The sequence below is a fragment of the Pseudomonas putida genome, assembly GCF_001976065.1.
Classification (GTDB): Bacteria; Pseudomonadota; Gammaproteobacteria; order Pseudomonadales; family Pseudomonadaceae; genus Aquipseudomonas; species Aquipseudomonas serbica.
In genome coordinates this window covers 340987-456329 of sequence record NZ_MNAH01000003.1, presented here as the reverse complement: position 1 = coordinate 456329, position 115343 = coordinate 340987, and the positions used below count along the sequence as shown (strand labels likewise).

102 protein-coding genes and 1 pseudogene (2 of these 103 only partly in view) are annotated in these 115343 nt (G+C 61.1%); 60 read left to right on the top strand and 43 right to left on the bottom strand.

The features are described 5' to 3' along the window. The 6 genes from BKX96_RS13215 to BKX96_RS13190 all read left to right on the top strand — a co-directional run. Nucleotides 1-680, top strand: the 3' portion of a protein-coding gene (locus BKX96_RS13215) for an MFS transporter (protein WP_077184132.1). 661 nt of this gene lie to the left of the window's left edge; 680 of the gene's 1341 nt are visible here — the last part of the coding sequence; the start codon falls outside the window, past its left edge; its stop codon occupies nucleotides 678-680. After that, complete coding sequence (locus BKX96_RS13210) at nucleotides 673-1629, top strand: amidohydrolase family protein (RefSeq protein ID WP_077184130.1); 957 nt, start codon at nucleotides 673-675, stop codon at nucleotides 1627-1629. Before BKX96_RS13215 ends, BKX96_RS13210 begins: the two co-directional genes overlap by 8 nt. After that, a complete protein-coding gene (locus tag BKX96_RS13205; RefSeq protein ID WP_046816806.1) occupies nucleotides 1626-2630 on the top strand; it encodes a 4-hydroxythreonine-4-phosphate dehydrogenase PdxA in 1005 nt (334 codons plus the stop codon). The genes BKX96_RS13210 and BKX96_RS13205 overlap by 4 nt, the downstream gene beginning before the upstream one ends. A 314-nt stretch (nucleotides 2631-2944) precedes the next feature. Next, nucleotides 2945-4120 (top strand): L-rhamnonate dehydratase, encoded by a 1176-nt coding sequence (locus BKX96_RS13200; RefSeq protein ID WP_033045585.1) that lies wholly within the window; start codon nucleotides 2945-2947, stop codon nucleotides 4118-4120. 52 nt (nucleotides 4121-4172) lie between these two features. Further along, on the top strand, nucleotides 4173-5168 hold the full coding sequence (gene araD1, locus BKX96_RS13195) for an AraD1 family protein (protein WP_077184128.1): 996 nt from the start codon (nucleotides 4173-4175) through the stop codon (nucleotides 5166-5168). A 120-nt stretch (nucleotides 5169-5288) separates the two neighbouring features. Next, nucleotides 5289-6869 (top strand): aldehyde dehydrogenase (NADP(+)), encoded by a 1581-nt coding sequence (locus BKX96_RS13190; RefSeq protein WP_077184126.1) that lies wholly within the window; start codon nucleotides 5289-5291, stop codon nucleotides 6867-6869. Nucleotides 6870-7001: 132 nt separating this feature from the next. Here the strand turns inward: BKX96_RS13190 and BKX96_RS13185 are convergent, their stop codons facing one another. Beyond that, nucleotides 7002-7910, bottom strand: coding sequence for a DMT family transporter (locus BKX96_RS13185; RefSeq protein WP_046816809.1), 909 nt, complete (start codon nucleotides 7908-7910; stop codon nucleotides 7002-7004). 156 nt (nucleotides 7911-8066) lie between these two features. Between BKX96_RS13185 and aceK the strand changes: the two genes are divergently transcribed. From aceK to BKX96_RS13170, 3 genes are all read left to right on the top strand, one after another. Further along, entirely contained in the window at nucleotides 8067-9785 is a 1719-nt protein-coding gene (gene aceK, locus BKX96_RS13180) for a bifunctional isocitrate dehydrogenase kinase/phosphatase (RefSeq protein ID WP_046816810.1), read from the top strand. Nucleotides 9786-9936: 151 nt separating this feature from the next. Continuing rightward, a complete protein-coding gene (hrpA, locus tag BKX96_RS13175; RefSeq protein ID WP_077184124.1) occupies nucleotides 9937-13848 on the top strand; it encodes an ATP-dependent RNA helicase HrpA in 3912 nt (1303 codons plus the stop codon). Nucleotides 13849-14176: 328 nt separating this feature from the next. Continuing rightward, nucleotides 14177-15298: a beta-ketoacyl-ACP synthase III gene (locus BKX96_RS13170; protein ID WP_077184122.1), complete on the top strand. Its 1122-nt coding sequence runs from the start codon at nucleotides 14177-14179 to the stop codon at nucleotides 15296-15298. A gap of 211 nt (nucleotides 15299-15509) precedes the next feature. Here the strand turns inward: BKX96_RS13170 and BKX96_RS13165 are convergent, their stop codons facing one another. After that, complete coding sequence (locus BKX96_RS13165) at nucleotides 15510-16829, bottom strand: putative porin (protein ID WP_046816813.1); 1320 nt, start codon at nucleotides 16827-16829, stop codon at nucleotides 15510-15512. Between the two features lie 282 nt (nucleotides 16830-17111). Here BKX96_RS13165 and BKX96_RS13160 point away from each other — a divergent pair, with 282 nt between their 5' ends. After that, the gene (locus tag BKX96_RS13160) at nucleotides 17112-18236 is read left to right on the top strand and encodes a GNAT family N-acetyltransferase (RefSeq protein ID WP_077184521.1); all 1125 of its coding nucleotides are present in this window, start codon (nucleotides 17112-17114) and stop codon (nucleotides 18234-18236) included. An 18-nt stretch (nucleotides 18237-18254) separates the two neighbouring features. Here the strand turns inward: BKX96_RS13160 and aqpZ are convergent, their stop codons facing one another. The 5 genes and pseudogenes from aqpZ to BKX96_RS13135 all read right to left on the bottom strand — a co-directional run bounded on the left by aqpZ (nucleotide 18255) and on the right by BKX96_RS13135 (nucleotide 23356). Next, a complete protein-coding gene (gene aqpZ / locus BKX96_RS13155) occupies nucleotides 18255-18953 on the bottom strand; it encodes an aquaporin Z (protein WP_046816814.1) in 699 nt (232 codons plus the stop codon). A 172-nt stretch (nucleotides 18954-19125) separates the two neighbouring features. Continuing rightward, nucleotides 19126-20958: an ABC transporter ATP-binding protein gene (locus BKX96_RS13150; RefSeq protein WP_046816815.1), complete on the bottom strand. Its 1833-nt coding sequence runs from the start codon at nucleotides 20956-20958 to the stop codon at nucleotides 19126-19128. Nucleotides 20959-21051: 93 nt separating this feature from the next. Further along, entirely contained in the window at nucleotides 21052-21609 is a 558-nt protein-coding gene (locus BKX96_RS13145; protein ID WP_046816816.1) for a peptidylprolyl isomerase, read from the bottom strand. Nucleotides 21610-21612: 3 nt separating this feature from the next. Beyond that, a pseudogene (locus BKX96_RS13140) lies at nucleotides 21613-22418 on the bottom strand (alpha/beta fold hydrolase). Between the two features lie 14 nt (nucleotides 22419-22432). Further along, entirely contained in the window at nucleotides 22433-23356 is a 924-nt protein-coding gene (locus tag BKX96_RS13135) for a PA3225 family LysR-type transcriptional regulator (RefSeq protein ID WP_046816818.1), read from the bottom strand. A gap of 50 nt (nucleotides 23357-23406) precedes the next feature. On the opposite strand from BKX96_RS13135, the gene BKX96_RS13130 reads away from it, so the two are divergent. The 3 genes from BKX96_RS13130 to BKX96_RS13120 all read left to right on the top strand — a co-directional run bounded on the left by BKX96_RS13130 (nucleotide 23407) and on the right by BKX96_RS13120 (nucleotide 25574). Beyond that, complete coding sequence (locus tag BKX96_RS13130; RefSeq protein ID WP_046816819.1) at nucleotides 23407-23721, top strand: hypothetical protein; 315 nt, start codon at nucleotides 23407-23409, stop codon at nucleotides 23719-23721. Between the two features lie 150 nt (nucleotides 23722-23871). Then, entirely contained in the window at nucleotides 23872-24471 is a 600-nt protein-coding gene (locus BKX96_RS13125) for an FMN-dependent NADH-azoreductase (RefSeq protein ID WP_046816820.1), read from the top strand. Between the two features lie 227 nt (nucleotides 24472-24698). Beyond that, entirely contained in the window at nucleotides 24699-25574 is an 876-nt protein-coding gene (locus tag BKX96_RS13120) for a carboxylate/amino acid/amine transporter (RefSeq protein ID WP_077184121.1), read from the top strand. Nucleotides 25575-25669: 95 nt separating this feature from the next. On the opposite strand, the gene BKX96_RS13115 is transcribed toward BKX96_RS13120, so the two are convergent. Continuing rightward, nucleotides 25670-26968 (bottom strand): mechanosensitive ion channel family protein, encoded by a 1299-nt coding sequence (locus BKX96_RS13115; protein WP_046816822.1) that lies wholly within the window; start codon nucleotides 26966-26968, stop codon nucleotides 25670-25672. Nucleotides 26969-27160: 192 nt separating this feature from the next. Between BKX96_RS13115 and BKX96_RS13110 the strand changes: the two genes are divergently transcribed. Next, complete coding sequence (locus tag BKX96_RS13110; RefSeq protein ID WP_046816823.1) at nucleotides 27161-28501, top strand: DEAD/DEAH box helicase; 1341 nt, start codon at nucleotides 27161-27163, stop codon at nucleotides 28499-28501. Nucleotides 28502-28553: 52 nt separating this feature from the next. Here the strand turns inward: BKX96_RS13110 and BKX96_RS13105 are convergent, their stop codons facing one another. Together BKX96_RS13105 and BKX96_RS13100 are read right to left on the bottom strand one after the other, a co-directional pair. Further along, nucleotides 28554-28829 (bottom strand): hypothetical protein, encoded by a 276-nt coding sequence (locus BKX96_RS13105; RefSeq protein ID WP_046816824.1) that lies wholly within the window; start codon nucleotides 28827-28829, stop codon nucleotides 28554-28556. Between the two features lie 68 nt (nucleotides 28830-28897). Next, entirely contained in the window at nucleotides 28898-29632 is a 735-nt protein-coding gene (locus BKX96_RS13100; RefSeq protein ID WP_077184120.1) for a DUF899 domain-containing protein, read from the bottom strand. A gap of 177 nt (nucleotides 29633-29809) precedes the next feature. Here BKX96_RS13100 and BKX96_RS13095 point away from each other — a divergent pair, with 177 nt between their 5' ends. Beyond that, entirely contained in the window at nucleotides 29810-30199 is a 390-nt protein-coding gene (locus tag BKX96_RS13095; RefSeq protein WP_046816826.1) for a hypothetical protein, read from the top strand. Nucleotides 30200-30258: 59 nt separating this feature from the next. Here the strand turns inward: BKX96_RS13095 and BKX96_RS13090 are convergent, their stop codons facing one another. The 3 genes from BKX96_RS13090 to BKX96_RS13080 form a co-directional block, all read right to left on the bottom strand. Next, a complete protein-coding gene (locus BKX96_RS13090; protein WP_077184119.1) occupies nucleotides 30259-31143 on the bottom strand; it encodes a DUF6279 family lipoprotein in 885 nt (294 codons plus the stop codon). 77 nt (nucleotides 31144-31220) lie between these two features. Further along, nucleotides 31221-31943: a TorF family putative porin gene (locus tag BKX96_RS13085; RefSeq protein ID WP_077184118.1), complete on the bottom strand. Its 723-nt coding sequence runs from the start codon at nucleotides 31941-31943 to the stop codon at nucleotides 31221-31223. A 201-nt stretch (nucleotides 31944-32144) separates the two neighbouring features. Then, nucleotides 32145-32333: a PFL_1563 family small protein gene (locus BKX96_RS13080; protein ID WP_020795406.1), complete on the bottom strand. Its 189-nt coding sequence runs from the start codon at nucleotides 32331-32333 to the stop codon at nucleotides 32145-32147. A gap of 349 nt (nucleotides 32334-32682) precedes the next feature. Here BKX96_RS13080 and BKX96_RS13075 point away from each other — a divergent pair, with 349 nt between their 5' ends. The 3 genes from BKX96_RS13075 to BKX96_RS33235 all read left to right on the top strand — a co-directional run bounded on the left by BKX96_RS13075 (nucleotide 32683) and on the right by BKX96_RS33235 (nucleotide 34952). Beyond that, the gene (locus BKX96_RS13075) at nucleotides 32683-33519 is read left to right on the top strand and encodes a CvfB family protein (RefSeq protein ID WP_077184117.1); all 837 of its coding nucleotides are present in this window, start codon (nucleotides 32683-32685) and stop codon (nucleotides 33517-33519) included. Nucleotides 33520-33705: 186 nt separating this feature from the next. After that, nucleotides 33706-34638: a DMT family transporter gene (locus BKX96_RS13070; protein WP_077184116.1), complete on the top strand. Its 933-nt coding sequence runs from the start codon at nucleotides 33706-33708 to the stop codon at nucleotides 34636-34638. 185 nt (nucleotides 34639-34823) lie between these two features. Then, nucleotides 34824-34952, top strand: coding sequence for a PA1414 family protein (locus BKX96_RS33235; protein ID WP_007914492.1), 129 nt, complete (start codon nucleotides 34824-34826; stop codon nucleotides 34950-34952). A 76-nt stretch (nucleotides 34953-35028) separates the two neighbouring features. On the opposite strand, the gene BKX96_RS13065 is transcribed toward BKX96_RS33235, so the two are convergent. The 6 genes from BKX96_RS13065 to speB all read right to left on the bottom strand — a co-directional run bounded on the left by BKX96_RS13065 (nucleotide 35029) and on the right by speB (nucleotide 40651). Further along, the gene (locus BKX96_RS13065; protein WP_046816831.1) at nucleotides 35029-35280 is read right to left on the bottom strand and encodes a phosphopantetheine-containing protein; all 252 of its coding nucleotides are present in this window, start codon (nucleotides 35278-35280) and stop codon (nucleotides 35029-35031) included. A gap of 68 nt (nucleotides 35281-35348) precedes the next feature. Next, the gene (locus BKX96_RS13060; RefSeq protein ID WP_046816832.1) at nucleotides 35349-36074 is read right to left on the bottom strand and encodes an MBL fold metallo-hydrolase; all 726 of its coding nucleotides are present in this window, start codon (nucleotides 36072-36074) and stop codon (nucleotides 35349-35351) included. Between the two features lie 85 nt (nucleotides 36075-36159). Next, nucleotides 36160-37539: a sodium:solute symporter family protein gene (locus BKX96_RS13055; protein ID WP_077184115.1), complete on the bottom strand. Its 1380-nt coding sequence runs from the start codon at nucleotides 37537-37539 to the stop codon at nucleotides 36160-36162. A gap of 163 nt (nucleotides 37540-37702) precedes the next feature. Next, complete coding sequence (locus BKX96_RS13050) at nucleotides 37703-39214, bottom strand: purine-cytosine permease family protein (RefSeq protein WP_077184114.1); 1512 nt, start codon at nucleotides 39212-39214, stop codon at nucleotides 37703-37705. Nucleotides 39215-39268: 54 nt separating this feature from the next. Continuing rightward, nucleotides 39269-39691 carry a YybH family protein gene (locus BKX96_RS13045; RefSeq protein ID WP_077184112.1) on the bottom strand — a complete coding sequence of 141 codons (423 nt, stop codon included), beginning with the start codon at nucleotides 39689-39691 and terminating at the stop codon, nucleotides 39269-39271. A gap of 9 nt (nucleotides 39692-39700) precedes the next feature. Beyond that, entirely contained in the window at nucleotides 39701-40651 is a 951-nt protein-coding gene (speB, locus tag BKX96_RS13040) for an agmatinase (RefSeq protein WP_008060136.1), read from the bottom strand. Between the two features lie 228 nt (nucleotides 40652-40879). Between speB and BKX96_RS13035 the strand changes: the two genes are divergently transcribed. Both BKX96_RS13035 and BKX96_RS13030 read left to right on the top strand, forming a co-directional pair. Further along, nucleotides 40880-41773: a LysR family transcriptional regulator gene (locus tag BKX96_RS13035; protein WP_046816836.1), complete on the top strand. Its 894-nt coding sequence runs from the start codon at nucleotides 40880-40882 to the stop codon at nucleotides 41771-41773. A gap of 5 nt (nucleotides 41774-41778) precedes the next feature. Continuing rightward, a complete protein-coding gene (locus BKX96_RS13030) occupies nucleotides 41779-42375 on the top strand; it encodes a tRNA-uridine aminocarboxypropyltransferase (RefSeq protein WP_077184111.1) in 597 nt (198 codons plus the stop codon). Nucleotides 42376-42520: 145 nt separating this feature from the next. Here BKX96_RS13030 and BKX96_RS13025 read toward each other — a convergent pair whose 3' ends face one another. Genes BKX96_RS13025 through BKX96_RS13015 form a run of 3 tightly spaced genes read right to left on the bottom strand, consistent with a single transcriptional unit; the run spans nucleotide 42521 to nucleotide 47430 of the window. Beyond that, nucleotides 42521-43885 (bottom strand): HlyD family type I secretion periplasmic adaptor subunit, encoded by a 1365-nt coding sequence (locus tag BKX96_RS13025; RefSeq protein WP_077184109.1) that lies wholly within the window; start codon nucleotides 43883-43885, stop codon nucleotides 42521-42523. Between the two features lie 9 nt (nucleotides 43886-43894). After that, a complete protein-coding gene (locus tag BKX96_RS13020; RefSeq protein WP_077184108.1) occupies nucleotides 43895-46054 on the bottom strand; it encodes a type I secretion system permease/ATPase in 2160 nt (719 codons plus the stop codon). A gap of 17 nt (nucleotides 46055-46071) precedes the next feature. Next, on the bottom strand, nucleotides 46072-47430 hold the full coding sequence (locus BKX96_RS13015; protein WP_046816840.1) for a TolC family outer membrane protein: 1359 nt from the start codon (nucleotides 47428-47430) through the stop codon (nucleotides 46072-46074). A gap of 524 nt (nucleotides 47431-47954) precedes the next feature. Between BKX96_RS13015 and BKX96_RS13010 the strand changes: the two genes are divergently transcribed. Beyond that, nucleotides 47955-53600 carry a retention module-containing protein gene (locus BKX96_RS13010; protein WP_077184519.1) on the top strand — a complete coding sequence of 1882 codons (5646 nt, stop codon included), beginning with the start codon at nucleotides 47955-47957 and terminating at the stop codon, nucleotides 53598-53600. 91 nt (nucleotides 53601-53691) lie between these two features. Here BKX96_RS13010 and lapD read toward each other — a convergent pair whose 3' ends face one another. The 4 genes from lapD to BKX96_RS12990 all read right to left on the bottom strand — a co-directional run bounded on the left by lapD (nucleotide 53692) and on the right by BKX96_RS12990 (nucleotide 57431). Then, nucleotides 53692-55632: a cyclic di-GMP receptor LapD gene (gene lapD / locus BKX96_RS13005; RefSeq protein ID WP_077184107.1), complete on the bottom strand. Its 1941-nt coding sequence runs from the start codon at nucleotides 55630-55632 to the stop codon at nucleotides 53692-53694. A 22-nt stretch (nucleotides 55633-55654) separates the two neighbouring features. Continuing rightward, nucleotides 55655-56362 carry a cysteine protease LapG gene (gene lapG / locus BKX96_RS13000; protein ID WP_077184106.1) on the bottom strand — a complete coding sequence of 236 codons (708 nt, stop codon included), beginning with the start codon at nucleotides 56360-56362 and terminating at the stop codon, nucleotides 55655-55657. 75 nt (nucleotides 56363-56437) lie between these two features. Then, entirely contained in the window at nucleotides 56438-56833 is a 396-nt protein-coding gene (locus BKX96_RS12995; protein WP_046816854.1) for a YbaN family protein, read from the bottom strand. A gap of 10 nt (nucleotides 56834-56843) precedes the next feature. After that, nucleotides 56844-57431 carry a UPF0149 family protein gene (locus BKX96_RS12990; protein WP_046816855.1) on the bottom strand — a complete coding sequence of 196 codons (588 nt, stop codon included), beginning with the start codon at nucleotides 57429-57431 and terminating at the stop codon, nucleotides 56844-56846. Nucleotides 57432-57737: 306 nt separating this feature from the next. Between BKX96_RS12990 and recQ the strand changes: the two genes are divergently transcribed. From recQ to BKX96_RS12970, 4 genes are all read left to right on the top strand, one after another. After that, a complete protein-coding gene (recQ, locus tag BKX96_RS12985; protein ID WP_077184105.1) occupies nucleotides 57738-59864 on the top strand; it encodes a DNA helicase RecQ in 2127 nt (708 codons plus the stop codon). Nucleotides 59865-59984: 120 nt separating this feature from the next. Next, the gene (locus BKX96_RS12980; protein WP_046816857.1) at nucleotides 59985-60419 is read left to right on the top strand and encodes a MarR family transcriptional regulator; all 435 of its coding nucleotides are present in this window, start codon (nucleotides 59985-59987) and stop codon (nucleotides 60417-60419) included. Between the two features lie 129 nt (nucleotides 60420-60548). Continuing rightward, the gene (locus BKX96_RS12975; protein WP_077184517.1) at nucleotides 60549-61748 is read left to right on the top strand and encodes a type IV pilus assembly protein FimV; all 1200 of its coding nucleotides are present in this window, start codon (nucleotides 60549-60551) and stop codon (nucleotides 61746-61748) included. Nucleotides 61749-61795: 47 nt separating this feature from the next. Continuing rightward, on the top strand, nucleotides 61796-62083 hold the full coding sequence (locus tag BKX96_RS12970; protein ID WP_046816858.1) for an Rdx family protein: 288 nt from the start codon (nucleotides 61796-61798) through the stop codon (nucleotides 62081-62083). Here the strand turns inward: BKX96_RS12970 and BKX96_RS12965 are convergent. Both BKX96_RS12965 and BKX96_RS12960 read right to left on the bottom strand, forming a co-directional pair. Beyond that, a complete protein-coding gene (locus tag BKX96_RS12965; RefSeq protein WP_077184104.1) occupies nucleotides 62077-62970 on the bottom strand; it encodes a DMT family transporter in 894 nt (297 codons plus the stop codon). The two genes, BKX96_RS12970 and BKX96_RS12965, sit on opposite strands and share 7 nt — an antisense overlap. Before the next feature lie 76 nt (nucleotides 62971-63046). Next, nucleotides 63047-63805, bottom strand: a complete 759-nt coding sequence (locus BKX96_RS12960; RefSeq protein WP_077184103.1) for a helix-turn-helix transcriptional regulator — start codon at nucleotides 63803-63805, stop codon at nucleotides 63047-63049. 158 nt (nucleotides 63806-63963) lie between these two features. Between BKX96_RS12960 and BKX96_RS12955 the strand changes: the two genes are divergently transcribed. After that, on the top strand, nucleotides 63964-64779 hold the full coding sequence (locus BKX96_RS12955) for a UDP-2,3-diacylglucosamine diphosphatase (protein WP_046816861.1): 816 nt from the start codon (nucleotides 63964-63966) through the stop codon (nucleotides 64777-64779). Between the two features lie 133 nt (nucleotides 64780-64912). Here the strand turns inward: BKX96_RS12955 and BKX96_RS12950 are convergent, their stop codons facing one another. Together BKX96_RS12950 and BKX96_RS12945 are read right to left on the bottom strand one after the other, a co-directional pair. Then, nucleotides 64913-65503, bottom strand: coding sequence for an HD domain-containing protein (locus BKX96_RS12950; protein ID WP_077184101.1), 591 nt, complete (start codon nucleotides 65501-65503; stop codon nucleotides 64913-64915). A gap of 18 nt (nucleotides 65504-65521) precedes the next feature. Then, nucleotides 65522-65833: an Mpo1-like protein gene (locus BKX96_RS12945; protein WP_046816863.1), complete on the bottom strand. Its 312-nt coding sequence runs from the start codon at nucleotides 65831-65833 to the stop codon at nucleotides 65522-65524. 161 nt (nucleotides 65834-65994) lie between these two features. Here BKX96_RS12945 and BKX96_RS12940 point away from each other — a divergent pair, with 161 nt between their 5' ends. Continuing rightward, a complete protein-coding gene (locus BKX96_RS12940) occupies nucleotides 65995-67056 on the top strand; it encodes an AraC family transcriptional regulator (protein ID WP_218639277.1) in 1062 nt (353 codons plus the stop codon). Here BKX96_RS12940 and BKX96_RS12935 read toward each other — a convergent pair. Beyond that, entirely contained in the window at nucleotides 67013-68467 is a 1455-nt protein-coding gene (locus BKX96_RS12935; protein WP_046816865.1) for a TrkH family potassium uptake protein, read from the bottom strand. The two genes, BKX96_RS12940 and BKX96_RS12935, sit on opposite strands and share 44 nt — an antisense overlap. A gap of 119 nt (nucleotides 68468-68586) precedes the next feature. Here BKX96_RS12935 and BKX96_RS12930 point away from each other — a divergent pair, with 119 nt between their 5' ends. Next, nucleotides 68587-69153: an NAD(P)H nitroreductase gene (locus BKX96_RS12930; RefSeq protein WP_077184099.1), complete on the top strand. Its 567-nt coding sequence runs from the start codon at nucleotides 68587-68589 to the stop codon at nucleotides 69151-69153. Between the two features lie 78 nt (nucleotides 69154-69231). Here the strand turns inward: BKX96_RS12930 and BKX96_RS12925 are convergent, their stop codons facing one another. From BKX96_RS12925 to BKX96_RS12900, 6 genes are all read right to left on the bottom strand, one after another. Beyond that, entirely contained in the window at nucleotides 69232-70575 is a 1344-nt protein-coding gene (locus tag BKX96_RS12925; protein WP_046816867.1) for a sensor histidine kinase, read from the bottom strand. Nucleotides 70576-70655: 80 nt separating this feature from the next. Then, nucleotides 70656-71105, bottom strand: a complete 450-nt coding sequence (locus BKX96_RS12920; RefSeq protein WP_077184098.1) for an LTXXQ domain protein — start codon at nucleotides 71103-71105, stop codon at nucleotides 70656-70658. 214 nt (nucleotides 71106-71319) lie between these two features. Next, complete coding sequence (locus BKX96_RS12915) at nucleotides 71320-71997, bottom strand: response regulator transcription factor (RefSeq protein ID WP_046816869.1); 678 nt, start codon at nucleotides 71995-71997, stop codon at nucleotides 71320-71322. Nucleotides 71998-72004: 7 nt separating this feature from the next. After that, nucleotides 72005-72418 carry an SH3 domain-containing protein gene (locus BKX96_RS12910; RefSeq protein ID WP_077184097.1) on the bottom strand — a complete coding sequence of 138 codons (414 nt, stop codon included), beginning with the start codon at nucleotides 72416-72418 and terminating at the stop codon, nucleotides 72005-72007. Nucleotides 72419-72528: 110 nt separating this feature from the next. Beyond that, a complete protein-coding gene (locus tag BKX96_RS12905; protein WP_077184096.1) occupies nucleotides 72529-72828 on the bottom strand; it encodes a YciI family protein in 300 nt (99 codons plus the stop codon). Nucleotide 72829: 1 nt separating this feature from the next. Next, nucleotides 72830-73426, bottom strand: coding sequence for a septation protein A (locus tag BKX96_RS12900; protein WP_033041940.1), 597 nt, complete (start codon nucleotides 73424-73426; stop codon nucleotides 72830-72832). An 87-nt stretch (nucleotides 73427-73513) separates the two neighbouring features. Here BKX96_RS12900 and BKX96_RS12895 point away from each other — a divergent pair, with 87 nt between their 5' ends. The 7 genes from BKX96_RS12895 to arfB all read left to right on the top strand — a co-directional run bounded on the left by BKX96_RS12895 (nucleotide 73514) and on the right by arfB (nucleotide 80993). Then, nucleotides 73514-74377, top strand: coding sequence for a PHP domain-containing protein (locus BKX96_RS12895; RefSeq protein ID WP_077184095.1), 864 nt, complete (start codon nucleotides 73514-73516; stop codon nucleotides 74375-74377). Between the two features lie 13 nt (nucleotides 74378-74390). Beyond that, entirely contained in the window at nucleotides 74391-75020 is a 630-nt protein-coding gene (locus tag BKX96_RS12890) for an L-threonylcarbamoyladenylate synthase (protein ID WP_046816873.1), read from the top strand. Further along, a complete protein-coding gene (locus tag BKX96_RS12885) occupies nucleotides 75021-75839 on the top strand; it encodes a segregation and condensation protein A (protein ID WP_046816874.1) in 819 nt (272 codons plus the stop codon). It abuts the gene before it with no gap. Between the two features lie 11 nt (nucleotides 75840-75850). Beyond that, on the top strand, nucleotides 75851-76810 hold the full coding sequence (gene scpB, locus BKX96_RS12880) for an SMC-Scp complex subunit ScpB (RefSeq protein WP_046816875.1): 960 nt from the start codon (nucleotides 75851-75853) through the stop codon (nucleotides 76808-76810). Nucleotides 76811-76990: 180 nt separating this feature from the next. Further along, on the top strand, nucleotides 76991-78211 hold the full coding sequence (gene rluB, locus BKX96_RS12875; protein ID WP_077184093.1) for a 23S rRNA pseudouridine(2605) synthase RluB: 1221 nt from the start codon (nucleotides 76991-76993) through the stop codon (nucleotides 78209-78211). A gap of 853 nt (nucleotides 78212-79064) precedes the next feature. Continuing rightward, nucleotides 79065-80477 (top strand): amino acid permease, encoded by a 1413-nt coding sequence (locus BKX96_RS12870; RefSeq protein WP_046816877.1) that lies wholly within the window; start codon nucleotides 79065-79067, stop codon nucleotides 80475-80477. A 102-nt stretch (nucleotides 80478-80579) separates the two neighbouring features. Beyond that, complete coding sequence (arfB, locus tag BKX96_RS12865) at nucleotides 80580-80993, top strand: alternative ribosome rescue aminoacyl-tRNA hydrolase ArfB (protein WP_008055510.1); 414 nt, start codon at nucleotides 80580-80582, stop codon at nucleotides 80991-80993. On the opposite strand, the gene BKX96_RS12860 is transcribed toward arfB, so the two are convergent. The 6 genes from BKX96_RS12860 to phhA all read right to left on the bottom strand — a co-directional run bounded on the left by BKX96_RS12860 (nucleotide 80990) and on the right by phhA (nucleotide 85389). Continuing rightward, complete coding sequence (locus BKX96_RS12860) at nucleotides 80990-82189, bottom strand: MFS transporter (protein WP_077184092.1); 1200 nt, start codon at nucleotides 82187-82189, stop codon at nucleotides 80990-80992. The two genes, arfB and BKX96_RS12860, sit on opposite strands and share 4 nt — an antisense overlap. 101 nt (nucleotides 82190-82290) lie before the next feature. Next, complete coding sequence (locus tag BKX96_RS12855) at nucleotides 82291-82476, bottom strand: hypothetical protein (protein ID WP_046816903.1); 186 nt, start codon at nucleotides 82474-82476, stop codon at nucleotides 82291-82293. A gap of 72 nt (nucleotides 82477-82548) precedes the next feature. Beyond that, complete coding sequence (locus BKX96_RS33230) at nucleotides 82549-82680, bottom strand: hypothetical protein (RefSeq protein ID WP_015096286.1); 132 nt, start codon at nucleotides 82678-82680, stop codon at nucleotides 82549-82551. Nucleotides 82681-82942: 262 nt separating this feature from the next. Beyond that, entirely contained in the window at nucleotides 82943-84136 is a 1194-nt protein-coding gene (locus BKX96_RS12850; protein ID WP_077184090.1) for an amino acid aminotransferase, read from the bottom strand. Further along, the gene (locus tag BKX96_RS12845) at nucleotides 84136-84492 is read right to left on the bottom strand and encodes a 4a-hydroxytetrahydrobiopterin dehydratase (protein ID WP_046816880.1); all 357 of its coding nucleotides are present in this window, start codon (nucleotides 84490-84492) and stop codon (nucleotides 84136-84138) included. The genes BKX96_RS12850 and BKX96_RS12845 overlap by 1 nt, the downstream gene beginning before the upstream one ends. A 105-nt stretch (nucleotides 84493-84597) precedes the next feature. Continuing rightward, a complete protein-coding gene (gene phhA / locus BKX96_RS12840; RefSeq protein WP_046816881.1) occupies nucleotides 84598-85389 on the bottom strand; it encodes a phenylalanine 4-monooxygenase in 792 nt (263 codons plus the stop codon). A 308-nt stretch (nucleotides 85390-85697) separates the two neighbouring features. Here phhA and BKX96_RS12835 point away from each other — a divergent pair, with 308 nt between their 5' ends. The 25 genes from BKX96_RS12835 to BKX96_RS12710 form a co-directional block, all read left to right on the top strand. After that, nucleotides 85698-87257: a sigma-54-dependent phenylalanine hydroxylase transcriptional regulator PhhR gene (locus BKX96_RS12835; protein WP_020796934.1), complete on the top strand. Its 1560-nt coding sequence runs from the start codon at nucleotides 85698-85700 to the stop codon at nucleotides 87255-87257. A 318-nt stretch (nucleotides 87258-87575) separates the two neighbouring features. Next, nucleotides 87576-88316, top strand: coding sequence for a flagellar basal body rod protein FlgF (locus BKX96_RS12830; protein ID WP_046816882.1), 741 nt, complete (start codon nucleotides 87576-87578; stop codon nucleotides 88314-88316). 45 nt (nucleotides 88317-88361) lie between these two features. After that, nucleotides 88362-89147: a flagellar basal-body rod protein FlgG gene (gene flgG, locus BKX96_RS12825; protein WP_008055493.1), complete on the top strand. Its 786-nt coding sequence runs from the start codon at nucleotides 88362-88364 to the stop codon at nucleotides 89145-89147. A 52-nt stretch (nucleotides 89148-89199) separates the two neighbouring features. Beyond that, nucleotides 89200-89895, top strand: a complete 696-nt coding sequence (gene flgH / locus BKX96_RS12820) for a flagellar basal body L-ring protein FlgH (protein WP_077184089.1) — start codon at nucleotides 89200-89202, stop codon at nucleotides 89893-89895. Nucleotides 89896-89913: 18 nt separating this feature from the next. Continuing rightward, nucleotides 89914-91023 (top strand): flagellar basal body P-ring protein FlgI, encoded by a 1110-nt coding sequence (locus BKX96_RS12815; protein WP_046816884.1) that lies wholly within the window; start codon nucleotides 89914-89916, stop codon nucleotides 91021-91023. Nucleotides 91024-91034: 11 nt separating this feature from the next. Further along, the gene (gene flgJ, locus BKX96_RS12810; protein ID WP_077184088.1) at nucleotides 91035-92318 is read left to right on the top strand and encodes a flagellar assembly peptidoglycan hydrolase FlgJ; all 1284 of its coding nucleotides are present in this window, start codon (nucleotides 91035-91037) and stop codon (nucleotides 92316-92318) included. A 23-nt stretch (nucleotides 92319-92341) separates the two neighbouring features. Next, nucleotides 92342-94351 (top strand): flagellar hook-associated protein FlgK, encoded by a 2010-nt coding sequence (gene flgK / locus BKX96_RS12805; protein WP_077184087.1) that lies wholly within the window; start codon nucleotides 92342-92344, stop codon nucleotides 94349-94351. 13 nt (nucleotides 94352-94364) lie between these two features. After that, on the top strand, nucleotides 94365-95945 hold the full coding sequence (locus tag BKX96_RS12800; RefSeq protein ID WP_077184086.1) for a flagellar hook-associated protein 3: 1581 nt from the start codon (nucleotides 94365-94367) through the stop codon (nucleotides 95943-95945). A gap of 311 nt (nucleotides 95946-96256) precedes the next feature. After that, the gene (locus BKX96_RS12795; protein ID WP_077184084.1) at nucleotides 96257-97186 is read left to right on the top strand and encodes a ketoacyl-ACP synthase III; all 930 of its coding nucleotides are present in this window, start codon (nucleotides 96257-96259) and stop codon (nucleotides 97184-97186) included. Between the two features lie 247 nt (nucleotides 97187-97433). Next, nucleotides 97434-98849, top strand: a complete 1416-nt coding sequence (locus tag BKX96_RS12790; RefSeq protein WP_077184082.1) for a flagellin N-terminal helical domain-containing protein — start codon at nucleotides 97434-97436, stop codon at nucleotides 98847-98849. Between the two features lie 74 nt (nucleotides 98850-98923). Next, a complete protein-coding gene (locus BKX96_RS12785) occupies nucleotides 98924-99271 on the top strand; it encodes a flagellar protein FlaG (protein WP_077184081.1) in 348 nt (115 codons plus the stop codon). Nucleotides 99272-99352: 81 nt separating this feature from the next. Beyond that, nucleotides 99353-100741 (top strand): flagellar filament capping protein FliD, encoded by a 1389-nt coding sequence (gene fliD / locus BKX96_RS12780; protein ID WP_077184080.1) that lies wholly within the window; start codon nucleotides 99353-99355, stop codon nucleotides 100739-100741. A 154-nt stretch (nucleotides 100742-100895) separates the two neighbouring features. Beyond that, nucleotides 100896-101291: a flagellar export chaperone FliS gene (gene fliS / locus BKX96_RS12775; protein WP_077184079.1), complete on the top strand. Its 396-nt coding sequence runs from the start codon at nucleotides 100896-100898 to the stop codon at nucleotides 101289-101291. 17 nt (nucleotides 101292-101308) lie between these two features. Beyond that, nucleotides 101309-101605 (top strand): flagellar protein FliT, encoded by a 297-nt coding sequence (gene fliT / locus BKX96_RS12770; RefSeq protein WP_077184078.1) that lies wholly within the window; start codon nucleotides 101309-101311, stop codon nucleotides 101603-101605. 174 nt (nucleotides 101606-101779) lie between these two features. Then, on the top strand, nucleotides 101780-103255 hold the full coding sequence (locus BKX96_RS12765; protein ID WP_077184077.1) for a sigma-54 dependent transcriptional regulator: 1476 nt from the start codon (nucleotides 101780-101782) through the stop codon (nucleotides 103253-103255). Between the two features lie 130 nt (nucleotides 103256-103385). Next, nucleotides 103386-104603 (top strand): sensor histidine kinase, encoded by a 1218-nt coding sequence (locus BKX96_RS12760; RefSeq protein WP_410454534.1) that lies wholly within the window; start codon nucleotides 103386-103388, stop codon nucleotides 104601-104603. A gap of 5 nt (nucleotides 104604-104608) precedes the next feature. Next, the gene (gene fleR, locus BKX96_RS12755; protein WP_077184075.1) at nucleotides 104609-106000 is read left to right on the top strand and encodes a sigma-54-dependent response regulator transcription factor FleR; all 1392 of its coding nucleotides are present in this window, start codon (nucleotides 104609-104611) and stop codon (nucleotides 105998-106000) included. A gap of 117 nt (nucleotides 106001-106117) precedes the next feature. After that, nucleotides 106118-106447, top strand: coding sequence for a flagellar hook-basal body complex protein FliE (gene fliE / locus BKX96_RS12750; protein WP_077184074.1), 330 nt, complete (start codon nucleotides 106118-106120; stop codon nucleotides 106445-106447). Nucleotides 106448-106462: 15 nt separating this feature from the next. Beyond that, nucleotides 106463-108250, top strand: a complete 1788-nt coding sequence (fliF, locus tag BKX96_RS12745; RefSeq protein WP_046816896.1) for a flagellar basal-body MS-ring/collar protein FliF — start codon at nucleotides 106463-106465, stop codon at nucleotides 108248-108250. Next, a complete protein-coding gene (gene fliG, locus BKX96_RS12740; protein ID WP_046816897.1) occupies nucleotides 108243-109262 on the top strand; it encodes a flagellar motor switch protein FliG in 1020 nt (339 codons plus the stop codon). Before fliF ends, fliG begins: the two co-directional genes overlap by 8 nt. Before the next feature lie 4 nt (nucleotides 109263-109266). Beyond that, complete coding sequence (gene fliH / locus BKX96_RS12735; RefSeq protein ID WP_046816898.1) at nucleotides 109267-110049, top strand: flagellar assembly protein FliH; 783 nt, start codon at nucleotides 109267-109269, stop codon at nucleotides 110047-110049. Then, nucleotides 110039-111397, top strand: coding sequence for a flagellar protein export ATPase FliI (gene fliI / locus BKX96_RS12730; RefSeq protein ID WP_046816899.1), 1359 nt, complete (start codon nucleotides 110039-110041; stop codon nucleotides 111395-111397). The genes fliH and fliI overlap by 11 nt, the downstream gene beginning before the upstream one ends. A 6-nt stretch (nucleotides 111398-111403) precedes the next feature. Next, entirely contained in the window at nucleotides 111404-111853 is a 450-nt protein-coding gene (gene fliJ, locus BKX96_RS12725; protein ID WP_046816900.1) for a flagellar export protein FliJ, read from the top strand. A 1712-nt stretch (nucleotides 111854-113565) separates the two neighbouring features. Next, nucleotides 113566-113865: an STAS domain-containing protein gene (locus tag BKX96_RS12715; RefSeq protein ID WP_046816904.1), complete on the top strand. Its 300-nt coding sequence runs from the start codon at nucleotides 113566-113568 to the stop codon at nucleotides 113863-113865. 5 nt (nucleotides 113866-113870) lie between these two features. Then, nucleotides 113871-115343 carry the 5' portion of an ATP-binding SpoIIE family protein phosphatase gene (locus tag BKX96_RS12710; protein WP_046816914.1) on the top strand. The gene runs 234 nt beyond the window's last position, so the window shows 1473 of its 1707 coding nt (coding positions 1-1473); the start codon lies at nucleotides 113871-113873; the stop codon falls past the right edge of the window.

Below are 115343 nucleotides of genomic sequence, written 5' to 3'. Positions count from 1 at the left end.
AGGTCAATGCCCTGGAGCTTGCGAAGATCAATGCCGGGCGCGCCACGCCGGCCGCCGAAGCCGCGCGTGCACCGGTCAAGGGCCTGGGTATCGCTGCCCGTTCCCTGAGCGGTTTACTGATCGGTCGTGCCAGTTGGGCCATGGTGTATTTCGGCCTGCTGACCTGGGGGCCGAGCTACCTGGCACAAGCCCGGGGCTTTGATATCAAGGGCATTGGTGCGGCGACCTTCGTGATTTTCGTCTGCGGCGCCTTGGGTTCATTGACCGGTGGTTTCCTCTGCGACGGCTTGATTCGCAAGGGCGTCAGTCGCGGTGTGGCAGTCAAGAGCCTGCTGGCGTTTTCCGGGCTGGTGGCCCTCGGCGCATTCCTCCTGCTGCCGACCCTGAGCAATCCTTTTGCGGCCGTGGCGCTGTTGGCCATGACCGCGTTTTTCTTGATGTGGGGCAGCCTCTACTGGAGCTTCCCGGCACTGCTGGCGGCACCAGCGCGGGTCGGCCTGATCGGCGGCGTGATGAACATGGCCGGTAGCACTGGCGGTATCGCGGTGCCGATCCTGGTGGGTGTGATCTTGCAAATGACCGGTGGCTTCGCCCCGGTGCTGGGATTCTTCGCGGTGTGCTCGGCAGTGTTCGTGCTGGCAACGTTGTTCATCAGTCTCGACGAGGTGCGCCATGGGTGAACTGTGGAACGGTCCGATCATCGATGCCCATCATCATTTCTGGGACCCAACGATCAACGACCATCCGTGGCTGGCACCGGAGGCGAACATCCCGTTTCGCTATGGCGATTACACTGCGATCAAGCGCCGTTATTTGCCTGACGACTACTTCGCCGATGCCGGCGTCCATCGAGTCGTGCAAACGGTGTATGTCGAGACCGAATGGAACCCGCAGGACCCGATTGGCGAAACCCGTTTCATCGAGCAACTCGCGGCCCGCTACGGCGTACCGAATGCGATTGTCGCGCAAGCCTGGCTGGACCACCCGGACGCCATCGCCGTGCTGCGCGAGCAGGCCAGCTACAAGTGCGTGCGCAGCGTGCGGCACAAACCCGGCGGGCCGACATCCCCCGAACAGTTCGGCCGGGTGCGCAGCCTGATGAGCGACGAGCGCTGGCGGCGCAGTTATGCCGCGTTGGAGGGGCTAGGCCTGCACTTCGATCTGCAAACCCCTTGGTGGAACCTGCCCGAGGCCGAACGGCTGGCCCGGGACTTCCCCGGCATCACCCTGATTCTCAACCACGCCGGCTTACCCAGCGACCGCAGTGCCGAGGGCCTGGCCGGTTGGCGCGCGGCGATGGCGCGGTTGGCGCAGTGGCCGAACGTGCAGGTCAAGATTTCCGGCCTGGGCCAGGCGGGCAGGGCGTGGCGCGCCATCGACAACGCCTGGATCGTGCGCGAAATCATCGCGATGTTCGGCTGCAAACGGGCGATGTTCGCCAGCAACTTTCCGGTGGACAGCCTGTGTGGCTCGTTCGACGACATCTACCGCGGTTTCAAATCCATCGTCGCCGATCTGCCAATGGCCGATCAGGAGCGACTGTTCTACAGCAACGCGCAGCGCATCTATCGCTGCGAACCTGGCGCCATTGACCGGGCGCTGCCTGAATCCTTGAGGAGTGAAGCATGAACAAGACAACCATCGCGATGGTCCTGGGTGACCCGGCGGGCATCGGTCCGGAACTGATCGCACGCTTGCTCGGCGACCCCGACGTACGCAGCCAGGCCAACGTGATCCTGATCGCCGACGAAGCGGAAATGCGTCGCGGCATGCGCATCGCCGGGGTGGAGTTCCCCTATCGCCGGGTGGAGTCGCTGGAGCAGCTGTCATTCGCTGACGACACACCGCTGTTCTACGATTTTCGTGGCGACACCCTCGGTGAGTTTCCCCGCAGCGAGGCCAGTGTCATTGGCGGTCGCTACAGCCTCGACACCCTGGAAGTCGCCCTGCGCCTGACCGAGGCCGGGACCACCGACGCGATATTGTTCGGGCCGTTGAACAAGACGTCGCTGCACATGGCCGGCATGGCCCATAACGATGAGTTGCACTGGTTTGCCGAGCTGCTGGATTTCCACGGGCCGTTCTGCGAATTCAATGTGCTCGACAATCTGTGGACGTCACGCGTGACCTCCCATGTAGCGTTGTCAGCAGTCCCGGGCATGCTCAGTCAGGCGCGTGTGGTGGAAGCGATTCAACTGATCGACACCGCACTCAAGCGCAACGGCCTGGAAAAACCACGCATCGGCGTCTGCGGCCTGAACCCGCACAACGGCGACAACGGCTCGTTCGGTCGCGAAGAACTGGACATCATCGGCCCGGCCGTGCGTTCGGCCCAGGCACTGGGCATCGCGGCGGAGGGGCCGTATCCGGGGGACACGATTTTCCTCAAGGTCCAGGGCGATGCCAGCGCCTTCGATGCGGTCGTGACGATGTACCACGACCAAGGGCAAATCGCGATCAAGTTGATGGGCTTCTCCCGTGGCGTCACGGTGCAGGGCGGCCTGCCCATTCCGATCACTACGCCGGCCCACGGCACCGCATTCGATATCGCCGGGCAGGGCAAGGCCAACGTTGGCGCGACGCGCCAGGCGTTCGAGATTGCTTGCCGGATGGGTGGCAACAGCTACTGACACAACGCAAAAACCCTGTAGGAGCTGGCTTGCCAGCGAAGACGGCCTGACAGACACCCCCGAAGTGACTGTCGGGCCGCTTTCGCTGGCAAGCCAGCTCCTACAGTTTTATGTATTCCCCGATAACTCGATCTAGCGGATTACTGCATTTTCCTATCACCCCAGGTTATCGCCGGATACGCATAAGTGATTATCCGCACCCCCTGGGCGCTGGCTACAGTCGCTCCATCGAATGCGCACAACCGCCCACCCGAGCGGCTCCGCGCAGCGACTCAACAACTACAAGAAGCCGGCAGCGCAAGGAAACCGTATTCATGAAAATCAAAGCGATCCGTACCCGCGTATTCGAGTGGAAAGGCAAAGTCGTCCCACCTCAAGCGCACTTCTGCACCAACGCCAGCGACATCCTGTTCGAGCGCGGCGACGCCATGGGCTCGTTCCGTTTCCACGGCTGGCTGGTGGTGGAAGTCGAGACCGACACCGGTCTCGTCGGTATCGGCAACTGCGCCCTGGCGCCGCGTGTGGCCAAGGAAATCATCGACACTTACCTGGCACCCATCGCGATTGGCGAAGATCCGTTCGACAACGAATACATCTGGCAGAAAATGTACCGTCAGAGCCATGCCTGGGGCCGCAAAGGCATCGGCATGGCAGCCATCTCGGCGATCGATATCGCCATCTGGGACATCATGGGCAAGGCGGTCAACAAGCCGGTGTTCAAACTGCTCGGTGGCCGCACCAAGGAGAAGATCTGGACCTACGCCTCCAAACTCTACGCCAACGATAACCTCGACCTGTTCCTCGAAGAGGCCCAGGGTTATCTGAACCAGGGCTTCACCGCGCTGAAAATGCGCTTCGGCTACGGCCCGAAAGACGGCCCGGCGGGCATGCGCAAGAACATCGAACAGGTGCGCGCCCTGCGGAACCTGGCCGGCCCCGACGTCGACATCATGCTCGAATGCTACATGGGCTGGACCCTGGAATACGCCCGCCGCATGTTGCCTAAACTGGCCGAGTTCGAACCGCGCTGGCTGGAAGAACCGGTGATCGCCGACGACATCGAAGGCTACATCGAGCTGAAAAAAATGGGCATCATGCCGATCTCCGGCGGCGAGCACGAATTCACTTCCTACGGTTTCAAGGACCTGCTGGAACGCCGCGCCGTCGACGTGATCCAGTACGACACCAACCGCGTCGGTGGCATCACCGCTGCGCGCAAGATCAACGCCATGGCCGAAGCCTGGTCGGTGCCAGTGATCCCCCACGCCGGACAGATGCACAACTACCACCTGACCATGTCCACCACGGCCTCGCCAATGGCGGAGTTCTTCCCGGTGTTCGACGTCGAAGTCGGTAACGAACTCTTCTACTACGTGTTCAAGGGCGAACCGCAACCGGTCAACGGCTACATCCAGCTCGACGACAACAAGCCGGGCCTGGGCCTGGAAATCTCCGATGAGTACCTGAGCGACTTCAACATCATCGAGTGACCTTGAGGCGTCGTCATCCGGCGGCGCCGTCCATGACTTTGCGGAGGCCGACATGCGCCTGATTCAATTTGAAAACACTGCCGGCGAACGCCAGGTCGGGCTGGTCGACGGGGCACAGGTCCTGGTGCTCAAGGGCACCCACAGCACCCGTGAACTGGCACTCGCTGCGATCCGCGGCAAACACAGCCTGCAGGAAGAAGTCGCCCTGCGCGGCACCGAGCCGGGCCCGGAATACGCCCAGCTGTTGCAGCAGCGCCAGGTGCTGCCGCCGCTGGATCACGAAGACCCGGCCCATTGCCTGATCAGCGGCACCGGCCTGACCCACCTGGGCAGCGCCTCGACGCGGGATAAAATGCACCAGCAGGAAGGTGCCATGGAAACCGCCATGACCGACACCATGCGCATTTTCAAGTGGGGCCTGGAGGGCGGCAAGCCAGCGGCCGGTCAGGTCGGTGCGCAGCCGGAATGGTTCTACAAGGGCGACGGCAGCATCGTCGTGCGTCCTGGCGCCGACTTCCCGGTGCCGCCCTTTGCCGAAGACGCCGGCGAAGAACCGGAATTGACCGGGCTCTACGTGATCGGCGACGACGGCCAGCCGTATCGAGTCGGTTTTGCCCTGGGCAACGAGTTCTCCGACCACGTCATGGAACGGCGCAACTACCTGTACCTCGCCCATTCGAAATTGCGCTGCTGCTCCTTTGGCCCGGAGCTGCGCGTCGGCGAATTGCCCAGGCATCTGGTAGGCACCAGCCGCATCAAGCGCGATGGCAAGACGATCTGGGAAAAGGAGTTTCTCAGTGGCGAAGACAACATGTGCCACAGCCTGGCCAACCTCGAATTCCACCACTTCAAGTACGCTCAGTTCCTGCGTCCCGGTGATGTGCATGTGCACTACTTCGGCACCGCCACGCTGTCGTTTGCCGATGGCATCAAGACCCAGCCGGGGGATCGCTTCCAGATCAGCCTCGATGAGTTCGGAGCGCCGCTGGTGAACGGCATTGGCGAAAGTGCCCAGCCGCTGGCTATCGGTCAGGTGCGAGCGCTTTAACCCCTGTAGGAGCCGGCTTGCCGGCGAAAGCGATTTTTCACGCGACGTTGATGTTTGCCGTGCCATGGCTTCGCCGGCAAGCCGGCTCCTACAGGTCTGTAATCGATCAAGGAATCCGCAATGACCACGATACTTGGACACAATTACATCGGCGGCCGCCGCAGCGCCAACGGCAACGTGCAACTGCAAAGCCTCGACGCCACCAGCGGTGAGCCTTTGCCTGGCACCTTCTTCCAGGCATCCGAAGCCGAGGTGGATGCCGCTGCCAAGGCCGCCGCTGCGGCGTCCCCGATCTACCGCAACCTCAGTGCAGAAAAACGCGCGACCTTCCTCGACGCCATCGCCGATGAAATCGATGCGCTGGGCGATGACTTCGTCGCCACCGTGTGCCGCGAAACTGCGTTGCCAGCCGGACGTATCCAGGGTGAACGCGGTCGCACCAGCGGCCAGTTGCGCCTGTTCGCCAAGGTCCTGCGTCGCGGTGATTTCTACGGCGCGCGCATCGACCGCGCATTGCCGGATCGCCAGCCTTTGCCTCGTCCGGACCTGCGGCAGTACCGCATTGCCCTGGGGCCGGTGGCGGTGTTCGGTGCCAGCAACTTTCCGTTGGCGTTTTCCACCGCCGGTGGCGATACCGCCTCGGCCCTGGCCGCCGGTTGCCCGGTGGTGTTCAAGGCCCACAGCGGGCACATGGCAACCGCCGAGTGGGTGGCGGACGCGATCATTCGCGCCGCCGAGCGAACGGAAATGCCCGCCGGGGTGTTCAACATGATCTACGGCGGTGGCGTCGGTGAGTGGCTGGTCAAGCACCCGGCGATCCAGGCCGTGGGATTCACCGGTTCGCTCAAGGGCGGCAATGCCTTGAGCCACATGGCGGCGACCCGGCCGCAGCCAATCCCGGTGTTCGCCGAGATGTCGAGCATCAACCCGGTGTTCCTGCTGCCCGAGGCGCTGGCCGTGCGCGGTGAACAGATCGCGGCGCAGCTTGCCGGTTCGGTGACCCTGGGCTGTGGGCAGTTCTGCACCAACCCTGGCCTGGTCATCGGCCTGCGCTCGCCGCAGTTCAGCACCTTTCTCGAAACCTTTTGCGCGAGCATGAACCAGCAACCGGCGCAAACCATGCTCAATGCCGGCGCACTGGCCAGCTACAGCCGAGGCCTGGGCGAGCTGCACGAACATCCGGGGCTGACCCACCTGGCGGGCAAGCCGCAACAGGGCAATCAGGCGCAGCCGCAAGTGTTCAAGGCCGATGTCAGCCTGCTGCTCAAGGGCGATGAACTGCTTCAGGAAGAAGTGTTCGGGCCGGCTACCATCGTTATCGAAGTCGAGAGCCGTGCGCAGTTGGCGCAGGCGCTGCAAGGCCTGCGCGGGCAATTGACGGCGACGCTGATTGGCGAGGCGGACGAATTGCTGGAGTACCGCTGGCTGGCTGAATTGCTGCAAGAGAAGGTCGGGCGGATCCTGCTCAACGGCTATCCGACCGGGGTCGAGGTCTGCGAGGCCATGGTGCATGGCGGGCCGTATCCGGCGACGTCCGATTCGCGCGGGACGTCAGTAGGGACCTTGGCGATCGATCGATTCCTGAGGCCGGTGTGCTTCCAGAATTACCCGGATGCGTTGTTGCCCGAGGCGTTGCAGGACGCCAATCCGTTGGGGATTCGGCGGTTGGTGGATGGGGAGGTCAGTGATTCAGCCTTGTAGCGTCTGACCTGCCGCTTTCGCGAGCAGGCTCGCTCCCACAAGGGATCTTCGGTGAACACATGATGTGTGAACACCCGGATCAAATGTGGGAGCGAGCCTGCTCGCGAAGGCTTCATCCAAAACGCAACAATCCTACCGGCCAGCCACCAAGCCCGGTTTCACCGCAGCCGGCTTCAACACCAACCACAACGCTGCCGCAATCAACACCCCGCCATAGATGTGCGCCATCGACAACGGCTCATCCAGCAACATCGCGCCCCACAACACCCCGAACGGCGGGATCAGGAAAGTCGTGGTCATCGACCTCACTGGCCCGACCGAGCTGAGCAAACGGAAGTAAACGATGTACGCCAGCGCGGTACACACCAGCCCCAATCCCAGCAACGACAACCAGACATCCCAGCCACCCCAGCTGGCCGGCGGCTGACTGATCACGCTATAGCCGAACAGCGGCAACAGAAACAACGTCGCCCCGAGCATGCTGCCCAGCGCAGACAAACGGCTGTCGAGGCCACCGGCCTGATCCAGCCAGCGGCGGGCAAGGAACCCGGCGAAGCCGTAACAGGTGGTGGCGAGCAGGCAGGCGAGGGCGCCCATCAGCAATTGCAGGTCGAACGCCACGGGGCCTGCGCGCGTCAGTACGCCAACACCGAACAAGCCAAGGAATACCCCGCCGAGCTTGGCGGCGGTGAGCCGTTCATGGAAGAACATCCCGCCGATCAGCACGCCCATCAGCGGCGTGGTCGCATTGAAAATGGCCGAATACCCGGCGGGCAGCACCTGGGCGGCCACGGAGTACAGGGTGGCCGGAATCCCCGAGTTGATCACCCCGAGTAGCATCACGGTCTTGAGTTTGCCCTTGAAATCCCAGCTGATGCGCATCAGCCCAAGGATCAGCAACAGGCCGGTAGCGGCAATCGAGACGCGGAAAAACGCCGTGGGAATCGTGCCGATCACCGGGGCGATGATGCGCATGAACAGAAAGCTCGCACCCCAGATGGCCGCCAGTGACAGTAAACGGACAATATCGACGGGGTTCACAGCGTTCTCCTTCCTGATGGGGACGAGAGTGTTGCCGAGCGGCTGATCGATGGCAACCGGAAAACGGGCAAATAACCCGGGCGCAAAATTACACTTCTCCTGCACCCGCTTCACTGGCTAAGCTCAGGGCTCACGAATTCCCGCAGAGGTCTCACCATGCCGCAGCAATGGCCAGCCGCCGATATCGCCCGAATGATCCTCGATGGCTTTGACGATTACCGCGAGCATTTCCGGCAGATCACCGACGGCGCGCGGGCCCGCTTCGAGCAGGCACAGTGGCAGGAGACGCAGGTCGCGTCGGCCGCGCGGATCAATCTCTACGAAGAAAAAGTCAGCGAGACGGTGGAGCGGCTGCGCATCGCGTTCGACAGTGACACCCTGGACGTCAGTTGCTGGCCGCTGGTCAAGAGCGCGTACATTGCCTTGATCGACCTGCGCTTCGACGATGAATTGTCCGAGACCTGGTACAACTCGATTTTCTGCGGGCTGTTCAGCCATGACCTGATCAGCGACGGCTGCATGTTCATCCACACCACCCGGCCGAGTCTGCGCCGGGCTCGCGCCGCGCAAACCCGCACCTACAAACCCCAGGGCCAGCTGGCGGGCATGCTGGCGAGCATTTTTGCCGATTATCGCTTCAGCGAGGAATACGCCGACCTGCCCGGCGACCTGCGCCGCCTTGAAGCGCAACTGCGCGAGAACCTGCCGGACTGGGTCTGCAAGGACCCGGAGCTCAGTGTCGAGCTGTTTTCCTCGGTGCTCTACCGCAACAAAGGCGCCTACCTGGTGGGGCGCATCTACACCGCCGATGAGCAATGGCCGCTGGCAATCCCGCTGCTGCACCTCGAGGGGCGCGGCATCCAGATTGATGCGTTGATCACCGACGAAGCGGACGTGTCGATCATCTTCTCGTTCACCCGTTCGTATTTCATGGTCGATGTGCCGGTGCCGGCGGAGTTCATCGGCTTCCTCAAACGCATCCTGCCGGGCAAGCACATCGCCGAGCTGTACACCTCGATCGGTTTCTACAAGCACGGCAAATCCGAGTTCTACAGGGCGCTGATCAACCACCTGGCCAACACCGACGACCAGTTCATCATGGCCCCCGGCGTGCGCGGCATGGTCATGAGCGTGTTTACCCTGCCGGGGTTCAACACGGTGTTCAAAATCATCAAGGACCGCTTCTCGCCGTCGAAAAACGTCGACCGCGCCACGGTGATCGAGAAATACCGGCTGGTGAAGAGCGTCGACCGGGTCGGGCGCATGGCTGACACCCAGGAGTTCGCCGACTTCCGCTTCCCGCTGGGCAAGTTCGACCCGGCGTGCCTGGAAGAACTGCTGGACGTCGCGCCGTCCACGGTGTCGGTGGAAGGCGACACCGTGCTTATCCGTCACTGCTGGACCGAGCGGCGCATGACGCCGCTGAACCTGTACCTGGAACACGCCAACGACGCGCAGGTGCGCGAGGCCCTGGAAGATTACGGCCTGGCGATCAAGCAACTGGCGGCGGCGAACATCTTCCCCGGTGACATGTTGCTGAAGAACTTCGGCGTTACCCGTCACGGTCGCGTGGTGTTCTACGACTACGACGAGATCTGCTTCCTGACCGAGGCCAACTTCCGCCACATTCCCGAGCCGCGTACACCGGAAGACGAAATGGCGTCCGAGCCCTGGTATTCGATCGGACCGCTGGATGTGTTCCCTGAAGAATTTCCGCCGTTCCTGTTTGCCGATTCGGGGCAGCGCAAGTTGTTCGATCAACTGCATGGCGAGTTGTACAACGCCGACTACTGGAAAAGCCTGCAAGAGGCGATCCGGGCGGGGAAGGTGATCGATGTGTTCCCGTACCGCCGCAAAGGCCATGATACCGAGTGACATTCTGATCATTCCCACGCTCTGCGTGGGAATGCAGCCCGGGACGCTCCGCGTCCCTAGCGCGGGCGCAGAGCGTGGCAACGATCACACGGCGGTGCAAATCTGCGACAATCGCCAACCTGCGCCACTAGACGACTGAATTGCGTACCCGATGACCGACGAATCGCCCTCCATCGACAAACTGCTGAAAAACCTCGATCACGCCATGCTTGCCGACCGCCACCGGCTGCGGCGGCAGTTGCTTGAGCTGCGCAAGAAACCCGACGAGGCCAAGCTGGCCCAGTGGGTCGCGCGGATGCAGGCGTCCTGTGACCAGGTGCTGGCCCGCCGCGCCAGCCTGCCGGTGATTCGTTATGACGACAGCCTGCCGATCGCCGCCAAGCGTGACGAAATCAAAGAGGCCCTGCTCAAGCACCAGGTGCTGATCATTGCTGGCGAAACCGGATCGGGTAAAACCACTCAGTTGCCGAAGATCTGCCTGGAAATCGGCCGCGGCCAGCATGGCCTGATCGGCCACACCCAGCCGCGCCGAATTGCCGCACGCAGTGTGGCCGCCCGGGTTGCCGAAGAACTCGGCACGCCGTTGGGCGCGCTGGTCGGCTATCAGGTGCGGTTCGAGGATCAGAGCGATGCCAACACCCTGGTCAAGTTGATGACCGACGGCATCCTGCTGGCGGAAACCCAGAACGACCGCTACCTGGAACGCTACGACACGATCATCGTCGACGAAGCCCACGAACGCAGCCTCAACATCGATTTTCTGCTCGGCTACCTGAAAACCCTGCTGCCGCGCCGCCCGGACCTGAAAGTCATCATTACATCGGCGACCATCGACCTGGAGCGCTTCTCCAAACATTTCGACGATGCGCCGATTGTCGAAGTCTCCGGTCGCACCTTCCCGGTGGACACGTGGTATCGCCCGCTGACCCTGGAGCAGGACGAGGAAGGCAACCGTGTCGAGGACGACCTGACGGTGGATCAGGCGATTCTCGCCACCCTCGACGAAATCGCCGCCTATGAGCGCAGCGAACGCCGCAGCCCCGGTGACGTGCTGGTGTTCCTGCCCGGCGAGCGCGAGATTCGCGACGCCGCCGACATGCTGCGCAAGGCCCAGCTCAAGCACACCGAGATCCTGCCGTTGTACGCACGCCTGTCGCCGGCCGAACAGCAGCGGATCTTCCAGTCGCACCCGGGTCGTCGCGTGGTGCTGGCAACCAACGTCGCGGAAACCTCGCTGACCGTGCCGGGCATCCGTTACGTGATCGACAGCGGCACCGCGCGCATCAGTCGCTACAGCTACCGCGCCAAGGTCCAGCGCCTGCCCATCGAAGCGATATCCCAAGCCAGCGCCAACCAGCGTAAAGGTCGCTGCGGACGGGTCGAGCCGGGCATCTGCGTGCGCCTGTACAGCGAAGAAGATTTTCTCGGGCGGCCGGAATTCACCGATCCGGAAATCCTGCGCACCAACCTCGCCGCCGTAATCTTGCAGATGCTGCACCTGCGCCTCGGCGAGGTCAGCGCTTTCCCATTCATCGAGCCGCCGGATGGCAAGGCGATCAGCGACGGCTACAACCTGCTGCAAGAACTCTCGGCGGTGGACCGCAACAGTCAGCTGACCCCGCTTGGTCGCCAACTGGCGCGGCTGCCGGTGGACCCGCGCATGGGCCGCATGCTGCTCGAAGCGGCCAAGCTCGGCAGCCTGCAGGAAGTGCTGATCGTCGCCAGTGCCATGTCGATCCAGGACCCGCGCGAACGTCCGCCGGAGCGCCAGCAAGCGGCGGATCAGGCTCACGCACAATGGAAAGATGCCGATTCGGACTTCGCCGGGCTGGTCAACCTTTGGCGCGGTTTCGAAGAGCAGCGCCAGGCGCTGACCGCCAGCCCGCTGCGCAACTGGTGCCGCAAGAATTTCCTGAATTACCTGCGCCTGCGCGAATGGCGCGACTCCCATCGCCAATTGAGCCTGATCTGCCGCGACATGCAGCTGAGCCTCAATAAAGAGCCGGCGGATTACCCGAAACTGCACAAAGCGGTGCTGGTGGGGTTGCTCAGCCAGATCGGCCAGAAAACCGAAGATGGCGATTACCTCGGCGCGCGTCAGCGGCGTTTCTGGATTCACCCGTCCTCGGGCATCGGCAAGAAACGCCCGCAGTGGCTGATGACCGCTGAACTGGTGGAAACCACCAAGCTGTATGCACGGATGGTGGCCAAGATCGATGCCGACTGGATAGAGCCGCTGGCCGGGCACCTGATCAAGAAAAACCACTTCGAACCCCATTGGGAGAAGAAGCGTGGCCAAGTCGTGGCCTTCGAGCAGATCACCCTGTTCGGGCTGATCGTGGTCGGCCGTCGGCCGGTGCATTACGGCCCGGTCGATCCGGTGGTGTCCCGCGAATTGTTCATCCGCGAAGCACTGGTGCGTGGCGAGATTCAGTCGAAAGCCAAGTGCCTGACGGCCAACAAGCAGTTGCTGGAACAGCTCGACGAACTGGAAGCCAAAGCCCGCCGTCGCGACATTCTCGCTGACGAAGAAACCCTGTATGCCTTCTACGATGCGCGGTTGCCGGCAGAGATTCACCAGACCGCGACGTTCGACAGCTGGTACCGGATCAACAGTCAGAAAGACCCGCAACTGCTGATCATGCGCGAAGAGGACGTGCTGGCCCGCGAAGCCAGTGAAGTCACCGCCCTGCATTACCCGGACACGCTGCACATCGGCGACCTGGAATTGGCTCTCAGCTACCACTTCGAACCGAACCACCCGCGCGACGGCGTGACCCTGCGTGTGCCGGCGCCGTTGTTGCCGATGCTGCCGCCGGAACGCCTGGAATGGCTGGTGCCGGGGCTGATCGAAGCCAAGTGCATTGCCTTGGTGCGCAACCTGCCCAAGGCTTTGCGCAAGAATTTCGTGCCGGTGCCGGACTTCGTCAAGGCCGCGTTGCAGCGCATGACCTTCGCCGAAGGCTCGTTGCCCCAGGCCTTGGGTCGCGAGCTGCTGCGCATGACCGGCGCTCGGGTCAGCGATGAAGCCTGGAGCGAGGCGGCGCAGCAGGTCGAAAGCCATCTGCGGATGAACCTGGAGATCGTCGACGCTCAGGGCAAGTTCCTCGGTGAAGGGCGCGACCTGGCCGAACTGACCGCGCGTTTCGCCGAAGCCAGCCAGGCCGCCCTGGCCGTGCCGCAAACCGCGAAAAGCCAGCAGCCGGTGGAGCCGAAAGTGTTTGCCGCCGTGGCGGAGAAAACCCAACAGAAGATCGCCGGCTTGTCGATGACGGTCTATCCGGCGCTGGTGGAAGAGGCGGGAACGGTCAAGGAAGGACGTTTCTCGACCCCCGCCGAAGCCGAGTTCCAGCATCGCCGCGCCTTGCAGCGCCTGCTGATGCAGCAACTGGCGGAGCCGGCGAAGTTCCTGCGCGGCAAGCTGCCGGGTCTGACCGAACTGGGCCTGCTGTATCGCGACATGGGCCGTGTCGATGCGCTGGTCGAAGACATTCTGCTGGCCAGCCTCGACAGCTGCATTCTCGACGGTGAAGACCCGCTGCCACGCGATGGTGCCGGGCTGGCTTCGTTGGCCGAACGCAAGCGCGGCGCCTGGACCGAACATGCCGAACGCGTGGCCAGGCTGACCCTGGAAATCCTCAAGCACTGGCACGGTCTGCAAAAACGCTTCAAGGGCAAGATCGACCTGGCGCAAGCCGTGGCCTTGAACGACATCAAGCAGCAGCTCAGCCATCTGGTGTATCCGGGGTTTGTCCGGGAAACGCCGATGCAGTGGCTCAAGGAACTGCCGCGCTACCTCAAGGCCATCGAACAGCGTTTCGAAAAAATCGGCGCCCAGGTACAACGGGACCGGGTCTGGAGCGGCGAGTTGTCCGGCCTCTGGACGCAATACCAGACCCGCGCCAACAAACACGCCCAGGAAGGCAAGCGCGATCCGCAGCTGGAGTTGTACCGCTGGTGGCTGGAGGAGTACCGGGTTTCACTGTTTGCCCAGCAGTTGGGGACCAAGGTGCCGATCTCCGACAAGCGCCTGAGCAAGCAATGGAGCCAGGTCGAACCCTGATCCTCTGTGGGAGCGAGCCTGCTCGCGAAAGCGGTGTGTCAGTCACCATTGATGTTGAGTTTGATGGCCCCTTCGCGAGCAGGCTCGCTCCCACAGGTTGCTGTAGTGTCTCTAACAGGTGGGTTATCCAGCAAAAAGGCGCCAAAACCCTAGGTTTATGGCAAACTTCGCGCCTATAAACGCCGGCCCCGCGGTTTTGAGCCTTCGCCGCCGCGGGCAGGTCGGAATAAAGCGATGCCAGGTTTGCGTACCCGGATGGGAATAGACCCTTTGTGCATTGGTACGCTTGTACCAATGCTTTCTGCCTGAACAGATTAGAGACACGACCATGCATAACGTCGTCATCAGCGGCACCGGCCTGTACACCCCGGCCAACAGCATCTCCAACGAAGAGCTGGTGCAGTCTTTCAATGCTTATGTCGCTCAATTCAACGCCGACAACGCCCAAGCCATTGCTCGCGGTGAAGTCGAGGCGTTGACCGAGTCCAGCGCAGCGTTCATCGAAAAAGCCTCTGGTATCAAAAGTCGCTTTGTCATGGACAAGGAAGGCATTCTCGACCCGCAACGCATGGCGCCACGCTTGCCGGAGCGTTCCAACGACGAATGGTCGGTGCTCTGCCAGATGGCCATTGGCGCTGCCGAACAAGCCTTGCAGCGCGCCGGCAAAACCGCCGCTGACATCGACGGCGTGATCGTCGCCTGCTCCAACCTGCAACGCGCCTATCCTGCCATCGCCATCGAAGTCCAGGCAGCGCTGGGTATCCAGGGTTTCGGTTTCGACATGAATGTGGCGTGCTCCTCGGCCACCTTCGGCATCCAGGCCGCGGCCAACAGCGTCCAGTTGGGCCAGGCCCGGGCGATACTGATGGTCAACCCGGAAGTCTGCACCGGTCACCTGAACTTCCGCGACCGCGACAGTCACTTCATCTTCGGCGATGCCGCGACCGCGGTGATCATCGAGCGCGCTGACCTCGCTACCTCCCGTTACCAGTTCGACATTGTCAGCACCAAACTGCTGACCCAGTTCTCCAACAACATCCGCAACAACTTCGGCTTCCTCAACCGCGCCGCGGAAGAGGGCATCGGTGCCAAGGACAAACTGTTCGTGCAGGAAGGCCGCAAGGTGTTCAAGGAAGTCTGCCCGATGGTCGCCGAGCTGATCGCTGCGCACCTGGAAGAGAATCAACTCAACGTCCACGACGTGAAGCGCTTCTGGCTGCACCAGGCCAACCTCAGCATGAACCACCTGATCGTCAGGAAGCTGCTGGGGCGTGAAGCTACCGAGCAGGAAGCACCGGTGATTCTCGATACCTATGCCAACACCAGTTCGGCAGGTTCGGTGATTGCGTTCCACAAAAACCAGGACGACCTGGCCGCCGGCTCGCTGGCGGTGCTCAGCTCGTTCGGTGCCGGTTACTCGATTGGTAGCGTGCTGCTGCGCAAGCGCTGATTTTTCGCTGTAGCTGGAAAGATCGCAGCCTGCGTCAGCTCCTGCAGGGGACTACATAACCCTGCAGGAGTTGGCGCAGCCTGCGATCTTTTTTTGTGCACCAATAGAAACAGCCCGGCGCTGAACTATCGGAGGATGATGGGGACCGATAGATCAACGCCAGGCTGTAAAGGGGCTCAGGCATCCGTGCCGGAGTCGTGTAGCGGGAGCATCAGAACTTCGCTTCGGCATCCAGTTGCAGGGTGTTGATGTCGGAGTCTTTCAGGTTGACGCTGGCGTTGGTGTAGTCGGAAGTCGCCATGAAGTACGTCGCCCCCAGGGTGAAGTTCTTGTCCAGCTCGTAGCTGACTTTCAGCTTGCTGCCGCGCGAACCGGTGAAGCCGTTGGCGAAGTCGGAGTCGGTGAAGGCACCCACCACTGCGTTCTGCTGCACGTCGCGATAGTTGTAGTCCAGGCCGAAGCCATAGATCTTGGTCTTGACGCCGGCCAGCCAGCCAGTGTCCTGATTGTTGCTGGCTTCGGCGTTGTGCACGTACTGGCCGTACAGCGACAGCGGCATTGGCAGGCCGCCGATGTCGATCTGGCTGAAACCTTCCCACAGGCGGAACTCTTCGCCCGGGCTGTTACCATTGACCGCCAGTGCGCATGGCGTGGTGGTGGCGGTGCAGGTGCTGTCTTCGTCGTTGTCGTAGTTGTAGAGGCTGCCGCCGACGGTCAATTTCAGGTTGTCGGTAATGGCGAAACGCGCACCCAACTGGCCAGCGTACAGGCGCAAGTCATGCTTGAACTGCACGCCCTCGCCATCGACGTTGTCCTTGAGCGTGTAGTGACCGGCACTGCCGAACAGTTCGGTATTGCCCAGCGGATACTTGTAAGTCAGGGCCAGGCCTTCGGGGTTGATGTCGCTATCCCAGATGATGTCGCCCATGCTCACCCACGGCTGCAGCATCTTGCCGCCGATCACGTGCAGGTTCTTGATGGCGTCGGGGTGGTAGTCGACATAGCCCAGGTCCAGCCAGATCTGCTTCTTGTCGAAGTAGTTGTTCAGGTCCTGATTGGTGGAACGAGCATCGTCGTTGCTGCCGGTGGCAATACGGATGCCGGTGTCCACCTGTGGGTTGATCTCGCTGAACGCACCCAAGCGGGCACGAATGCGCTGACGATCCTGGTCCTTGTTGTTGGGAACGCCATCGTTGTGGACGTTTTCCTGACGGAAACGCACGTCGCCCTTGAATTGGGTCTTGGCCGCCCACGCCAGCTTCTGGTCGAAGGTGCTCAGCTCATTGGTTTTCTTCGCGGTGGCCGCGATCTGCTCGTTGGTCTCTTGCTGGGCCTGACGAGCGATTTGCTGCTCCTTCTGATCCCTTGCCAACTCGGCTTGCAATTCGCTGTATTGGGCGTTGGTAATCGAACCGTTAGCCCTGAGCATGTCGAGCAGTTTGGCGTCGACTGCGGCGCTGGCAGGAACACTCATGGCCAGCAACAGGCCGCCACACAAGGCCGCCGCAGTTTTCGTGGAAGCAAGACGCATATCAATCTCCGAAGATGAGAGTGGATGGCTGGACCATCCTGGGCACAACCGACCATGGGGTGGACGGAAAACAGTGGCCGGATATAACCCGGCGCTCTAAAAACAGGCGCCAGTATCGCGATGGTTTATGACAAGGCAGTGGCAGAGTGATGGCATGTCTGTGACGATGCCAAACCTTTGCGGACCCTTGATCCAGAGCGCCATGGTCGAATTGAACGTGTGCAATGCACACCGATAGGCGATACTCGCCAGGCTTTCACACCATGAAGAGTGAGGATGGTGATGCCGTTGCAACGCCTGCAAAGTCTGTCCGAGATCAACCCGCAAACCTGGGACGCGCTGGTACCCGAAAATCAGCCATTCCTGCGTCACGGGTTTCTCGGCGCGCTGGAAGACAGCGGCAGCGTCGGGCCTCATTCCGGTTGGCAACCCGAGCATTTATTGCACATGGACGGTGATCGACTGATCGCGGCGTTACCCAGCTACCGCAAATGGCATTCCTATGGCGAATACGTGTTCGATCACGCTTGGGCCGATGCTTGCGAACGCGCGGGCATCGATTACTACCCCAAGCTGCTGACGGCCGTGCCGTTCAGCCCGGTCAGCGGCCCGCGCTTGCTGGCGAGCCGGGTGGAGGACGGTTTCGAATTACTCAAGAGTCTGCCGGGCTATCTTGAGATCGAACAACTCTCCAGTGCCCACATCAACTTCACTGACCCGTTCACCGACGCCGCGCTGGCCGAACAACCGGGGTGGTTGCAGCGCATCGGTTGTCAGTACCACTGGCAAAACCGTGGCTATCGGGATTTCCAGGATTTTCTCGACGCCCTGAGTTCGCGCAAACGCAAGCAGATGCGCAAGGAACGCGAGCAAGTGGCGGGGCAGGGTATCGATTTTGAATGGCTCGAAGGCTGGGAATTGACCGAGTCGCTGTGGGATTTCGTCTACGCCTGCTATGCCAATACCTACGCCGTGCGCCGGCAAAGGCCCTACCTGACGCGGGCGTTTTTCAGCCTGCTGGCCGAGCGCATGCCGCAATCGATTCGGGTGGTATTGGCCAGGCAAGGCTCGCGTCCCGTGGCAATGGCGTTCAGCCTGGTCGGCGGTGACAGTTTTTACGGGCGCTATTGGGGCTGCCTGGCGGAATTCGATAGGTTGCACTTCGAAACGTGCTTCTACCAGGGCATGGACTACGCGATTGCCAATGGCTTTGCGCGTTTCGATGCCGGCGCGCAGGGCGAGCACAAGTTGATTCGCGGTTTCGAACCGGTCATCACGCACTCCTGGCATTACTTGCGCCATCCGGGCTTGAAAGCGGCCGTGAAGGACTTTCTGCAGCAAGAGCGGATTGGCGTATTGGCCTACGCGGATGAGGCGAAGACCGCCTTGCCTTACCGGCAAGGCTGATCTTCGCCGTACTGTCGGTCAGCTGTTTTCCTTGCCGAGGAAGCGATACAGCACGCCGCCGACGACCGCACCGAGCAGCGGCGCGACCCAGAACATCCACAGTTGCTGAATGGCCCAGCCGCCAACGATCAGCGCGGGGCCGGTGCTGCGTGCCGGGTTGACCGAGGTATTGGTGACCGGGATCGAGATCAGGTGGATCAGGGTCAGCGCCAGGCCAATGGCAATCGGCGCAAGCCCCGCTGGCGCACGGTTGTCGGTGGCGCCAAGGATGATCAGGATGAACATGGCGGTCATCACCAACTCACAGACAAAGCCCGCCGCCATCGAATAGCCACCGGGGGAGTGTTCGCCGAAGCCGTTGGATGCCAGGCCTGACGCCAGTTCGAAACCGGGCTTGCCGCTGGCAATGAAGTACAGCAGGGCGGCCGCGATGACCGCGCCAAGCACCTGGGCGATGATGTAGGCCGGCAGTTCACTGGCCGGAAACCGTCCGCCGACCACCAACCCCAGCGACACCGCCGGATTGAGGTGGCAGCCGGAAATGTGGCCAATGGCGAAGGCCATGGTCAGCACCGTCAAGCCAAACGCCAGGGAAACCCCCAGCAAACCGATACCGACATCCGGGAAAGCCGCAGCCAGCACCGCACTGCCGCAACCACCCAACACCAGCCAGAAGGTACCTACCAACTCTGTAGCGGAACGTTTGAACAGAGACATGAGAGAGTGTCCTTTCGAGATTTCGCTGCGTTGTGCATCCAGCAGATGGACTGCAAAACCACCTCCAGAACCTTGGCTGAGTACAGCACTGTTTTTCCAAAGTTCCAGTACGCATAAAAAAACCGCCAGCGCCCGTGGTGAGGAGCGTGGCGGTCTTTTATCGGTAAAAGGCCTAATCGATCCCGACAAAACCCCCTGTCTGGTGCTGCCACAACCGCGCATACAAACCGCCATGGGCCAGCAGTTCGGCGTGGCTGCCGGTTTCGGCGATCTTGCCGTTTTCCAGCACCACCAGACGGTCCATCCGGGCGATGGTCGAGAGCCGGTGGGCGATGGCAATCACGGTTTTGCCTTGCATCAGGGTTTCGAGACTTTCCTGGATGGCCGCTTCGACTTCCGAGTCCAGTGCCGACGTGGCCTCGTCCATGATCAGGATCGGCGCGTCCTTGAGCAGTACGCGGGCGATGGCGATGCGCTGGCGCTGGCCACCGGAAAGCTTCACCCCGCGTTCCCCGACATGGGCATCGAAACCGCTGCGGCCTTCGGCGTCCGACAGGGTGGGAATGAAGCCGTCGGCCCGGGCCTTGTGCACCGCTTCCCAGAGTTCGGCATCAGTGGCGTCGGGCTTGCCGTAAAGCAGGTTGTCGCGGATCGAGCGATGCAGCAGGGACGTGTCCTGGGTGATCATGCCGATGCGTTCGCGCAGGCTTTCCTGGCTGACGTCGGCGATGTCCTGGCCGTCGATGAGGATGCGCCCGCCCTCGACGTCGTAGAGGCGCAGCAGCAGATTGACCAGGGTCGACTTGCCCGCGCCGGACGGACCGATCAGGCCGATCTTCTCGCCGGGTTTGATCGTCAGGTTGAGCCCGCCGATGATCCCGCTCTGCTTTCCATAGTGGAAATCGACATTTTCGAAACGCACTTCGCCACGGGCCACCGCCAGCGGTTTGGCCTGGTCACGGTCGGTGACGCTGACCGGTTGGGAAATGCTTTGCAGGCCGTCCTGGACCATGCCGATGTTTTCGAAGATGCCGGTGACCACCCACATGATCCAGCCCGACATGTTGACGATACGGATCACCAGTCCGGTGGCCAGGGCAATGGCGCCTACGCTGATCAGCGACTGCGTCCACAGCCACAGGGCCAGGCCGGTGGTGCTGACGATCAACAGACCGTTCATGCTGGTGATGACCACGTCCATGCTGGTGACGACGCGACCGGCCAACTGGGCTTTTTCGGTTTGCTCCTTGATCGCTTCGCGGGCGTATTGCTGCTCGAAGTTGGTGTGGGCAAACAGTTTCAGGGTGGTGATGTTGGTGTAGCCATCGACGATCCGTCCCATGAGTTTGGAGCGCGCATCGGAGGCCACCACCGAGCGATCCTTGACCCGTGGCACGAAGTAATAGAGTGCGCTGATGAAAGCGATGATCCAGGTCAGCAGCGGGATCATCAGGCGCCAGTCGGCTTCGGCGAACAGCACCAGCGAGCTGATGGCATAGATCAGCACATGCCACAGCGCATCCACCGCCTGCACCGCCGAATCGCGCAGGGAGTTGCCGGTCTGCATGATGCGTTGGGCGATGCGCCCGGCGAAGTCGTTCTGGAAAAAATTCAGGCTCTGCTTGAGCACGTAGCTGTGGTTTTGCCAGCGGATCAGGCTGGTCATGCTGGGGCTGAGAGTCTGGTGCACCAGCAGGTCATGCAGGCCGACGAACACCGGGCGCAGGACCAGCGCCACCACCATCATCCAGGTCAGTTCAAGGCCGTGTTCCTTGAAAAAGTCGGCGTTGGGCGTGCCCTGGGCCAGGTCGATGATGCGGCTCAGGTAGCTGAACAGCGCCACTTCGATCAGGGCGCCAACCAGGCCGACGAGCAGCAGGGCGGCGAAGCTGGGCCAGACCTGCTTGAGGTAGTAGGTATAGAACGGTAATACGCGATCCGGCGGTGCGGCCGTCGGGGCGTCGCGAAACACGTCGATCAGTTTTTCAAAGCGGCGATAAAGCATCGGTTATTCGCCCGCGAACGGGCTCTCCTTCAACGGTTTGAGCGTTGCCGGCGAACACCGGCAACGGCTCGGACATCCTTGTCCAGCTTAGTCTCAGTCGATGCGCTTGGCCGACTTGATGAACACAGGGTCTGCGGGTACATCCTTCATGCCGCTGCGCACGGTGGTTGGCGAATTGACGATGATGTCCACGACGTCCATGCCCTTGACCACTTTGCCAAATACCGCATAACCATCACCCTGGTCGAGGAAATCGTTGTCCTTGACGTTGATGAAGAACTGGCTGGTGGCCGAGTCTGGCACCGAGGTACGGGCCATGGACAAGGTGCCACGCACGTTGACCAGGCCGTTCTTGTGCTCGTTCTTGATCGGTGCCTTGGTCTCTTTTTGCTGCATTTGCTGAGTGAAACCACCGCCCTGGACCATGAAGCCCGGAATCACGCGGTGGAAAATGGTGTTGTTGTAGAAGCCGCTATCGACGTACTCAAGGAAGTTCTTGGTACTGATCGGGGCCTTGACCGGGTCCAGTTCGATTTCGATCTGGCCGTTGGTGGTCTCCAGTAGAACGTGCGGCGCCTTGGCAGGCGTTGCCGCCATCAGGTTGGCGGCGAATAGAACGGAGCCAGCGGCGAGGGCGATTTTTTTCAGCATGGGTCAGTGATCCTGAGTGTGGTGGTATCGACTGCGGCAAGAAACTCGAGCAGTGTCTGGTTGAAGCGTTCGGGCTGGTCCAGCGGGGTGGCGTGACGCGAGTCTGCGATCACTGCCAGCCGCGCATTGGGCAGCAGTCTTACGTAGTTTTCCTTCAGTGCAACCGGTGTGTAGTCACGGTCGGCGCTGACGATGAGGGTTGGACAGGACACTCTCGATAGTCGTTCCTGAACCCCCCAGCCAACAATGGCATTGAAGCTGGCGAGATAAGCATGTTTGTCGTTTTTTGCCCAGCGTTCGGCCATTTTTTCTCGTAATTGCGCCTGCTCGGGTTTGGGGAACAGTTTGCTACCCAGGGCTTTGCCAATGGTGTGAAGACTGAGTACATGCATCAGGCTCCAGCGTTTGAACCACTGCCAGTAGTCGTCGCGGCTGCGCAACTTGACCTGCGGTGCGCTATTGACGATGCACAGGCTCTTGAGCAACTGCGGTTGATCCACGCCCAGTTGAAAGCCGATCATGCCGCCCATGGACAGCCCGACGTAATGGACCGGTCCCAGGTTCAGGTGCTCGATCAGCGCCACAAGGTCGGCGCTGAAACCGGCGATGCTGTAGCGCTCGCGGGGTTTGTCGGAGCGACCGTGGCCGCGTACATCCGGGACGATCACCCGGTAACGGGTGGCCAGCGTCGGGATCTGTTCCTCCCAGTCCAGGGTACTGGACCCCAGGCCGTGGACCAGCAGCAACGGCGTGCCCTGGCCATATTCCTCATAGTGCAGGTTGCAACCTTCGTGTTCGAAATAGGCCATGCGTTACCTCCGTGTCAGGCTTGTTCTGGGGCGGCGAACGGTGCATCCAGGGGGGCGGTGTCGAACGTGCGCAGTAACTCGATCAGAATCTGCGTCGCCGGGCCGAGCGGTTTGTCCTTGTTCGAGTACAGGTAAAAACTCGGGTTACGGCTGCCGCCCTGGTCCAAAGGTAGCAGCTTGAGCGTACCTTCCTTGAGTTCCCGTTCAATCATGTGCCTTGGCAGCCAGGCGAAGCCCAGGCCGCTGCCGACGAAAGTGGCGGCGGTAGCCAGGCTGCCGACGGTCCAGCGTTGTTCGGCACCGAGCCAGCCGACGTCCCGGGGCTGCTGGCGACCGGAGTCGCGGATGACCACTTGCAGCTGGCTTTCCAGGTCCTGGAAATTCAGTTCGCGATTGAGCCGGTGCAAGGGGTGTTCCGGATGGGCGACCGCAACGAACTCGACGTCGCTCAGTTCCGCGCCCAGGAAACCGGGAATGCTGAAACTGCTGATGGCCAGGTCGGCAACGCCTTCGAGCAGTACCTCTTCCACCCCCGATAACACCTCCTCACGCAGGCGCACGCGGCAGCCACGGCTTTGCGGCATGAACGCGGTCAGCGCACGGACCAGCCGGGCGCTCGGGTAGGCGGCATCGACCACCAGGCGCACTTCGGCTTCCCAGCCCTGCTCCATGTGATGGGCCAGGTCTTCGAGCTGACTGGCCTGTTTCACCAGTTGACGGGAGCGGCGCAACAACACGCCGCCAGCTTCGGTGAGGACCGCTTTGCGCCCGTCGATGCGCAACAATGGCACGCCGAGCTGGTCTTGCATGCGCGCCACGGTGTAGCTGACCGACGATTGCGAGCGATGCAACGCCTCGGCTGCCTGGGCGAAGCCACCGTGGTCGACCACGGCCTGAAGCGTTCGCCATTGATCAAGGGTCACGCGGGGCGCTTTCATGATGGGCTCCTCTTGTCCTAAGCTGCGCAGTTCTAATTGGAGACTGCTGAATGAAAAAAATCGGTTTTTTGGTACTGGCAATGCTGCCGCTGACTGCGTTTGCTTACCCGATCGACGTACAGAAAGAGCTCAATGGACTGAAGATCGACTACACCACCTACGCCTCCGATTACGACATGGGTTCGATCACCGTGAACAACTACGGCGACGTCGCCGCCGAATGCGCGGTGGTGTTTCGCAACGGTCCTGAATCGCCGAAGACCCGCAGGATCAATCTCGACGCCGGCAAAAGTGCCGATCTTTCCGCCAAGTTCAACCGCAAGATCATCAAGCTGTACATCACCATGACCTGCAAGCCGAAATGACCTTCAGCGGAGCACGCTCATTGCTGATGCTCCGCTTATAAACGAATTTATTGATCGGTTATAGCAATTATTTGCGCTTTTTAATCGATATGGCGCTGTTTAACCTTCACTCCATCGACCTACAGCATTCTCAGATGGAGGCTACAGCCCATGTCCCGCGTTCTGATCATCGAAAGCAGTGCCCGTCAGCAAGACTCGGTGTCCCGTCAACTGACCCAGACCTTCATCGCCCAGTGGCAAGCCGCGCATCCGAAGGACCAGATCACCGTTCGTGACCTGGCCGTCAACCCGGTGCCCCATCTGGACATCAATTTGCTGGGCGGCTGGATGAAGCCCGCCGATCAGCGCAGCGACATCGAACAACTGTCCCTGGAACGCTCCAACCAGTTGACCGACGAGTTGCTCGCCGCCGATGTGTTGGTAATGGCTGCGCCGATGTACAACTTCGCCATCCCGAGCACCCTCAAGGCCTGGCTTGACCATGTGCTGCGTGCCGGCGTGACCTTCAAGTACACCGAAACCGGTCCGCAAGGCCTGCTCAGTGGCAAGCGCGCTTATGTGCTGACCGCTCGCGGCGGGATCTACGCCGGCAGTACTGCGGATCACCAGGAACCCTACCTGCGCCAGGTCATGGGCTTCATCGGTATCCATGACGTAACGTTTATCCATGCCGAAGGCATGAACCTGGGCGGTGACTTCCAGGAGAAAGGCCTGAACCAGGCGAACGCCAAGCTTTCTCAAGTGGCCTGAGCCGTTAATCGCCAGATAATCACCGGATGATCTAGTGACCTGGCGTGCACCCCTTAGCCTGCACGCGCATCGAACCTCCCTTTGCACTTGTTGCTCCTGAGTGCTCTAGCCCGATTGAACGCTTTAGCGAGATCGGGCTTTTTTTTGCCTTGGTTTTTGTATCGTTTGACAGTTCGCGATAACCGGCAAAACCCGTTATCTTCGCCGCCATTCAAAACGAGGCGAGCATGGGCTATCTACTTTTTGTCACGCTTATCCAGGCGTTTTCCTTCAGTCTGATCGGCGAGTACCTGGCCGGGCATGTCGACAGCTACTTCGCGGTGCTGGTGCGCGTGCTGCTGGCGGGGCTGGTGTTCATCCCACTGACCCGCTGGCGTTCCGTGGAGCCGGCGTTCATGCGCGGCATGTTGCTGATCGGCGCCTTGCAGTTTGGCGTGACCTACGTCTGCCTGTACCTGAGCTTCCGTGTGCTGACGGTGCCGGAGGTGCTGCTGTTCACCATCCTCACGCCGCTGCACGTGACCCTGATCGAAGACGCACTGAACCGTCGCTTCAATCCCTGGGCCTTGGTCGCGGCACTGGTGGCGGTGGCGGGGGCGGCGGTGATTCGCTACGACCGGATCAACCCGGACTTCTTCATGGGTTTCCTGCTGCTGCAACTGGCCAACTTCACCTACGCCGCCGGCCAGGTGCTCTACAGACACCTGGTCGCGCGCCATCCGAGTGACCTGCCGCATTACCGGCGCTTCGGTTATTTCTACCTGGGCGCATTGGCGGTGGCGTTGCCGGCGTTCCTGTTGTTCGGCAAATCCAATTTCCTGCCCGAAGCTGCGCTGCAATGGGGCGTGCTGCTGTTCCTCGGCCTGGTCTCGACCGCGCTCGGGCTGTACTGGTGGAACAAGGGCGCATGCCTGGTCAATGGCGGAACGCTGGCGGTGATGAACAACCTGCATGTACCGGTGGGGTTACTGATCAACCTGCTGATCTGGAATCAGCATGAGGAGCTGGGACGGTTGTTGCTGGGTGGTTCGGTGATCCTGATGGCGGTGTGGATCAGCCGGTTGGGTGTTGCCAAACGGACGTCTGCACGCGAAACCTTGTAGGAGCGGCCCGCGAAGGCGATATGTCAGGCAACATTGATGTCGACTGACACTCCCTCTTCGCGGGCAAGCCTCGCTCCTACAAGGGTAATGTGTTGTTACATGACGTGTTTTTCAGGCTCGGGGATGTGGCTCGCGCCCAACACCGCCGGCAGCAAGCCGGCGCGTAGATCCGTGCCGCTGGGCTGTTGGTAAAGGCTCAACCCAAACTCCGGCAACACCGCCAGCAAGTAATCGAAAATATCCCCCTGGATCCGCTCGTAATCGGCCCAGGCCGTGGTGCGGGTGAAGCAGTAGATCTCCAACGGAATCCCCTGGGCGGTGGTCTGCATCTGGCGAACCATGCAGGTCATGTTGGGCTGGATCTCCGGATGACTCTTCAGATAGGCCAGCGCGTAGGCGCGAAAAGTGCCGATGTTGGTCATGCGCCGGCGATTGGCCGACATCGCTGCAACATTGCCCTGGGCTTCGTTCCAGGCCTTGAGTTCGGCCTGCTTGCGGCTGATGTAGTCCGTGAGCAGATGCACCTGGGACAGCCTCAACTCCTCGTCATCGCGGATGAACCGCACGCCACTGGCGTCGATGAACAGGCTGCGCTTGATCCGCCGGCCACCGGACTGCTGCATGCCGCGCCAGTTCTTGAAAGATTCGGACATCAGGCGCCATGTCGGGATCGAGACGATGGTCTTGTCGAAATTCTGCACCTTGACCGTGTGCAGCGTGATGTCCACCACATCGCCGTCGGCACCGACCTGTGGCATCTCGATCCAGTCGCCGACCCGCAGCATGTCGTTGCTGGTCAGCTGCACGCTGGCGACGAACGACAGCAGGGTGTCCTTGTAGACCAACAGGATCACCGCCGACATTGCACCGAGACCCGACAGCAGCAACAGCGGTGAACGGTCGATCAAAGTGGCGACGATGATGATCGCGCCAAACACGTACAACACCATTTTCGCCAGCTGCACATAACCTTTGATCGAGCGGGTGCGGGCGTGCTCGGTGCGCGCGTAGATGTCCAGCAGGGCGTTGAGCAGGGCAGAGACGGACAGCAACAGGAACAGGATGGTGAACGCCAGCGCCACGTTGCCGAGAAACAGCATCGCGGTTTTGTTCAGCTCCGGCACCAGGTGCAGGCCGAACTGGATCACCAGCGACGGGACTATCTGCGCCAGTCGCTGGAACACCTTGTTGTGCCGCAAGTCGTTGATCCAGTGCAGCGCCGGCTGACGGCCGAGTATTTTGCTGGCGTGCAGGATCAGGTAGCGCGCCACTCGTCCTAGGGCCAAGGCTATGAGCAACAACACCATCAGTGCCAGGCTGGCGTGCACGAGCGGATGCTGGTCGAGGGCACCCCAGAGGTCTTGGGCGTTGAGCCAGAGCTGTTTGATATCCATGGGCTAAAACGATTCTTCTGTGGGACACGAGGGGCAATTAGAGCATTTAAGACGCTTTGTATTACGTTCGAGGACAAATCGGGCAACAAAAAAACCACTGTTTACCGTCATTTGTATAAAGAAACTCGGCCTGAGCGCTCGAAACCGGTACCCTATGCAGCTGTTTTTTTGCATTTCTTCGAGGTAGCACCCGTGTTTTCCGAATTCGCCTTGCACGAACGCCTGCTCAAAGCCGTGGCCGAGCTGAAATTTGTCGAGCCAACGCCTGTGCAAGCAGCGGCTATTCCGCTGGCGCTCCAAGGTCGTGACCTGCGGGTGACAGCGCAAACCGGTAGCGGCAAGACCGCTGCATTCGTTTTGCCGATCCTCAACCGCTTGATCGGCCCGGCCAAGATCCGTGTCAGCATCAAGACCTTGATCCTGCTGCCAACCCGCGAGCTGGCCCAGCAGACCTTGAAAGAAGTTGAGCGCTTCGCGCAGTTCACCTTCATCAAGTCCGGCCTGATCACTGGCGGCGAAGACTTCAAGGTCCAGGCTGCCATGCTGCGCAAGGTGCCGGACATCCTGATCGGTACCCCGGGCCGCATGATCGAGCAACTGAACGCCGGCAACCTTGACCTCAAGGAAGTCGAAGTGCTGGTGCTCGACGAAGCCGACCGCATGCTCGACATGGGTTTCGCCGAAGACGTACAGCGCCTGGTGGACGAGTGCACCAACCGCCAGCAGACCATGCTGTTCTCCGCCACCACCGGTGGTTCCGGCCTGCGCGAGATGATCGCCAAGGTCCTGAACAATCCTGAGCACCTGCAGCTCAATGCGGTCAGCCAGCTGAACGAAACCACCCGCCAGCAAATCATCACCGCTGACCACAACCAGCACAAAGAGCAGATCGTCAACTGGCTGCTGGCCAACGAGACCTACCAGAAGGCCATCGTCTTCACCAACACCCGGGCCATGGCCGATCGCATCTACGGCCGCCTGGTGGCCCAGGAATACAAGGCGTTCGTGCTGCACGGCGAGAAAGACCAGAAGGATCGCAAACTGGCGATCGACCGTCTGAAGCAGGGCGGGGTGAAAATCCTCGTGGCCACCGACGTCGCCGCTCGCGGCCTGGACGTGGACGGCCTGGACCTGGTGATCAACTTCGACATGCCGCGCAGCGGTGACGAATACGTGCACCGCATTGGCCGTACCGGGCGCGCCGGCAACGATGGCCTGGCCATTTCGCTGATCTGCCACGGCGACTGGAACCTGATGTCGAGCATCGAGCGCTACCTCAAGCAGAGCTTCGAGCGCCGCACCATCAAGGAAGTCAAGGGCACCTACGGCGGACCGAAAAAGGTCAAGGCCTCCGGCAAGGCAGTCGGCGTGAAGAAGAAAAAGACCGACGCCAAGGGTGACAAGAAAAAAGTCGCCGCCAAGACCCCGACCAAACGCAAGAGCGTCAACCGCCCCAAGAGCGACTCCCTGGTGAGCAAGGACGGCATGGCCCCGCTCAAGCGCCGCAAGCCGGAAGCGCCGGCCGCTGAATAAGCGCCTCGGTCAGCTCAATGAAAACCCGGACAATGTCCGGGTTTTTTTATCTTCAACTTTCGGCTTTCTTCTCGGCCGTGCCTAATTCCTTGAGCCGCTGATCGATCAACTGGCACTTGTCTGGCAAGTCCTTGGAGGCCGTTCCCAGGTCCATCTTCTGCAGTTCGTCGTTGATTTCCTTGGCCTTGGCCGGGTTCTGTTCGGTCAGCTTGGTGACTTCCTTGGCCAGTTGCTCGCGCTTGAGGGTGGCCTCCTCGGGTGTGCAGGCCAAGACGGGCAGGGCGCAGGCGAGGGTGGTGGCGAGGGTGAGTTTCAGCAGGATTTTCATCTGTGGGCCTCAGTTCCGGTTAAGGCGGGTTAACCGGTTGAGGGCTGCAGCAGGGAAAAAGTTCAGCCTCATCCCCCATGGCAGCAGCTCTTCGTCGCCTTATCCTCATACCGATCATGGTGCCGCACCCAATCCATGATTTCGTCTTCATTGCGCCCCTTGGGCGTCAGGTCGAGGTAGTTGTAGGTACCGACCAGCAGATCCAGGCCGCGGGCATAAGTCGAATAAGTATGGAAAATCTCGCCGGCCTCATTGCGATAGAACACGCTGAGTCCGGGCAGTTCTTCCTCGGAGCCATCGGTTTTTTCGTAGTTATAGGTGGCCTTGCCGGTGGCGACGTCTTCGGGGCGGGCGGTCACACCGAAGTCATAGTTGAAATCACAGCCTTCGGAAGACACCCAGTCGAATTTCCAGCCCATGCGCCGCCGGAACGCCTGGAATTCAGCGAACGGTGCATGGGACACCACCACCACCGCGACGTCATGGTGCGCCAGGTGCTGGTTGGCCCCGTCGATGTGGTCGGACAGGAAAGAGCAACCGGGACAGCCTTCATCCCAGCCTTCGGCGAACATGAAATGGTAAATGACCAGTTGGCTGCGGCCATCGAACAGGTCGGCGAGTTTCAGTTCGCCATTGGGTCCCTGGAAGTGGTAGTCCTTGTCGATTTTCACCCAGGGCAGGGCGCGCCTTTCTGCGCTGAGTTTGTCCCGCTCTTTGGTGAAAGCCTTTTCGTTAGCCAGGTGTTGTTTGCGCGCGGCGAGCCATTCTTCCCGCGACACAACGGGGTGGTTCTCAATGTTCATGGTGTTTTCTCCTGCAGGGGGCTGGGGAGGTGGCCTACACAGCCTAGTCGTTTGACTGGGCCGCCATTCGACATACCGCCGGTCGGTCGCCGCAAACGCTGCGTATGAACGGCTGCGCACCACGCCGGTCACAACCTATGAAGGCCCTCACTCACGGGTACCGGAGGTTGAAACGGGATGACGACTTATAACTGGGATTTGATTGAACGCTTGCTGCACGAAGTACAGAACGGTGCGAGCAGCTTCACGCCACGGCCCTACGCCGAGCAGTACGCCGCTGAGAAAGCGTCGGAAGGTGAGCAGACTGAAAACCTGGACCACTTGAAAGCGGTGGCCGGCGAGTATGAAAAGTTATTGCTCGAGCGCGGATATATCGAACCACGGCCGGAGGAGCAGGGTGGCTCCGGGTCGAATTACATTTTGACGCCTCGGGGCGCAAGCCTCCTGAGCCTCATCGACAGCAGCATTCCGGGCAATGACCATCCACGGCAGGTGCTGGATGAGCAGGAAGATGCGTTGGATGAGCTGACGTTCGATGAGGTGGCGTCGAAGGCGCAGATCGCCTGAACGTCATGTAGCCCTTGTAGGAGCTGGCTTGTTCGCTCCTGCAAGGGTTTGTGTTGAGTTCAATTCTGCTTCGCTGCCTTCAGGCACTTTAAATCACTGAAATCCTTCCTCACACCCTCAATCTTCTTCAGCAACCGCTCTCGTTGGTCCGGCGTACTTTCAGCCATCAAATCCACAAACAGCGCCCGCGCCTGGGCTTCGGTTTTGGCGAAGGCCTCGCGGTAGGCCGTTGTCCATAAACTTTCGCGATTCACCAAAAGCGTTTCGATTCGCTGTGGGAATTGTGGCGTCTGGCGTTGCGCCACCGCGGCGCTGAACTGTTTCTGCCAGTGGATGCGGTTGGCGATCCATTGCGTGTACTGGTCACCCAGGGCGGTGGACCATGCCATCACCCGCTGTTGTTGGGAGATGCTGAGTGGTCCGAGCCATTGATTCAGGCGTTTCTCCATGCGCTCGGCCCGCTGCTTGATCTGCTGCTCCAGTGGCGGTTTCAGGTATTTTTCCTGACGCCTGCGTTGGTCCTTGGCGAAGGCCTCATTCATTTCTGCGACCTGATTGTCATTCAGGCCTTGCAGCAGTTCGATGGCTGATGGCGTAATTTCCCGGGCCGTCTCGGCAATCGCTGCTTCAGCTTCCGTTGTGCGCGCCTGCAGCGTGGCGTCGGTCACCTGATTCGTCGCAATCATGTCCTGCAAGCGGTCCAGCCAGTCGAGATACCCCGGCATTTGCGTGGTGCAATGCCAGCTCAGGTGTTCCTTCAGACGATCGTTGAACCAGCTTTTCTGCTCGCCGTTCATGTCCAGGTAATCGCTGAGCGTCCAGGGAATGATCACGTCGAGGTTGCGATAGGCCAGGTCCATTCGGCTGCAGGCGCCGAGGGCCAGGGTGAACATGAGCACTAAGGCGATGTGTTTGATCCAGCGCGGTTTAATCCAGCGAGACATGGGCGAATCCTTGCGAAAGCCTGGCTTCTGGAGCTGTTTCTCATGTGAACGCAGAACGAGCCCGGCAGTTCAGCCCATCAGTAGAATGTGCGTTCGGCCTTGAGGGTGAGTAGTGCGTCGCACTGGCTATTTTGCCCTGTATAGGCTGAACAATAGCTGCCGCTGAGGCTGGAGTCGCTGTAGATCAGGTCGAGGTCAATGCCCATGAAGGGTCGGGACAGTTTTACCGACCAGTCGGTGAAGCTGCCGACATAACCGCCATCCACCGAAACCGGCGTGTTCAGCTGATGGGTGGTGTATTTCATGCTGACCCCGATGCCGAACGGCTGGTTGCCGCGCAGGTCGGCAAACAGCGTGCTGTTCTGTTTGTCCGGGTCGTTGCTCAAGGCTGCCCCGAAACGGCTGCCCAGCAGGGTCAGGCCGCCGAACACTTCCTGGCTGTCGAGGGTGTCGACATCGGGATAGCTGTAATGGATCACGCCCACTTCGTAGCCGAGGACCTGGTCGAAGGGTTGCTTGAAGCCCGCGTACGAGTCGATCTCCAGGTTTTTCCCCGGGCTGATGCCCATGCTCGGCGACCATTGGCCAAAGTAGAAGCCGCTGTCATGAGTCAGGTCCAGGCCACCATGAAACGAACCGACAGCCGAGGGCTTGACGAGGCCTTGGGCCATGCTGCGACTGGGGCTTGTCCCGAGCTTGAGGTCGAAATCCCCCAGCTCTCGTTGAAAGATTTGCCCGTGCACCGTCTGGCACGCCAGCAGGCCGGCGAACAGCAGAGATAAATAATTGGGTATGCGCATGCGTCACTCCATGAACAGCGAGCGCAGGCTTTGGCCTGCTGAAACGCTTGATCCAGACGCGTGCAAGGATACCGACGAATGACAGGCAGCGTGACCCGTTCGTCGATTTCTACAAGATTGGGGGGGGGCAGCGGGGGTGTTACAAGGTTCCAGTCCAAGCGCTTCGAAGCTCAAAGCGCTTAGGGACCAGTTGCGGGGGGATTACTTCTTGCCCAGCGTGATCTGCTTGGACGGGCCGAACGACTGGCCGCTGACACCTTTGGCAATTTGCTGGATTTCACCACCGGATTTGAGGAACGCAGCGATCTGGTTGTTGATCGATTCGCTGGTTTCGACGGCTGGAGCTGGCTTTGCTTTGCTGTTGGATGCTTTTACACGCATGGCGGCCATTAACCTGTAGAAAATTAACTTGGCCAGGCATCGTACAGGATTGAGTTGATATTTGCTTGGTAAATATCCGGTGGAAGACATTGGAGGGAGCGGCTACAAAATGCAAATTGTTATTTGCAATATTGCCCTAAGCCGCTGTTTTAACTAAGAACCTGGCTGGGAAAAACAGCGTTTCGCCAAGGGTAGGCGGCGGGATAATTGCCAGCTCAGTCTGACGAGCGGCCGGTCGAGCAGGGCAAAACCGAGAAAAATTAAGGCTTTGCGGGGAATTTCTGGTGCCACCGGGCTGACCGCAGAAACTGATCGCTAAAACTGGGTAGAATGCCGCCACGCAATGAGGGTATTGGACATGGCTTTAGTCGGGCGTTACAACAGTTTACAAGTGGTTAAACACACTAACTTCGGTTTATATCTGGACGGTGGCGCGGAGGGTGAAATCCTCTTGCCTAATCGTTATATTCCAAAAGATATTCCCAGCGAAGATGAAGACTGGCTCAACGTTTTTGTTTATCTGGATAGCGATGACAAACTCATCGCAACTACTGAAAAGCCGAAAGTTCAAGTCGGTGAATTCGCCAGTTTGAAAGTTGTTGAAGTGAATAGTATTGGGGTGTTCCTGGATTGGGGGCTGCCCAAAGACCTGCTGCTGCCGTATTCGGAAGAAAAGCGTCAGATGCAGGCCGGTGAATACGCCGTGGTACATGTCTACCTCGACAAGCATACCCGCCGCATTACCGCTACGGCGCGCCTGGATCGGTACCTGGACAAGACGCCTGCCAACTACACCCCGGGGCAGGAAGTTGACCTGTTGGTAGCCGAAGCCACCGACATGGGCTTCAAGGCAATCATCAATAACAAGCACTGGGGCCTGATTCACAAGAACGAAATCTTCAAGTTCATGCGCGCCGGCAAGGAAGAGAAGGGCTTCATCAAGGAAGTCCGTAGTGACGGCAAGATCAGCCTGAGCCTGCAACCGGTGGGCGTGGAAGCGGCCAGCAGCCTGAACTCGAAGATCCTCGCCAAGTTGCGCGAAAACAACGGCAGCCTGGCCGTCAGCGACAAAAGCGATCCGACCCTGATCAGCAGCATGTTTGGCGTCAGCAAAGGCAACTTCAAGAAGGCCATTGGTGCGTTGTACAAGAATGGCCAGATTGTCATTCACGCCGATCGCATCGAGTTGAGCTGAGCCGCATCCCTGCACAATGACGTGCGCAGAGCGGTAAATGTCTCGGACAGACGGTAATTTCTGTCCATCTGGTTAATAATCGACAGCATGACTTTTCGCCCCGGCGCCGTTTGATCAACAAGCGGGCCGGGGCTTTCCTGTTCTCTGTCGAGCCACTGCCATGTTCTGTGTTGTCGAGGTATTACGGTGAGCGCCACCCGGCGCAGCGCCGATGGATTTGCCCTGCAAGTGATGGTGGGGTTGTGCCTGGTCTGGGGCATTCAGCAGGTGATGATCAAGTGGGCGGCGCCCGATATTGCGCCGGTCATGCAGGCAGCCGGGCGTTCGGGCCTGTCCGCGCTGCTGGTGGGGTTGTTGATCTGCTGGAAGGGCGGCTGGGATCAGGTGGGCGCCACCTGGCGCGGCGGGCTGTTGGCCGGTGCGCTGTTTGGCCTGGAGTTCCTGTTCATTTCCGAAGGCCTGCAGCTGACCACGGCGGCGCACATGTCGGTGTTCCTCTACACCGCGCCGATTTTTACCGCATTGGGCGTGCACTGGTTGTTGCCGAGCGAGCGTTTGCGGCCGGTGCAGTGGCTGGGCATTTTCCTGGCTTTCGTCGGTATCGGCGTTGCCTTTGCCGGTGGCGTGTCTTGGGACAACCTCGATCGCCGCATGTTGCTGGGCGATGCGCTGGGTGTCCTGGCGGGAGCCTGCTGGGGCGCGACCACCGTAGTGGTGCGTGCTTCGCGTCTGTCGGAGGCGCCGGTGACCCTGACTTTGTTTTACCAGTTGATCGTCGGTTTCGTCGGCCTGTTGCTGATTGCATTGCTCAGTGGCCAGATTACCCACGTCAGCCTGACCAGCGTGGCGGTGACCAGCGTGCTGTTCCAGGGCGTGGTGGTGTCGTTCTTCAGCTATCTGGTCTGGTTCTGGCTGCTGCGTCGTTATCTCGCGGCCAACCTGGCAGTGTTTTCATTCATGACGCCTTTGTTCGGCGTCACATTCGGAGTGGTCCTGCTGGGCGAGGCGCTGAGCCTCAACTTCGTCATCGGTGCCGTGCTGGTGCTGCTGGGGATAACCTTTGTCAGCGCTGAACAGTGGGTGCGTCGCCGGTTACGCAGGGCGCTCGGGCAGCCTTGAGTGGATTACACGGGGGCTGCCCGCCATGGTCTACGGGCCGGGCTGAACGCTTGTCGTCGGATTGTGATCCATTCAGTAACAGATCGTTGCTATGTTTGGCGAGCATTGCTCGGCACTTCGGACTATTATCAGTGCGAAGCGACTACAGAATTCCGGTCGCCCGGCACTACCCTGAAGGGGGCATCATGAAAGAGAAAATCCAAAACTGGCTGCACGACCTGGGTGTTGCGCTCGGTTTGATTGAACCGCCTCTGCAACCTGTGCCTATTCGTACCGACGACGAACAGCGCCGTCGCCAGCAGCGTCGCCGGTAACACGACGCCGTTTTGCAGCAGCAGCCAAGGGCTGCTGCTCCATGAGTAATGAGTGCTTCCAGAGAGATCGGACAGGTCAATGCCGCCCGATTTCCATCAAGAACCGGCTCAAGTCGTTCGCCGTCCTGGCGGTCTTGAGTATTCGGTCTTCCTCGGCGGTGAACGCCGTCAAGCCGAGTTCGTCTTCCAGATGGAAGATCAGGTCTTCGATATCCGCTTTATCCAATCCCAACTGCGCCAGGCTGGCGTTGTCGTCGAAGTCATCCCGTCCTTCAAGCATCCGGCTGATGTAAAGATGGACGGCGGCGCGCACGGCAGTTCTTTTCATGGCAGGTCTTCGACGGCGTTGTTGTGATCGTCCCTGCGCTTTGTTCCTGGTATTCAGTACAGCAGGCTTCAGCCGTGCGAGCGTTGCCATTGGTCAATCATGTGGTGCAGATGAGCCCCGGAAAAACTGCCGAAATGCCCGCCATGTACCGTACGGATCGGCAGGGCGCGCAAGCGTTGCAGGCTGCGTGCATAGTCGTCGAGGTTGGAGTGGTAGGCGTCTTCGATCAGCGGCCCGTCGTAGATGATGTCGCCGCTGAACAGGGTCTCGGTCGCCGCTTCGTACAGGCTGATGCCGCCCGGCGAGTGCCCCGGCGTGTGCAGCACTTGCAGCACCCGGTTACCCAGGTCCAGGACGTCGCCTTCCTCGATGGTCCCGGTGGCCGGTGCGGCCGTGACCCGATACTCGGCGTAGCACAACGGGCAATCGGGGTGCGCTTCAAACATGTCGTCGCCGACAAAGGCCCTGCTCAAGTCGTTCTCCCCGTCCGGTGCGGCCAGGATGTCCGCCTCCGCCGGATGCACCAGGCGCTCGGCGAATTCGTGGTGCCCGGCAATGTGGTCGAAATGGCAGTGACTGGCCACCGCCACCAGGGGGCGCTCGGTGATCCACGGCAGTTGTTCGCGCAGGCTGACCAGTCCCGAGCCGCTGTCGAGCAGCAGGTCTTTGTCGCGGCCTTGAATGTGCCAGAGGTTGCAGCGATAGAAGGGGCGAATATAAGGCTCGTGAATCAGGCGGATGCCGTCACTGAGCTGTTTGACTTCGAACCACTGATCGCGGCTGACGATCTTCATGGGCAGTTTCCTTCAGGCGAAAAAAAACGAGTGTGGCAACCGACGCCACACTCGTCGAAGAAAGCATCAAGTCGTTATGTTCAGCTTAGGCGGCGCTGGCCAGCGTCGCCGGGCGACGGGACATCAGGCTGACCATCACGAAACTCACCAGGCCTACGCCGAGGCTGTAGTAGATCGGGGTGTTGGCGTCCAGGCCGTCCTTGAACATGAACACCAGCGCGGTGGCGAAGCCCAGGCCCATGCTGGCGATGGCGCCGGCGGTGGTCGCGCGTTTCCAGAAGATCGCACCGATCAGCGGGACCAGCATGCCGCCCACCAACAGGTTGTAGGCCAGGGTCAGGGCGCTGATTACGTCGTTCACCACCAGGGCGATGCCCAGCACCACAATGCCGGTCAACATGGTCACCAGACGGTTCAGGCCCAGGCTCGACTGTTTGCCGCCGCGCAGTTTCGGCAGCAGGTCTTCGGTGAGGGTGGTGGCAGCGGCGAGCAGGCCCGCGCTGGCGGTGGACATCATGGCGGCCAGGGCGGCAGCGATCACCAGGCCGCGGATACCGTCCGGCAGGGACAGCTTCACGATTGCAGCGAAAGCGTTGTTGACGTTGTCCAGGTCCGGGATCAGTACATGGGCAGCCATGCCGATCAGGGCGCAGGCCAGACCGTAGATGATGCAATAGATACCGGCAGCGGTACCGGCGACCTGGGCTACTTTGGCGGACTTGACGGTGAACACCCGTTGCCAGATGTCCTGGCCGATCAGGATGCCGAAGAAGTAGATCATGAAGTAGGTGATGATGGTGTCCCAGCCGATGGTGGTGAAGCTGAACGCTGCCTCCGGCAGTTTCAACACCAGCTCATCCCAACCGCCAACGCGGTAAAGGCAGATTGGCAGCAGGATGAACATCAGGCCGACGGTCTTGATGACGAACTGGACGATGTCGGTCAGGGTCAGCGACCACATGCCGCCAATGGCCGAATAGACCACCACCACGCCACCGCCGAGCAGTACCGAGACCCAGAATGGCAAGCCGAACAGCACTTGCAGCACGGTGCCAATGGCCAGGATCGAGGTCACGCCGATCATCAGCGCGTACGCCAGCATGATCACCGCGCTCGCGGAGCGGGCCATCGGGTTGTAGCGTTTTTCCAGGACCTGGGTAACGGTGTAGATTTTCAGCTTGAGCAGAGGTTTGGCCAGGAACAGGTTCAGCGCGACGATCCCGCAACCCAGGGCCGCGCACAGCCAGAAACCGGAGATGCCATGTACGTAGCCCAGGCGCACGGTGCCCACGGTGGACGCGCCACCCAGGACGGTGGCGGCCATGGTGCCCATGTACATGCTCGGGCCGAGATTACGACCGGCGACCAAAAAGTCTTCGTTGGTCTTGGCCTTGCGCATGCCGTAATAGCCGAGTATCAGCATCGCGGCGGCGTAGATGAGTACGACGAATAAATCCAAAGCCATGATGGCGTGTCTCCGATTGTCTTTTTTATGTGGAACAAAGGCGATTTTGTGGGGCTGCTCTCTGTGGGAGCGAGCCTGCTCGCGAATGCGGTCTGTCAGTCACATTGATGTTGAATGTGCCGCCGTCTTCGCGAGCAGGCTCGCTCCCACAGGTGTATCTGTGTCAGGCGGGCTGACGTTGTTCTGGTTTCGCCGTGATGCTTGTGCTCTTGCTGCGTGAATCATTCGGGCCGAACACCGCGTGCGGTTCCGGGAACAGGCTCAGCAGCGCCAGGTACACCAGCGAGGCCAGGCCCAGGGTGACCGGCAGACTGATGTCGATACCGCCGGCCATTTCCCCCAGTGGTCCAACGAACTGCCCCGGCAGGTTCACGAAGCACAGGCCCACGGCCGCGCTCGGAATCCAGGCACCCAGGCCACGCCAGTTCCAGCCGTGGGTGAACCAGTAGCGGCCACCTTTCTCGCCGCGGGTGAACACTTGCAGGTCATCCGGGCAGTAGAAACCGCGACGCACCAGCAGGCCGATGATCATGATCACCATCCACGGGGTGGTGCAGGTGATGATCAGTACGGCGAAGGTCGACACGCTCTGCACCAGGTTCGCCGCGAAGCGTCCGATGAAGATGAAGGCAATCGACATCACACCGATCAGCAACGTCGCCTTGACCCGCGACAGCACCCGAGGAAACACGCTGGACATGTCCAGCCCGGTGCCGTAGAGCGAGGTGGTGCCGGTGGACATGCCGCCGATCACCGCTATCAGGCACACCGGCAGGAAGAACCAGCTCGGTGAAACCGCCAGCAAGCCGCCGACATAGTTATTGGCGGCGATGTAGTCCGGTGCCTTGATCGCTACGATGGTGGCGGTGGTCAGGCCGAACAGGAACGGGATGAAGGTCGCGATTTGCGAAATCACCACAGCGGCCATGATCCGGCGCTTGGAGGTTTCACGCGGAATGTAGCGTGACCAGTCGCCGAGGAACGCACCGAAGGAGATCGGGTTGCTCATGGCCACCAGTGCGGCGCCGATGAAGGCCGCCCAGAAACCCGGTTGCCCCATGTTCACGGAGCCGGCGTAGTTCGCATCGAAAGGACCTGCGAAAGCGAAGATGCCCAGCAGGAACAACAGACTGGCGCTCCACACTGCAATCTTGTTGACCCACAGCAGGAAACGGAAGCCATAGATGCACACGGTCAGTACCAGGATCGCGAACAGACCGTAGGCCAGGCCCAATGTCAGGTCGGTTTCCGGGAGGCCGATCAGGCGCTTGGCGCCACCGATCAGCGCATCACCCGAACTCCACACCGAGAGCGAGAAGAAGGCGATGGCGGTCAACAGCGACAGGAACGAGCCGACGATTCGCCCGTGCACGCCAAAGTGTGCGCCGGAAGACACGGCGTTGTTGGTGCCATTGATCGGGCCGAACAGGCCCATCGGCGCGAGGATCAGCGAACCCAGTAACACGCCCAGCACGATCGCCAGCACGCCCGCCTGGAAAGACAGGCCGAACAGTACCGGGAAGCTGCCGAGTACGGCGGTGGCAAAGGTGTTGGAACCACCGAAGATCATCCGGAACAAGTCCGTGGGGCCTGCGGTGCGTTCGTTGTCCGGGATCTGTTCGACCCCGTGGGTTTCAATCTGCGTAAGGCTTTGGTCGTTGTTGTTGTTATTCATGATCTGCTCCGATCATAAAGGCGCGCTCATCGTGCGTGAGCGTCACCTGTTTGGCTAAGGGGTTGGCAGCCCTTCCGGCATGGCGGACAAATGTTCGTGACAGGCCAGCCACAGGCCTTGTTGTTCTTGGCCAGACGCTTGTTTCTTGAAAACAATCGTCTCGCGCTCCTGGCTGAAGTGTTGCTCCCCTTGCATGCGCAGCTCGGTGGCCACGTCATGGATGAAAATCGCCGCGTCACCCTGCAAGCTGACGAAAGCGTTGCTCGAGGTGCACGAAAGCACCTCGAAGCCGTCCTCGGCACGCCAGCTGTCCCACAACGCCTGGTAGGCATCGCGCGACAGCAGTGGCTGTTCGAGGGTGTAGAAGACGAAGCTGGCATCGGCGCTAAACGCGCCGAAGTAGGCTTCGCGATCGTTACGGGCGAAGGCGGATACCAGGTCGGCAGCCGCTGTCAAAACCTGATCACGTTCGTTCATGCCCGATCCTCAGCGATGGACCACGCCAGGCAATACGCAGAGCATTTCGTAGAGCAGGTTGGCGGCCAGCAGCGAGGTGTTGCCGGTGGTGTCGTAAGCGGGCGAGACTTCTACCAGATCGCAACCGACCAGGTCCAGGCCTTGGCAGCCGCGAACGATCTCGATGGCCTGAATGGTCGTCAGACCACCGATTTCCGGGGTGCCGGTGCCAGGTGCCCAGGCCGGGTCGATACCGTCGATGTCGAAACTCAGGTACACCGGACCGCCGCCGACTTTCTCACGTACTTCAGCCATCAGTGGGGCCAGGGATTTGTGCCAGCACTCTTCGGCCTGGACCACGCGGAAGCCTTGGTTGCGGCTCCAGTTGAAGTCGTCAGCGGTGTAGCCCTGGGCGCGCAGGCCGATCTGGACGACACGGTCCGGATCGATCAGGCCTTCCTCGACGGCGCGACGGAAGGTGGTGCCGTGGGCGATTTTCTCGCCGAACATGTGATCGTTCACATCGGCGTGGGCGTCGATGTGCACCAAGCCGACCTTGCCGTGCTTTTTATGGATGGCACGCAGGATTGGCAGGGTGATGGTGTGGTCGCCACCCAGGGTCAGGGGAATCACATCGTGTTCGAGGATGTTGTCGTAGGATTCTTCGATGATCCGCACGGCATCCAGCAGGTTGAAGGTATTGATCGCCACGTCGCCGATGTCGGCAACCGACAGCGAGTCGAACGGGGCAGCGCCGGTGGCCATGTTGTAGGGGCGGATCATCACCGACTCGGCGCGGATTTCGCGAGGTCCGAAACGAGTGCCAGGGCGCAGGGAGGTACCGATGTCCAGCGGCACGCCGACAAAAGCAGCGTCCAGACCTGCAGCGGTCGGTACATGGGGGAGTCGCATCATGGTGGCGATGCCGCCGAAGCGCGGCATTTCGTTGCCGCCCAGTGGTTGGTGAAGAATCTTGTCCACGGGTAGGGCCTCATCGTCGTTGTTTTATTTATTGGGTTTCGCCGTTCACGCAAACACGGGCGAACCTTGTGGCGGCGATTCTGCGAAATGTAGTGGCCGGGAAGAATCGCTACGGGCAAATACTTAGTTCAGATTTTTCTAAACTAATGGCGGGAGCAGCGATAGACTTCTCACCGATCGTTCCCACGCTCCGCGTGGGAATGCATCCTGACTGGTTACGGAGCCACCATGGCCAACGCTTTACCCGACCTCAAACTGCTGCGCATTTTCGTCAGCGTGGTGCGTCATCAGGGCTTCGCCAACGCCCAGCAAGAGCTCAACCTCTCGACGTCGGCCATCAGTACCTACATGAGCCAGCTCGAATCCGCCCTGGGCCTGGTCCTTTGCCATCGCGGCCGTGGCGGGTTCAGCCTGACCAGCAAGGGTGAGCTGTTTCACCAGGAAACCCTGCGTCTGTTAGCCGAGCTCGAAGGTTTCGAACAATATGCCGCCGCGCTCAAGGGCGAATTGCGCGGCACGCTGAATCTGGGAGTGATCGACTCCACGGTCAGCGACAAGGCTCTGCCGTTCGCCGAAGCCATCGGCGCCTACAGCCAGGAGCATCCGGCGGTGCACCTGCACCTGTCGGTGATGAGCCCCTACGAACTGCAGCTGGGCGTGCAGGACAATCGCCTCGACCTGGCCATCGGCGCGTTTTCCACACGCATGAGTGGACTGGTGTACATGCCGCTGTATCGCGAACAGCACTGGTTGTATTGCAGCACCCGGCATCCGCTATTCAATGAGCGGCGCATTCCCGAGCAAGTCATCACCCAGCAACGCATGGTCGGTCGAGGCTACTGGAGCCAGGCCGAACTGGCCCGCCATGGCTTCAAGCACAGTGCCGCGACCGTGGAGAGCATGGAGGCGCAGCTGATTCTGGTGCTGTCCGGCGCCTACATCGGTTACTTGCCGGAACATTACGCCCAGGCCTGGGCCGACAAGGGCGACTTGCGCGTGCTGTTGCCGGCCACCTTCGGTTATCAGGCGCCGTTCTCGATGATCGTGCGCCGTGGCCGCAGCCGTGAACCACTGATCCAGACTTTTCGCGATCTGCTCAAAGCACAACTCAATCAGGCGTGAAGACGATGCCGAGAATTCAATGCCCCCGCTGCCTGCGCCCGCAAAGCCACTGCCTGTGCCCGCTGATCCCCAGTCTCGACAGCCGCACCCGGGTGTTGCTGTTGCAACACCCCAGCGAAGTGAACCATGCCCTTAACACCGCGCGGTTGGCGGCGCTTGGGTTGAACAATGCCGAGTTGATCGTCGGTGAGGTGTTCGAGGACCTGCCAGGTTTGTTGAATCAGTCGGGCTATCGGGCGCGCTTGCTGTTTCCCGGGGAGGATGCACAACCGATGCAGGCCTGTGCCGTTACCGAGGAGCCGCTGTTGCTGGTCGTACCGGACGGCACCTGGCGCAAGGCGCGCAAGATGCTGCACCTGAATCCGCTGCTGGCAGCATTGCCCAGAGTGACGCTGGCGCAAGGCGGGGTCTCCCGTTATCGATTGCGCAAGGCGCCGGGGCCCGGCGCACTGTCGACGGTGGAGGCGATCGTACAGGCGCTGGAAACCCTCGAAGCACCGACCACCTTTACGCCGTTGCTCAGGCCGTTCGAGGCGTTGATCGAGGGGCAGATTGCGGCGATGGGGGAGGAGACTTACCAGCGTAATCATTCTGAAAAATGATCGGTGGTCTTGATGGCCTCATCGCGAGCAGGCTCGCTCCCACAGTGTCCGTGTCGTGCACAAAATCTGCGACCACCACAAAACCTGTGGGAGCGAGCCTGCTCGCGAAGAGGCCAGATCAATCACCACCAAACCCGGGTAAACACTAACGCTCCCGCATCGCCTCGGTCCGCGCTTTCAACACCGGTTTAAGCAGATAATCCAGTACCGTCTTCTCCCCGGTAATGATGTCCACCGTCGCCACCATCCCCGGAATGATCAGCAGCGGTTTCACATCCCCGCCCAGGTGGTTTTTGTCGGTGCGCACCTGGATCAGGTAGAAACTGTTGCCCTTGTCGTCGGTGATGGTGTCGGCGCCGATCAGTTCCAGCTTGGCGCTCAAGCCGCCATAGATGGTGTAGTCATAGGCACTGAACTTGACCATGGCTTTCTGGCCCGGATGCAGGAACGCCACGTCCTGTGGCCGGACCTTGGCCTCGATCAGCAGGTTGTCTTCCAGCGGCACGATTTCCACCATGTCACTGCCCGGCTGGACAACGCCGCCGATGGTGTTGACCTTCAACAACTTGATGATGCCCTTGACCGGCGAAACCACGGTGGTACGGGTCACGCGGTCGTCGATGGCAATGCTCGTCGCCGTGATTTTCGACAGGTCGGTGCGTTTCTCGTTCAGCTCTTTGGCCGCGTCCGAGCGGAACGACTGTTCGGATTCGTCGATCTTGCTGCGGATCTCCGCAATCGCCGATTCCGCCCGGGGAATGGCCAGGGTGGTGGCGTTCAGCGAACCACGGATTTCCACCGCACTGCGCTTGAGCCGCAGGATCTCCACCGGCGATACGGCGCCGGTCTTGACCAGGGGCTCGGACATGGCCATCTCCTGGTTGACCAGCGCCAGGCTGGAGCCGTATTGCCCGGCTTTGGAGCGAAACTCCGCCAGTTCCTGGGTTTTTTGCCGCAGTTGTTCGGTCAGCGTGCGTTGTTCGCTGGCCAGTCGACGTTGTCGTTGTTCATACAGTGAGCGTTCGTCTTCGGCGACTTGTGGCGCCTTGGCGATCACTTCATCCGTTAGCTTGAACGGCCGGCCTTCGGCTTCGGCCGACAGGCGTTCGACCTGCGCGGTCAGGGCGTAGCGATCGACCTCGCTTTCGCCCTTGTTCGACAGGTAGCGGGTGTCATCCAGGCGCAGCAAGGTGTCGCCCTTGTTCACCATCTGTCCTTCACGCACGAAGATCTCGGTGACGATGCCGCCCTCAAGGTTCTGGATGACCTGAACCTTGCTCGACGGAATCGCCTTGCCTTCGCCCATGGTGACTTCCTGCAGCACCGCGAACTTGGCCCAGGCCAGCGCGCTGACCAGCAGCGCAGCGGCCAGCCACACGGTGATCCGCGACCAGCGTGGCGAGTCCTGCAACGCGGCGCCGGCCGTTTCCGGCATGAACTCGGCTTCGGCACTTTTGCTGAAGCTGTCGAAGTAGCCACGTGCTTTGGAAGCATCCGATGAAGCGGACATAGGCAACTCCTAGACGGCCGCAGAGCCGACACGGCCCTTGCGCAGTGCATCGATGACCGCTTCTTTCGGGCCGTCGGCGACGATCCGCCCGTTGTCCAGCACCACCAGGCGATCGACCAGGCTGAGCATCGAGGTGCGGTGGGTCACCAGCAACACGGTCTTGCCCTGGACCCAGGTGTGGAGTTTTTGCCGCAAGGCGTCTTCGCTGCTGTTGTCCATGGCGCTGGTGGGCTCGTCGAGCAGCATGATCGGCGGGTCGAGCAACAACGCCCGGGCCAGCAACACGGCCTGGCGTTGACCACCGGACAGCAGTTGCCCGCGCTCGCCCACAGGGCGGTCGAAGCCTTGTGGGTGTTGCCGGGCCAATTCGGTGACACCGGTCAGTTCGGCCACTTCGAGCATGCGTGCGTCACTGATGTAGCGCGCCCCCAGGGTCAGGTTGTCGCGCAGGCTGCCGGCCAGCAGCGGCAGGTCATGGGCGACGTAGCCAATCTGATGGCGCAGGTCCGCGACATCCAGTTGCCGCAGGTCCAGGCCATCGAGCAGCAATTGGCCTTGCGCCGGTTCGTAGAAGCCCATCACCAGGCGTCCCAAGGTGCTTTTGCCCGAACCGCTGCGACCGATGATGCCGATCCGTTCGCCGGGTTTCACGCTGAAGCTGACATTGGCCAGCGCCGGGGCGTTCTGGCCGTTGTAGTGAAAGGTCACGCCCACCACATCCAGGGCGCCTTGCAATTGGGTGCGCTCCAGCGGCCGTTGCCTGGCATCGCGCTCCTGGGGCAGGGACATCAGCGCGTCGGTGCTTTTCATGGTCAGCTGCGCTTGCTGGTAGCGCGTGATCAGGCCGGCAATCTGCCCCAGCGGTGCCAGTACCCGGCTGCCGAGCATGTAGGTCGCCACCAGCGCACCAACGCTGAGGTTGCCGGCAATGATGCTGTAGACCCCGGCAACGATGGTCGCCATACCGGAAAACTGCTGGATGAACAGCGTGCCATTGGTGGCCAGCGCCGAGAGGTTGCGTGCATGGCTGTCGAGGCGGGTGAGTGCGCCGTGGGTGCTTTCCCACTTGTGCTGGCGCTCGCTTTCAGCGCTGCAGGCCTTGAGGGTTTCCAGGCCGCCGAGGGTTTCGATCAGCAGGGCCTGGCGTTCGGCGCCCAGGCTCAGGCTTTTCTGCACGGTGTCGCGCAAGCGCGCCTGGATGATCATGGCGAAAATGATCGTGATCGGAAACGCCAGGACCGGAATCACCACCAGCCAGCCACCCAGCAGGCCGATCACCACCAGCATCAGCACGGCGAAGGGCAGGTCGATCAGGCTGGTGAGGGTCACGGCGGTGAGGAACTCGCGCAGGCCCTGGAAGTCGTGGATGCTCTGGGCGAAGCCACCGATGGTCGCAGGCTTGGCTTTCATCGCCATGCCGGTGATGCGTTCGAACAGGGTCGCCGAGAGAATTACATCAGTCTTCTTGCCGGCAGTGTCCAGCAAATGCGCGCGTACCACCCGCAGCACCAGTTCGAAGCCGGTGCCGATCAGCAGGCCGATGGACAGCACCCACAGGGTCGAGGTGGCCTGGTTCGGCACCACGCGGTCGTAGGTCTGCATCACGAACAGCGGCACCATCAGCCCCAGCAGGTTGATCAGGAAACTCGCCAGGATTGCATCGCTGTACAACCATTTCGACAGTTTCAAAGTGTCGCGAAACCAGGCCTCTACCCGCGGCACCAGGGGGGAACGAAGGTCTTCGAGTTCATGCCGGGGGCGGGCGAACAGCGCCTGGCCACTGTAGTGTTCGGCCAGCTCTTGTGGGGTGGTCCATTGCTCGCCGCCATCGGCTTCACTGGGCAGGACCAGGATCCGGCCATCGTCGCCATAGCGGCGCAGCACGGTGGTACGGCCGTTGTTGAGCAGCAGCAGCACCGGCAGATTGAGCGCGCTGATGTCTTTCAGGTCACGGCGCAGCAGGCGCGCCTGCAATCCCGCCCGGGCCGCTGCACGGGGCAGCAGGTCCAGGCTCAGGCGTTGGTGTGCCATAGGCAGCCCGGCACTGAGGCTGGCGCGACTGACCGTCGCGCCGTGGAGTTTGCAGAGGATCAACAGACCGTCCAGAAGCGGGTCATCGAAGCTCAGGCGTGGATCGACACCGGTGTTGGCGGTTTCCATGCTGGTCACATTGATCGCTCCAGGCACTACTTCAATTCAGGCAGGCGAGCTTCGCTTTTCACTTCAGCCTGGGCGATGGCGTCGGCCGGCAGCACCACGCGTTGCTTGCTCAGCAGCTGGCCCATGTTCGCCAGCACACGGTACATCGAATACTCCTCGGTGTAGCGGACTTCGGTGTAGCGGCGGTTGGCGTTGTAGAGCTCGTTTTCGCTGTCCAGCAGGTCGAGCAGGGTCCGTTGGCCGAGGCCGAACTGATCCTGATACGCCACGCGCACGCGTCGGCTGGTCTCGGCGTACTCGCGGGCGGTCGGCGTTTGTTTCTTGGCATTGACCATGGCGTTCCAGGCCAGGTGGATGTTTTCGTTGAGTTGGCGCAGGGCGTTGTTGCGGATGTCCATTGCCTGATTGATCTTGTGGGCATCGGACTGCAGGCGCGCCTTGTCGCTGCCGCCGCGGAACAGGTTGTAATTCATCACCACACCGACCCGCCATTCATTGTCATGGCCTTCTTCGCCGGCGATGTTGTTGTTCGCGCCCACCGCGGCTTCGGCGTCGAAACGCGGGTAGAACGGCGACTTGGCAACTTCGTACTGGCTCTCGGCCGATTGCACGTCGGCCTGGGCGGATTTCAGATAAGGGTTGTTGTCGACCATGCTTTGCTGGGCATCCGTCAGCGAGGCGGGGACTTCGCCACGGATCGACGGCGGCGCTTCAAGTTCATCCGGCAGGCGCCCGACCACGGCGGCGAAGTTGGACTCTGCGTCGGCCAGATCGACTTCGGCGGTGTCCAGGTTGTTTTCCGCCAAGGCCCGACGAGCGCTGGACTGGTCGGCGTCGGCGTTGCTGCCCACCCCACGCTCAGTGCGCAGGCCGATCTGATCGTTGACCCGCAAGTGCGCTTGCAGATTGTTCTTGGCCAAGGTCACCAGCTCGCGGCGCTTGAGCACTTCGAGGTAGACCTCGGCGGTGCGCAGGGCCAGGTCCTGGGCGGTGCCTTGGGCGTAATACGCCCGGGAGTTGACGACGCCCTTGGTGCGCTCGACCTCGTTGGCGGTGTTGAACCCGTCGAAGAGCATCTGCCGCAGTCGCAATTCCGACTGGGTGTAATTGAGGATTTCGGTGTGGTGATTACCCAGCGCCCGAGTGTTGGTGTTGTCGCTGTACCCGCGCCCGTAGGCGGCATTGAGGTCCACCGATGGATAAAAACCGCCCTTGGCGACTTTCACGTCTTCATCAGCCGACAGACGGCTGTCCACCCGCGATGCGAGTTCCGGGTGGGTCGCGATAGTGCTCTGGATCGCTTCGGTCAGTGACATGGCGTGCGCTTGGGAACTGCAGGCAATTGCCAGCAAAACCGCGCTGCAGAGGGGGTTTAAAAGGCGCATGGTCCATCTCCCTGAATCCTAATAGTGCTTTATGCGTCGCCAATTATTTGACGACATTTATAGGCAAAACCGTTTCATGCTTGTAACAAGAGAGCTAAGAACATTTTCAGCCGAAGCTAAGAAGTTTTTCTCATAATTGTTATGCCAAAAAAAACTTATGCGCTCCGCAAAATCCAGCACATTGTTCTCTCCAGAAGCCCTTGATTTATGTGCTTTGTGGCGCACATCAGGGGTTGAGGAAAGTTCAAATCCACTTATCGAGAAAGAGCGGAGAAGTACTGGAGGGGAGGGATGCGGCGCAGACTGGGGTGACGGTTTTTTGTCACCAAGGTGATTCAGGACTGTTACGCAAGGCTGGCGGATCACGTTGTTTTCGACAGGTAGCCCAATGCCATTGATTGCAAAGGGGTTAGCCAGGTTTTGGACAGCGGCCGCGATTCGCCAGGTAACCTGCTTGAGCCATGTGCATGTTCTCCGCATTCAGACAAGGCGCCGACGAAGCGTTGGCAGCGGAGGGAATGCACATGGCTACGCTCATCGGTACCGTCAGCAAGGTTATCGGTCAGGTCTTCGCGGTAGCGGGTGATGGCACCCGTCGAGTGTTGGTCGAGGGGGATCGGTTATTTGCCGGCGATCAACTGGTGACCGGAGCCGAAGGGGCGGTGGCGGTGCATCTGCAGAACGGCCAGGAGTTGACACTGGGCCGCGGCAGTAGCCTGCAAATGACCGACCAGTTGCTGGCGCAGACTTCGCCCCACGTGGAAACGGCTGAAGCGACGACCCCGAGCCAGGCGCAGTTGAGCGATGTCGAGCAACTGCAAAAAGCCATTGCCGCTGGTGACGACCCCACCCAGACCGCGGAAGCCACGGCGGCCGGCCCGGGTTCGACCGGCCCTGCCGGGGGAGCACTGGGAGGAGGCCACAGTTTCGTCATGCTTGAGGAAGTGGGAGGGCATGTCGATCCGACCATCGGTTTCCCCACCGCCGGGTTCAACGGCATTCCGGAATTTCCGCTGGAGTGGCACGACGGCGATCGCAACCCCGACGACAGCGCCTCTGCACCGCTGGTTACGCCGCCGGTCGCGGTAATACCGCCCTTGGTAACACCACCTGACGTTACGCCGCCTGAAGTCGTACCGCCTGTCGTAGCGCCGACCGAAGTCATTCCACCCGTCGTCACGCCCCCCGTGAACAATCCGGTTTCCCTCGATGGGCTGTCAGTGGCGGGGGGTGAACTGACCGTCAAAGAAGCCAACCTGGCCGAGGGTTCAGCGAGCAATCCCGACGCACTGACCCAGAACGGCACCTTCACCGTCACGGCACCTGACGGCCTGACCAGCCTGAGCATCGGCGGGATCAGCGTGATCAGCGCTGGCGTGGCCAGCGGTTTTCCGCAGTCGATCACCACGCCCTTGGGCAGCACCTTGACCATCACTGGCTACAACCCGACCACCGGCGTGGTGAGTTACAGCTACACCCTCAACGGCAGCGAAAACCATTCCACCGGCGACGGCACCCAACTCAGTGAACATTTCACTGTGGTGGCCGGTGACAGCAACGGCGACACCGCCACCGGCACCCTGGACGTCATCATCACCGACGACGTGCCCAAGGCGATCGACGACACCCACCCCAATACCGCCTCGGAAACCCTGCTCACCCTCGAAGGCAACGTCCTCGGCAACGACGTGCAAGGCGCCGACCGCGTAGCGACCGGCCCCAACAGCGGCCCGATTACCCCCGGCACCTTCATCGGTACCTACGGCACCCTGGTGCTCAACGCAAACGGCACCTACACCTACACCCTCAACCCCGGCGACGCCGACTTCAAGGCCTTGCACGGCGGCGGCAATGGCACCGAGACCTTCACCTACACCCTGACCGATGCCGACGGCGACAGCAGCACCGCCAACCTGGTGCTGAACATACACAACAACGATGACGGGGTGACCCTCGGCGGCCTGGATGTCGCCGGCGGCGAGCTGACCGTCTACGAGAAGAACCTCACCTACGGCAGCGACCCCGACGCCCCGGCGCTGACCCAGCACGGCACTTTCACCGTCAACGCCCCGGACGGCCTGCAGAGCCTGAGCATTTCCGGTGTCGAGATCATCAGCAATGGCGTGGTGCAGGGCTTGCCGATCTCCGGCAGCACCTGGATAGGCAGCACCCTGACCATCACCGGCTTCGACCCGGCCACCGGCGTGGTGAGCTACAGCTACACCCTCAACTACACCGACACCCACCCCAACGCCGACGGCGCCAACAGCATCACCGAGAACTTCGAAGTCATCGCCGTGGATGCCGACGGYAGCGAAGCGCGKGGSGAAATCAACGTCAAGGTCGTCGACGACCTGCCGACCGCCAAGCCCGATGCGACTTCGGTGGCCGAGGGKGGCACCGTCACCGGCAACGTGCTGGTAAACGATATCGGYGGCGCCGATGGCTCCGGCGGTGGCGTGGTCGGCGTGCGCGCAGGCGCCGACACCTCGTCCCCGGTGCATGGCGGCCTGAACAGCCAGATCAACGGCACCTATGGCTACCTGACCCTGGATGCGGCGGGCAACGCCGTGTACCACAGCTACCCGAACTCGGTCAGCGGCCCGGGCGCGAGCGACGTATTCACCTACACCCTGCGCGATGCCGACGGTGACGAAAGCACCACCACCGTCACCATCGACGTGCACAACAGCTGCCTGGTGGCGACCAGCGACCACGACGTGACTGTCTTCGAAAAAGCCCTGGACCTGCATCAGGATGGCCAGGACCTGGCCCCCGGCAGCGTGACCGGCAGCCAGCCCCAAAGCCCCGGCGAAACCGCCAGTGGCACCCTGGTTGGTGCGGTCCACGGCGGCAGCGGCGCCATCACCTACAGCCTGGTCAGCAATGCCGTTGGCACCTACGGCCAACTGCTGCTGCACCCGGACGGCAGCTACACCTACACCCTGACCTCGCCGGCCAGCACCACGCCACAGGCCAACGACGGCGCCAACACCCTGCACGAAAGCTTCACCTACCAGGCCGTCGATGGCCTGGGCAACAGCGTCACCAGCACCATCGTGATCAACATCGTCGATGACGTACCGACCGCTACCGTCGACATTGCATCCGTGGGAGAAGGCGGCTACATCGGCGGCAACGTGCTGTGGAACGACCACACCGGGGCCGACGGCCAGTTCGCCGGCGGTGGTGTGGTCGGCGTGCGCGCGGGCTCCGACACCTCGACCCCGGTGCATGGCAGCCTGAACAGCCAGATCAACGGCACCTATGGCTACCTGACCCTGGATGCGGCCGGCAACGCGCTGTACCACAGCTACCCGAATTCGGTCAGCGGCCCGGGCGCGAGCGATGTGTTCACCTACACCCTGCGTGATGCCGACGGTGACGAAAGCACCACCACCATCACCATCGACGTGCACAACAGCTGCCTGGTAGCAGCCASCGACCAGGACGTRACCGTCTACGAAAAWGCCCTGGACCTGAATCAGGACGGCCAGGACCTGGCCCCCRRCAGCGTGACCGGCAGCCAGCCTGGCAATACCGGTGAAACCGCCAGCGGCACWYTSGTSGGCGCRGTCCACGGYGGCAGCGGCRMCATCACCTACAGCCTGGTCAGCAATGCCATCGGCACCTACGGGCAATTGCTGCTGCACCCTGATGGCAGCTACACCTACACCCTGACGTCGCCGGCCAGCACCACGCCCCACGCGGACGACGGYGCCAACACCSTSCASGAAAGYTTCACYTACCAGGCCACCGACRGCCTGGGCAACATCGYCACCARYACCATCGWGRTCRMCATCGTCGAYGACGTGCCSAMSGCKAYCGMCGACAYYSCATCCGTSGGARAGSSCKGCTAYMTCGRMGGCAACGTSCTGKGSAACGACCACACCGGGGCCGATGGCCAGTTCGCCGGCGGCGGCGTGGTTGGCGTGCGCGCGGGCTCCGACACTTCGACCCCGGTGCATGGCGGCCTGAACAGCCAGATCAACGGCACCTACGGCTACCTGACCCTGGATGCGGCCGGCAACGCGCTGTACCACAGCTACCCGAATTCGGTCAGCGGCCCGGGCGCGAGCGATGTGTTCACCTACACCCTGCGTGATGCCGACGGTGACGAAAGCACCACCACCATCACCATCGATGTACACAACAGCTGCCTGGTCGCGGCCAGCGACCAGGACGTAACCGTCTACGAAAATGCCCTGGAACAGCCGTGCAATCCCGGCGAAATTGCCACCGGCACACTCGTGGGCGCGGTCCACGGCGGCAGCGGCGCCATCACCTACAGCCTGGTCAGCAATGCCGTTGGCACCTACGGCCAGCTGYTGCTGCACCCTGACGGCAGCTACACCTACACCCTGACSTCGCCGGCCAGCACCACACCGYCGGYCAACGATGGTGCCAACACCGTCCAGGAAAGTTTCACCTACCAGGCCACCGATGGCCTGGGCAACATCGCCACCAGCACCATCGTGGTCAACATCGTCGATGACGTGCCGACCGCTACCGCCGACATTGCATCCGTGGGAGAGGGCGGCTATATCGGCGGCAACGTGCTGTGGAACGACCACACCGGGGCCGATGGCCAGTTCGCCGGCGGTGGTGTGGTCGGCGTGCGTGCTGGCGACGACACCTCGAGCCCAGTGCACGGCGGCCTGAACAGCCAGATCAACGGCACCTACGGCTACCTGACCCTGGATGCGGCCGGCAATGCGCTGTACCACAGCTACCCGAACTCGGTAGGCGGCCAGGGCGGCAACGACGTGTTTACCTACACCCTGCGCGATGGTGACGGTGACGAAAGCACCACGACGGTGACCATCGACGTGCAGAACAGCTGCATGGTGGCGAGCCGCGACAGCGACGTGACCCTTTACCAAAAAGCACTGAACCAGGATGGCCAGGACCTGATCGGGAAAGGGGCGGACTTTACCGGGACCAAACAGAACTACAGTGTCTCCGGCAGCAATGCCGACATTGCCCGCAGCGCCTTCGTCGCCAACGCGGCGGCCATGACCGCCGTCCTGGTGGTCAGCGGAGCGCTGGGTGCGGCCAACGGCAACCACAACGACAACCTCATCACCATCAATCTCAAGCAAGGGGAAACCCTCAACCTGGATCACAATCTCGCCGCCGGCCATGTCAGCATGGAGTACTCGATCAACGACGGCGCCTACATCGCCGTCGCTGACGGCCAGACCATCAAGGCGACGTCGGATGCGACCTACCACATCCACATCGCCAACATCCCCGACGGTGCGGGCCCAGGCGCAAACAGCGCTGAAAACTACCAGTTGAAGATGACCGTCGATTACTCCGGGGGCCACGATACCGCGTCGGACCACGGCTATACCGCCAGCGACAGCCATGGCGGCGGCGACAGCATGATCATCAGCTACCAGGATGGCCACACCCTTACCGGGACGGCGGGTGATGACACGCTGGTCGCCGGCATCGGCAACACCGAGCTGCACGGTGGAGCCGGCAATGACTTGCTCTACAGCGGACCGGGCAACGACCTGCTCGATGGGGGGGTGGGTATCGACACCGCGAGCTACGCCCACGCTACCGCCGGGGTCACGGTCAATCTCGGCGAGACCGGCGCACAGAACACTCTGGGTGCAGGCACCGATACCCTGACCGCTATCGAAAATCTGGTCGGCTCCAACTTCAATGACTCACTCACCGGTGACCACAACAGCAACATCATCACCGGCGGCCTGGGCAACGATGTGCTCAACGGCGTAGGTGGCGACGATTTCCTGATCGGCGGCTTGGGCAACAACACCCTCACCGGCGGCGCTGGCGCCGATACCTTCCAGTGGCTCAACGGCAATAGCGGCCACGACGTCATCACCGACTTCACACCGGGTACCGACAAGCTTGACCTGTCGCAACTGCTGCAAGGAGAAAACAGCAGCGCCGCCTCACTGGATGACTACCTGCACTTCACCGTCAGCGGCAGCGGCGCGTCACTGGTGACCAGCATCGACGTCAGCGCCATGGCTGGCGCCGCGCCGAACCAGACCATCGACCTGGCCGGAGTCAACCTCGCCAGCCACTATGGGGTGATGCCGGGGGCGGGTGGGGTCGTTGGTGGAGCGGATACGGCAACCATCATCAACGGCATGCTCAATGACCATTCGCTGAAGGTGGATACCGTGTGACCTGACGCCCGCAAGAAAAAACCGCTCTCCCTTGGGACAGGGAGGGCGGTTTTTTCCTGCGACAAAGCGTTTGTGTTCGATCGTCAGCAGATCACATCGGCTGCGGCTCACCGATCAAGCGCCCCGTCGCGCCAAACACCCCCAATGCCCTGATTGCTTCCAACTCCCCTTGGGTTTCAACTTTTTCCGCTATCAAGGGCAAGTCGATGCTGTGGGTGGTCCGGCAAACTGCCTCGATAAACAGCCGTTTATCATGCTTGGCATCGATGCCACGGATGTAGGCACCGTCGATTTTAAGGTACGCCAGCCCCAGTTGCGTGAGGTTGCCGATCTGGCTGAAGTGGCCGCCAAAATGCTGCAGCCCGATACGGTACCCCGTGGCGAGCAGGCTGTGGCTCAAGCGTTGCAATTGCTCTGGCGGTGGCAGCTGGCGCTCATCGATTTCCAGGGTCAGAAGGGGGGCCAGTTCCGGCAGGGATTCCAGCATGTCGAGGATCAGTTTCACCTGCGCCTGATCGCGCAAGGTGCTACCGGACAGGCTCAATGCCAGCGGCAACCGGTTGATGACGAGGTATTCGAGGGTGGCATCAAGCATCGCCAGGTCGAATCGGGCCGACCAGCCAAACCGCTCGATCCACGGCAGGAACTGCCCGGCGGCAATCGCTTCGCCCTGTGGATCGAGCAGGCGTGCGAGGACTTTGTGATGCAGGACCTGCCGGGTGTCGGCGCATTGCACCACCGGTTGAAAGTACAACTGCAGCTTGCCTTCGTTCAGGGCATCGTCAAGCCAGCTGTGCCAGTGATGTTGTGCCTGCTTTGGCGCGCTGTCGCTGCGGCCCGATACTGCCCAGGGGCGCTCGGGATGTTGCCGGGCCTCTGCCAGCGCCTGGTCAAGTTGATGCAGGACGTGGCTCGCCGAGTCGCCTGGGTGGAACGAGACGATGCCCAGGTGGGCGACGGGCGTGCAATCACTGGCGCCGGTCAGGCGCAGGTTCTCCAGCGTGGCGCTGATCTCGGCGGCCAGGCGCGTCGCTTCTTCGGTATCGAGGTCCGGTGCCAGCAGGCTGAATTCGCCACCGCGATTGCGCGCTGCCAGCCAGGTGCGACGCTCTGCAACCTGTGTCAGACGCTTGAGCGTTTCGCCGACCGCGCCAATCAATGCATCGGTGCGTTGCCCGCCCAGGCGCTGATTGAGTCCGGCCAGGTCGTTGAGCTGCAGCATCAGCAGGTGACCGATGCCATTTTGCTCGGCGACCAGCAATTGATCGGCCAGTTGTTCGTCTAGCAATCGCCGGTTGGCCAGCCCTGTCAGGTTGTCCTGATAGGACTCGTTGAGCAGTTTTTCACTGCGCGCAGCTTCTTCGGCGAACAAGGTCTTGAGCTTCTCGACCATCTGGTTCATCGCCAGCACCACGCGTTTCAATTCCGGCGTACGCGGCAGCGTCGGCAAGCTGAGAAACTCGCGTTTGCTGATGGCTTCGGCCTGCCGGACCATGGTGTCGAGTGGACGTAATTGCCGACGCAGCAGCCAGCCGCCGAACACCGCGCTGAGCAGACCGCAGAGCAGCAGCCAGACGAGGCTTCCCAGTGTGCTGTCCCAAAGTTTGGCCAAGGCGAATTGTGGATTGCTCAACACTTCGACCCGCGCCACCTGTTGCCAGCCACGGGTGATCAGCGCATCGCCACCTTCGGGGTGCAGGTTCACCAGGTTGACGAACCAGCCAGGCACGCCGTCGATTTGCTCGGGGATGCTGCGCTGCACCAGCACCTGCCGATTCTCAAGGTGGGTGACGCGGATGTCGCTGAAATAACCACTGTCGAAAATCGAGCTGACCATCAACTCCATCATGGCCGGGTCGTCGATCTGTGTAGTCAAGGTCAGGCCCAGCGCAGTCGCGGCGTCCTGGGCATGGGCGCGCAACTGGCCCAGCGTCTGTTCGCGAGAGCTTTCCAGGCTGGCATAAAAACTGCCGCTGAACGCCACCAGCAAGAACAGGCAGATAGCGAGAAACAACTGGTTGCGCAGTTTCATCGAGCGCTCCTTGGCGTGGCGGCTAACCGTCGCCCACGGCGAATCCTTCGGTTTGCATTTTTTTCAGGACGTCTTGCCAGCGCGACAGTTTTTTCGAGTCGCCGCTGCGGAGGTTGCCAGGCTTGCCGGGCAGGTACAGGCCTTCGGCGTTGAAGGCATACACCGGCAGCAGGTCCTTGCGTTGCGAGGCGGGGCGGATGTCGCCGATCAGGTTGTCGAGCACCAGTGGTTCGGCGCCAGGGCTGCTGTAGTAGGTCAGCACCATGTGCGCCTGGTTCTGTTTCAGGGCCTTGACGTAGGTAATGCGCAGCTTGTCGCTGGGAATGCCCAGCTGGCGCAGGCTGAAATATTTCGCCAGGGCATAGTCTTCGCAATCGCCCGCGGCCTTGATCAGCGCCTCGACCGGCGTGGCCCAGTAATCGCTCTGGCGCCAGATACGCGCGTCGTCCTGGAAATCCAGCTGCTGGTTGAAGAAGCGATTGACCGCAGTCAATTGCTCCTGCTCGGGCAGGTTGCGTCCGTTCTGCAGCATTTCGCTCCAGGGCTGGATACGTCCCTGGGTCGGCCCGAGGCTGGCATAGCGTTTTTGCGCGGTGTGCGAAATCTGCGCGAAATCCCAGGCGGGCCAGGCACTGCCAAGCCCGGCCAGGGGAAAACTGGCCAGCAGCAGCCATCCGCCAAACCGAAGTCTTGGTGTTGGCCATCCTGGACTACCCGGACTGCGCGGCATGACTGGCTGCTCGAGTGCAGAGAAGTGAAGTCTAGGTGGTGGTCAGACAAGCGTCGACCTGCAGGCGGGGAAAACTCAGGACTTGTGCAGGGTTTTCTGCTTGAGGATGTACAGGGTCACCAGCACCGCACTGGTCAGCATGAACCCCCGGGCCCAAGGCATCGGCACCAGGTAGCAGGAAAACAGGATGCTGGTCCACATCAGGCCAATGGCGTAGACCTTGCCCTTGAACGGGATACCGTTACCGTCGAGGTAGTCACGAATCCAGGGCCCGAGTCGCGGGTGACTGACCAGCCACTGGTAGAAACGCGGCGAACTGCGGGCAAAGCAGGCAGCCGCCAGCAACAGGAAGGGTGTGGTGGGCAGTACCGGCAGGAAAATCCCGATCACCCCCAGCGCCACGCTCAGCCAGCCGATGGCCAGCAGCACGTAGCGCAACATCAGGGAGCGGTTGCCTATGGGGTTGTCCATAGGCAAAACCTTAGTGATGGCGTGGCTTGAGGATCGCCGGTTTTTCGTCCGGTGCGTTGCACAGCAGGTACAGCGCAGTCAGGGCTTCCGGGATCTGTACGATCATGTCGTCCATCAGGTTGGCGTCGGCGGCAATGTCGGAGAACTCCGGTTGCTCGTCGAACAGGCCCGAGCCGACCATGATCGGCAGGAGCATTTCGCTGACTTCGTCTTCGGCGGTTTCGAACCAGGCTTCTTCACGCAGGAACACGCCTTCCATGAAGCCGATGCACCAGCCGCGCAGTTCGGAATCGTCCGGATCGTCGCCCAGGTCGAGGTCGCACGGCAGTTCGAACTCTTCATCGGAGGCCAGCTGGCGGGCGATGTGAGCCTTGAGGCCGATCAGCGTGGCTTCGATTTCTTCGCGTTGGGCTTCGCCGCTGTAGTGCGGCTCTTCGGCGAAGAGGGCATCGATCCATTCACGGTCGGGCACGGTTTCGGAACAGATCGACAGCGCGGTGAGGTAGCCGTGGGCGGCCACGTAGTCCAGCGCCTCGTCATGCAGTTCATCGGCGTCGAGGAAGACTTGCAGGCGGGTTAGTTGCTCAGCGAAGGACATTAAAGGGCTACCTTGGGGAATATTCGATGCGGGAATTCTAGGCCTTCTTGAGCGCTTGGGCCAGCCGCGCGGCATATTTGCCCCCTTACGGCCCGCGCATTGCGTTATGAATCCTGTCCATTGCCTCTTATCAGCGGTGCCCTTTGCCGGACAGGGCTCGGGTATACTCGCGCGTTTTGTGATGCCCTGCTGGTATCACGGCTGAAATGTGAAGCGACATGCAATGCGCACTTACGATTTGTCGGTGCAGAGTTGCGGGTTCTGCACCAGCCTTGCAGGGATGTTTCGGTGATTTTTGGAGTTTTTATGCTCGAACAGGCTCAGCGCGTCCTCAAGGACATCTTCGGCTACGACAGTTTCCGTGGCCGCCAGGGTGCGATCATTGAGCGCGTGGCCAGTGGTGGCGATGCCCTGGTCCTGATGCCTACCGGTGGTGGTAAATCCCTGTGCTTCCAGGTGCCGGCGCTGCTGCGCGATGGCCTGGCGGTGGTGGTATCGCCGCTGATCGCGCTGATGGACGACCAGGTCGCGACCCTGGAAGAACTGGGCGTGGCCGCCGCGGCATTGAACTCCACGCTCAGTGCCGAGCAACAACGAGACCTGGCGGCAAGGATCCGGCGCGGCGAGGTGAAAATGCTCTACCTCGCGCCCGAGCGTCTGGTCCAGCCACGGATGCTGAGCTTCCTGCAAGGGCTGGACATCTCCCTGTTCGCCATCGACGAAGCCCACTGCGTGTCTCAATGGGGCCATGACTTCCGCCCGGAATACCTGCAATTGGGCCAGTTGGCGGAATTGTTCCCCGACGTACCGCGCATTGCCCTGACCGCCACCGCCGACAAGCGTACCCGTGAAGAGATCGTCACTCGCCTGCACCTGCAGAATGCCGAGCGCTTCCTGTCGAGCTTCGACCGGCCGAACATTTTTTATCGCATCGTGCCCAAGGAGCAGCCACGCAAGCAGTTGCTGGCGTTCCTCGCCGAGCGTCGCAGCGATGCCGGTATCGTCTATTGCCTGTCGCGCAAGAAAGTCGAGGAAGTGGCGACCTTCCTCAGCGAGCAAGGCTTCCCGGCGCTGCCGTATCACGCCGGCCTGCCCAACGATATGCGTGCAAACCACCAGAAACGCTTCCTCAACGAGGAAGGCCTGATCATGGTCGCCACCGTGGCCTTTGGCATGGGCATCGACAAGCCCAACGTACGTTTTGTTGCTCACCTCGACCTGCCGAAGTCGCTTGAGGCCTATTACCAGGAAACCGGTCGCGGCGGTCGAGACGGGCTGCCCGCCGATGCCTGGATGGCCTATGGCCTGCAAGACGTGGTGATGCTCAAGCAGATGCTGCAGAACTCCGAAGGCGACGAACGCCACAAGCGTCTGGAGCAACACAAGCTCGATGCCATGCTCTCACTGTGTGAGGAAACCCGCTGCCGTCGCCAGACACTGCTGGCCTACTTTGATGAAGACATGCCCGAGCCCTGCGGTCATTGCGACAATTGTGTCGACGGCGTGCAGACCTGGGACGCCACCGAGCCTGCCCGTCAGGCGCTGTCGGCGATCTACCGGACAGGCCAGCGCTACGGTGTCGGGCACCTGGTGGATGTCTTGCTGGGCAAGGACAACGAAAAGGTGCGCAACTTCGGGCATCAGCATCTTTCGGTGTTTGGTGTCGGCAAGGCGATGGCCGAAGGCGAGTGGCGTTCGTTGTTCCGCCAGTTGGTGGCCCGTGGCCTGGCCGACATCGACCTGGAAGGCTACGGCGGCCTGCGCTTGAGCGACACGTGCCGTCCACTGCTCAAAGGTGAAGTGACCCTCGAACTGCGCCGCGATCTGAAGGCGCAGACGACCGCCAAGAGCAGCAAGAGCCAGGCAAGCCAGCTGGTGCGGGGCGAAGAGCGCGAACAGTGGGAAGCGCTGCGTGCCCTGCGACGCAAGCTGGCCGAAGAACATGGTGTGCCGCCGTACGTCATTTTCCCCGACTCGACCTTGCTGGAAATGCTGCGCAGCCAACCGACCTCGCTGGCGCAAATGGCCCGGGTCAGCGGCGTCGGCGCACGCAAGCTGGAGCGTTATGGCGAGGCTTTCCTCGAAGTCCTCGGTGGCCAGGCCGAAGCACCGAAAGTTGTCGCAGACCTGCGCCACGAGTTGATCACCCTGGCGCGCGCCGGCATGACGCCGTTGCAGATCGCCGGTCAGTTGCAATGCTCGGAAAAGAACGTCTACACGTTGCTCGCCGAGGCGATCGGCAAGCAGCAGTTGTCGCTGGAACAGGCGCTGGACCTTCCAGAGGACTTGATGGGCGAAGTCCAGGATGCGTTCCTCGACGGTGAGGGCGAACTGCCGCCCGTGTCGGAAATTTCCGCGCTCTTTGCCGGTCGGGTTCCGGAGGGCGTCTTGTACTGTATTCGGGCCGCCCTGCAGTCGGAATTTGAACTTTGAGTGACCGGCCTCACTGATGTAACGATTCAGTACAGAACAAGCCTTGCCTCCAGCCAAGGCTCATGATTAGCTGACTAATTATTAGTATTTCTCTTATTTCAGTCTGATCATGAGTGTTTTATGCCGTTGACCGATCAACACCGTTTTGGCATGCAACTGGCCCAGATGTCGCGTGGCTGGCGCGCCGAGCTCGACCGCCGTCTTGCCGGACTCGGCTTGTCCCAGGCCCGCTGGCTGGTGCTGCTGCACCTGGCGCGCTTCGAGCAAGCGCCGACCCAGCGCGAGCTGGCGCAAAGCGTCGGTGTGGAGGGGCCGACCCTGGCTCGGCTGCTCGACAGTCTGGAAAGCCAGGGCCTGGTGCAACGACAAGCCGTGCTGGAAGACCGTCGGGCAAAAAAAATCGTGCTGTGTGCCTCGGCGCTTCCCCTTATCGAACAAATTGAAACCATTGCCACCCAGCTGCGGCATGAACTCTTCGAAGGCGTCGATGAAGCGGATATAAAGGTCTGCATGCGCGTTCACGGGCATATTCTGGGCAACCTCGAAAAATCCTGAGACACATCCCCCCGCCAGGCTTTTGAGGCGGGGCATTGGGCGGACTATAAGAACTAGTCGGCAATATCGTGTTCGTACCGGATGTGCGAACACGTGCAGATTGGTTTTTTGGTTACCTAAGGGATGTTCATGCTCCAGAGTCGGCTATTGGTTGTACGGTATGGCGCCAGGTTGTTGCTGGCGAGTGCCACTGTCACCTACTCGGCGTGGGTGTCGGCGCTGGGCCTGGGTGAAATCACCCTGCACTCGGCATTGAATCAGCCGCTGCGCGCCGACATCGCCCTGGTGGATGCTGCAGGACTTGCAGAGGGCGAGCTGGCGGTCAGCCTGGCGACGGCAGACGAGTTCAGCCGCGCCGGGGTCGAGCGGGTGCTCTTCCTCAACGACCTGACATTCACGCCCATCCTGCGGGGTAACCGCAGTCTGATCCGGGTCAGCTCCAGCAAACCGGTCAAGGAACCCTACCTGGATTTTCTGGTGCAGCTCGACCAGCCCAATGGTCGCTTGTTGCGCGAGTACACCGTACTCATCGATCCTCCGGGCACCGGGGATATTGCCCCCGTCAGTGATGAACCACCGGTGAACCGTCCCTCTTCTGCCTTCCCGAGTGTTGAGCCGGCAGTCGCCGCATTACCTGCCCGCACGGAATCGGCAGCAAAGCCTGTCACCGCCCCCGCAGTGGATCCTTTGGCTGAACAACTGGCCACCAGCGTGCTGCACAACCAACAGCTGCAGGCGACCGTCGATGAACTCAATGCAAAACTCAAGGCGCAGGACGAGCAGATCGCCTTTGAGAAAACGCAGGTGGCCGAACTGCAAACCCGGTTGGCCGAGGTCAAGCCGGCACCGTCGGATCGGGTAGACGTGGCGCCAGCGCCAGTGGTGGAGCCTGGTCCGAACGGGTTATTGATCGGTGGGTTGTTGGCGCTGGTGGCGTTGGCGTTATTGCTGGTGTGGGTTCGTCGTCAACCACGGCAGGGCCAGATAGCACTGGAGCCATCGCAACAAGACCCGCTGCCCGGTCCAGCAGCGGCGCACGATGGGCAGATACTTCAGGAAGTTCCCATCCGTCATTCGCCATTGGAAACTCTTGCGCCGGTCGCGCTTGCAACATCGGCGATTTTGCCCTTGGTTACGGCCTCGCCGCCATTACCTGCCGATGAGTTCCAGTTGAACCTGGACGACTTGTCGATGGATGCGAACTGGGATTTGGGCCCGATGGACATATCGCCTTCCGCCGAGCCGCCGCCGAGAGCGCCAGCGCTGCCCGAGCCCGAGATTGAATGGGTGATCGAACCCGCTCATGACGAAGGCTCCTACCGGCAATAAAGACCGTTATCATGATGGCGCCCTCTGTCTCAGGAATGTCGCCAATCATGACCGCCAGCAAACCGGAAATCGTCATCACCTATTGCACCCAATGCCAGTGGCTGTTGCGTGCGGCCTGGCTGGCCCAGGAGTTGCTCAGCACCTTTGGCGATGACCTGGGCAAGGTGTCCCTGGTGCCCGGTACGGGCGGGGTCTTTCACATTTTCTGTGACCAGGTGCAGCTCTGGGAGCGCAAGGCTGACGGCGGTTTCCCCGAGGCCAAGGTGCTCAAGCAGCGGGTCCGCGACCAGATCGATCCGGACCGCGACCTGGGGCATAACGATCGCACTCAGTGAGACACCGCCTCGGCGGCAACGGTTTTCTTGCTCGAACCGCTGGAAAGCCTGCTCGACACCACGATCGCGACGATGATCAATGCGCCGCCAAGCAGCATGCGCAGGGTCGGGTTTTCATCGAACAGCAGCCAGGCCATGGTGATCCCGTAGACCGGCTCCAGCGCAAAGACCACGGCGGCGGTCCGCGCCTTGATCACCGCCAGGCTGGCGACAAAGAGGCTGTGGGCGACGCCGGTGCAGAACACTCCGAGCAGGCCGATCCAAAGCCAGTCGATCGCCCGCACTTCGCTCAGGTGCGGGGCTGCTGCCGGTAACAGACACAATCCGACCACCACATTCTGGCACAACGCCGCCTGTACTGGCGGGATACGCGCGGAGCTGGCGCGGTTGGTCAGCGACAACAGTGCGAACAGCAGGCCTGAGGTGATCGCCCAGAGCAATCCGGTTGTAGCGCCACTGCCCAGATCGAAATCAGGTGTGACCAGCACCAGCCCGACACTCACCAGCGCTACCAGGAGGATTTCATTGGCGCGGATCCGCTCGCGGAAAATCAGCCCTTCAAGGATGACGGTAAAAGCCGGGAAGCTGGCAAAGCCCAGGGTTGCGATGGCCACGCCGGCGACCTTCACCGCAATGAAGAAACTCACCCAGTGCCCGGCCAATAGCAGACCGCTGAGCAGCAGACGGCGCACATCCACCGCTTCGAGTCTCCGCCAACGGGTCTGGCTGGCAAAGCGTGCAAAGAACGCAAGCGCCATGACCGCGAACGCCGCCCGGCCGAAAACGATGATTGCCGCAGAGGCGGCGGCGAGTTTGCCGAACACGCCGGTCAGGCCGAACATCAATGCGCCGATATGCAGGGCGCCCAAGGCGGTACGGGGAGTCATGGCAATCCTTGATAAAGGTCGTGAACCCGGTCATTTAACCGCGCCCGCTACCGCGGTGTCTGTCGCCAGACTCGCGTTATTTGTCGCCAGCCTCGCGCCGTAGCCTGCCCGGCGACGCGCCGAACTCGCGGAGCACCGCGGCGGCAAACGCACTCTGGGAGCTGTAACCGACCCGGCAGGCAATCTCGCCAATGGGCAATGCCGAATGGCGCAGCAATCCCACGGCCTTGTGCAGGCGTCGGCTGCGGATGTAGTCCATCGGCGTCTGCCCGCATTCGGCGACGAACCGTGCGTGCAAACGGGCGCTGGAAAGACCGGCCACTCGAGCCAGGTCGGCGACTTGCAGCGGGTAGGCGGCGTATTGGTCGATGTGCGCATTCAGCGCCGCGTAGGGCAACCGCCGGCCGCCGATTGATTCTGGCCTGGCGTTGTTGAGGCTGGCCAGCAGCAGCACCGCGCCTTGTTGCGCAATGACCGGGTCATCGACCGGGCTGTTGGCCAGCCACTCGACCAACTGGCTCTGTCCCGCATCCAGCGACAAGCGGCCGGCGTTGTCGAGCAGGCGTCGACTGGCATCGGCATGATCACCCAGGGACTGGCCAAGCCATTGATCGCCGGGCACGTCCAGGACCAGGCATCGACTGCCATTGGGGCTGCCGCAGGCATGGTGAAAACCGGAGGGAATCACCACGAAGCTTTGCTGGACCACCTGACTGCCACGCCCGTCGACTTCGAAATCCAGCGCACCCGACAGCCCGAACACCAGTTGCGCGTGCTCATGGCTGTGGACGATCAGGTCATGGGTGTACTGGCGCAGGGTAAGGATCGGTCTCATCGCGGCTCTCGTTACAGGCTCTCATTGCAGGTTGATGAGTCAGGTCGCAGTCTACACCGACACGGCTTGTACGCGCTGTCACAGGACTGACTTGCTGCTGTCATGGGGCATTAACCCGACCGGGTCAAGCTTGCCAAAACTTGTCCTGAGGGTTGCCCATGACCAGCGCCGAGCTCGCCAAACCCAGTCGTAAGCAACGTGTGCGGACCCTGTGGATCTCCGATGTGCACCTGGGTACGCGCGATTGCCAGGCCGAGCACCTGTCGCAGTTTCTCAAGGGCTATCACGCGGACAAGATCTACCTGGTCGGCGACATCATCGATGGCTGGAAACTACGCGGCGGCATGTACTGGCCACAGGCGCACACCAATGTGATCCGGCGCCTGCTGACCATGAGCAAGCGCGGCACCGAGGTGATCTACGTCACGGGCAACCACGACGAATTCCTGCGCCGCTATTCGAAACTGATCCTGGGCAATATCCAGTTGGTGGACGAAGCGGTGCACGTGACTGCCGATGGCCGGCACTTGCTGGTGATCCACGGTGACCAGTTCGATGTGATTACTCGCTATCACCGCTGGCTGGCGTTTCTCGGTGACTCGGCCTACGAATTCACCCTGACCCTAAACCGCTGGCTCAATCATTGGCGCGCCCGTTATGGCTACGGCTATTGGTCGCTGTCGGCGTACCTCAAGCACAAGGTAAAGACCGCGGTCAGCTTCATCAGCGATTTTGAAGAGGCCATCGCCCATGAGTGCGTCAAGCGCGAACTCCACGGCGTGGTGTGCGGGCACATCCACCATGCCGAGATTCGCAAGGTGGGTGAGGTGGATTACCTCAATTGTGGCGACTGGGTGGAGTCGTGCACGGCACTGATCGAGCATTGGGATGGCACGATCGAGTTGTATCGCCTGGCGGATGCCCAGGCGCGGGAGGCGGTGTTGAAGGCTGCGAAGGTGGCGGAGCTGGCTTGAAATTTCGCTGATCGTACTGGCCTCTTCGCGAGCAGGCTCGCTCCCACGATTGGATCGCATTTTTCCCGAATGAACGCGGTCAACTGTGGGGTGAGATACTCGCGAAGAGGCCAGTCCAGGCCCCCGAGGACTTTCAGGCCGGTGAATATTCGTCCATCGCCGCCTTGTAGATCGAGTGTTTCGGCTGCGCAAACAAGCGCTCCATCATCGGCTCGAAGAAGCTCAATGGCAGCGTGTCATAAGCTGGATCAAACGCCGCCGCATCGTATTTGGCGCAAAACTCGATGGTCGCCTGGTATTGCGGGTGATCGCTGAATTGCTCGCGCAGATGCCGATCCATCCCCAGGTGGTGAAAGAAGTAGTAGCCCTGGAAAATCCCGTGCTGTTCCACCATCCACAGATTCTCCGCGCTGACGAACGGCTTGAGGATCGCTGCGGCGATGTCCGGGTGGTTGTAGGACCCCAGGGTGTCACCGATGTCATGAAGCAGGGCGCAGACCACGTACTCTTCATCACGGCCATCGCGCCAGGCGCGGGTGGCGGTTTGCAGCGAGTGGGTCAGGCGGTCCACGGGGAAACCGCCGAAGTCACCTTCGAGCAACTTCAGGTGCGCCGCGATCCGTATCGGCAACTGCCGAGCGTAGGCGCTGAAGTCCGCGGCGATGATCGCCCAGTCTTCCTGCGTGCCATCCTTCATGTGGGTGAAACGGGCATTGGCATTCATCGACAATCCTCTGCTGGTCTAGAACGGCACGCGTCCCAGGATCATGTCGCGGTACATGACGAAATCACCGAGAAGGCTGTAGAAAGGGTGCTGAAAGGTTGCAGGACGATTCTTCTCGAAGAAGAAATGTCCGGCCCAGGCGAAGCTGTAACCGGCCAGCGGCAATACCCACAACAGCGTCCAGGCGCCCCGACCAATGGTCAGCGCCACAATGAAAATGACCAGCGTCGTGCCGATGAAGTGCAATCGTCGGCAAGTACTGTTGCTGTGTTCGCTGAGGTAATACGGGTAAAACTCAGCGAAGGTGTTGAAACGCTTGATGTTTTCCACGACCGCAATCTCTGTGGTTATTGTTCTGGCTGCAAGTTGTTCTGCGGGTAGCTTATTTGAGTCTAGAGTGATCATTGGCGGGAGCCAGTGACAATAGGCGCCACTTTAGTATCCTTCGGAAAACCTGCCGCGAAAGACGGCTCACCAAGACAGTAAACGCCATGAGCGAACGAACGACTTCTGCAAGCTGGGCGATGGGGATTGTCAAGGCACTGGAAATGGACGGCCTGGATTGCCGGGTTCTGTTCAATCAGCTGGGGCTCGACTACGCGGCACTGGATGATCCGGATGCGCGCTTCCCGCAAGATTCCATGACACGACTGTGGCAACGGGCGGTTGAACTGTCCGGCAACCCGGCGATTGGCCTGAACATGGGCAAGGTGGTGCGACCGGCCCAGTTCCATGTCACCGGTTACGCCCTGATGTCCAGCCAGACCCTGGCTGAAGGGTTCAAGCGACTGGTACGTTACCAGCGGATCATTGCCGAAAGCGCCGACCTGAGTTTCCGCCTGCTGGATGAAGGTTATGCGCTGATCCTGACGGTGCATGGCGACCATTTGCCGCCGACCCGGCAAAGCGCCGAGGCCTCGTTGGCCTGCGCCCTGGCACTGTGCGGCTGGCTGACGGGGCGCACGCTGCACCCGCGCAAGGTGCTGGTGCAGGGTGATCAACCGGTCGATCTCGAACCCTACAAACAAGCCTTTCATGCGCCGCTGGTGTTCAACGCGCCCTACGATGCGTTGATATTTGAACGTGCGGACATGGAAGCGCCGCTGCCGACGGCGAACGAGGCCATGGCGCTGTTGCATGACCGATTTGCCGGCGAATACCTGGCGCGGTTTTCCGAGAGTCGGGTCACGCACAAGGCGCGCCAGGTCCTGTGCCGTCTGCTGCCACAGGGCGAACCCAAGCGCGATGCCGTGGCGCAAACGTTGCACTTGTCGCAACGCACCTTGCAACGGCGTCTACAGGAGGAGGGCACGAGTTTTCAGACGTTGCTCGACGACACCCGTCGCGAGCTGGCCGAGCAGTACCTGGCGCAACCGACCATGACCCTGCTGGAAATCGCCTATCTGCTGGGATTCGCTGATCCGAGCAATTTCTTCCGTGCCTTCCGCCGCTGGTTCGACACCACACCCGGCGAATACCGGGCGCGGCTGATGGGAACGCCTGCGCCGGTCAGTGACGCCAGAACGCCGGAATACACAGCACAAACACCGTAATGATCTCCAAACGGCCCAGCAGCATGCCGAACGAGAGAATCCACTTGGCCGCGTCCGGCAGGGAAGCGAAGTTACCTGCCGGGCCGATGGTCTCGCCCAACCCCGGCCCGACGCCGGACACGGTGCTGGCGGCGCCGGTCAACGCGGTCATCCAGTCCACCCCGAGCAGTGACAGCAACAGTGCGATCACGCAGATGGTGATGGCAAAGAAGAACGAAAAGGTCAGGATCGAGCGCACGATCTCTTCATCGAGGCGGTGGCCGTTGTACTTCTGCTTGATCACCGCACGCGGGTGAATCAGCTGGTTAAGGTTGGCCTTGAGCAGGATGTAGGCGACCTGGAAGCGGAAAATCTTGATCCCGCCAGCGGTCGAACCGGAACAGCCGCCGACAAAACCCAGGTAGAAGAACAACATCAGCGAGAAATTGCCCCACAGGCTGTAGTCCCCCAGTGCAAAGCCGGTGGTGGTGACCACCGACGTCACGTTCAGCGCCACATGCCGTAGCGCCTCCAGCCAATGCAGCTTGGTGGTCCACCAGTACCAGGTGCCGAGCACCAGCCAGGTTACCAGCAGCATGCCGAGCAAGCCCTGTACCTGTTGATCCTTGATCAGCGCCCGGCGGTTGCCACGCAGGGTCGCCACGTACAGGGTGAACGGCAGGCTGCCGAGAATCATGATGACGATCGCCACCCAATGCACCGCCGGTTGCGTCCACTTGGCCAAGGACTGGTCCGAGGTCGAGAAGCCGCCGGTGGAGATCGCTGACATCGCATGGTTGATTGCATCGAACGGGCTCATCCCGGCCCACCAGAATGCCAGGCTGCCAAAAATGGTGATGCCGACGTAGGCCGCCACGATCAAGCGCGCCACCATGTGCGAACGGGGCATGACTTTCTCGGAGCGGTCCGACGACTCGGTCTGGAACAGCCGCATGCCACCAATGCGCAGCAGCGGCAGGATCGCGACCGCCATGCCGATGAAGCCAATGCCGCCGATCCAGTGCAGCAGCGAGCGCCACATCAGGATGCCGGGTGACATGTTGTCCAGGTGGTTGAGCACTGTCGAGCCGGTGGCGGTGATGCCGGACATGCTTTCGAAGAATGAATCGGTGTAGCTGATGTGCTGGGTCAGCAGGAACGGCAGGGCGGCGAAGATGCACACCACCAGCCAGCTGCTGACGGTCAGCAGGTACATGTCTCGCGGCCGCAGGTGGACATGCTCGGGGCGCCCGGGAATGACCAGGGCGAGGCCGGCGACAAAGGTGATCATGCTGGCCCAGAGAAACGATGGCAGGTCGCCGGTGCGATCGAAGATCACCAGCGTGCCCATGGGCACGACCATGGCGATGGCCAGCGTTATCAGGAAGATGCCGATGATGAAACCAATGAGACGTAAGGTCGGCAACGCCATGAAATCCGCTCGGCTGAAGTAAGGAGGGCGCCATTCTACCTGCGGGGCAGGGCATGTAAACCGCACTGTCTCAGGAGTTACAGCTAGAATAGCCGCACAATTTTTTCTGGAGGTGGCCGATGCAGGCTCTCGACGTTTTGCTCAACCGTGTTTCCGTCCCGCGCCTGATCGAACCGGCACCCACCCAGGCGCAACGCGAAGTGCTGTTTGCCGCAGCCATGCGCGCCCCGGATCACGGCCATTTGCAGCCTTGGCGTTTCCTGACGGTCGAAGGCGCGGCGCGTGAGCAAATGGGCGAGTTGCTGGCCGAAGCGGCGAAGCTGCAGGACGCTGAAGTCACCGAAGCGGCCATCGATAAGGCGCGTAACGGACCGCTGCGGGCACCGATGGTGGTCGTGGTGATTGCGCGGGTGCAGGAGCACGTCAAATATCCGAAATCCGAGCAGTTGCTGGCCGCAGGTTGTGCGGCGCACGGGATTTTGCTGGCAGCCTATGCGCAGGGCATCGGCGCGGTCTGGCGCACCGGTGACCTGGCCTACTCGCCGCATGTGGCCAAGGGGTTGGGCCTGGCCGAAGGTGAAGAGGTGATTGCCTTCCTGTACCTGGGTACGCCGCTGAAAGAGCCGCGGGTGGCGGAGAAGGTTGACCTGGCCGAGTTCGTCAGCGCCTGGCCGAGTAAAGCCTGACACCACCGATCCATTGTGGGAGCGGGCAAGCCCGCTCCCACAATGGATCGGTGCCGTTCATATAGTTTGGGGGTTGCCTCAGGGTTGAACTACTGCTCCCGGCACGAGCGGAAACTCCAGGGTGGCAATGAACCCACCCTCCGGGTGATTGGCCAGCACCAGGCTTCCGCCATGCCGTTCCGCCGCACGGCGCGCAATCGCCAGTCCCAGGCCATGCCCGGCCGCCGTCTGCCCGGGCGCGCGATAGAACGGCTCGCCCAGCTGGCGCAAATGTTCAGCCTCTGCCCCCGGCCCATGGTCACGCACGGTCACCACAATCCGGTCCCCTTGGCGTAAAGCCTGCATTTCAATCGGCAGACCGCCCGCCGGGTTGAAGCGCTGGGCGTTGCGCAGCAGATTGTCCACGGCGCGTTCGATCATGGTTGGCCAACCCTTGAGGGTCAGCTGTGACTCGGCTTCCAGGTGCACGAGCTGATCGGGTGAACCCAGTTGTGCATCTTTCTGCAGGGTCGTGAGCAGCGCGTTGAGATCCACGTCTTCGGCGCTGGCGTTATCGGCATCGACCCGCGCCAGCACGAGGATTTCGCTGATCAGCGCTTCGAGACGATCGCATTCGCGGGTGAGGCGCGGCCAGAGTTTTTCCCGTTCCTCAGGGCTGGCCCGTTCGGCCAAAGCCAGCGCGATACGCAGCCGGGCAAGCGGGGACCGCAGTTCGTGGGACACATCGCGCAGCAATTGTCGTTGACTGCCGATCAGGCTTTGCAGGCGCGCACCCATGCGGTTGAAGTCGTTGGCCAGGACGCCGAATTCATCGCGGCGGTTGGCCAGTTTTACCAGGCTGTTCTGTTGGTAGGTGGTTTGTCCCAGGTCATGCACTGCGCCGCGTAAACGGCTGAGCGGGCGGGTGATGGAAAGGGTCACCAGCAGGCTGAACAGGGTCAGTACCACCAAGGCGATCCCCAACGCACTCAATGGCCAGAGCAGGCTTTCACGGTGCCAGGCGTCGAGTTCCGGATGGGGAATCCGGTAGATGAACAAGTAGGTGTCACCGCTTTTGTCGCTGGTGAATTCATCGGTCAGGCGCCGCCAGGGCAGGCGACGGTCATCGTTGTTCTGCCGCGCTTCAAAGGCAGCCGCGCGCCGTGGGAAGGTGCCGCGCACCACCGGGTCGCCGCTCTCGTTGAGCACCTGGACGTCGATGTGATATTGGCGCTTGCGTTGTTGCAGGATGTCCTGGGCCGCGTCTTCGCCTTGGGATTCGTAGGTCTGCGTCCATTGCTCGGCCAGGGTATTGAGGCCCGGATGGCGGCTGAGTATCCACGTATCCTGATTGAGCATGTGCCCGAGCAGAATGGAAAACCCTGCAACCAGGGCGATGGCCAGCCAGAAGCTGGCCAGGATCCGCCAGAACAATGAGCGCACAGAAATCCCTCAAAACAAACACAGACCATCAAAATGACCAGGCCCAACGGTATTCAGCCGTTGGGCCTGGTGTTAGCACATTATTGCGCTTTTTGTGCCTGTTGCGCTTTCCACGCCTTGAACTCGGCCCACTCGGCGCGACGTTCAGCCTGTTTTTTCTGGATCTCGTCGAATTTCTTCTGTTGATCCGGCTTCAGCAAGGCGCGCACGTCTGCTTCGGCTTTCTTGTGGTTGGCGGCCATTTCATCCTTCATGGCTTTCTGGTCGGCTGGCGAGAGTTTTTCCAGGTACTTGTCGACCACTTGCTTACGCTCGTGCATCTGCTCGCCCATGATCTTGCGGATCTGCTCGCGCTGCTCGCGGCTCAGGTCCAGTTGACTGTACGGGCCTTTGCCGTGCGTGCCGTGCATCTGACCACCGTGACGCGAGCCGTCCATCGGCCCATCCATCGGGCCTGTGCCTTCAGGCATGGCCATGGCAACGGTTGGCAGGGCGGCGGCGAACATCAGAGCGATAAGGGTCTTGCGCATGGTGAATCTCCTTGTCTCATTCCCGGTACGTTCCGGATGAGTTCAGATTACGCAGATCAAGGTCAGCGGCGGTCAGCGGTAGGTAAAGCTTGGGTAAAGATGGTTTTATCACTACCTGACAAAACCACTCCCTGTAGGAGCCCGGCTTGCCGGTGATGGCGTCCTCGAGATCGTCATCGCCGGCAAGCCGGGCTCCTACAGGGGATGTTTGGAATCAGAGGCTGTAGTAGTAGCCGCGGCTGCGCAGCGCCACGATGCGCGGGCGGCCATCAGGATGCGGGCCGATCTTTTTGCGCAGGTTGCTCACGTGCATGTCGAGGCTGCGGTCGTACAGGGTCAGCTTGCGGCCGAGGGCGATTTGCGCCAGCTCCTGTTTGTCCAGCGGCTCGCCGGGCTGCTTGAGCAGGGCTTCGAGCAGGCGGCTTTCGGAAACCGTCAGGGTGAACTCCTGTTCATCGATGCTGACCACACCGCGCACCGGGCTGAAACACAGGTCGCCCAGCTCGATCTGGCTGGACGTCGGCGCCGGATGGCTGCGGCGCAGCACGGCGCGCAGACGGGCCGTCAGTTCCCGCGGGTCGCAGGGTTTGGCCAGATAGTCGTCGGCACCGAGCTCCAGACCAAGGATGCGGTCCAGGGGTTCGCCGCGGGCTGAAAGCATCAGCACCGGCAAGTCCGGATGATCGCTGCGCAGCTGCTTGAGCAGTTCCAGGCCGCTTCCGTCCGGCAACATTACGTCCAGCACCACGGCGGCCGGGGAGGTTTGCGCCAGTGCGCGACGGGCGCTCTGGCCATCGTGGCAGGCGCGCACCTGAAATCCTTCCTGGCTCAGCCAGCTGCTCAAGAGCTCGCACAGCTCCTGGTCATCATCAATTAGTAACAGCTCGCTCATGGATCACTCAATTTAGCCATTGTCGACGTTTTCGCCTCGCACCACTGGCGAAGATACCGCAGAGCAGGGCCAATAGCGCCACCCCGGCGCCAATGACGAACCACTGTTGCTGATCGGTCAACCAGCGCGGGATCGAACTGCCGGCCTGTACTTCCCGAAGTTGCAGCTTGAGTCGCTGATTCTCCTGGCGCAACCGGACCAGCTGGACGCTTTCGCGTTCGCCATCGGCACTGTTCAGTTGTTTGCTCAGTTCTTCTCGCTGCCGCTCGCTTTCCTTCAAGCGTTGCTGCAATTCATTGATCTGACTGCCGGCGCTCAAGGACAGCGGCGTGGAGTTCGCGCCATCGACGGCTTCTTCACCGTGGGCGGGCGCCACGATCGACAACGTCACCAACATCAGACACAGCGGACCTTTGCGCATCGCGACTCCTGATTCCAATACGGATATTGGGGAGTTTGTCGGCAGGCAAAGGAGAATAATGAGCGATTGAGAACGCGATGAACCGATAAGGTTCACCGCGCAAAGGGGCGTTACGGAAGGACTTGCTTGAAAGGCTTGACCACAACGTTGGCGTAGACGCCTGCGGCGATGTACGGGTCAGCGTCGGCCCAGGCCTGTGCGGCGCCCAGGGAGTCGAATTCGGCGACGATCAGGCTGCCGGTGAAACCCGCTGCCCCCGGATCATTGCTGTCGACCGCCGGATGCGGGCCGGCCAACACGATCCGGCCTTCACCCTTGAGTACTTGCAGGCGCTCAAGGTGCGCAGGCCGAGCGGCCAGGCGGGCTTCCAGGGAGTTGGCGACGTCTGTGGCAATGATTGCGTAATGCATGTCAGTCCTCGGTTTTCGGCGTTGTGGTATCGGCGTCGTGCAGGTGGCGGGACAGGTAGATGCCCTGGCCGACCAGGAACAGCAAAGTCATGCCCAGGCTGCCGAAGACCTTGAAGTCGACCCAGTAGCTCTGGAACGTGAACGCGACGAACAGGTTGGCGGCACCGCAAAACAGGAAAAATGCGATCCAGGCGATGTTCAGGCGCGTCCAGACCGGTTCCGGCAGGGTCAGTGCGTGGCCCATGATGCGCTTGATCAGCAGTTGGTCGCCGATGAAGTGACTGCCGATGAACGCCAGGGCGAACAGCCAGTTGACCACCGGGGCTTTCCATTTCAGGAAGGTTTCGCTGTGGAAGGCCAGGGTCAGGCTGCCGAAGACCAGGCAGGCGATGAGGGTCAGCCACTGGCTCTTCTCCAGCTTGCGCTGTTTGATGAACAGCGTGCCGTAGACCACCAGGGAGCTGATGATCAGCATCGCGGTGGCGCTGTAGATACCGCCGACAGTGACCTCGTGGCCGGCAATGTCGACGACCCGAGGATCGATCTTGAAGACGATGAAAAACAGCAGGAGCGGGATGAAATCGATGAATTGTTTCACAGTGGCAGCCAGAAGCAGGATGTGGCGGCATAATAACAAACATATGGGCGCGCGATAGCGCCAGCTGATTTGAGGTTACAAAGCCCTGTGAATGTTGATTTGCACTGCCATAGCACGGCCTCCGATGGCGCCCTGGCGCCTGCGGTTCTGGTTGCGCGTGCGTTCGAGAAAGGCGTGCGAGTCCTGGCCTTGACCGATCACGACACCCTTGAAGGCCTCGACGAGGCCCGTCACGCCGCGCATGCGCTGGGGATGCAGCTGGTCAACGGCGTCGAATTATCCTGCACCTGGGGCGGCGCGACCATTCACGTGCTGGGCTATGGCTTCGACGTCGATGCCGCGCCGTTGGTCGAGGCGATTGCCAAATTGCGCGATGGCCGCTGGCTACGATCCGAGGAAATCAGCCGCAAACTGGCACTCAAAGGCATGCCGGGTGCGCTGGAAGGCGCCCGGGAAGTCCAGCAGACCCTGGGTGACAGCGGCAACGCACCGGCCCGTCCGCACTTCGCGGACTGGATGGTGCGCGAAGGTTTCGTCAAGGATCGCGCTGAAGCATTCCGCAAATGGCTGGGCGCCGGCAAGCTGGGCGACGTCAAGCAACACTGGCCGACCCTGGAAGAAACCGTCGAAACCCTGCGCGCGGCCAAGGCCTGGGTCAGTCTGGCCCACCCCTGGCATTACGAATTCACTCGCAGCAAGCGCCGCCGCCTGATTGCCGACTATATTCAAGCAGGGGGCCATGCGATCGAGGTGGTCAATGGCTATCAGCCTGCCGAGCAAGTGGGCAGCCTGGCCATTCTGGCCCGCGAGTTTGGTCTGCTGGTCAGCGCCGGCAGTGATTTTCATGGCCCTGGAGGCTGGTCCGAGATCGGCGAATATCGCCCGCTTCCGGAGGATCTGCCACCACTGTGGTGTCGATTCAAACATGACCCAAATATTGCCGTCGTCTGAACAGGTAGAGAATGTGAGTCAATTTTTCCAGATTCATCCGGAAAACCCGCAAGCGCGCCTGATCAAGCAGGCTGTCGAGATCATTCGCAAAGGCGGGGTGGTGATTTATCCCACGGACTCCTCCTACGCCATTGGTTGCCAGATCGGCGACAAGGTTGCCGTGGAGCGCGTTCGGCGTCTGCGCCAGCTCGACGAAAAGCACAACTTTGCGCTGATCTGCAGTGATCTGTCGCAGCTGGGGCTGTTCGCCAAGATCGACACTGGCACTTTCCGCATTCTCAAGGCTCATCTTCCGGGGCCCTACACCTTCATCCTCAATGCCACCCGCGAAGTCCCGCGCCTGCTGCTGCATCCGAAAAAACGCACCATCGGCCTGCGGGTACCGAGCCATCCGATTGCCCTGGCGCTGCTCGAAGAGCTGGGTGAACCGCTGATGAGCGTGACGCTGATCATGCCGGGCGACGAGGATCCTTTGACCGATCCTTATGAAATGCGCCAATTGCTCGAGCATCAGGTCGACCTGATCATCGACGGCGGTTTCGGCGGGATCAAGGCTTCCACGGTGATCAACCTCGCCGACGGCGAGCCGGAAGTGATCCGTGTCGGTTGCGGCGACCCTGCGCCGTTCATGGTCGAGGCCTAGATGTCCGCAGTGGAAGCCGTCGACAGTCAGGCCGGAGCCCAGCAAGAGCTGCCTTTCGCCATGGTCTATGGCCAGGCGGTCATGGAAATGCCGCTGGACCTGTACATCCCGCCGGATGCGCTGGAAGTCTTTCTCGAAGCCTTCGAAGGCCCCCTCGATCTGCTCCTGTACCTGATCCGCAAACAGAACATCAATATCCTCGACATCCCGGTAGCGGAAATCACCCGTCAGTACATGGGGTATGTCGAATTGATGCAGTCGGTGCGCCTGGAACTGGCCGCCGAATACCTGGTGATGGCCGCGATGCTGGCCGAAATCAAGTCGCGGATGCTGCTGCCGCGGGCCGAAACCGTCGAGGACGAGGAAGAAGACCCGCGCGCCGAACTGATCCGTCGCTTGCAGGAATACGAGCGCTTCAAGGCTGCCGCCGAAGGCATCGATGGCCTGAGCCGGGTCGGTCGCGACGTGGTGGTGCCCAAGCTGGATGCCCCAGAGGCCCGGGCGCGCAAACTGTTGCCGGATGTGCGCCTGTCCGAGATTCTGCTGTCCATGGCCGAGGTGCTGCGCCGCGGCGACATGTTCGAAAGCCACCAGGTCAGCCGCGAGGCGCTGTCCACCCGTGAACGCATGAGCGACGTGCTGGAACGGCTCAAGGGCGGCGGTTTCGTGCCGTTTGTCGAGCTGTTCACCGCCGAGGAAGGGCGCCTGGGGGTTGTCGTGACTTTCATGGCGATCCTCGAGCTGGTCAAGGAATCCTTGGTCGAGCTGGTGCAAAATGAGCCGTTCGCCGCGATCCACGTCCGAGCAAGAGCCGAATAACGAGTCCAATCATGAACCTGAGTGAACCCCGCGAGCTGGCGCCACTGCTCGAAGCCTTTCTGTTGGCCTCCGGAAAACCGCAATCCCTGGAGCGCCTGTTCGAGCTCTTCGAAGAGGCTGAGCGCCCGGAACCGGCGGTCTTCAAGAAAGCCTTGACCCTTCTGGGCAAGTCCTGCGATGGCCGTGCGTACGAGTTGAAGGAGGTCGCTTCCGGCTATCGCCTGCAGATCCGTGAAAAATTCTCCCCGTGGGTGGGGCGTCTTTGGGAAGAACGGCCGCAGCGCTACTCGCGTGCCATGCTCGAAACCATTGCCTTGATCGCCTATCGCCAACCGATCACCCGGGGCGAGATCGAAGACGTGCGGGGCGTGGCGGTCAACAGCCAGATCGTCAAGACGCTGATGGAGCGCGAGTGGATCCGCATCGTCGGTTACCGCGACGTTCCGGGCAAGCCTGCGATGTTCGCCACCACCAAGGCGTTTCTCGATCACTTCAATCTGAAGAACCTGGATGACCTGCCGCCGCTGGCCGAGGTGCGCGAGCTGGAGCCGGATCCGGTGCTCGATTTCGACGACGCACCGGTACCCGCCGGGCTGCAGGAACTGGCCGACGCCAGCGCCGAGCCGGAAGAGCCCAAGGAAGAGACCAGTTTCCATACGCTGTTGCTGGAGCTGGACAGCATGGAGGAGGGGATCAAGACTGATTTCGACGATTTGTTGCGTGATGGTGAGCTGCCGGCGATTGATCAGGAGCAGCCTGACGTTGAAGCGGAGCAGGTGGATTTGCCGGTTGAGCCTGAACCCGAGGAGGAAGAAGACATCCTGGGTGTTGCCGAAGCCCGGGAAAAACTCCTGGCCGCCGTTGCTGCCCTCGAACAACCGAAACCCGAGCCGGAGTTGTCCGACGAGGAAGCCGAAGCCCTGGCCTTGGCCGAAGCCATCGAGGCCGAACGCCGCGAATTCGACGACTGACACAGTTCCACAGGGGGAATGTGTTCACAGTGGATCACCGGCCGGCGGAAAAAGAAATAACCTTGCGTTGATCAGCTAGTCTCTGATGCGCAAACGCCCACATGCGCGTATGATTCGCGACCCTTCGGCGATCCCTTCGCTCAAGTACCCAGTTTTCAGAACACACCGGGAGGTGCCCAGATGAGTATCAAAGACCAGAAAGACGACCAGGAAATCGGCCCAGCAGGCGAAAAGCTGCAGAAAGTCCTCGCCCGTATCGGCGTCGGCTCGCGCCGTGACGTGGAAGCCTGGATCAGCCACGGCCGGATCAAGGTCAACGGCAAAGACGCCACCCTTGGCCAGCGCGTTGACATGCATGACGCCATCACCATCGATGGCAAGGTAATCAAGCGTGAAGAGGCTGCCGAGTCGGTCCGCCGCGTGATCATGTACAACAAGCCTGACGGCGAGATCTGCACCCGTGTCGACCCGGAAGGTCGCCCGACCGTGTTCGACAAGATGCCAAAGCCGAAAGAAGGCCGCTGGATCAACATCGGTCGTCTCGACATCAACACCACCGGTCTGTTGATGTTCACCACTGACGGTGAACTGGCCAACCGCCTGATGCACCCTTCCTACGAAATGGACCGTGAATACGCGGTACGTGTGCGTGGCGAAGTCGATGACGAGATGATCGAGCGTCTGAAAGCCGGCGTGGTCCTCGAAGACGGCCCGGCCAAGTTCACCGACATCAAGCAGGCGCCAGGTGGCGAAGGTTTCAACCACTGGTATCACTGCGTGGTGATGGAAGGTCGCAACCGCGAAGTTCGTCGCCTGTGGGAATCCCAGGGCCTGGTGGTCAGCCGCTTGAAGCGCGTGCGTTTCGGTCCGGTGTTCCTCAACTCCGACCTGCCGATGGGCCGCTGGCGCGAAATGAGCCAGTACGAAGTCGACATCCTGAGTGCCGAGGTCGGCCTGACGCCGGTCGCGATGCCGCAGATGAACGCCAAGAGCAAGGACAAGCTTGAACGGATGCAGCGTAAGTCGTCGCGTCCAATGGCCAAGACCGAGCGCGTACGGACCCTGCGTCCGGCCACTGGCGCAGCCGCCGCTCCGGCCGCACCGCGTGCCAGCCGCGAGCCGCAGATCGAAGGCGAGCGCCCGGCACGCAAGCCAGCCGCCCGTCAGGACGGTGAGCGCGGTCCGCGCACGCCGCGTCCGGCCAATGGCCGTACCGAGCGTGGCGAAGGCCGTGGTACCCCGGTAGCCGATCGTCCGGCCGACACCAAGCGTCCGGCCAAGCCAGCGCCGAAGCGTCCTGGAATCAAGCTGGTCGACGGTGATACGCCATCGGGCAAGCGCCGTGGCGCACCGGCGGGTTCCGGTCAGCGTCCGGGCTTTGGTCGTCGCAAGCCTGAGTAATCGGTAAGCGCTTCACGAAAAACGCCAACCTTCGGGTTGGCGTTTTTTTTCGTGCCTGATTTTAGCCCTGTGGTGTTTTTGAGGACGCCTTCGCGAGCAAGCCCGCTCCCACAAGGGATCGCATTTCCGTGGAACAACGCAGGCTCCTGTGGGAGCGAGCCTGCTCGCGAAAGCGTCAGTCCAGCAGGTAGATGCCCAAAGTGGAAAGCCAAAATGACAGGCTGTAAAGAAAACATGACGAAATCCAAGGGTTAACCCCATGAAATCGTCTTTCTTTTGATCCCGTAAGAAAATCCTTACGCTCCATTCCTTCTGCTCCTTCCCCCAACGCTCTAGCCCGCTTGTTTCCCGACCCCATGCAAGGTGTCATGCGCGCCATGCCTGTCGTGCAGGTGCATAACAAAAAGGAGGCGCAATGAACGCCGCAATCCATTTTCAGCTCTCATCGCGGGCCGGTGTTTCTACCGTCCCGGTCCTGGACCTGCAAAGGTCTGACCTCCTTTTTGCTGCCGCCCGACCCCATCGAGGCGGACACACGCAATCCCGGCTACCGACACGCTGATCCAGCGGGGTCTGGCAACAGGGGGTTACAGGTGTACAATGCGCCGCGTTTTACCTGTGACCTCCTGCGCAAATGCGCAAACCTCAAGGCTATCCGCCTTGTTCACTCCGCCGCGTCACAAGCGCGTCGGGTTCGATTTCGTCACAGATAAAAACAAACAGGTGACGCATGACCGTTGTAAATACGCTGAACTCCTGGTGCCTGCGCTGGGGTTTGATCGGCGCTGCTTAACCTCTGTCCTGAGCAGCAACGCCTACTGAACATCATCAAACCTTGCGTGAGACCCTTTTCATGAGTGGACAAAACTCGCATTCGGGCGAGCTGAAACGCGGCCTGAAAAATCGCCACATTCAACTGATTGCCCTCGGTGGCGCGATCGGTACCGGTCTGTTCCTCGGCTCGGCCGGAGTGCTGAAATCCGCCGGGCCGTCGATGATCCTCGGCTATGCCATTTGCGGCTTCATTGCCTTCATGATCATGCGCCAGCTGGGCGAAATGATCGTCGAAGACCCGGTGGCTGGCTCCTTCAGCCATTTCGCGCACAAGTACTGGGGCGGCTTTGCCGGCTTCCTGTCGGGCTGGAACTGCTGGATCCTGTACATCCTGGTCGGCATGTCGGAGCTGACGGCGGTCGGTAAATACATCCACTACTGGGCACCGGACATCCCGACCTGGGTCTCCGCAGCGGCCTTCTTCGTGCTGATCAACGCGATCAACCTGGCCAACGTCAAAGTCTTTGGCGAGGCCGAGTTCTGGTTCGCGATCATCAAGGTCGTGGCGATCGTCGGCATGATTGCCCTGGGCAGCTACCTGCTGGTCAGCGGCAATGGCGGCCCGCAAGCGGCGGTCAGCAACCTGTGGTCCCACGGCGGCTTCTTCCCCAACGGCGTCAACGGCCTGGTGATGGCCATGGCGTTCATCATGTTTTCCTTTGGCGGCCTGGAGATGCTCGGTTTCACCGCAGCCGAAGCCGACAAGCCGAAAACCGTGATCCCGAAAGCGATCAACCAGGTGATCTACCGGATCCTTATTTTCTACATCGGTGCCCTGGTGATCCTGTTGTCGTTGACTCCGTGGGACAGCTTGCTGGCCACCCTGAACGCCTCCGGTGATTCCTACAGCGGCAGTCCGTTCGTGCAGGTGTTCTCGATGCTGGGCAGCAACACCGCTGCGCACATCCTCAACTTCGTGGTCCTGACCGCGGCCTTGTCGGTGTACAACAGCGGCACCTACTGCAACAGCCGCATGCTGCTGGGCATGGCCGAACAGGGCGATGCGCCCAAAGCACTGGCGAAGATCGACAAGCGCGGCGTGCCGGTACGTTCGATCCTGGCCTCGGCCGCCGTGACCCTGATCGCGGTGCTGCTGAACTACCTGATCCCGCAGAACGCGCTGGAACTGCTGATGTCGCTGGTAGTGGCCACCCTGGTGATCAACTGGGCGATGATCAGCTACTCGCACTTCAAGTTCCGCCAGCACATGAACGCGACCAAACAGACGCCGCTGTTCAAGGCCTTCTGGTACCCGTACGGCAACTACATCTGCCTGGCGTTCGTGTTGTTCATTCTCGGCGTGATGTTGTTGATTCCGGGGATCCAGACTTCGGTGTACGCAATTCCGGTGTGGCTGGTGTTCATGTGGGTCTGCTACGGCATCAAGAACAAGCGCAGCGCGCAACGCGCCTTGCAGCCAGCGGTGGAGTAACTCCGCGCAGAAACGACAAACCCGGCCATGTGCCGGGTTTTTTGTGGGCAATGCAGGGCCCCTACGGGGTATTCTGGCGACTCTGAATACGGACGCTTCTCCATGCTGGTGATTTCCAACAACGTGCATCTGCCGGATGCCGAGATCGAATTGACGGCGATTCGCGCCCAGGGCGCGGGAGGGCAGAACGTCAACAAGGTCTCCAGCGCCGTGCACCTGCGCTTCGACATTCCGGCCTCGTCCTTGCCCGAGTTCTATAAGGAGCGGCTGCTGGCGCTGCGCGACAGTCGCATCACCAGCGAAGGCGTGTTGATCATCAAGGCCCAGCAATACCGTACCCAGGAGCAGAACCGCGCCGATGCGCTGGAGCGTCTGGTCGAGTTGATCCAGAGCGCCACCAAGGTCGAGAAGAAACGCCGGCCGACCAAGCCGACCCTCGGTTCGAAGACCCGTCGGCTCGAGTCCAAGAGCAAGCGCGGCAACATCAAGGCGGGGCGCGGCAAGGTCGACTTTTAGCGCGAATCCCGCGCCTGGCGTTGTTTCGGTGCCTGACGGTACAGGTAGAGGCTCAACGCCAGGCCGCTCACGGCAGCGAGGGCGGCGAACAGGAAGATCGAGGCAAAGCCGAATCCTGCCGCCACCGCGCCGGCCAGCGGCCCGGTGATCCCCAGCGACAAGTCGATGAACAGCGAGTAAGCACCGACCGCTGCACCGCGACTGGAAGCCGGTACCAGGTTGACCGCTTCGACACCCAACGCCGGAAACACCAGCGAGAAACCGAAACCGCTCAATGCCGCACCTGCCAACGCCCAATGCGCGTCGGGTGCCAGCCACAACAGCAACAGGCCCAGGGTTTCCACCGACAGGCAGGCAATCGCCACGCGAAAACCGCCGAGGCGGTTGATTAGGTTGCCGAACAGCAGCCGCGCACCGATGAAGCTCGCCCCGAACAGGCTCAGGCACAACACGGCGTTGTCCCAATGTTGAGTGGCGTAATACAGGGTGATGAAGGTGGCGATGGTGCCAAAGCCGATCGAGCCCAGGGCGAGGCCGCAACCGTGGGGCAGCACCCGACCAAGCACGTGCATGAACGGCAAGCGTTCGCCGACTACGATAGGCGCCGCGGTTTTCGGCCAGGCCAGCAGCAGGCCAAGCACCGCCAGCAAGGCAATGCTCACGCCCATGCTCCACAATCCCATCTGCTTGACCAACAGCACGCCCAACGGGGCACCCACGGCCAGTGCGCCGTAACTGGCAATGCCGTTCCACGAGATGACCTTGGCGGTATTCGCCGCACCGACCCGGCCGATGCCCCAGCCAATGGAGCCTGAGCCCACCAGGCTTTCGGCACTGCCGAGCACCAGGCGACCGATCAATAAGCTGATCAGGCTGAGCATTGGCAGGCTTTCGGTCCAAGCCGAGATCAGCATGAACACACCGCTCAGGCCGCAGCCGGCCAGACCATACATGACCGCCAGTTTGCTGCCCTTGTTGTCGATGATTTTCCCGGCGTAGGGGCGGCTGAGCAGGGTAGCGAGGTACTGCACGCTGATCACCAGCCCGGCGATCACGGCGCCAAAGCCCAGGTCGCTATGGACATAGCCCGGCAGTACCGCCAATGGAATGCCGATATTGAGGTAGCCGATGAAGGTAAACAGAACGATGGAAACGACTTGCAGCGTGACCGCCAGGGGGCGCTGGTTTTCAGACATGGGTAAAGGTCCACGGGAAAGCAGGGATAGATAGGCTGCTTATGATAACGGCGCGAGCGGCCGCGGGTCGTGGAAAAAGTAAAACTATTTGCCGGGCGGGATCAATCAGGCTTGGCAGGGGCTACCAGTTGCGTAGTGACCAGGGCGGCCAGGGCATTTTCTTCGCTGCCGAAGCGCGCGAGCAAAGCGGCCTGTTTTTCGCGGGGGAGGCGATTCCAGATCTCGATCATTTTCTCGGCGGTGCCGATCAGGAGATTGGCCTGGGCTTCGTTGAATTCGTCGGTCATGGGCGGGTCACTGTTCAGGCGGTGTGGAAAGCGCATGTTAGCGCTTTCCACACAGTCTGTACGGCGGGTGTTTCAGTCTTCGCTGTCTGCCTGGCGGCGGTCAGTGGCTTCTTTCGGCTCGGGCTGTTGGGCGCCGGCTTGTTGCGTGGTCGTCTGCTCAGGTACGTGCAGGCTTGGGAAGGGGAGATTAGGAATCTCGTGCATGGTCGCGCTCCTCGCTAAGTCTGTTGATAGATCTGGTAGATCCGCGCTTTCAAAAAAGCCTGGGCAGGATACAGGAGTAGAAATGACAAACAGACTTTTATATCCATTTGTTTCGACGGATGGGCTTGTCTAGACAGGACGAAACAACTGTGGGAGCGAGCCTGCTCGCGATGGCGGCCTGTCATTCAACGGTGATGTTGATTGGTAGACCGCTTTCGCGAGCAGGCTCGCTCCCACAGGGGGGGGGGGGCATGTCGGAGGGTTATTTGCAGACGCTGGCGATCGCTTCGGCCAGCATATCCAGGCGCGTAGCATCAATGCCCGCCACGTTCGCCCGACCCGAACTGACCATGTACACGCTATGGTGGTCCCGCAGCGCCTTCACTTGCTCAGGCGTTAACCCGGTGTAGGAAAACATCCCGCGCTGCACGCCGATGTGCGCAAAACGCTCGCGCAAACCGTAAGCCTCCAGTGCTTCGAGCAAACCGCTGCGCAGTTGCGCGATACGCAGGCGCATGGTTTCCACTTCGTCGGCCCAGAGATTTTTCAATTCCGGGTCGCCGAGGATAGTCGCCACCACGGCAGCGCCGTGATCCGGCGGCGTCGACCACAAATTGCGGGCGATGTTGGCCAGTTGGCTACGGATGTCGGTCAGCTTGTCGGCGGATTTCGCGCAGACGATCAGCGCGCCGGTGCGGTCGCGGTACAGGCCGAAGTTCTTCGAGCACGAACTGGTGATCAAGACTTCCGGCAACTCGGCGGCAAACAGCCGCGTCGACCAGGCGTCCTGTTCCAGGCCATCGCCGAAGCCCTGGTAGGCGAAATCGATCAGTGGCAGCAACTCGCGCCGACGCACCACGTCCAGCACCCGGCGCCAGTCATCATGGGACAGATCGAAGCCGGTCGGGTTGTGGCAGCACGCATGCAGCAGCACTACGTCGCCCTTGGGGGCTTGTTCGAGCGCGGCGAGCATGGCATCGACGTCGAGACGGTTGTCGCTGCCCACGTACGGGTAGTGGCTGACCTTGACCTTGGCCGCGGCGAAAATGGTTTCGTGGATCGGCCAGGTCGGATTGCTCAGCCAGACGCCACGGCCCGGCAGGCACTGGGCAATGAAGTCCGCGCTCAAGCGGAGTGCGCCCGTGCCGCCAGGGGTCTGGGTGGCACCGGCGCGCTGTTCGTTGAGCAGCGTCGAGTCGGCGCCGAGCACCAATTCGCTGATGACCTTGCCGAAGGCTGCATCGCCGTGACCGCCGATGTAGGTCTTGGTGGTCTGGCGATCCACCAGGCGCGCCTCGGCGAGTTTCACCGCCTGGGGAATGGTGGTCAGGCCCTGGGCGTCTTTATAGACACCCACGCCGAGGTCGAATTTGCGCGGGTAGGGGTCCTGCGCATAGGCCTCCATCAGGCCGAGGATCGGGTCGCCGGGCACCCGGCCGATGGCGTCGAAATGCATTATTTGCGGCCCTCGGCATCCTTGGCAACGATGTCAGTGCGCGCGGCCATGATGAAGTCGTTGCGGTGCAGGCCCTTGATCGAGTGGCTCCACCAGGTCACGGTGACTTTGCCCCACTCGGTCAGCAGGCCTGGGTGATGGCCTTCAGCCTCGGAGATTTCACCGACAGCGTTGGTGAACGCCAGGGCGTGCTTGAAGTTCTTGAACAGGAACACCTTTTCCAGCTGCATGATGCTGTCGCGAACTTCGATGTTCCAGTCGGGGATCTGCTTGATCAGGATCGGCAATTCTTCGTCGCTGACCTGTGGGGCATCGGCGCGGCAGGCTTCGCAGTGGGCTTGGTTCAATGTGGACATGATGGATTCCTGAAATCGGGATAAAGGGAAATCGACCGTCAATAACACCACGCTAAAGCAAAGCGTCGGTTCCTGACAGACTCACTTGATCGAAAAAGCGGCGGTTCAGGCCGCTTTGGGCTTCGGTGGAAATTTCGGCGCGTGCAGACCCATCTGCATCGCTTGCTTGACCATGCCCATGATGTCTTCGTGGGCCAGGTCAAACAGGCGCTTGAGGTTCGGCAGAACGAAATACAGCGGCTGCAGGATGTCGATGCGGTAAGGCGTGCGCATGCATTCGAGCGGGTCGAAGGCCTGATGCTCAGGCTCGTCCGACAGGCAATACACGGTTTCTTTCGGTGAAGACAGGATGCCGCCACCGTAGATGCGTTGGCCTTGGGGGGTGTCGAGCAGGCCGAATTCGATGGTCATCCAGTACAGGCGCGCCAGGTACACACGCTCTTCCTTGGAAGCCTGCAGGCCGAGCTTGCCGTAGGTGTGGGTGAATTCAGCGAACCAGGGGTTGGTCAGCAATGGGCAGTGGCCGAAGATCTCGTGGAAAATGTCCGGCTCTTGCAGGTAGTCCAGTTCTTCGCGGGTACGAATGAACGTTGCCACCGGAAACTGCTTGCTGGCGAGCAATTCGAAAAAGGTCTGGAAGGGGATCAGCGCCGGAACGCGAGCGACTTGCCAGCCGGTGGTTTCACCGAGGACCTTGTTGATCTCGCCCAGTTGCGGAATGCGGTCGTGGGGCAGACCGAGTTTTTCGATGCCGTCCAGGTATTCCTGGCACGCACGCCCTTCGATCACTTTCAGTTGGCGAGTGATCAGCGTGTTCCACACTGCATGTTCTTCAGCGGTGTAGTCGATAAAACCATGCGCATCGGGCTCGCGAGCCACGTATTGCGTCTGCTTCATGCTGCTCTCCTGCTAGGGGATTCGTTCTTGTTATGTGCTGCTATGGACCTAGGAATACCCCATCAATTGCAGCGTTGCAGCAGGTGAGCGGCGTCCCTCGCATGAAAAATCCTGCAAAACCGTAAAGTTTTCGTTACGTATCGTCCGTCATCGCGCAGATGTTGAGATTGGCGGCTGGGAAAAGCCCTACATCTGTCACATAATCTTGACGACTATTTGAGCGCCTCCTCGGAAAAGTCGGGCGCTAACCCTGTGGGAGCCAGCAGGCTGGCTTCCACAGGTTAATCATCGTTTATCAGGTCTTTTACATGCGTATCAAAGTCCACTGCCAGAACCGCATCGGCATCCTGCGCGACATTCTCAACCTGTTGGTCGAGTACGGCATCAACGTCGCCCGCGGCGAGGTGGGTGGCGAGCATGGCAATGCCATCTACCTGCACTGTCCGAACCTGATCAACATCCAGTTCCAGGCGTTGCGTCCGAAATTCGAGGCGATTGCCGGGGTTTTCGGCGTCAAGCGCGTAGGGCTCATGCCCAGCGAGCGTCGGCACATGGAACTCAATGCGCTGCTCGGCGCGCTGGAGTTTCCGGTGCTGTCGATCGACATGGGCGGCTCCATCGTCGCGGCCAATCGTGCGGCGGCGCAGTTGCTGGGTGTGCGGGTAGATGAGGTGCCGGGCATTCCCTTGTCCCGCTATGCCGAAGATTTCGATTTGCCGGAGCTGGTGCGCGCCAACAAATCGCGGATCAACGGGCTGCGGGTCAAGGTCAAGGGCGATGTGTTCCTAGCCGACATCGCGCCCCTGCAATCGGAGCATGACGACAGCGAAGCCATGGCCGGTGCCGTGCTGACCCTGCATCGCGCCGACCGTGTGGGTGAGCGCATCTATAACGTGCGCAAGCAGGAGTTGCGCGGCTTCGACAGCATCTTTCAAAGCTCGAAGGTGATGGCGGCGGTGGTGCGCGAAGCCCGGCGCATGGCCCCGCTCGATGCACCGCTATTGATAGAAGGCGAAACCGGCACCGGTAAAGAGCTGTTGGCGCGCGCCTGCCATCTGGCCAGCCCGCGCGGACAATCGCCGCTGATGGCGCTCAACTGTGCCGGTCTGCCGGAATCCATGGCCGAGACCGAGCTATTCGGTTATGGCCCTGGCGCCTTCGAAGGCGCCCGGGCCGAGGGTAAGTTGGGGCTGTTGGAATTGACGGCGGGCGGTACGCTGTTTCTCGATGGTGTCGGGGAAATGAGCCCGCGCCTGCAGGTGAAATTGTTGCGCTTCCTGCAGGATGGTTGCTTCCGCCGCGTAGGCAGCGATGAAGAGGTGTACCTCGACGTGCGGGTGATCTGCGCAACCCAGGTTGACCTGTCCGAACTCTGCGCCCGCGGGGAGTTTCGCCAGGACCTGTATCACCGCTTGAACGTGCTGTCGTTGCACATTCCGCCGCTGCGCGAATGCCTCGACGGCTTGACCCCGCTGGTGGAGCACTTTCTCGACCAGGCCAGCCGGCAGATCGGTTGCCCGTTGCCCAAGCTCGCGCCAGCGGCCATGGATCGGCTCAGTCATTACCACTGGCCAGGCAACGTGCGGCAGTTGGAAAACGTGTTGTTCCAGGCGGTTTCCCTGTGCGATGGCGGCACGGTCAAGGCCGAGCATATTCGTCTGCCGGACTATGGCGTGCGTCAGCCGCTTGGCGATTTTTCGTTGGAGGGCGGGCTGGACGAGATTGTCGGGCGCTTCGAGAAAGCGGTGCTGGAGCGGTTGTATTCCGAGCATCCGAGCAGTCGGCAGCTGGGCAAGCGGTTGGGGGTTTCGCATACCACCATTGCCAATAAGCTGCGCGATTATGAGGTGGGTAAGACTGAGTCTTAGCTGACTTTTGTTGTGATTGTGCCGGCCTCTTCGCGAGCAAGCCCGCTCCCACAGGTTTTGTGAACGCCACAGATCACTGTGGGAGCGGGCTTGCTCGCGAAGGGGCCAGCATTGCTGGTAAGCAGGTCAAGCCTTGCCACTTACCGGCATATCACCGCCGGTTTTTCGTCTCTGATACAAACCCTCCAGACCGGCGAAATCTCTCAAGTCCTTTGTTTGCCGGGCCTCACGCTGCCAAAACCGACTTGGTCTGCAAATTGCTTATGCCACGTCAGTACAGCATCGGGCGGCAAACGTCCGGCAGGCAGAGGAAAGCGTGTGGACAAGTACCTTTATGTGGCAATGACCGGCGCCAGCCAGAATGCGCTGGCGCAAAAGGCCCATGCCAACAACCTGGCGAACATCTCTACCAACGGCTTCCAGAAAGACCTGGAGCAGGCCCGCTCGATGCCGGTATTCGGCGACAGCTTTCCGGCGCGAGCGTTTGCCCTGTCCGAACGCCCGGCCACCGACTTTACCCCAGGCTCGCTGGTACAGACCGGCCGTGACCTCGACGTCGCCGTACAAGGCAGCGGCTGGCTGGCGGTGCAGAACCCCGATGGCGGAGAAAGCTACGTGCGTACCGGCAGCCTGGTGGTGGACGCCCTGGGCGTGCTGCGGGCAGGCAACGGCATGCCGGTGATTGGCAATGGCGGCCCGATCGCCGTGCCGCCCGAGCAGCAGATCGAAGTGGGCGAGGACGGCACCATCAGCATTCGCGCCATGGGCGAAGGTCCGCGTGTAATGGCCGAAGTTGACCGCATCAAGCTGGTCAACCCGGACATCAAGAACATGACCAAGGGCCTGGACGGTTCGATTCACACCAAGGACGGCCAGCCTGCGCAAGCCGATGCGAACGTCAAGCTGGTATCCGGTTTCCTCGAGTCGAGCAACGTCAACGCCGTGGACGAGATGACCCAGGTGCTGGCCCTGTCGAAGCAGTTCGAACTGCACATCAAGATGATGAACACCGCCAAAGAAGACGACCAGGCCATGGCTCGGGTCTTGCAGATCAGCTAATTACCAGAACGTCGCGCCGTAAAACAGGCGCACGAGGAGAATCGAATGCTTCCGGCTCTATGGGTTGCCAAAACCGGTCTGTCCGCCCAGGACACCAACCTGACCACCATTTCCAACAACCTGGCCAACGTCTCGACCACGGGTTTCAAACGTGATCGCGCCGAGTTCCAGGATCTGCTGTACCAGATCAAGCGTCAGCCAGGCGCCCAGTCGACCCAGGACAGCGAACTGCCGTCGGGCCTGCAACTGGGTACCGGTGTGCGCATTGTCGGCACCCAGAAGAACTTCAACGCCGGCAGCCTGCAAACCACCGAGCAACCGCTGGACATGGCGATCGACGGTCGCGGCTTCTTCCAGATCCTGCAGCCGGACGGCACCACGTCCTACACCCGTGACGGTACTTTCCACCTGGATTCCAACGGCCAGATCGTCAACGCCAGCGGCTTTGCCCTGGAACCGGCGATCGTCATTCCGAACGACGCCCAGACCTTCACCGTGGGCAAGGATGGCACCGTCTCCATCACCGTCGCCGGCAACCCGGCGTCCCAGGTGATCGGCAACCTGCAAACCGCCGACTTCATCAACCCGGCCGGCCTGCAGGCGGTGGGCAACAACCTGTTCCTGGAAACCGCCGCCAGTGGCGCGCCGCAAGTCGGCACCCCGGGCCTGGCGGGTTTCGGTACCACGCTGCAGAACACCCTGGAAACCTCCAACGTCAGCACCGTTGAAGAGATGGTCAACATGATCACCACTCAGCGCGCCTACGAGATGAACTCCAAGGTGATCTCCACCGCCGACCAGATGCTCTCGTTCGTAACGCAGAATCTGTAATCAAGTCTTTGGGGCGGCCATGAGGTCGCCTGCAACACCGTGAGGTAGGGTCATGAAACGCTTCGTCTCTGTTCTGGCACTGAGTGGGATTACTGCGCTTGCAGGCTGCGTGCCTGTGTCGCCAAAGCCCAATGACCCTTACTACGCCCCGGTGTTGCCGCGCACGCCGTTGCCGGCTGCCGCCAACAACGGCTCGATCTACCAGGCTGGCTTCGAACAGAACCTGTACACCGACCGCAAGGCGTTCCGGGTCGGTGACATCATCACCATCACCCTGAACGAAAAGACCCAGGCCAGCAAAAACGCCAACTCGCAGATTGGCAAGAACAGCAAGGCCAGCATCGGCCTGAGCTCGCTGTTCGGTTCCACGCCCAGTACCAACAATCCGCTTGGCAGTGGTGACCTGAGCCTGGACGCCAGCTATGAAGGCGACCGTGCGACCAAGGGTGACAGCAAGGCCGGGCAGGGCAACAGCCTCACCGGCTCGATCACCGTGACGGTCGCCGATGTCTTGCCTAACGGCATCATCGCCGTGCGCGGCGAGAAGTGGCTGACCCTCAACACCGGCGACGAACTGGTGAGGATTGCCGGTCTGGTCCGGGCTGACGACATCTCTACCGATAACACCGTGTCGTCGACCCGTGTCGCCGATGCGCGCATCACCTATTCGGGCACTGGTTCCTTTGCCGATGCGAGTCAGCCAGGCTGGTTCGACCGTTTCTTCCTCAGCCCGCTGTTTCCTTTCTAGGTGGCCTTCCAGTTGAGCATGTTGAAATTCAAAAGCCTCATGGTCGCCACCCTGATGCTGTCCGCAGCCTTCAACGCTCAAGCCGAGCGCCTGAAGGACATCGCCAGCATTTCCGGCGTGCGCTCCAACCAATTGATCGGCTACGGCCTGGTGGTCGGGCTCAATGGCACGGGCGACCAGACGACGCAGACCCCGTTCACCCTGCAGACTTTCAACAACATGCTCTCGCAGTTCGGCATCAAGGTACCGCCGGGTTCGGGCAACGTGCAGTTGAAGAACGTCGCGGCGGTGTCGATCAGTGCCGACTTGCCGGCGTTCGCCAAGCCGGGGCAACAGGTCGACATCACCGTTTCGTCCATCGGTAACTCCAAGAGCCTGCGCGGCGGCACCTTGCTGCTGACGCCGCTCAAGGGTATCGACGGCAACGTTTATGCGGTAGCCCAAGGCAACCTGGTGGTCGGCGGGTTTGATGCCGAGGGGCGCGATGGCTCGAAGATCACGGTCAACGTGCCTTCGGCCGGGCGCATCCCGGGCGGTGCTTCGGTCGAGCGAGCGGTGCCGAGCGGTTTCAACCAGGGCAACAGCCTGACCCTGAACCTCAACCGTTCCGACTTCACCACGGCCAAGCGCATCGTCGACAAGATCAACGACATGCTCGGCCCTGGCGTGGCCCAGGCCATCGACGGCGGCTCGGTGCGCGTCACCGCGCCGCTGGATCCGAGCCAGCGTGTCGATTACCTGTCGATCCTGGAGAACCTTGAAATCGATCCGGGCCAGGCGGTGGCCAAAGTCATCATCAACTCGCGCACCGGCACCATCGTGATCGGCCAGAACGTCAAGGTTTCCCCGGCCGCCGTCACCCACGGCAGCCTGACCGTGACCATTACCGAAGACCCTATCGTCAGCCAGCCCGGCCCTCTGTCCAATGGCCAGACCGCTGTCGTGCCGCGCTCGCGGGTCAATGCCGAGCAGGAAGCCAAGCCGATGTTCAAGTTCGGCCCGGGCACCACCCTCGACGAAATCGTCCGTGCGGTGAACCAGGTCGGCGCGGCACCGGGCGACCTGATGGCGATCCTTGAAGCACTGAAACAGGCTGGCGCCCTGCAAGCCGACCTGATCGTGATCTGAGGAGGGCGAGCATGGACATGTTCAAGAGCGGTCGGGTCAGCAGCAGCGATTCCGGTGCGTTTTCCGACCTGAACCGGCTGAACCAGCTCAAGGTCGGCGACAAGAACAGCGACGCCAACATGCGCAAGGTGGCGCAGGAGTTCGAGTCGCTGTTCCTCGGCGAGATGCTCAAGTCCATGCGTTCGGCCACTGAGGCGCTGGGCAAGGACAACCCGATGAACACCGCCGAGGCCAAGCAGTACCAGGAGATGTACGACCAGCAACTGGCGGTTTCCATGTCCCGCGAGGGCGGTGGTATCGGCCTGGCGGACGTGCTGATGCGCCAGATGTCGAAGAACAAGCCACTGGCGCCGGGTGAAGCGGCGACACTGTCGGCGGCCAAGCAGGAGGCCGCGAAAGCGGCCGCGCAGACACCGCTGGCCGCCGGTACGGTGGCGATCAACGGGCCGCTGTCGCGGGTCAATGGCGAGCGACCGTTGTGGGCCTCGCGTTCGCTCAGTGCACCGACAGGCGAGGGCGCCCATCGCAATGACATGGCGCTGATCAACCAGCGGCGCCTGGCCCTGCCGCCAAAACTGGCCGACCGCTTGCTCGCGGGCCTGGTGCCTTCCGCCACGCCGACCACCGCCACTGCGGTCAACAAAACGACGTTGCCCGAGCGTGTCGCAACTTCCGGTTCGGGTCCCTTGTACAACGGCGACTGGCTGGCGAATGCGCAGATGGCGTCGAGCGGGTCCTTGCAGATTCACGGGCGCGCCATTGCGCAGATCCCCTTGGCGCCGGCGAAAAAAGCCTTCGGCAGCGCCGACGAATTCATCGACACCATGCTGCCGATGGCCAAGGAAGCGGCCGATCGCATTGGTGTCGATCCGCGTTACCTGGTGGCCCAGGCCGCCCTGGAAACCGGTTGGGGCAAATCGGTCATGCGCGCCCAGGACGGCAGCAGCAGCCACAACCTGTTCGGCATCAAGGCCGGCAGCAGCTGGAAGGGTGATTCGGCGCGGGCCATCACCAGCGAATTCAGGAATGGCGAGATGGTCAAGGAGACGGCCGAGTTCCGCTCCTACGATTCCTACAAGGACAGCTTCCATGACCTGGTCACGCTGCTGCAAACCAATAATCGTTATCAAGATGTGGTGAAGTCGGCCGATAACCCCGAACAGTTTGTGCGCGAGCTGCAAAAGGCCGGTTACGCAACCGACCCGGCTTACGCCAGCAAGATTTCGCAGATAGCCAAGCAGATGACGAGTTATCAGAACTACGCTGCGGCGGGCGTTTCCACCACGCCTTTATAGACATAAGGTAAAAGGTCTGAACAATGAGTTTGCTCAACATCGGAATGTCGGGTCTGTCTGCCAGCCATGCATCGTTGGTGACTACCGGTAACAACATTTCCAACGTCGATACCGTCGGGTACTCGCGCCAACAAACTGTGCAGGGTACCAAGGACTCCATTCGGTACGGCAATGTGTTCATTGGCACCGGTACTACGCTGGCCGACGTGCGTCGGGTGTACAACAGCTACCTCGACGCGCAGTTGCAGACCTCGACCTCCCTCAACAGTGATGCGCAGGCCTATTTGGGGCAGGCCACCCAGGTGGACAAGCTGCTGTCCGACAGCGGTACCGGTGTGACCAAGACCTTGCAGTCGTTCTTTTCGGCCATGCAGACCCTGGCCGGCAGTTCCAACGACAACGCCGCGCGCCAGGCCCTGCTGACCAACGCCCAAGGCTTGAGCAGCCGCTTCAATGCCATCTCCGGGCAATTGAAGCAGCAAGGCACTTACATCAACGATCAGCTGGGTTCGATGGCCGACCAGGTCAACAAGCTGGCGTCGACCGTTGCGGCGTACAACAAGAAAATCAGTGAAGTCAGTAGTTCGGGTGGCACGCCCAACGAGCTGCTGGACCAGCGTAACGAAACCATCCGCCAGCTCAATGAGCTGGTGGGCACCCAGGTCACCGATACCGAAGGGCGCATGGATATCTACCTGGGTAACGGCCAGCCATTGGTGGTGGGTGACACTGTCAACAAACTGCGCGTGGCCTCCGACCCGGCGGATCCGACCCGTTCCTCGATCATCATGGATCGTAACGGTTCGTCGGTCGACATCACCAATGTGATGAGCGGCGGCGAGATGGGTGGGCTGTTGCGTTATCGCAATGACGTATTGACCCCGGCCGTCAATGGCCTGGGGCGTATCGCCATGGTCGTGGCCGATCAGGTCAACAAGCAATTGGGGCAGGGGCTGGATCAGAGCGGCAATTTCGGCGCGGCGCTGTTCAATGACATCAACAGTGTTGCGGCCATCAGCCAGCGCAGCATCGCCAATGCCAACAACAACACGGCGTCGGGCAACCTGAACGTCACCATCAAGGACACCAGCAAGCTGGCGGCCAGCGATTACCAGGTGACCTTCACCAGCGCCACTGGCTACAGCGTACGGCGCTTGTCGGACAATACCGACATGGGCAGTTTCGACCTGGGCACGACGCCGCCACCGGTCATCGATGGCTTCAGCCTGAGTCTCAACGCCGGTCCGGTTAACAGTGGCGACAGCTTCAAGATTACCCCGACCCGCAGTTCCGCCGCAGACATGACCACCGTCATGACCGACGCCAAGCGCCTGGCCACGTCCGCACCGCTGACCTCTACCAAGGCCCAGGGCAACACCGGTACCGGGGATGCCAGCCAGCCGACCCTGAAGACCAGCCTGGACATCTACGATTCGGCCCAGCGCCTGGAAGTGCAGAATGCGGTCAAGGCGTCGATGCCGGTCCGTATGCTGATGACCAGCGCCAGTGCCTATGAAGTGTTCGATGCCAAGGGGGTCAGTATTGGCACCGGCAACATCGTGCCCGGCCAGAACAACGACCTGAGCATTTCAGTGCCGTACACCGATGCCAGCGGCGCAGCCAAGACCTTCAGTGTCGGCATGACCGTCAGTGGCAGTCCCAAGGCCGGCGACAGCTTCAACATCGCGATGACCGCCGCCGACAGCACCGACAACCGCAACGCCCAGGCGCTGCTGGCCCTGCAGACCAAGGCCACGGTCGGTGCCACGGCAACCAGTCCCGGCGTGAGCTTTACCGAGGCCTACGGCGGCCTGGTGTCGACCGTTGGTTCCTTGACCAAGCAGGGCCAACTCGATGCCACGGCGACCGACACCATCGTCACCGGGGCGCGCAATGCGCGTGACTCGCTGTCGGGTGTCGACCTCGACGAAGAGGCCGGCAACCTGACCAAGTACCAGCAGTACTACACGGCCTCTTCGCAGATCATCAAGACTGCGCAGGAAATCTTCAGCACCCTGATCAATGCCCTTTAAGGAACCGTAGAGCATGCGAATTTCCACTGCACAGTACTACGCGACCACCGCGGCCAACTATCAACGCAACCTCAACAACGTGATGAAGACGGCCGAGCAGGCCAGCAGTGGCATCAAGCTCGAGACGGCGGCGGACGATCCGGTTGGCGCCGCGCGGTTGCTGCAGCTTGAGCAGCAAAAAGCCTTGCTGGGTCAGTACACCACCAACATCAACGCGTTGAACACGGCCCAGGCGCAGGAAGAAAGCGTGCTGGACAGCATCAACACCGTGCTGCAAAAAGTCAGCGAGCTGACGGTGCGTGCCGGCAGCGCCTCCTTGAACGACGACGATCGCAAGTCCCTCAGCGAGGAGGTCGGCCAGGCCGAGCAGCAGCTGCTGAGCTTGATGAACAGCAAGGATGCCAACGGCAAGTACATCTTTTCCGGGGCCAGCAACAACACGCCGCCGTTCGCCCGCAACAGTGATGGCACCTACAGCTATCAGGGCGACCAGACCCAGCTGGAGCTCAAGATCGGTGACTCGATGTCCCTGGGCCTGAACGATACCGGTTGGGAAGTATTCCAGCAGGCAATCAATGCCTCGCGCAGTACCACCACCCTGACCGCGCCGGCTGTCGACGACGGGCGCGTAGCCTTGTCATCAGGCCTGGTCAGCTCGGGGCCGGCCTTCGATGCCAGCTTTCGCGGTGGCGAGCCTTATACCCTGGCGTTCACCAGCAGCACGCAGTTCGTGATCACCGATGCCGCGGGTAACGACGTGACCGCCGAAGCGACGGGTGCCGGCAAGTTCGATCCGAACAACAAGGATGGCAGCGACATCACTTTCCGCGGCGTGAGCTTTGCACTGGATATCACCCTCCAGGCATCCGACACGCCCGCTACCGCGGATTCGGTCATCGCCGGCCACAGTTTCAAGCTGGAGGCCAAACCGGACAGTTTCGTCAGTACCCGCGCGCCCGGCAATGCCTCGACGGCCCTGGTCACCCAGACCCAGGTGACCGATGCCGCCGCCTACAACAGCTTTTTCCCGGAAAGCGGGGCGGTGCTGAAGTTCACCAGCCCGACGACGTTCGAGTTGTACGCCCGGCCATTGACCAGCGGCAGTACGCCGGTTACCACCGGGACCGTGGCCGGCGGCGTGGCGACCGCGGCCGGCGTCAGCTTTACCCTGAGCACCACGCCGGCACCGGCGGCCAACGATCAGTTCGATATTTCGGTCAACACCCATCAGACCCAGAACGTGCTCGACACGGTCAGCCAGCTACGCCAGGCACTTGAAACGCCCACGTCCGGCAACCCGGCGGCACAACGCAACCTGGACAATGTGATCGCTTCCTCCATTGCCAACCTGAGCAATGCCAAGAACCAGGTCGACCTGGCCCGCGGTGCCATCGGTGCCCGGGGCAATGTGATGGACATGCAGCGCGATCAGAACCAGAGCACTGATCTGCTCAACACGTCCACCCAGTCTTCGATCCGCGAGGCCGATCCGGCTGAAGTGCTGACCCGCCTGACCTTGCAGCAGACCATGCTGCAGGCGGCGCAACTGGCATTCGCCAAGGTGTCCCAGCTGAGCCTGTTTAACAAGCTTTGAGTCGGTCCTGACCGCTCGCGGCCAGCCCTGTGTTGCACGGGGCTGGCTTTTTTTGAGGTTTTTTTCGCGATGATCCGCTGCTGCACGAAACGGGGCCCGGACCACAAAATCAAATAAAGCCGTGAACTCTGAGTGACCCGCCAGTCAAAACGCGCATCTTCACTGTATCCTGTCTGCGGGCGGTGAAGGTGGCGGACAGTTCAAGCAGGTGCTTGAGCCACGACGATGCCCCTCTGGGGCCGGTCCCTGACTGTAGACGCCCTCGATTCAGCGAGCGGCGATGTTCAGCTGTTTATTATTGGGAAGCCATAATGATTGGCATAAAAAATATAGCGAGTTACGTGCCGACAGCCGGGGTTGACAACTACGCCCAGGGTGCAAAGTTCGACAAGGACGAAACCTTCATCCTTGGCAAGATCGGTTCGGCCTTTTTGCCGCGCATGGATGCTGATCAGGAAACCTCCGACCTGTGCGTCGAGGCCGCCAATGCGTTGTTCGCTGCCAGCCCTGAACTCAAGCGTGAAGCCATCGACTGCCTGATCGTCGTCACCCAGAACGGTGACGAGGAAGGATTGCCGCACACCGCTGCGATCGTCCAGGACAAGCTCGGTTTGCCGACCCATGTCGCCGCTTTCGATATTTCCCTGGGCTGTTCCGGCTACGTGTACGGCATCTATGCAATAAAGGGTTTCATGGAAGCGGCGGGGCTGAAAAACGGCCTGCTGATCACCGCCGATCCCTATTCGAAGATCGTCGACCCCGAAGACCGCAATACCACCATGCTGTTCGGCGATGCCGCCACCGCGACCTGGATGGGCGAAAACGCCGTCTGGCAGCTCGGCAAGTCGAAGTTCGGCACCGACGGTTCCGGCGCGCCGCACCTGAAGGTCAGCGATGGCGTGTTTTTCATGAACGGCCGCCAGGTGTTCAACTTCGCCCTGTTGAAAGTCCCGGCGCACTTGCATGAGCTGCTGGAAGAGTCCAATTTGCAGGCCGGCGATATCGACGCCTTCTGCATTCACCAGGGCAGTGCGGCCATCGTCGATGCCGTGGCGCGCCGCTTCGAGGAAGGTGAACCGGAGAAGTTCGTCAAGGACATGCTCGAAACCGGCAACACGGTGTCATCGAGCATTCCACTGCTGTTGCAGAACCACGTGTTCGATTCCAAGTGGACCCGAGTGGCCATCAGCGGCTTCGGTGTGGGGCTGTCGTGGGGCTCGGCGATTCTCTATCGCGGCTGATCCGCGCACGCGCAGTCAATGAAACGCCCGGCCATGTAAATTGCCGGGCGTTTTGCGTTTTTCTGGCGCCGTTTTTCTGTCTCTAACACCTTGAAATTAAAGGGCTGGCACGCTGCCACTAAAAAAATCGAAAAAACCGCTCAAGCAAAGCCTCCTCGCGACGATAACTATTACGTAGGTTCTCTAGGCCACACCCGGCGGTTGCCAGGGCCGGAAGCCGCAGTATCCATCCAACGAGGATTTCGTCATGGCTTTAACCGTAAACACCAACATTGCCTCCATTACTACTCAGGCTAACCTGAACAAAGCCGGCGGCGCCCTGGCCACCTCCATGCAGCGCCTGTCCTCCGGCCTGCGTATCAACAGCGCTAAAGACGACGCTGCCGGCCTGCAGATCTCCAACCGCCTGACCAGCCAGATCAACGGCCTGGGTCAAGCAGTGAAGAACGCCAACGATGGCATCTCCATCGCGCAAACCGCTGAAGGCGCGATGCAGGCTTCGACCGACATCCTGCAGAAAATGCGTACCCTGGCCCTGTCCTCGGCTACCGGCTCCCTGAGCGATGCCGACCGCAAGTCGAACAACGACGAATACCAGGCACTGACTTCCGAACTGACCCGTATCTCCCAGACCACCACTTTCGGTGGCCAGAAGCTGCTGGACGGTTCCTACGGCACCAAGGCCATCCAGGTCGGCGCCAACGCTAACGAAACCATCAACCTGTCGCTGGAAAACGTGGCGGCCAACAACATTGGTTCGCAGCAGATCAAAAGCGCTACTTCTGATCCGAAGCTGACCGGTCTGACCGGCGGTGACATCACTGTCACAGGCAACGGCGAAAGCAAGACCTTCACCGTAGGTGCTGCCGCCTCGGCTAAAGAAATTGCCAAGGGCCTCAATGGGCTTGTCGGTGGTCTGACGGCGAGTGCCAGCACCGAAGTTCGCTTCACTGTGGATGATACTGCTGCCACGGCTACTCCGGCTTCCTTCACCATGGATGTGGGTGGCCAGCAGGTCGACTTCGTGGGCGTTACCAGCACCGCCAGCCTGGCAGACCAACTGAAGTCCAACGCTGCCAAGCTGGGCATCAGCGTCAACTACGACGAAGTGAACAATTCCCTGTCGATCAAGTCCGACACCGGTGAAAACGTTGGCTTCTCGGCGGTGACAGGTGGTGCTGCCATCGAAATCGCCGCCAAAGATGGCGCGGGTACCTACAGCAACGATGTTGCAATCGCTGACACCCTGGTTGCCACTGGCGCAGTTTCCCTGGACTCCACCAAGGGCTTCTCGTTGACCGGTACTGGTGTGGCTGAAGTCTTCGGCACTACCACTACTTCGGTAAAAACCACCATTTCGCAAACCGACGTGACCGATTCCACCAACGCCCAGAATGCCCTGGCCGTTATCGACAAGGCAATCGGCTCCATCGACGACGTGCGTTCGAACCTGGGTGCTACCCAGAACCGCCTGACCACCACCGTGGACAACCTGCAGAACATCCAGAAGAACTCCACGGCTGCCCGTTCCACCGTGCAGGACGTCGACTTCGCGGCTGAAACTGCCGAGCTGACCAAGCAACAAACGCTGCAATCGGCTTCGACTGCCATCCTGTCGCAAGCCAACCAGCTGCCATCCGCTGTACTGAAGCTGCTTCAGTAATCCCAGCGTTTGGTAATTGACGGAGGGGCGCGTTTACGTGCCCTTTTGTCTTTTCCGTGATGAGGAGATTGGACATGGATATGAGCGTCAAGTTGAACCAGTCTTACCCAGCGGTTGCGCCGCAAACCCCGCCCGCACCGGTCGATCCTGTCCTGCGGCCCAAGGTCGAAGCCGTCGCCCCGGCGGCGACAGAGCCAAAGCGTGATGAGCTGGAACAGGCGGTCACCGATATTCGCGAGTTCGTTCAGGCAAGCCAGCGCCAGCTGGATTTTTCCATCGACGATTCGACCGGCCGGGTCGTGGTCAAGGTCATCGCCACCGAGAGCGGTGACGTGATTCGCCAGATCCCTTCGGAAACTGCACTAAAACTGGCGCAAAGCCTAAGCCAAGCCAGCAGCCTGTTGTTTGACGACAAGGTCTGAGCTGGCATGAATTTTGTTGTTGTCTGCGTTTGAGGCGCATCTCGCCAAGAAAGCGGCAGCCACTGGATAAGGAGAAAAACGATGGCGGGTTCAACGGTTAGCGGTATCGGTTCGAACATCGATACCCAGGCGATTGTTAAGTCTCTGGTTGACGCCGAGAAGGTGCCAAAACAAACGCAGATCAACACTCAAACGTTGAAAGCAACCACCACGCTATCGTCGATCGGCAAGATCCAGGCCGCGCTGGACGCCTTTCGTGGCGCCCTGACTACCATGGGCTCGGATAACAGCTTTCGTGGCTTGATCACCTCGTCCTCGGATGAAAAGATCGCCACCATGACCGCTGGCAGCGGTGCTTCCACGGGCAGTTTCTCGCTGGTTGTGACTCAATTGGCCAGTGCGTCGAAACTGTCGACCAAGACCTTTGCCGGGGGCGCTTCCTCGGTGGTCAACAGTGGTACGAGTCCGACTACCTTGACGATTTCTCAGTCAGGCAAGAACTACGACCTAAGTGTTCCTGCCGGGGCAACGCTGCAGCAGGTGCGTGACTCGATCAACTCGCAGTTTTCCACGTCAGGCTTGAGTGCCAACATCCTTACAGACTCCACGGGGTCGCGACTTGTACTGACATCGACCACCATGGGCGTTGGCTCAGACCTGACGCTGTCGGGCGATTCAGGTATCGATGTTGGCGCAACGGTGGTGGAAACGCCAAAAAACGCCAAGTACACCATCGATGGCACGATCGAGATGGAGTCCAAGAGCAATACCATCGAGGAGGCGGTCAGTGGTGTCAGCATCAAGTTGCTGTCGGTTTCGTCGAAGAGAACCGACTCCGACGACCTGATCCCGATCACCATCTCAGTGTCGACCAGCAACGCGGCCTTGAAATCCGGGGTCAAGGGGTTCGTCGATACCTACAATGCGCTGATGAAGGCGATCAGTGCGGAAACAAAGGTCACGATCAACGCCGATGGTTCCCCGACAGCGGGGACCTTGACGGGTGATTCCACGATGCGCTCGCTGATGAGTTCGATTCGTAACGAACTCAATACCCTGTCCGGTACCGGCACCTTCAAATCGTTGGCGCAGTTCGGTATCAGCACCGATTCGTCCACGGGCTTGCTGACCCTCGATGACAAGAAGTGGGACAAGGCGATGGCCACCAATGCGGCGGACGTCAGCAGTATCTTCAGCGGCAAGAGTGGACTGTTGGCGCGTTTGACGACTGCCACGGACGGTTATGCCAAGGCGAGTACTGGCACTCTGGCGGAGCGTTCCAAATCCCTGAGCGAAAGCTTGAACGATCTCAAGAAGCAACAGGACACCCTGGATGAGCGCATGACGCTCCTGCAGGCCAGTCTTTCGGCCAAATACAACGCCATGGACTCCCTGGTCGCCAAGCTGCGCGCCCAGAGCAGCAGCATCATGACCACGCTCAACGCCCTGAACAATCAGAAAGATGAGTGATCGACAGCTCTCATGAAAAAGCCCAGGCGAGCTGTCATGACCGCGCCTGGGTTTTTTCGTTAGCGACACGCCTGCATTAAAGTTTTCTGTCGACCAGTCGACATAAAGAACAGAGCGTTCCCTTTTTCGGTAGTTGTCTGCACGAGGTAGAAACATGAACCCCATGAGAGCCCTTCGCCAATACCAGAAGGTCAATTCCCATGCCCAGATCTCTGAAGCCAACCCCCATCGCCTGGTGCAGATGTTGATGGAAGGTGGCTTGGACCGCATGGCGCAGGCCAAGGGCGCGCTGGAGCGGGGTGACATCGCACTCAAGGGGTTGATGCTGGGCAAGGCCACCGACATCCTGATCGGGCTGCGCGATGGCTTGAACCCGGAGAAGACTGAAGATCCGGCGTCCATTGAGCAACTCGACGCCTTGTACGTCTACATGACCAACCGCTTGATGGAAGCAAACGCCAATAACGATGCAGCCATCATCGACGAAGTATCGGGTCTGCTCGAAACCTTGAAAAGCGGTTGGGATGCGATTGGAAGCCCACAGGCCTGAGGGCCGAGGATGACGTCATGAGCCAAGCACTGCAACGGATCGAAGAAACACGCGAAGCGCTGATCGATGCGCTGGCCGCGCGTAACTGGGATGCAATCGGCGAGCTCGATTCGGCCTGCCGTGAGTGCGTCGATGAGGTGCTTGCCGAGGCACCGATCGACGAAGATGCGCTGCGCACCCATCTGGAAAGCCTGCTGGCGGTGTACAAAGATTTATTGACGGTGACGATGGGCGAGCGTCAGGCAATTGTTGATGAGATGTCGCAGATCAACCAAGCGAAGAGCGCGGCAAAGGTTTACCATCTGTTTGGTTAATTAATTTCTGCTTAATCCAATCGGATTGCGCCATAAATTTGACTGTGAACGGTTTTTTGACTTTACTAGTGGCTGTTTCCAGATTTCAGGCGTCTACAGGCATTAACCAGTCTGCAAGCGTCTAGCTTGCCCACTCATTTCGGGCACCGGGTTGACTAGGGAAGTTACGATTGCATGTGGCGTGAAACCAAAATTCTGCTGATCGATGACGATAGCGTCCGCCGCCGCGACCTGGCGGTGATTTTAAATTTTCTCGGCGAAGAAAATTTACCCTGCGGTAGCCATGACTGGCAGCAGGCTGTCGTCTCTTTGTCGTCCAGTCGTGAAGTGATCTGTGTCCTCATCGGGACGGTCAATGCTCCGGGTTCGCTTCAGGGCTTGTTAAAGACACTCGCAACATGGGATGAGTTCCTTCCGATTTTGCTGATGGGCGATAATTCTTCCATCGACCTGCCGGAAGACCAGCGTCGCCGCGTGCTGTCGACCCTCGAAATGCCTCCCAGCTACAGCAAGTTGCTCGATTCGCTGCACCGTGCCCAGGTCTATCGCGAGATGTACGACCAGGCCCGCGAGCGCGGTCGGCATCGCGAACCCAATCTGTTCCGCAGCCTCGTCGGCACCAGCCGGGCGATCCAGCACGTGCGCCAGATGATGCAGCAAGTGGCCGACACTGACGCCAGCGTTCTCATCCTCGGCGAGTCCGGCACCGGCAAGGAAGTGGTCGCGCGCAACCTGCATTATCATTCCAAGCGCCGTGAGGCGCCGTTCGTGCCGGTCAATTGCGGGGCGATTCCGGCCGAGTTGCTGGAAAGCGAATTGTTCGGTCACGAGAAGGGCGCCTTCACCGGGGCGATCACCAGTCGCGCCGGGCGTTTCGAACTGGCCAATGGCGGTACCCTGTTCCTCGACGAAATCGGCGACATGCCGCTGCCGATGCAGGTCAAGCTGCTGCGCGTGCTGCAGGAGCGTACGTTCGAGCGCGTGGGTAGCAACAAGACCCAGAGCGTCGATGTGCGCATCATCGCCGCGACCCACAAGAATCTCGAAAGCATGATCGAGATCGGCACCTTCCGCGAAGACCTGTACTACCGCCTGAACGTGTTCCCGATCGAGATGGCGCCACTGCGCGAGCGTGTCGAAGACATCCCGCTGCTGATGAACGAACTGATCTCGCGCATGGAGCACGAGAAGCGCGGTTCGATCCGCTTCAACTCCGCGGCGATCATGTCGCTGTGCCGTCACGGCTGGCCGGGCAACGTCCGCGAGCTGGCCAACCTGGTGGAGCGCATGGCGATCATGCATCCGTACGGGGTGATCGGCGTGGTCGAGCTGCCGAAGAAATTCCGCTACGTCGACGATGAAGACGAGCAATTGGTCGACACCCTGCGCAGCGATCTCGAAGAGCGGGTGGCAATCAACGGCCATACCCCGGACTTCACCACCCATGCCATGCTGCCACCAGAAGGCCTGGACCTGAAGGATTACCTCGGTGGCCTGGAGCAGGGCCTGATCCAGCAAGCGCTGGACGATGCCAACGGTATCGTGGCGCGCGCCGCTGAACGCCTGCGTATCCGCCGCACCACGCTGGTGGAAAAAATGCGCAAGTACGGCATGAGCCGCCGTGATGGAGATGAACAGGCGGATGATTGACGCCTGTTTTTCAACCCCTTCATTTTCAAGCAGTTTTTTTTAGGCACGGGTATTGCTATAGCCCTCGCAACGTTCCGTTTCACTGACGGTCAGCCAAGCGAGAGAGCACATCATGCCCCAAGCCGCCTCAATGTCTCCTGTTCCAGATACCCTGGGGGATGCCCTGGGGCAGTCGTCGTCCGTAGAGCAGGCGAGCCGGCTTGGCCTCGAGCAGGCGTTTGCCCTGTTCAACCAGATGTCGAGCCAGTTGACCAACTCCTACTGCATGCTCGAAGCCCGGGTCACCGAGCTCAAGGGCGAGTTGGCGGTGGTCAGCGCCCAGCGCATGCAGGAGCTGGCGGAGAAAGAGCGCCTGGCCAATCGCCTGCAACATCTGCTCGACCTCCTGCCCGGTGGCGTCATCGTCATCGACGGCCAGGGCATCGTGCGCGAAGCCAACCCGGCGGCATGCGAACTGCTCGGCCTGCCCCTTGAAGGTGAGCTGTGGCGCCAGGTCATTGCCCGTTGCTTTGCGCCCCGTGAAGACGACGGTCATGAAGTCTCCCTCAAGGATGGTCGGCGCCTGTCGATTGCCACGCGTTCACTGGATGCCGAGCCCGGGCAACTGGTGCTGCTCAACGACCTGACCGAAACCCGTCATCTGCAGGATCAGCTGGCGCGCCACGAGCGCTTGTCTTCTCTGGGGCGCATGGTGGCGTCGCTGGCGCATCAGATCCGCACGCCGTTATCCGCGGCCTTGCTCTACGCCAGTCACTTGACCGAGCAAGCGCTGCCGGTAGACACCCAGCAACGTTTCGCCGGACGACTCAAGGAGCGCTTGCACGAGCTGGAACATCAGGTGCGCGACATGCTGGTGTTTGCCCGCGGTGAGCTGCCATTGACCGACCGAGTAACCCCGGCGCAGCTGATGCAATCACTGCAGGCGGCGGCGCTGGCGCACGTGCAGGACCTGCCGATTCGCTGGCAATGCGACAGTCATGCCGGTGAATTGCTGTGCAATCGCGACACCCTGGTCGGCGCGGTCCTCAATCTGATCGAGAATGCCATCCAGGCCAGTGCCGGTGAGGTGCGCTTGAAGGTGCATCTCTACACCCGTGGAAACAACCTGCGATTGTGCGTCAGCGATAGCGGCAGCGGTATCGACGGCGCTGTGCTGGCGCGTCTGGGTGAACCCTTCTTTACCACCAAGCCTACCGGCACCGGCCTCGGCCTGACCGTGGTCCACGCTGTCGCCAGGGCCCATCAGGGCGAGTTGCGATTGCGCTCGCGTATCGGTCGTGGCACCTGTGCGCAGGTGTTTCTACCGCTTTTTCTCAGTGAAAAAAGCAGCGCCCGGGGAGTGGAGTGAAACTCATGGCCATCAAGGTTCTACTGGTCGAGGATGACCGCGCGTTGCGTGAAGCGCTGGCTGACACGCTGTTGCTTGCCGGTCACGATTACAAGGCCGTGGCCTCGGCGCAGGAAGCCCTGGAGGCCGCGGCGGCCGAGGCGTTCAGCCTGGTGGTCAGCGACGTCAACATGCCGGGCATGGACGGTCACCAACTGCTCGCTTTGCTGCGGGCGCGACAGCCGCAACTGCCGGTGCTGCTGATGACGGCCCACGGTGCCGTCGAGCGGGCGGTCGATGCGATGCGTCAGGGGGCTGCAGATTACCTGGTCAAGCCGTTCGAGCCCAAGGCGCTGCTCGAGCTGGTCGCGCGGCATGCGCTGGGCAATGTCGGCAGCAGCGACCATGAAGGACCGGTGGCGTTCGAACCGGCCAGTGCACAGTTGCTGGAGCTGGCCGCGCGCGTGGCGCGCAGTGATTCCACGGTGCTGATCTCCGGTGAGTCCGGCACCGGCAAGGAAGTGCTGGCGCGCTACATTCACCAGCACTCTCATCGCGCCAGTCAGCCGTTCATTGCGATCAACTGCGCGGCAATTCCCGACAACATGCTGGAGGCCACGCTCTTCGGCCACGAAAAGGGCTCGTTCACCGGGGCTATCGCGGCGCAGGCCGGCAAGTTCGAGCAGGCCGATGGCGGGACGATCCTGCTCGATGAAATTTCCGAAATGCCCCTGGGGCTGCAAGCCAAGCTGCTGCGGGTGCTGCAGGAACGTGAGGTCGAGCGAGTCGGAGCGCGCAAGCCTATAGCGCTGGATATCCGCGTGGTCGCGACCACCAACCGGGATCTGGCCGGGGAAGTGGCGGCGGGGCGTTTCCGTGAAGACCTGTACTATCGCCTGTCCGTATTCCCGCTGGCCTGGCGGCCGTTGCGCGAGCGCACTGCCGATATCCTGCCCCTGGCCGAGCGCCTGCTGGCCAAGCACGTCAATAAAATGAAGCATGCCGCGGCGAGGTTGTCGCCCGAGGCGCAAGCCTGCCTGATCGGCTATCCGTGGCCGGGCAATGTGCGTGAACTGGATAACGCGATTCAGCGCGCATTGATCCTGCAGCAAGGTGGCCTGATTCAACCCCAGGATTTCTGTCTCGCCGGGCCGGTTGCCTGCGCACCGCTGCCGGCGTTGGCGCCAGCGCCTGCGAGGGCGGTGGAGATCGAGGTCGAGGTTGAATCTGCCGGGGCGCTGGGCGATGACCTGCGCCGGCGTGAATTCCAGATGATCATCGACACCCTGCGCACCGAGCGCGGCCGCCGCAAAGAGGCCGCCGAGCGCCTGGGCATCAGCCCGCGCACCTTGCGCTACAAGCTGGCGCAGATGCGCGATGCCGGGATGGACGTGGAAGCGTATTTGTTTGCGACCTGATTCGGCGGGTATCCGCCGAGCTGGCACCCTTGTTGCTAACACCTCGTTACCCGCTGAGTGAGCGTCAAAAAAATTGCGGGCCGCCAGCGACGTAGCTCGTTTTCAAAGAGAGAAACCATGAGCCAAGGTATTGAATTCAATCGGTTGATGCTGGATATGCGCGCCATGCAAATGGACGCCATGTCTGCGCCGAAATCGACTGCCGCCGTCCCTGAACTGAATGGCAGCAGCTTTTCCGACATGCTCGGTCAGGCCGTCAACAAGGTCAACGACACCCAGCAGGCTTCTACGGCCCTGGCCAACGCCTTCGAGATCGGCAAGAGCGGCGTCGACCTGACGGACGTGATGATTTCCTCGCAGAAGGCCAGCGTGTCGTTCCAGGCATTGACCCAGGTGCGCAACAAGCTGGTTCAGGCTTACCAAGACATCATGCAGATGCCGGTTTAAGGACGAGATTGAGTCATGGCAGATGCAATCGCTGACAAGGTTCCGGCCAAGGCCAACTCCGTAGACGGCAAACCGCCGCTGTTCGGGTTGTCCTTCCTGGAAAACCTCTCCGAGATGACCATGCTGCGCCAGGTGGGCTTGATGGTCGGCCTGGCCGCGAGCGTGGCGATTGGCTTTGCCGTGGTGTTGTGGTCCCAGCAGCCGGACTACCGTCCGCTGTACGGCAGCCTGGCCGGCATGGACGCCAAGCAGGTGATGGATACCCTGGCGGCCGCCGATATCGCCTATAGCGTCGAACCCAATTCCGGTGCCTTGCTGGTCAAGGCCGAAGACCTGTCCCGTGCGCGTCTCAAGCTCGCGGGCGCGGGTGTCACGCCCAGCGATGGCAACATCGGTTTTGAAATCCTCGACAAGGAACAGGGCCTGGGTACCAGCCAGTTCATGGAAGCGACCCGTTATCGTCGCGGCCTTGAAGGCGAGTTGGCGCGGACCATTTCCAGCCTGAACAACGTCAAGGGTGCCCGGGTGCACCTGGCGATCCCGAAAAGTTCGGTGTTCGTGCGTGACGAGCGCAAGCCGAGCGCTTCGGTGCTGGTCGAGCTGTACTCCGGGCGTTCGCTGGAGCCGGGCCAGGTCGTGGCCATCGTCAATCTGGTGGCGACCAGTGTGCCCGAACTCAGCAAGTCGCAGATCACCGTGGTCGACCAGAAAGGCAACCTGCTCTCCGATCAGGCGGAAAACTCCGAACTGACCATGGCCGGCAAGCAATTCGACTACAGCCGCCGCATGGAGAGCATGCTCACCCAGCGCGTGCACAACATCCTGCAACCGGTGCTGGGTAACGACCGCTACAAGGCCGAAGTCTCGGCCGATGTCGACTTCAGCGCCGTCGAGTCCACCTCCGAGCAATTCAACCCGGACCAGCCGGCGTTGCGCAGCGAGCAGTCGGTCAACGAGCAGCGTACCGCCAGCAACGGCCCGCAAGGTGTGCCGGGTGCCCTGAGCAACCAGCCACCGTCGCCAGCCTCGGCACCGCAAACCACCGGTGGCGCCACCGCGGCGGCCGGCATGGTGCAGCCTGGCCAGCCTCTGCTCGATGCCAACGGCCAGCAGGTCATGGACCCGACCACCGGCCAGCCAATGCTCGCGCCATATCCGGCGGACAAACGTTCGCAATCGACCAAGAACTTCGAGCTCGACCGCTCTATCAGCCATACCAGGCAACAGCAGGGCCGATTGAATCGCCTGTCGGTGTCGGTGGTGGTCGATGACCAGGTCAAGATCAACCCGGCCAATGGTGAAACCACCCGTGCGCCGTGGAGCGCCGACGAATTGGCCCGTTTCACTCGGCTGGTCCAGGATGCAGTCGGTTTCGACGCCAGCCGGGGCGACAGCGTCAGCGTGATCAACATGCCGTTCTCCGCCGAACGTGGCGAAGTGATTGCCGATATTCCGTTCTACTCCCAGCCGTGGTTCTGGGACGTCATCAAGCAGCTGTTGGGCGTCCTGTTCATCCTGGTGCTGGTGTTCGGCGTGTTGCGCCCGGTGCTCAACAACATCACCGGTGGCGGCAAGGGCAAGCAGTTGGCGGGCATCGGCAGCGACGTCGAGCTCGGTGGCATGGGCGGCCTCGATGGCGAGCTGGCCAACGACCGTATCAGCCTTGGCGGCCCGACCAGCATCCTGCTGCCGAGCCCGAGCGAAGGCTATGACGCACAGTTGAACGCAATCAAGAGTCTGGTGGCAGAAGACCCGGGTCGTGTTGCCCAAGTCGTGAAAGAGTGGATTAACGCAGATGAGTGATAACCGAGCCATTGCCGCCAAACTGAGCAAGGTCGACAAAGCCGCGATCCTGCTGCTGTCGCTGGGCTCGACCGATGCCGCCCAGGTGCTGCGCCACATGGGGCCCAAAGAGGTCCAGCGTGTCGGCGTGGCCATGGCGCAGATGGGTAACGTGCACCGCGAGCAGGTCGAGCAGGTGATGAGCGAGTTCGTCGATATCGTCGGCGACCAGACCAGCCTGGGCGTGGGTTCCGACGATTACGTGCGCAAGATGCTCACCCAGGCACTGGGCGAGGACAAGGCCAACGGCCTGATCGATCGCATCCTGCTGGGCGGCAATACCAGCGGCCTCGACAGCCTGAAGTGGATGGAGCCGCGCGCGGTCGCCGACGTGATTCGCTACGAGCACCCGCAGATCCAGGCGATCGTGGTGGCGTATCTCGACCCGGATCAGGCCGGTGAAGTGCTGGGCAATTTCGACCACAAGGTGCGCCTGGACATCATCCTGCGGGTGTCCTCGCTGAACACCGTGCAGCCGGCGGCCCTCAAGGAGCTCAACCAGATTCTCGAGAAGCAGTTCTCCGGCAACTCCAATGCTTCGCGCACCACCCTGGGCGGGATCAAGCGCGCGGCGGACATCATGAACTTTCTCGACAGCTCGATCGAAGGCCAGCTCATGGACTCGATCCGCGAAGTCGACGAAGACCTGTCCGGTCAGATCGAAGACCTCATGTTCGTGTTCAACAACCTGGCCGATGTCGACGATCGCGGCATCCAGGCGTTGCTGCGTGAAGTGTCCTCCGACGTGCTGGTGCTGGCCCTCAAGGGCTCGGACGAAAACGTCAAGGAGAAGATCTTCAAGAACATGTCCAAGCGTGCGGCCGAACTGTTGCGCGACGATCTCGAGGCCAAGGGCCCGGTGCGCGTCAGCGATGTGGAAACCGCTCAGAAGGAAATCCTCACCATCGCCCGTCGCATGGCCGAAGCGGGCGAAATCGTGCTCGGCGGCAAGGGCGGCGAGGAAATGATCTGACCCCATGGCCAAGAACGATGAGCAACCCTCTGACCTGATCCGGGCCCGGGATGTCGGTGGTTTCGAATCCTGGGCGCTGCCCAGCTTCGATCCGCCGGCCCCCGAGCCTGAGCCTGAGCCCGAACCCGAGCCGCCGCAAATGGAGGAAGTGCCGCTGGAGGAAGTCCAGCCACTGACCCTAGAAGAGCTCGAGAGCATTCGCCAGGAAGCCTACAACGAAGGTTTCGCGGTGGGTGAGAAAGAAGGCTTCCATAGCACCACGCTCAAGGTTCGCCAGGAAGCGGAAGTGGCCTTGGCGGCGAAGATCGCCGGGCTTGAAAAAATAATGGCGCATCTGTTCGAGCCCATCGCCGAACAGGACACCCAGATTGAAAAGTCTCTGGTCGAGCTGGTGCGGCACATGACCCGGCAGGTGATCCAGCGCGAACTGGTCATGGACTCGTCGCAGATCGAACACGTCATGCGCGAGGCCCTCAAGCTGTTGCCGTTGGGCGTCGACAACGTGCGGCTGTACATCAATCCGCAGGATTTCGCGCAGGTCAAAGCGCTGCGCGAGCGCCATGAGGAAACCTGGCGCATCGTCGAGGACGAGGCGCTGTTGCCCGGTGGTTGCCGGGTTGAAACCGAACACAGCCGTATCGATGCCACGGTGGAAACCCGTGTAGCGCGCGTGATGGACAAGCTGTTCGACCAGCTTCACGAGCAGGCCTTGCACCCGGCCGCGGCGGATCTGAGCCTGGAGCTGCCCGTCGGCGACAAACCAATGGCTGCCCCCGATGCGCCTTGAACGCACCAGTTTCGCCAAGCGCCTGGGCAGTTACGCCGAGGCCACGACCCTGGCTGGCGCGCCGATCCTCGAAGGTCGCCTGCTGCGCATGGTCGGCCTGACCCTCGAAGCCGAGGGCTTGCGCGCGGCCATGGGCAGTCGCTGCATGGTCATCAACGATGACAGCTACCACCCGGTGCAGGTCGAAGCCGAAGTCATGGGCTTTTCCGGCAGCAAGGTGTTCTTGATGCCGGTCGGCAGCGTGGCCGGTATCGCCCCCGGTGCCCGGGTGGTTCCCCTCTCAGACAGCGGCCGCTTGCCGATGGGCATGAGCATGCTCGGGCGCGTGCTCGATGGTGCCGGTCGTGCGCTGGACGGCAAGGGCGGGATGAAGGCCGAGGACTGGGTGCCGATGGATGGCCCGACCATCAACCCGCTCAAGCGCGAACCGATCAGCGAGCCGCTGGACGTGGGCATTCGTTGCATCAACGGCATGTTGACGGTCGGGCGCGGTCAGCGACTCGGTCTGTTCGCCGGTACCGGCGTCGGTAAATCCGTGCTGCTGGGCATGATGACGCGCTTTACCGAGGCCGACATCATCGTCGTTGGCCTGATCGGCGAGCGGGGGCGTGAGGTCAAGGAGTTCATCGAGCACATCCTCGGTGAAGAAGGGCTCAAGCGTTCGGTGGTGGTGGCATCGCCCGCGGACGATGCGCCGCTGATGCGTCTGCGCGCCGCCATGTATTGCACGCGAATCGCCGAGTATTTCCGCGACAAGGGCAAGAACGTCCTGCTGCTGATGGATTCGTTGACACGTTTCGCCCAGGCCCAACGGGAAATCGCCCTGGCCATCGGCGAGCCACCGGCGACCAAGGGTTATCCGCCCTCGGTGTTCGCCAAGTTGCCGAAGCTGGTGGAGCGCGCCGGCAATGCCGAGAAGGGCGGTGGTTCGATCACGGCGTTCTATACCGTACTGTCCGAAGGTGACGATCAGCAGGACCCGATCGCCGACTCGGCGCGGGGCGTGCTCGACGGGCACATCGTGCTGTCGCGGCGCCTGGCCGAGGAGGGCCACTACCCGGCTATCGATATCGAGGCCTCCATCAGCCGGGTCATGCCGGCGGTGGTGTCGCCCGAACACATGGCTCGGGCGCAGTACTTCAAGCAGTTGTGGTCGCGCTATCAGCAGAGCCGCGACCTGATCAGCGTCGGCGCCTACGTCGCCGGCGGCGACCGCGAGACCGACCTGGCGATTTCCCTGCAGCCGCAGCTGGTCAAATACCTGCGCCAGGGCCTCAACGACAGCATCAGCCTGGGCGAAAGCGAAGCGTACCTCGCTTCGATCTTCGCGCCCGCGGCGGGCGGTTAACCGGTCATGGCCCAGAGTCGGGCGGGCCGCCTGGCCCCCGTGGTGGAAATGGCCGAGAAGGCCGAGAAAACCGCGGTCCAGCGTTTGGGGCACTTCCAGGGCCAGGTCCGGCTGGCCGAAAGCAAGTTGGCCGACCTTGAAGCCTTTCGGCTCGACTATCAGGAACAGTGGATCGTGCGCGGCAGTGCCGGCGTGTCCGGCCAATGGTTGCTGGGCTACCAGGGCTTTCTCGCGCAATTGGGCACGGCCATCGATCAACAGCGGCAAAGCCTTGCCTGGCACCAGAACAACCTGAACAAGGCGCGGGATACCTGGCAACAGGCGTTCGCCCGGGTCGAGGGTTTGCGCAAACTGGTACAACGCTACCAGGACGAAGCAAGGGCGCTGGAAGACAAGCGCGAGCAGAAGCTGCTGGACGAATTGTCCCAGCGCCTGCCGCGCCATGATGCGTATTGATCGTTGCCCGGGAAAAGATCGCAGCCTGCGGCAGCTCAGGGTGAGCGCGAAACCCATGTAGGAGCTGGCTTGTCGGGGCGCCGCATCGCAGCGAAGAGGCCCGAAAGAACAATGCAATACCCAAAGCCGCCTTCGCCGGCAAGCCGGGCTCCTACAATGTTTTGTGTTGGCCATGAGTCCGTGGTTGTCCTCGGACCATGTAGGAGCTGGCTTGCCAGCGAAGAGGCCCGAAAAAACAATGCAATACCCAAGGCCGCCTTCGCCGGCAAGCCGGGCTCCTACAATGTTTTGTGTTGGCCATGAGTCCGTGGCTGTCCTCGGACCATGTAGGAGCTGGCTTGCCAGCGAAGAGGCCCGAAAGAACAATGCAATACCCAAGGCCGCCTTCGCCGGCAAGCCGGGCTCCTACAATGTTATGTGTTGGCCATAAGTCCTTGGCTGCCCTCGGACCTGTAGGAGCTTGCTTGCCAGCGAAGAGGCCCGAAAGAACAATGCAATACCCAAGGCCGCCTTCGCCGGCAAGCCGGGCTCCTACAATGTTATGTGTTGGCCATGAATCCGTGGCTGTCCTCGGACCATGTAGGAGCTGGCTTGCCAGCGAAGAGGCCCGAAAGAACAATGCAATACTCAAGGCCGCCTTCGCCGGCAAGCCGGGCTCCTACAATGTGTTGTGTTAGCCATAAGTCCTTGGCTGCCCTCGGACCATGTAGGAGCTGGCTTGCCAGCGAAGAGGCCCGAAAGAACAATGCAATACCCAAGGCCGCCTTCGCCGGCAAGCCGGGCTCCTACAATGTTATGTGTTGGCCATGAATCCGTGGCTGTCCTCGGACCTGTAGGAGCTGGCTTGCCAGCGAAGAGGCCCAAAAGAACAATGCAATACCCAAGGCCGCCTTCGCCGGCAAGCCGGGCTCCTGCAATGTTATGTGTCGGCCATGAGTCCTTGGCTGTCCTCGGACCTGTAGGAGCTGGCTTGCCAGCGAAGAGGCCCGAAAGAACAATGCAATACCCAAGGCCGCCTTCGCCGGCAAGCCGGGCCCTACAATGTTTTGTGTCGGCCATGAATCCGTGGCTGTCCTTGGACCTGTAGGAGCTGGCTTGCCAGCGAAGAGGCCCGAAAGAACAATGCAATACTCAAGGCCGCCTTCGCCGGCAAGCCGGGCTCCTACAATGTGTTGTGTTGGCCATAAGTCCTTGGCTGCCCTCGGACCATGTAGATACCGTCTTGCCAGCGAAGAGGCCCGAAAAAACAATGCAATACCCAAGGCCGCCTTCGCCGGCAAGCCGGGCTCCTACAATGTGTTGTGTTAGCCATAAGTCCTTGGCTGCCCTCGGACCATGTAGGAGCTGGCTTGCCAGCGAAGAGGCCCGAAAGAACAATGCAATACCCAAGGCCGCCTTCGCCGGCAAGCCGGCTCCTACAATGTTATGTGTCGGCCATGAATCCGTGGCTGTCCTCGGACCTGTAGGAGCTGGCTTGTCGGGGCGCCGCATCGCAGCGAAGAGGCCCGAAAGAACAATGCAATACCCAAGGCCGCCTTCGCCGGCAAGCCGGGCTCCTACAATGTTTTGTGTTGGGCATGAATCCGTGGTTGTCTTCGGACCTGAGCTGCTGAAGGCTGCGATCTTTTGATCTTGATCCCTGCCTTGCCCCAACCTCTACACGATGCTAAACCTTGTACAAGAAGGTTCACCAATGACAAGGAAGCCATGACATGTCAGTCGTTACAGAAGTCTCCCCGGACGGGGAAAAACTGACGATATCGGTCAAGGGACGATTCGATTTCGCCAAGCATCAGGATTTCCGAGCATCCTACGAAAACAAGGCGCTCAAGGCGGTGGTGGTCGACCTGAAAGAGGCCACCTACCTCGACAGTTCCGCCCTGGGCATGCTGCTGCTGTTGCGTGACCATGCCGGTGGCGACGATTCCGACGTTCGCGTGGTCAACAGCAATTCTGACGTGAGGAAAATTCTCGCCATCTCCAACTTCGACAAGCTGTTCGACATCAGTTGATCACCGTGCAGGCGGCAATCGAGTCGCTGACGATCCTGATCGCCGAAGACAGCGCGGCCGACCGCCTGCTGTTGTCGAGCATCGTCCGCCGCCAGGGGCATCAAGTGCTGACGGCGGCCAACGGCGCCGAAGCGGTCGAGGTGTTTCGCCAGCAACGTCCGCAACTGGTGTTGATGGACGCGATGATGCCGGTGATGGACGGCTTCGAAGCCGCCGCGCAAATCAAGGCATTGGCCGGGGAAACCCTGGTGCCGATCATCTTCCTCACCTCGCTGTCGGAAAACCAGGCGTTGGCCCGCTGCCTGGAGGTCGGGGGTGACGATTTTCTGGCAAAACCCTACAACCAGGTGATCCTCGCCGCCAAAATCAAGGCAATGGACCGCTTGCGGCGCCTGCAGGCCACCGTCCTGCAGCAGCGCGACCAGATCGCCAGGCACCATGAATACTTGCTCAATGAGCAGCGGGTGGCCAAGGCGGTGTTCGACAAGGTGGCCCATTCCGGTTGCCTGAATGCGCCCAATATCCGCTACCTGCAATCGCCTTATGCGTTGTTCAACGGCGACCTGCTGTTGGCGGCGTTCACCCCGGCCGGGGACATGCACGTATTGCTTGGCGATTTCACCGGCCATGGCCTGCCCGCCGCCGTTGGTGCCATGCCCCTGGCTGAAGTCTTCTATGGCATGACCGCCAAGGGGTACGGCCTGGCCGAAATCCTGCGCGAGATGAATGCCAAGCTCAAGCGCATCCTGCCGGTGGACATGTTCTGCTGCGCGACGATGCTGTGCCTGGGTTTCCAGAGTCGCTCGCTGGAGGTCTGGAACGGCGGCATGCCGGACGGCTATCTGCACCACATCGCCAGTGGGGAGCGAACGCCACTGACGGCGCGGCATTTACCCTTGGGTGTGCTGAGCCCGCACACCTTCGATGATCGCACCGAAGTGTTTCCGATGGCCGTGGGTGACCGGGTATTCCTGTTGTCCGACGGGGTGATCGACACCTGCGATGCCGATGATCAGCTGTTTGGCGTGCAGCGGTTACAGCAGGTGTTTGCCGCCAATCGTCAGCCTGACACCTTGTTCGAGGACATCGAGCAGGCACTGCGTGACTTTCGCGGTGTAGCCCGCGACGATGTCAGCATGGTCGAGGTCATCCTGACCGAGCTCGCGCAGGCGAGTTTACCGGCACCGGTCTATTCCGACAGCGGCCAGTCCTGCCCCCTGGACTGGTCGGCCAGTTTCGAGTTTCGCGCCGAGACCCTCAAGCGCTTCAATCCATTGCCCTATCTGTTGCAACTGCTCCAGGAAGTGCATGGCCTGCGGGCGCAGAGCGGGGCGCTCTACAGTGTGCTGGCGGAGTTGTACTCCAATGCCCTGGAGCATGGGGTGCTGGGCCTGGACTCCAGCCTCAAGCGCGATGTGTCAGGTTTTACCCGCTATTATCAACAGCGCAATACGCGCCTGGACGAATTGAAGGACGGT

What these genes read in the sequence shown, in the direction of transcription:
- BKX96_RS13210 (WP_077184130.1), top strand. Translation starts at nt 673, where the DNA reads ATGGGTGAACTGTGGAACGGTCCGATCATCGATGCCCATCATCATTTC.
- BKX96_RS13205 (WP_046816806.1), top strand. Translation starts at nt 1,626, where the DNA reads ATGAACAAGACAACCATCGCGATGGTCCTGGGTGACCCGGCGGGCATC.
- BKX96_RS13200 (WP_033045585.1), top strand. Translation starts at nt 2,945, where the DNA reads ATGAAAATCAAAGCGATCCGTACCCGCGTATTCGAGTGGAAAGGCAAA.
- araD1 (WP_077184128.1), top strand. Translation starts at nt 4,173, where the DNA reads ATGCGCCTGATTCAATTTGAAAACACTGCCGGCGAACGCCAGGTCGGG.
- BKX96_RS13190 (WP_077184126.1), top strand. Translation starts at nt 5,289, where the DNA reads ATGACCACGATACTTGGACACAATTACATCGGCGGCCGCCGCAGCGCC.
- aceK (WP_046816810.1), top strand. Translation starts at nt 8,067, where the DNA reads ATGCCGCAGCAATGGCCAGCCGCCGATATCGCCCGAATGATCCTCGAT.
- hrpA (WP_077184124.1), top strand. Translation starts at nt 9,937, where the DNA reads ATGACCGACGAATCGCCCTCCATCGACAAACTGCTGAAAAACCTCGAT.
- BKX96_RS13170 (WP_077184122.1), top strand. Translation starts at nt 14,177, where the DNA reads ATGCATAACGTCGTCATCAGCGGCACCGGCCTGTACACCCCGGCCAAC.
- BKX96_RS13165 (WP_046816813.1), bottom strand. Translation starts at nt 16,829, where the DNA reads ATGCGTCTTGCTTCCACGAAAACTGCGGCGGCCTTGTGTGGCGGCCTG.
- BKX96_RS13160 (WP_077184521.1), top strand. Translation starts at nt 17,112, where the DNA reads ATGCCGTTGCAACGCCTGCAAAGTCTGTCCGAGATCAACCCGCAAACC.
- aqpZ (WP_046816814.1), bottom strand. Translation starts at nt 18,953, where the DNA reads ATGTCTCTGTTCAAACGTTCCGCTACAGAGTTGGTAGGTACCTTCTGG.
- BKX96_RS13150 (WP_046816815.1), bottom strand. Translation starts at nt 20,958, where the DNA reads ATGCTTTATCGCCGCTTTGAAAAACTGATCGACGTGTTTCGCGACGCC.
- BKX96_RS13145 (WP_046816816.1), bottom strand. Translation starts at nt 21,609, where the DNA reads ATGCTGAAAAAAATCGCCCTCGCCGCTGGCTCCGTTCTATTCGCCGCC.
- BKX96_RS13135 (WP_046816818.1), bottom strand. Translation starts at nt 23,356, where the DNA reads ATGAAAGCGCCCCGCGTGACCCTTGATCAATGGCGAACGCTTCAGGCC.
- BKX96_RS13130 (WP_046816819.1), top strand. Translation starts at nt 23,407, where the DNA reads ATGAAAAAAATCGGTTTTTTGGTACTGGCAATGCTGCCGCTGACTGCG.
- BKX96_RS13125 (WP_046816820.1), top strand. Translation starts at nt 23,872, where the DNA reads ATGTCCCGCGTTCTGATCATCGAAAGCAGTGCCCGTCAGCAAGACTCG.
- BKX96_RS13120 (WP_077184121.1), top strand. Translation starts at nt 24,699, where the DNA reads ATGGGCTATCTACTTTTTGTCACGCTTATCCAGGCGTTTTCCTTCAGT.
- BKX96_RS13115 (WP_046816822.1), bottom strand. Translation starts at nt 26,968, where the DNA reads ATGGATATCAAACAGCTCTGGCTCAACGCCCAAGACCTCTGGGGTGCC.
- BKX96_RS13105 (WP_046816824.1), bottom strand. Translation starts at nt 28,829, where the DNA reads ATGAAAATCCTGCTGAAACTCACCCTCGCCACCACCCTCGCCTGCGCC.
- BKX96_RS13100 (WP_077184120.1), bottom strand. Translation starts at nt 29,632, where the DNA reads ATGAACATTGAGAACCACCCCGTTGTGTCGCGGGAAGAATGGCTCGCC.
- BKX96_RS13095 (WP_046816826.1), top strand. Translation starts at nt 29,810, where the DNA reads ATGACGACTTATAACTGGGATTTGATTGAACGCTTGCTGCACGAAGTA.
- BKX96_RS13090 (WP_077184119.1), bottom strand. Translation starts at nt 31,143, where the DNA reads ATGTCTCGCTGGATTAAACCGCGCTGGATCAAACACATCGCCTTAGTG.
- BKX96_RS13085 (WP_077184118.1), bottom strand. Translation starts at nt 31,943, where the DNA reads ATGCGCATACCCAATTATTTATCTCTGCTGTTCGCCGGCCTGCTGGCG.
- BKX96_RS13080 (WP_020795406.1), bottom strand. Translation starts at nt 32,333, where the DNA reads ATGGCCGCCATGCGTGTAAAAGCATCCAACAGCAAAGCAAAGCCAGCT.
- BKX96_RS13075 (WP_077184117.1), top strand. Translation starts at nt 32,683, where the DNA reads ATGGCTTTAGTCGGGCGTTACAACAGTTTACAAGTGGTTAAACACACT.
- BKX96_RS33235 (WP_007914492.1), top strand. Translation starts at nt 34,824, where the DNA reads ATGAAAGAGAAAATCCAAAACTGGCTGCACGACCTGGGTGTTGCGCTC.
- BKX96_RS13065 (WP_046816831.1), bottom strand. Translation starts at nt 35,280, where the DNA reads ATGAAAAGAACTGCCGTGCGCGCCGCCGTCCATCTTTACATCAGCCGG.
- BKX96_RS13060 (WP_046816832.1), bottom strand. Translation starts at nt 36,074, where the DNA reads ATGAAGATCGTCAGCCGCGATCAGTGGTTCGAAGTCAAACAGCTCAGT.
- BKX96_RS13055 (WP_077184115.1), bottom strand. Translation starts at nt 37,539, where the DNA reads ATGGCTTTGGATTTATTCGTCGTACTCATCTACGCCGCCGCGATGCTG.
- BKX96_RS13050 (WP_077184114.1), bottom strand. Translation starts at nt 39,214, where the DNA reads ATGAATAACAACAACAACGACCAAAGCCTTACGCAGATTGAAACCCAC.
- BKX96_RS13045 (WP_077184112.1), bottom strand. Translation starts at nt 39,691, where the DNA reads ATGAACGAACGTGATCAGGTTTTGACAGCGGCTGCCGACCTGGTATCC.
- BKX96_RS13035 (WP_046816836.1), top strand. Translation starts at nt 40,880, where the DNA reads ATGGCCAACGCTTTACCCGACCTCAAACTGCTGCGCATTTTCGTCAGC.
- BKX96_RS13030 (WP_077184111.1), top strand. Translation starts at nt 41,779, where the DNA reads ATGCCGAGAATTCAATGCCCCCGCTGCCTGCGCCCGCAAAGCCACTGC.
- BKX96_RS13025 (WP_077184109.1), bottom strand. Translation starts at nt 43,885, where the DNA reads ATGTCCGCTTCATCGGATGCTTCCAAAGCACGTGGCTACTTCGACAGC.
- BKX96_RS13015 (WP_046816840.1), bottom strand. Translation starts at nt 47,430, where the DNA reads ATGCGCCTTTTAAACCCCCTCTGCAGCGCGGTTTTGCTGGCAATTGCC.
- lapD (WP_077184107.1), bottom strand. Translation starts at nt 55,632, where the DNA reads ATGAAACTGCGCAACCAGTTGTTTCTCGCTATCTGCCTGTTCTTGCTG.
- lapG (WP_077184106.1), bottom strand. Translation starts at nt 56,362, where the DNA reads ATGCCGCGCAGTCCGGGTAGTCCAGGATGGCCAACACCAAGACTTCGG.
- BKX96_RS12995 (WP_046816854.1), bottom strand. Translation starts at nt 56,833, where the DNA reads ATGGACAACCCCATAGGCAACCGCTCCCTGATGTTGCGCTACGTGCTG.
- BKX96_RS12990 (WP_046816855.1), bottom strand. Translation starts at nt 57,431, where the DNA reads ATGTCCTTCGCTGAGCAACTAACCCGCCTGCAAGTCTTCCTCGACGCC.
- recQ (WP_077184105.1), top strand. Translation starts at nt 57,738, where the DNA reads ATGCTCGAACAGGCTCAGCGCGTCCTCAAGGACATCTTCGGCTACGAC.
- BKX96_RS12980 (WP_046816857.1), top strand. Translation starts at nt 59,985, where the DNA reads ATGCCGTTGACCGATCAACACCGTTTTGGCATGCAACTGGCCCAGATG.
- BKX96_RS12975 (WP_077184517.1), top strand. Translation starts at nt 60,549, where the DNA reads ATGCTCCAGAGTCGGCTATTGGTTGTACGGTATGGCGCCAGGTTGTTG.
- BKX96_RS12970 (WP_046816858.1), top strand. Translation starts at nt 61,796, where the DNA reads ATGACCGCCAGCAAACCGGAAATCGTCATCACCTATTGCACCCAATGC.
- BKX96_RS12965 (WP_077184104.1), bottom strand. Translation starts at nt 62,970, where the DNA reads ATGACTCCCCGTACCGCCTTGGGCGCCCTGCATATCGGCGCATTGATG.
- BKX96_RS12960 (WP_077184103.1), bottom strand. Translation starts at nt 63,805, where the DNA reads ATGAGACCGATCCTTACCCTGCGCCAGTACACCCATGACCTGATCGTC.
- BKX96_RS12955 (WP_046816861.1), top strand. Translation starts at nt 63,964, where the DNA reads ATGACCAGCGCCGAGCTCGCCAAACCCAGTCGTAAGCAACGTGTGCGG.
- BKX96_RS12950 (WP_077184101.1), bottom strand. Translation starts at nt 65,503, where the DNA reads ATGAATGCCAATGCCCGTTTCACCCACATGAAGGATGGCACGCAGGAA.
- BKX96_RS12940 (WP_218639277.1), top strand. Translation starts at nt 65,995, where the DNA reads ATGAGCGAACGAACGACTTCTGCAAGCTGGGCGATGGGGATTGTCAAG.
- BKX96_RS12935 (WP_046816865.1), bottom strand. Translation starts at nt 68,467, where the DNA reads ATGGCGTTGCCGACCTTACGTCTCATTGGTTTCATCATCGGCATCTTC.
- BKX96_RS12930 (WP_077184099.1), top strand. Translation starts at nt 68,587, where the DNA reads ATGCAGGCTCTCGACGTTTTGCTCAACCGTGTTTCCGTCCCGCGCCTG.
- BKX96_RS12920 (WP_077184098.1), bottom strand. Translation starts at nt 71,105, where the DNA reads ATGCGCAAGACCCTTATCGCTCTGATGTTCGCCGCCGCCCTGCCAACC.
- BKX96_RS12915 (WP_046816869.1), bottom strand. Translation starts at nt 71,997, where the DNA reads ATGAGCGAGCTGTTACTAATTGATGATGACCAGGAGCTGTGCGAGCTC.
- BKX96_RS12910 (WP_077184097.1), bottom strand. Translation starts at nt 72,418, where the DNA reads ATGCGCAAAGGTCCGCTGTGTCTGATGTTGGTGACGTTGTCGATCGTG.
- BKX96_RS12905 (WP_077184096.1), bottom strand. Translation starts at nt 72,828, where the DNA reads ATGCATTACGCAATCATTGCCACAGACGTCGCCAACTCCCTGGAAGCC.
- BKX96_RS12885 (WP_046816874.1), top strand. Translation starts at nt 75,021, where the DNA reads ATGTCCGCAGTGGAAGCCGTCGACAGTCAGGCCGGAGCCCAGCAAGAG.
- scpB (WP_046816875.1), top strand. Translation starts at nt 75,851, where the DNA reads ATGAACCTGAGTGAACCCCGCGAGCTGGCGCCACTGCTCGAAGCCTTT.
- rluB (WP_077184093.1), top strand. Translation starts at nt 76,991, where the DNA reads ATGAGTATCAAAGACCAGAAAGACGACCAGGAAATCGGCCCAGCAGGC.
- BKX96_RS12870 (WP_046816877.1), top strand. Translation starts at nt 79,065, where the DNA reads ATGAGTGGACAAAACTCGCATTCGGGCGAGCTGAAACGCGGCCTGAAA.
- arfB (WP_008055510.1), top strand. Translation starts at nt 80,580, where the DNA reads ATGCTGGTGATTTCCAACAACGTGCATCTGCCGGATGCCGAGATCGAA.
- BKX96_RS12860 (WP_077184092.1), bottom strand. Translation starts at nt 82,189, where the DNA reads ATGTCTGAAAACCAGCGCCCCCTGGCGGTCACGCTGCAAGTCGTTTCC.
- BKX96_RS12855 (WP_046816903.1), bottom strand. Translation starts at nt 82,476, where the DNA reads ATGACCGACGAATTCAACGAAGCCCAGGCCAATCTCCTGATCGGCACC.
- BKX96_RS33230 (WP_015096286.1), bottom strand. Translation starts at nt 82,680, where the DNA reads ATGCACGAGATTCCTAATCTCCCCTTCCCAAGCCTGCACGTACCTGAG.
- BKX96_RS12850 (WP_077184090.1), bottom strand. Translation starts at nt 84,136, where the DNA reads ATGCATTTCGACGCCATCGGCCGGGTGCCCGGCGACCCGATCCTCGGC.
- BKX96_RS12845 (WP_046816880.1), bottom strand. Translation starts at nt 84,492, where the DNA reads ATGTCCACATTGAACCAAGCCCACTGCGAAGCCTGCCGCGCCGATGCC.
- phhA (WP_046816881.1), bottom strand. Translation starts at nt 85,389, where the DNA reads ATGAAGCAGACGCAATACGTGGCTCGCGAGCCCGATGCGCATGGTTTT.
- BKX96_RS12835 (WP_020796934.1), top strand. Translation starts at nt 85,698, where the DNA reads ATGCGTATCAAAGTCCACTGCCAGAACCGCATCGGCATCCTGCGCGAC.
- flgG (WP_008055493.1), top strand. Translation starts at nt 88,362, where the DNA reads ATGCTTCCGGCTCTATGGGTTGCCAAAACCGGTCTGTCCGCCCAGGAC.
- flgH (WP_077184089.1), top strand. Translation starts at nt 89,200, where the DNA reads ATGAAACGCTTCGTCTCTGTTCTGGCACTGAGTGGGATTACTGCGCTT.
- BKX96_RS12815 (WP_046816884.1), top strand. Translation starts at nt 89,914, where the DNA reads ATGTTGAAATTCAAAAGCCTCATGGTCGCCACCCTGATGCTGTCCGCA.
- flgJ (WP_077184088.1), top strand. Translation starts at nt 91,035, where the DNA reads ATGGACATGTTCAAGAGCGGTCGGGTCAGCAGCAGCGATTCCGGTGCG.
- flgK (WP_077184087.1), top strand. Translation starts at nt 92,342, where the DNA reads ATGAGTTTGCTCAACATCGGAATGTCGGGTCTGTCTGCCAGCCATGCA.
- BKX96_RS12800 (WP_077184086.1), top strand. Translation starts at nt 94,365, where the DNA reads ATGCGAATTTCCACTGCACAGTACTACGCGACCACCGCGGCCAACTAT.
- BKX96_RS12795 (WP_077184084.1), top strand. Translation starts at nt 96,257, where the DNA reads ATGATTGGCATAAAAAATATAGCGAGTTACGTGCCGACAGCCGGGGTT.
- BKX96_RS12790 (WP_077184082.1), top strand. Translation starts at nt 97,434, where the DNA reads ATGGCTTTAACCGTAAACACCAACATTGCCTCCATTACTACTCAGGCT.
- BKX96_RS12785 (WP_077184081.1), top strand. Translation starts at nt 98,924, where the DNA reads ATGGATATGAGCGTCAAGTTGAACCAGTCTTACCCAGCGGTTGCGCCG.
- fliD (WP_077184080.1), top strand. Translation starts at nt 99,353, where the DNA reads ATGGCGGGTTCAACGGTTAGCGGTATCGGTTCGAACATCGATACCCAG.
- fliS (WP_077184079.1), top strand. Translation starts at nt 100,896, where the DNA reads ATGAACCCCATGAGAGCCCTTCGCCAATACCAGAAGGTCAATTCCCAT.
- fliT (WP_077184078.1), top strand. Translation starts at nt 101,309, where the DNA reads ATGAGCCAAGCACTGCAACGGATCGAAGAAACACGCGAAGCGCTGATC.
- BKX96_RS12765 (WP_077184077.1), top strand. Translation starts at nt 101,780, where the DNA reads ATGTGGCGTGAAACCAAAATTCTGCTGATCGATGACGATAGCGTCCGC.
- BKX96_RS12760 (WP_410454534.1), top strand. Translation starts at nt 103,386, where the DNA reads ATGTCTCCTGTTCCAGATACCCTGGGGGATGCCCTGGGGCAGTCGTCG.
- fleR (WP_077184075.1), top strand. Translation starts at nt 104,609, where the DNA reads ATGGCCATCAAGGTTCTACTGGTCGAGGATGACCGCGCGTTGCGTGAA.
- fliE (WP_077184074.1), top strand. Translation starts at nt 106,118, where the DNA reads ATGAGCCAAGGTATTGAATTCAATCGGTTGATGCTGGATATGCGCGCC.
- fliF (WP_046816896.1), top strand. Translation starts at nt 106,463, where the DNA reads ATGGCAGATGCAATCGCTGACAAGGTTCCGGCCAAGGCCAACTCCGTA.
- fliG (WP_046816897.1), top strand. Translation starts at nt 108,243, where the DNA reads ATGAGTGATAACCGAGCCATTGCCGCCAAACTGAGCAAGGTCGACAAA.
- fliH (WP_046816898.1), top strand. Translation starts at nt 109,267, where the DNA reads ATGGCCAAGAACGATGAGCAACCCTCTGACCTGATCCGGGCCCGGGAT.
- fliI (WP_046816899.1), top strand. Translation starts at nt 110,039, where the DNA reads ATGCGCCTTGAACGCACCAGTTTCGCCAAGCGCCTGGGCAGTTACGCC.
- fliJ (WP_046816900.1), top strand. Translation starts at nt 111,404, where the DNA reads ATGGCCCAGAGTCGGGCGGGCCGCCTGGCCCCCGTGGTGGAAATGGCC.
- BKX96_RS12715 (WP_046816904.1), top strand. Translation starts at nt 113,566, where the DNA reads ATGTCAGTCGTTACAGAAGTCTCCCCGGACGGGGAAAAACTGACGATA.